This window comes from Paenalcaligenes sp. DL 463, from assembly GCF_057475185.1.
The window spans coordinates 1-113,543 of sequence record NZ_JBYBKX010000001.1; the positions used below are offsets into that span (position 1 = coordinate 1).

At 50.0% G+C, this 113,543-nt stretch carries 114 protein-coding genes (1 of these 114 running past the window's edge); 60 read left to right on the top strand and 54 right to left on the bottom strand.

From position 1 onward, the window contains the following. Window positions 1-627: 627 nt before the first annotated feature. The 6 genes from AC2UZI_RS00005 to AC2UZI_RS00030 all read right to left on the bottom strand — a co-directional run bounded on the left by AC2UZI_RS00005 (window position 628) and on the right by AC2UZI_RS00030 (window position 6,738). On the bottom strand, window positions 628-1,362 hold the full coding sequence (locus AC2UZI_RS00005; RefSeq protein WP_486941780.1) for an SDR family oxidoreductase: 735 nt from the start codon (window positions 1,360-1,362) through the stop codon (window positions 628-630). Window positions 1,363-1,539: 177 nt separating this feature from the next. Then, window positions 1,540-2,544: a TRAP transporter substrate-binding protein gene (locus AC2UZI_RS00010; protein WP_486941781.1), complete on the bottom strand. Its 1,005-nt coding sequence runs from the start codon at window positions 2,542-2,544 to the stop codon at window positions 1,540-1,542. 70 nt (window positions 2,545-2,614) lie between these two features. Beyond that, window positions 2,615-3,892 carry a TRAP transporter large permease subunit gene (locus AC2UZI_RS00015; RefSeq protein WP_486941782.1) on the bottom strand — a complete coding sequence of 426 codons (1,278 nt, stop codon included), beginning with the start codon at window positions 3,890-3,892 and terminating at the stop codon, window positions 2,615-2,617. Window positions 3,893-3,898: 6 nt separating this feature from the next. After that, on the bottom strand, window positions 3,899-4,420 hold the full coding sequence (locus tag AC2UZI_RS00020; RefSeq protein ID WP_486941783.1) for a TRAP transporter small permease: 522 nt from the start codon (window positions 4,418-4,420) through the stop codon (window positions 3,899-3,901). Window positions 4,421-4,500: 80 nt separating this feature from the next. Then, window positions 4,501-5,238 (bottom strand): FadR/GntR family transcriptional regulator, encoded by a 738-nt coding sequence (locus AC2UZI_RS00025; RefSeq protein WP_486941784.1) that lies wholly within the window; start codon window positions 5,236-5,238, stop codon window positions 4,501-4,503. Between the two features lie 57 nt (window positions 5,239-5,295). Beyond that, window positions 5,296-6,738, bottom strand: coding sequence for an FAD-binding oxidoreductase (locus AC2UZI_RS00030; RefSeq protein ID WP_486941785.1), 1,443 nt, complete (start codon window positions 6,736-6,738; stop codon window positions 5,296-5,298). Between the two features lie 211 nt (window positions 6,739-6,949). On the opposite strand from AC2UZI_RS00030, the gene AC2UZI_RS00035 reads away from it, so the two are divergent. After that, window positions 6,950-8,734 carry an IlvD/Edd family dehydratase gene (locus AC2UZI_RS00035; RefSeq protein WP_486941786.1) on the top strand — a complete coding sequence of 595 codons (1,785 nt, stop codon included), beginning with the start codon at window positions 6,950-6,952 and terminating at the stop codon, window positions 8,732-8,734. A gap of 59 nt (window positions 8,735-8,793) precedes the next feature. On the opposite strand, the gene AC2UZI_RS00040 is transcribed toward AC2UZI_RS00035, so the two are convergent. After that, the gene (locus tag AC2UZI_RS00040) at window positions 8,794-9,501 is read right to left on the bottom strand and encodes a class I SAM-dependent methyltransferase (protein ID WP_486941787.1); all 708 of its coding nucleotides are present in this window, start codon (window positions 9,499-9,501) and stop codon (window positions 8,794-8,796) included. A 66-nt stretch (window positions 9,502-9,567) separates the two neighbouring features. Then, a complete protein-coding gene (locus AC2UZI_RS00045) occupies window positions 9,568-10,530 on the bottom strand; it encodes a 2-hydroxyacid dehydrogenase (protein ID WP_486941788.1) in 963 nt (320 codons plus the stop codon). Window positions 10,531-10,700: 170 nt separating this feature from the next. On the opposite strand from AC2UZI_RS00045, the gene AC2UZI_RS00050 reads away from it, so the two are divergent. Together AC2UZI_RS00050 and AC2UZI_RS00055 are read left to right on the top strand one after the other, a co-directional pair. Further along, entirely contained in the window at window positions 10,701-11,393 is a 693-nt protein-coding gene (locus AC2UZI_RS00050) for a dienelactone hydrolase family protein (protein WP_486941789.1), read from the top strand. Window positions 11,394-11,412: 19 nt separating this feature from the next. After that, a complete protein-coding gene (locus AC2UZI_RS00055; protein ID WP_486941790.1) occupies window positions 11,413-12,006 on the top strand; it encodes a nucleotidyltransferase family protein in 594 nt (197 codons plus the stop codon). Window positions 12,007-12,048: 42 nt separating this feature from the next. On the opposite strand, the gene AC2UZI_RS00060 is transcribed toward AC2UZI_RS00055, so the two are convergent. The 7 genes from AC2UZI_RS00060 to AC2UZI_RS00090 are packed head-to-tail and all read right to left on the bottom strand — an operon-like array spanning window position 12,049 to window position 19,834. Then, on the bottom strand, window positions 12,049-13,269 hold the full coding sequence (locus tag AC2UZI_RS00060) for an MFS transporter (RefSeq protein ID WP_486941791.1): 1,221 nt from the start codon (window positions 13,267-13,269) through the stop codon (window positions 12,049-12,051). A 1-nt stretch (window position 13,270) separates the two neighbouring features. Beyond that, window positions 13,271-13,726, bottom strand: a complete 456-nt coding sequence (locus tag AC2UZI_RS00065) for a MaoC family dehydratase (RefSeq protein ID WP_486941792.1) — start codon at window positions 13,724-13,726, stop codon at window positions 13,271-13,273. Further along, window positions 13,723-14,898: a thiolase family protein gene (locus tag AC2UZI_RS00070; protein WP_486941793.1), complete on the bottom strand. Its 1,176-nt coding sequence runs from the start codon at window positions 14,896-14,898 to the stop codon at window positions 13,723-13,725. The genes AC2UZI_RS00065 and AC2UZI_RS00070 overlap by 4 nt, the downstream gene beginning before the upstream one ends. Further along, window positions 14,898-15,329, bottom strand: a complete 432-nt coding sequence (locus AC2UZI_RS00075) for a Zn-ribbon domain-containing OB-fold protein (protein ID WP_486941794.1) — start codon at window positions 15,327-15,329, stop codon at window positions 14,898-14,900. Before AC2UZI_RS00075 ends, AC2UZI_RS00070 begins: the two co-directional genes overlap by 1 nt. Before the next feature lie 2 nt (window positions 15,330-15,331). Beyond that, window positions 15,332-16,483 carry a thiolase family protein gene (locus tag AC2UZI_RS00080; protein WP_486941795.1) on the bottom strand — a complete coding sequence of 384 codons (1,152 nt, stop codon included), beginning with the start codon at window positions 16,481-16,483 and terminating at the stop codon, window positions 15,332-15,334. Then, entirely contained in the window at window positions 16,480-18,459 is a 1,980-nt protein-coding gene (locus tag AC2UZI_RS00085) for an acetoacetate--CoA ligase (RefSeq protein ID WP_486941796.1), read from the bottom strand. Before AC2UZI_RS00085 ends, AC2UZI_RS00080 begins: the two co-directional genes overlap by 4 nt. A gap of 19 nt (window positions 18,460-18,478) precedes the next feature. Continuing rightward, window positions 18,479-19,834 carry a short-chain fatty acid transporter gene (locus AC2UZI_RS00090; RefSeq protein ID WP_486941797.1) on the bottom strand — a complete coding sequence of 452 codons (1,356 nt, stop codon included), beginning with the start codon at window positions 19,832-19,834 and terminating at the stop codon, window positions 18,479-18,481. Between the two features lie 187 nt (window positions 19,835-20,021). Between AC2UZI_RS00090 and AC2UZI_RS00095 the strand changes: the two genes are divergently transcribed. The 3 genes from AC2UZI_RS00095 (at window position 20,022) to AC2UZI_RS00105 (ending at window position 23,176) form a co-directional block, all read left to right on the top strand. Then, window positions 20,022-20,672 (top strand): TetR/AcrR family transcriptional regulator, encoded by a 651-nt coding sequence (locus AC2UZI_RS00095; protein ID WP_486941798.1) that lies wholly within the window; start codon window positions 20,022-20,024, stop codon window positions 20,670-20,672. 253 nt (window positions 20,673-20,925) lie between these two features. Beyond that, window positions 20,926-22,002, top strand: coding sequence for an LPS O-antigen chain length determinant protein WzzB (locus tag AC2UZI_RS00100; RefSeq protein WP_486941799.1), 1,077 nt, complete (start codon window positions 20,926-20,928; stop codon window positions 22,000-22,002). A 142-nt stretch (window positions 22,003-22,144) separates the two neighbouring features. Then, window positions 22,145-23,176, top strand: coding sequence for an LPS O-antigen chain length determinant protein WzzB (locus tag AC2UZI_RS00105; protein WP_486941800.1), 1,032 nt, complete (start codon window positions 22,145-22,147; stop codon window positions 23,174-23,176). Window positions 23,177-23,268: 92 nt separating this feature from the next. Here AC2UZI_RS00105 and AC2UZI_RS00110 read toward each other — a convergent pair whose 3' ends face one another. The 5 genes from AC2UZI_RS00110 to dctP (AC2UZI_RS00130) are packed head-to-tail and all read right to left on the bottom strand — an operon-like array spanning window position 23,269 to window position 28,678. Continuing rightward, complete coding sequence (locus AC2UZI_RS00110) at window positions 23,269-24,558, bottom strand: RidA family protein (protein ID WP_486941801.1); 1,290 nt, start codon at window positions 24,556-24,558, stop codon at window positions 23,269-23,271. Next, window positions 24,558-25,796: a M24 family metallopeptidase gene (locus AC2UZI_RS00115; protein WP_486941802.1), complete on the bottom strand. Its 1,239-nt coding sequence runs from the start codon at window positions 25,794-25,796 to the stop codon at window positions 24,558-24,560. The genes AC2UZI_RS00110 and AC2UZI_RS00115 overlap by 1 nt, the downstream gene beginning before the upstream one ends. Before the next feature lie 25 nt (window positions 25,797-25,821). Next, entirely contained in the window at window positions 25,822-27,138 is a 1,317-nt protein-coding gene (locus AC2UZI_RS00120) for a TRAP transporter large permease (RefSeq protein ID WP_486941803.1), read from the bottom strand. Then, complete coding sequence (locus AC2UZI_RS00125; RefSeq protein WP_486941804.1) at window positions 27,135-27,644, bottom strand: TRAP transporter small permease; 510 nt, start codon at window positions 27,642-27,644, stop codon at window positions 27,135-27,137. Before AC2UZI_RS00125 ends, AC2UZI_RS00120 begins: the two co-directional genes overlap by 4 nt. A gap of 29 nt (window positions 27,645-27,673) precedes the next feature. Continuing rightward, the gene (gene dctP / locus AC2UZI_RS00130) at window positions 27,674-28,678 is read right to left on the bottom strand and encodes a TRAP transporter substrate-binding protein DctP (protein WP_486941805.1); all 1,005 of its coding nucleotides are present in this window, start codon (window positions 28,676-28,678) and stop codon (window positions 27,674-27,676) included. A gap of 142 nt (window positions 28,679-28,820) precedes the next feature. Here dctP (AC2UZI_RS00130) and AC2UZI_RS00135 point away from each other — a divergent pair, with 142 nt between their 5' ends. Both AC2UZI_RS00135 and AC2UZI_RS00140 read left to right on the top strand, forming a co-directional pair. Continuing rightward, on the top strand, window positions 28,821-29,537 hold the full coding sequence (locus AC2UZI_RS00135) for a GntR family transcriptional regulator (RefSeq protein ID WP_486941806.1): 717 nt from the start codon (window positions 28,821-28,823) through the stop codon (window positions 29,535-29,537). Between the two features lie 17 nt (window positions 29,538-29,554). Further along, window positions 29,555-30,538 carry an asparaginase gene (locus tag AC2UZI_RS00140; protein ID WP_486941807.1) on the top strand — a complete coding sequence of 328 codons (984 nt, stop codon included), beginning with the start codon at window positions 29,555-29,557 and terminating at the stop codon, window positions 30,536-30,538. Between the two features lie 19 nt (window positions 30,539-30,557). On the opposite strand, the gene AC2UZI_RS00145 is transcribed toward AC2UZI_RS00140, so the two are convergent. After that, window positions 30,558-30,947, bottom strand: coding sequence for a glycosyltransferase (locus tag AC2UZI_RS00145; protein WP_486941808.1), 390 nt, complete (start codon window positions 30,945-30,947; stop codon window positions 30,558-30,560). Between the two features lie 36 nt (window positions 30,948-30,983). On the opposite strand from AC2UZI_RS00145, the gene AC2UZI_RS00150 reads away from it, so the two are divergent. Next, window positions 30,984-31,307, top strand: coding sequence for a sugar transferase (locus AC2UZI_RS00150; RefSeq protein ID WP_505335102.1), 324 nt, complete (start codon window positions 30,984-30,986; stop codon window positions 31,305-31,307). 259 nt (window positions 31,308-31,566) lie between these two features. Here AC2UZI_RS00150 and AC2UZI_RS00155 read toward each other — a convergent pair whose 3' ends face one another. The 6 genes from AC2UZI_RS00155 to wbaP all read right to left on the bottom strand — a co-directional run bounded on the left by AC2UZI_RS00155 (window position 31,567) and on the right by wbaP (window position 38,916). Beyond that, entirely contained in the window at window positions 31,567-32,712 is a 1,146-nt protein-coding gene (locus AC2UZI_RS00155) for a polysaccharide pyruvyl transferase family protein (protein ID WP_486941809.1), read from the bottom strand. Beyond that, window positions 32,713-33,963: an oligosaccharide flippase family protein gene (locus tag AC2UZI_RS00160; protein WP_486941810.1), complete on the bottom strand. Its 1,251-nt coding sequence runs from the start codon at window positions 33,961-33,963 to the stop codon at window positions 32,713-32,715. A gap of 4 nt (window positions 33,964-33,967) precedes the next feature. Further along, window positions 33,968-35,029, bottom strand: coding sequence for an EpsG family protein (locus tag AC2UZI_RS00165; RefSeq protein ID WP_486941811.1), 1,062 nt, complete (start codon window positions 35,027-35,029; stop codon window positions 33,968-33,970). A gap of 34 nt (window positions 35,030-35,063) precedes the next feature. Continuing rightward, window positions 35,064-36,152 carry a glycosyltransferase gene (locus tag AC2UZI_RS00170; RefSeq protein ID WP_486941812.1) on the bottom strand — a complete coding sequence of 363 codons (1,089 nt, stop codon included), beginning with the start codon at window positions 36,150-36,152 and terminating at the stop codon, window positions 35,064-35,066. Then, a complete protein-coding gene (locus AC2UZI_RS00175; protein WP_486941813.1) occupies window positions 36,149-36,985 on the bottom strand; it encodes a glycosyltransferase family 2 protein in 837 nt (278 codons plus the stop codon). Before AC2UZI_RS00175 ends, AC2UZI_RS00170 begins: the two co-directional genes overlap by 4 nt. 476 nt (window positions 36,986-37,461) lie before the next feature. Beyond that, on the bottom strand, window positions 37,462-38,916 hold the full coding sequence (gene wbaP / locus AC2UZI_RS00180; protein ID WP_486941814.1) for an undecaprenyl-phosphate galactose phosphotransferase WbaP: 1,455 nt from the start codon (window positions 38,914-38,916) through the stop codon (window positions 37,462-37,464). 280 nt (window positions 38,917-39,196) lie between these two features. On the opposite strand from wbaP, the gene AC2UZI_RS00185 reads away from it, so the two are divergent. After that, on the top strand, window positions 39,197-39,469 hold the full coding sequence (locus AC2UZI_RS00185; RefSeq protein WP_486941815.1) for a hypothetical protein: 273 nt from the start codon (window positions 39,197-39,199) through the stop codon (window positions 39,467-39,469). 11 nt (window positions 39,470-39,480) lie between these two features. On the opposite strand, the gene AC2UZI_RS00190 is transcribed toward AC2UZI_RS00185, so the two are convergent. Then, window positions 39,481-40,323, bottom strand: coding sequence for a helix-turn-helix transcriptional regulator (locus AC2UZI_RS00190; RefSeq protein ID WP_486941816.1), 843 nt, complete (start codon window positions 40,321-40,323; stop codon window positions 39,481-39,483). A gap of 226 nt (window positions 40,324-40,549) precedes the next feature. Between AC2UZI_RS00190 and AC2UZI_RS00195 the strand changes: the two genes are divergently transcribed. Genes AC2UZI_RS00195 through AC2UZI_RS00205 form a run of 3 tightly spaced genes read left to right on the top strand, consistent with a single transcriptional unit; the run spans window position 40,550 to window position 43,522 of the window. Beyond that, the gene (locus tag AC2UZI_RS00195; protein ID WP_486941817.1) at window positions 40,550-41,422 is read left to right on the top strand and encodes a fumarylacetoacetate hydrolase family protein; all 873 of its coding nucleotides are present in this window, start codon (window positions 40,550-40,552) and stop codon (window positions 41,420-41,422) included. Window positions 41,423-41,431: 9 nt separating this feature from the next. Then, the gene (locus AC2UZI_RS00200; RefSeq protein ID WP_486941818.1) at window positions 41,432-42,226 is read left to right on the top strand and encodes an alpha/beta fold hydrolase; all 795 of its coding nucleotides are present in this window, start codon (window positions 41,432-41,434) and stop codon (window positions 42,224-42,226) included. Window positions 42,227-42,268: 42 nt separating this feature from the next. Next, the gene (locus AC2UZI_RS00205; RefSeq protein ID WP_486941819.1) at window positions 42,269-43,522 is read left to right on the top strand and encodes a metal-dependent hydrolase family protein; all 1,254 of its coding nucleotides are present in this window, start codon (window positions 42,269-42,271) and stop codon (window positions 43,520-43,522) included. A 127-nt stretch (window positions 43,523-43,649) separates the two neighbouring features. Here AC2UZI_RS00205 and AC2UZI_RS00210 read toward each other — a convergent pair whose 3' ends face one another. The 6 genes from AC2UZI_RS00210 to AC2UZI_RS00235 all read right to left on the bottom strand — a co-directional run bounded on the left by AC2UZI_RS00210 (window position 43,650) and on the right by AC2UZI_RS00235 (window position 50,282). Next, window positions 43,650-43,973 (bottom strand): helix-turn-helix domain-containing protein, encoded by a 324-nt coding sequence (locus AC2UZI_RS00210; protein WP_486941820.1) that lies wholly within the window; start codon window positions 43,971-43,973, stop codon window positions 43,650-43,652. After that, a complete protein-coding gene (locus AC2UZI_RS00215) occupies window positions 43,963-44,340 on the bottom strand; it encodes a type II toxin-antitoxin system RelE/ParE family toxin (protein ID WP_486941821.1) in 378 nt (125 codons plus the stop codon). The genes AC2UZI_RS00210 and AC2UZI_RS00215 overlap by 11 nt, the downstream gene beginning before the upstream one ends. A gap of 191 nt (window positions 44,341-44,531) precedes the next feature. After that, window positions 44,532-46,736 (bottom strand): autotransporter domain-containing protein, encoded by a 2,205-nt coding sequence (locus tag AC2UZI_RS00220; RefSeq protein WP_486941822.1) that lies wholly within the window; start codon window positions 46,734-46,736, stop codon window positions 44,532-44,534. Between the two features lie 147 nt (window positions 46,737-46,883). Beyond that, window positions 46,884-47,567: a glutathione S-transferase family protein gene (locus AC2UZI_RS00225; RefSeq protein WP_486941823.1), complete on the bottom strand. Its 684-nt coding sequence runs from the start codon at window positions 47,565-47,567 to the stop codon at window positions 46,884-46,886. An 11-nt stretch (window positions 47,568-47,578) separates the two neighbouring features. Beyond that, window positions 47,579-49,369: a Rieske 2Fe-2S domain-containing protein gene (locus tag AC2UZI_RS00230; RefSeq protein WP_486941824.1), complete on the bottom strand. Its 1,791-nt coding sequence runs from the start codon at window positions 49,367-49,369 to the stop codon at window positions 47,579-47,581. A 10-nt stretch (window positions 49,370-49,379) separates the two neighbouring features. Next, on the bottom strand, window positions 49,380-50,282 hold the full coding sequence (locus AC2UZI_RS00235) for an aromatic ring-hydroxylating dioxygenase subunit alpha (protein ID WP_486941825.1): 903 nt from the start codon (window positions 50,280-50,282) through the stop codon (window positions 49,380-49,382). Between the two features lie 278 nt (window positions 50,283-50,560). Here AC2UZI_RS00235 and AC2UZI_RS00240 point away from each other — a divergent pair, with 278 nt between their 5' ends. The 11 genes from AC2UZI_RS00240 to glcF all read left to right on the top strand — a co-directional run bounded on the left by AC2UZI_RS00240 (window position 50,561) and on the right by glcF (window position 63,941). Further along, window positions 50,561-51,652 (top strand): BMP family ABC transporter substrate-binding protein, encoded by a 1,092-nt coding sequence (locus AC2UZI_RS00240; RefSeq protein WP_486941826.1) that lies wholly within the window; start codon window positions 50,561-50,563, stop codon window positions 51,650-51,652. 49 nt (window positions 51,653-51,701) lie between these two features. Further along, window positions 51,702-53,234, top strand: a complete 1,533-nt coding sequence (locus tag AC2UZI_RS00245; protein ID WP_486941827.1) for an ABC transporter ATP-binding protein — start codon at window positions 51,702-51,704, stop codon at window positions 53,232-53,234. Beyond that, the gene (locus AC2UZI_RS00250; RefSeq protein ID WP_486943681.1) at window positions 53,218-54,294 is read left to right on the top strand and encodes an ABC transporter permease; all 1,077 of its coding nucleotides are present in this window, start codon (window positions 53,218-53,220) and stop codon (window positions 54,292-54,294) included. Before AC2UZI_RS00245 ends, AC2UZI_RS00250 begins: the two co-directional genes overlap by 17 nt. Next, window positions 54,291-55,211: an ABC transporter permease gene (locus tag AC2UZI_RS00255; protein WP_486941828.1), complete on the top strand. Its 921-nt coding sequence runs from the start codon at window positions 54,291-54,293 to the stop codon at window positions 55,209-55,211. The genes AC2UZI_RS00250 and AC2UZI_RS00255 overlap by 4 nt, the downstream gene beginning before the upstream one ends. A gap of 50 nt (window positions 55,212-55,261) precedes the next feature. Next, entirely contained in the window at window positions 55,262-56,350 is a 1,089-nt protein-coding gene (locus AC2UZI_RS00260; protein ID WP_486941829.1) for a BMP family ABC transporter substrate-binding protein, read from the top strand. 207 nt (window positions 56,351-56,557) lie between these two features. After that, on the top strand, window positions 56,558-57,712 hold the full coding sequence (locus tag AC2UZI_RS00265; protein WP_486941830.1) for an acyltransferase: 1,155 nt from the start codon (window positions 56,558-56,560) through the stop codon (window positions 57,710-57,712). A 145-nt stretch (window positions 57,713-57,857) separates the two neighbouring features. Continuing rightward, window positions 57,858-58,220 carry a DUF4870 family protein gene (locus AC2UZI_RS00270; protein ID WP_486941831.1) on the top strand — a complete coding sequence of 121 codons (363 nt, stop codon included), beginning with the start codon at window positions 57,858-57,860 and terminating at the stop codon, window positions 58,218-58,220. Between the two features lie 56 nt (window positions 58,221-58,276). Next, on the top strand, window positions 58,277-59,809 hold the full coding sequence (pgi, locus tag AC2UZI_RS00275; protein WP_486943682.1) for a glucose-6-phosphate isomerase: 1,533 nt from the start codon (window positions 58,277-58,279) through the stop codon (window positions 59,807-59,809). 225 nt (window positions 59,810-60,034) lie between these two features. Then, a complete protein-coding gene (locus tag AC2UZI_RS00280) occupies window positions 60,035-61,540 on the top strand; it encodes an FAD-linked oxidase C-terminal domain-containing protein (protein WP_486941832.1) in 1,506 nt (501 codons plus the stop codon). Between the two features lie 32 nt (window positions 61,541-61,572). Beyond that, window positions 61,573-62,658 (top strand): glycolate oxidase subunit GlcE, encoded by a 1,086-nt coding sequence (gene glcE, locus AC2UZI_RS00285; protein ID WP_486941833.1) that lies wholly within the window; start codon window positions 61,573-61,575, stop codon window positions 62,656-62,658. After that, window positions 62,658-63,941, top strand: coding sequence for a glycolate oxidase subunit GlcF (gene glcF, locus AC2UZI_RS00290; RefSeq protein ID WP_486941834.1), 1,284 nt, complete (start codon window positions 62,658-62,660; stop codon window positions 63,939-63,941). The genes glcE and glcF overlap by 1 nt, the downstream gene beginning before the upstream one ends. 76 nt (window positions 63,942-64,017) lie before the next feature. Here glcF and AC2UZI_RS00295 read toward each other — a convergent pair whose 3' ends face one another. Continuing rightward, a complete protein-coding gene (locus tag AC2UZI_RS00295) occupies window positions 64,018-64,782 on the bottom strand; it encodes a GntR family transcriptional regulator (RefSeq protein ID WP_486941835.1) in 765 nt (254 codons plus the stop codon). Between the two features lie 471 nt (window positions 64,783-65,253). Here AC2UZI_RS00295 and AC2UZI_RS00300 point away from each other — a divergent pair, with 471 nt between their 5' ends. After that, window positions 65,254-66,762: a nucleobase:cation symporter-2 family protein gene (locus tag AC2UZI_RS00300; protein ID WP_486941836.1), complete on the top strand. Its 1,509-nt coding sequence runs from the start codon at window positions 65,254-65,256 to the stop codon at window positions 66,760-66,762. 59 nt (window positions 66,763-66,821) lie between these two features. On the opposite strand, the gene AC2UZI_RS00305 is transcribed toward AC2UZI_RS00300, so the two are convergent. Both AC2UZI_RS00305 and AC2UZI_RS00310 read right to left on the bottom strand, forming a co-directional pair. After that, window positions 66,822-67,592: an isocitrate lyase/PEP mutase family protein gene (locus AC2UZI_RS00305; protein ID WP_486941837.1), complete on the bottom strand. Its 771-nt coding sequence runs from the start codon at window positions 67,590-67,592 to the stop codon at window positions 66,822-66,824. Between the two features lie 64 nt (window positions 67,593-67,656). After that, on the bottom strand, window positions 67,657-68,331 hold the full coding sequence (locus tag AC2UZI_RS00310) for a GntR family transcriptional regulator (RefSeq protein ID WP_486941838.1): 675 nt from the start codon (window positions 68,329-68,331) through the stop codon (window positions 67,657-67,659). A 188-nt stretch (window positions 68,332-68,519) separates the two neighbouring features. Here AC2UZI_RS00310 and AC2UZI_RS00315 point away from each other — a divergent pair, with 188 nt between their 5' ends. From AC2UZI_RS00315 to AC2UZI_RS00345, 7 genes are all read left to right on the top strand, one after another. Further along, on the top strand, window positions 68,520-69,218 hold the full coding sequence (locus tag AC2UZI_RS00315) for an alpha/beta fold hydrolase (protein WP_486941839.1): 699 nt from the start codon (window positions 68,520-68,522) through the stop codon (window positions 69,216-69,218). 16 nt (window positions 69,219-69,234) lie between these two features. Next, window positions 69,235-70,485 carry an iron-containing alcohol dehydrogenase gene (locus tag AC2UZI_RS00320; RefSeq protein WP_486941840.1) on the top strand — a complete coding sequence of 417 codons (1,251 nt, stop codon included), beginning with the start codon at window positions 69,235-69,237 and terminating at the stop codon, window positions 70,483-70,485. A gap of 150 nt (window positions 70,486-70,635) precedes the next feature. Further along, window positions 70,636-71,460 (top strand): sterol desaturase family protein, encoded by an 825-nt coding sequence (locus AC2UZI_RS00325; protein WP_486941841.1) that lies wholly within the window; start codon window positions 70,636-70,638, stop codon window positions 71,458-71,460. Between the two features lie 186 nt (window positions 71,461-71,646). Next, window positions 71,647-72,741: a TRAP transporter substrate-binding protein DctP gene (gene dctP / locus AC2UZI_RS00330; RefSeq protein WP_486941842.1), complete on the top strand. Its 1,095-nt coding sequence runs from the start codon at window positions 71,647-71,649 to the stop codon at window positions 72,739-72,741. A 77-nt stretch (window positions 72,742-72,818) separates the two neighbouring features. Continuing rightward, window positions 72,819-73,328, top strand: coding sequence for a TRAP transporter small permease subunit (locus AC2UZI_RS00335; RefSeq protein ID WP_486941843.1), 510 nt, complete (start codon window positions 72,819-72,821; stop codon window positions 73,326-73,328). 3 nt (window positions 73,329-73,331) lie between these two features. Next, window positions 73,332-74,648 (top strand): TRAP transporter large permease, encoded by a 1,317-nt coding sequence (locus AC2UZI_RS00340; protein ID WP_486941844.1) that lies wholly within the window; start codon window positions 73,332-73,334, stop codon window positions 74,646-74,648. Window positions 74,649-74,713: 65 nt separating this feature from the next. Next, window positions 74,714-75,295: a cysteine dioxygenase family protein gene (locus AC2UZI_RS00345; protein ID WP_486941845.1), complete on the top strand. Its 582-nt coding sequence runs from the start codon at window positions 74,714-74,716 to the stop codon at window positions 75,293-75,295. Here AC2UZI_RS00345 and rfbD read toward each other — a convergent pair. Next, complete coding sequence (rfbD, locus tag AC2UZI_RS00350) at window positions 75,275-76,141, bottom strand: dTDP-4-dehydrorhamnose reductase (protein ID WP_486941846.1); 867 nt, start codon at window positions 76,139-76,141, stop codon at window positions 75,275-75,277. The genes AC2UZI_RS00345 and rfbD overlap by 21 nt on opposite strands. An 81-nt stretch (window positions 76,142-76,222) precedes the next feature. After that, window positions 76,223-76,801: a dTDP-4-dehydrorhamnose 3,5-epimerase gene (rfbC, locus tag AC2UZI_RS00355; protein ID WP_486941847.1), complete on the bottom strand. Its 579-nt coding sequence runs from the start codon at window positions 76,799-76,801 to the stop codon at window positions 76,223-76,225. Window positions 76,802-76,972: 171 nt separating this feature from the next. On the opposite strand from rfbC, the gene AC2UZI_RS00360 reads away from it, so the two are divergent. Next, window positions 76,973-77,848 carry a DMT family transporter gene (locus AC2UZI_RS00360; RefSeq protein WP_486941848.1) on the top strand — a complete coding sequence of 292 codons (876 nt, stop codon included), beginning with the start codon at window positions 76,973-76,975 and terminating at the stop codon, window positions 77,846-77,848. On the opposite strand, the gene AC2UZI_RS00365 is transcribed toward AC2UZI_RS00360, so the two are convergent. The 13 genes from AC2UZI_RS00365 to AC2UZI_RS00425 all read right to left on the bottom strand — a co-directional run bounded on the left by AC2UZI_RS00365 (window position 77,840) and on the right by AC2UZI_RS00425 (window position 91,810). Then, window positions 77,840-78,658 carry an IclR family transcriptional regulator gene (locus AC2UZI_RS00365; protein ID WP_486941849.1) on the bottom strand — a complete coding sequence of 273 codons (819 nt, stop codon included), beginning with the start codon at window positions 78,656-78,658 and terminating at the stop codon, window positions 77,840-77,842. The two genes, AC2UZI_RS00360 and AC2UZI_RS00365, sit on opposite strands and share 9 nt — an antisense overlap. Before the next feature lie 95 nt (window positions 78,659-78,753). Continuing rightward, window positions 78,754-80,025, bottom strand: a complete 1,272-nt coding sequence (locus AC2UZI_RS00370; RefSeq protein ID WP_486941850.1) for a TRAP transporter large permease — start codon at window positions 80,023-80,025, stop codon at window positions 78,754-78,756. Further along, a complete protein-coding gene (locus tag AC2UZI_RS00375; RefSeq protein WP_486941851.1) occupies window positions 80,022-80,498 on the bottom strand; it encodes a TRAP transporter small permease in 477 nt (158 codons plus the stop codon). Before AC2UZI_RS00375 ends, AC2UZI_RS00370 begins: the two co-directional genes overlap by 4 nt. 109 nt (window positions 80,499-80,607) lie before the next feature. Beyond that, window positions 80,608-81,588, bottom strand: a complete 981-nt coding sequence (locus AC2UZI_RS00380) for a C4-dicarboxylate TRAP transporter substrate-binding protein (RefSeq protein ID WP_486941852.1) — start codon at window positions 81,586-81,588, stop codon at window positions 80,608-80,610. Between the two features lie 29 nt (window positions 81,589-81,617). Next, window positions 81,618-82,859 carry an L-fucose:H+ symporter permease gene (fucP, locus tag AC2UZI_RS00385; protein WP_486941853.1) on the bottom strand — a complete coding sequence of 414 codons (1,242 nt, stop codon included), beginning with the start codon at window positions 82,857-82,859 and terminating at the stop codon, window positions 81,618-81,620. Window positions 82,860-82,891: 32 nt separating this feature from the next. Beyond that, window positions 82,892-83,233: an L-rhamnose mutarotase gene (locus tag AC2UZI_RS00390; protein WP_486941854.1), complete on the bottom strand. Its 342-nt coding sequence runs from the start codon at window positions 83,231-83,233 to the stop codon at window positions 82,892-82,894. An 18-nt stretch (window positions 83,234-83,251) separates the two neighbouring features. After that, the gene (locus AC2UZI_RS00395) at window positions 83,252-84,028 is read right to left on the bottom strand and encodes an SDR family oxidoreductase (protein WP_486941855.1); all 777 of its coding nucleotides are present in this window, start codon (window positions 84,026-84,028) and stop codon (window positions 83,252-83,254) included. Between the two features lie 12 nt (window positions 84,029-84,040). Beyond that, window positions 84,041-84,901: an amidohydrolase family protein gene (locus tag AC2UZI_RS00400; RefSeq protein WP_486941856.1), complete on the bottom strand. Its 861-nt coding sequence runs from the start codon at window positions 84,899-84,901 to the stop codon at window positions 84,041-84,043. A 13-nt stretch (window positions 84,902-84,914) separates the two neighbouring features. Further along, window positions 84,915-86,192, bottom strand: coding sequence for an L-fuconate dehydratase (locus tag AC2UZI_RS00405; RefSeq protein WP_486941857.1), 1,278 nt, complete (start codon window positions 86,190-86,192; stop codon window positions 84,915-84,917). Between the two features lie 33 nt (window positions 86,193-86,225). Beyond that, entirely contained in the window at window positions 86,226-87,068 is an 843-nt protein-coding gene (locus AC2UZI_RS00410) for a fumarylacetoacetate hydrolase family protein (RefSeq protein WP_486941858.1), read from the bottom strand. A 43-nt stretch (window positions 87,069-87,111) separates the two neighbouring features. Further along, window positions 87,112-87,882, bottom strand: coding sequence for an SDR family oxidoreductase (locus tag AC2UZI_RS00415; protein WP_486941859.1), 771 nt, complete (start codon window positions 87,880-87,882; stop codon window positions 87,112-87,114). Between the two features lie 264 nt (window positions 87,883-88,146). After that, window positions 88,147-89,343, bottom strand: a complete 1,197-nt coding sequence (locus AC2UZI_RS00420; RefSeq protein WP_486941860.1) for an acetyl-CoA C-acyltransferase — start codon at window positions 89,341-89,343, stop codon at window positions 88,147-88,149. Between the two features lie 25 nt (window positions 89,344-89,368). After that, window positions 89,369-91,810 carry a 3-hydroxyacyl-CoA dehydrogenase/enoyl-CoA hydratase family protein gene (locus AC2UZI_RS00425; RefSeq protein ID WP_486941861.1) on the bottom strand — a complete coding sequence of 814 codons (2,442 nt, stop codon included), beginning with the start codon at window positions 91,808-91,810 and terminating at the stop codon, window positions 89,369-89,371. Between the two features lie 321 nt (window positions 91,811-92,131). Here AC2UZI_RS00425 and AC2UZI_RS00430 point away from each other — a divergent pair, with 321 nt between their 5' ends. The 21 genes from AC2UZI_RS00430 to tatC all read left to right on the top strand — a co-directional run bounded on the left by AC2UZI_RS00430 (window position 92,132) and on the right by tatC (window position 106,827). After that, complete coding sequence (locus AC2UZI_RS00430; RefSeq protein WP_486941862.1) at window positions 92,132-92,962, top strand: ABC transporter ATP-binding protein; 831 nt, start codon at window positions 92,132-92,134, stop codon at window positions 92,960-92,962. Further along, window positions 92,959-93,747, top strand: coding sequence for a lipid asymmetry maintenance ABC transporter permease subunit MlaE (mlaE, locus tag AC2UZI_RS00435; protein ID WP_486941863.1), 789 nt, complete (start codon window positions 92,959-92,961; stop codon window positions 93,745-93,747). The genes AC2UZI_RS00430 and mlaE overlap by 4 nt, the downstream gene beginning before the upstream one ends. Window positions 93,748-93,766: 19 nt before the next feature. After that, window positions 93,767-94,222 (top strand): outer membrane lipid asymmetry maintenance protein MlaD, encoded by a 456-nt coding sequence (gene mlaD / locus AC2UZI_RS00440; RefSeq protein WP_486941864.1) that lies wholly within the window; start codon window positions 93,767-93,769, stop codon window positions 94,220-94,222. A gap of 80 nt (window positions 94,223-94,302) precedes the next feature. Then, complete coding sequence (locus tag AC2UZI_RS00445) at window positions 94,303-95,148, top strand: MlaA family lipoprotein (RefSeq protein WP_486941865.1); 846 nt, start codon at window positions 94,303-94,305, stop codon at window positions 95,146-95,148. Between the two features lie 26 nt (window positions 95,149-95,174). Then, on the top strand, window positions 95,175-95,819 hold the full coding sequence (locus tag AC2UZI_RS00450) for an MlaC/ttg2D family ABC transporter substrate-binding protein (protein ID WP_486941866.1): 645 nt from the start codon (window positions 95,175-95,177) through the stop codon (window positions 95,817-95,819). A 108-nt stretch (window positions 95,820-95,927) separates the two neighbouring features. Beyond that, entirely contained in the window at window positions 95,928-96,719 is a 792-nt protein-coding gene (locus AC2UZI_RS00455) for an ABC transporter ATP-binding protein (RefSeq protein ID WP_486941867.1), read from the top strand. A 98-nt stretch (window positions 96,720-96,817) separates the two neighbouring features. Continuing rightward, on the top strand, window positions 96,818-97,576 hold the full coding sequence (locus AC2UZI_RS00460) for an ABC transporter permease (RefSeq protein ID WP_486943683.1): 759 nt from the start codon (window positions 96,818-96,820) through the stop codon (window positions 97,574-97,576). A gap of 6 nt (window positions 97,577-97,582) precedes the next feature. Continuing rightward, complete coding sequence (locus AC2UZI_RS00465; RefSeq protein ID WP_486941868.1) at window positions 97,583-97,831, top strand: BolA family protein; 249 nt, start codon at window positions 97,583-97,585, stop codon at window positions 97,829-97,831. After that, window positions 97,824-99,086, top strand: a complete 1,263-nt coding sequence (gene murA, locus AC2UZI_RS00470; RefSeq protein ID WP_486941869.1) for a UDP-N-acetylglucosamine 1-carboxyvinyltransferase — start codon at window positions 97,824-97,826, stop codon at window positions 99,084-99,086. The genes AC2UZI_RS00465 and murA overlap by 8 nt, the downstream gene beginning before the upstream one ends. After that, on the top strand, window positions 99,083-99,766 hold the full coding sequence (gene hisG / locus AC2UZI_RS00475) for an ATP phosphoribosyltransferase (RefSeq protein WP_486941870.1): 684 nt from the start codon (window positions 99,083-99,085) through the stop codon (window positions 99,764-99,766). The genes murA and hisG overlap by 4 nt, the downstream gene beginning before the upstream one ends. 53 nt (window positions 99,767-99,819) lie before the next feature. Then, a complete protein-coding gene (gene hisD / locus AC2UZI_RS00480; RefSeq protein WP_486941871.1) occupies window positions 99,820-101,124 on the top strand; it encodes a histidinol dehydrogenase in 1,305 nt (434 codons plus the stop codon). Window positions 101,125-101,150: 26 nt separating this feature from the next. Then, a complete protein-coding gene (hisB, locus tag AC2UZI_RS00485) occupies window positions 101,151-101,738 on the top strand; it encodes an imidazoleglycerol-phosphate dehydratase HisB (protein WP_486941872.1) in 588 nt (195 codons plus the stop codon). Between the two features lie 21 nt (window positions 101,739-101,759). Beyond that, complete coding sequence (gene hisH / locus AC2UZI_RS00490) at window positions 101,760-102,401, top strand: imidazole glycerol phosphate synthase subunit HisH (protein WP_486941873.1); 642 nt, start codon at window positions 101,760-101,762, stop codon at window positions 102,399-102,401. A 64-nt stretch (window positions 102,402-102,465) separates the two neighbouring features. Then, complete coding sequence (gene hisA, locus AC2UZI_RS00495; RefSeq protein WP_486941874.1) at window positions 102,466-103,206, top strand: 1-(5-phosphoribosyl)-5-[(5-phosphoribosylamino)methylideneamino]imidazole-4-carboxamide isomerase; 741 nt, start codon at window positions 102,466-102,468, stop codon at window positions 103,204-103,206. Continuing rightward, window positions 103,203-104,000, top strand: coding sequence for an imidazole glycerol phosphate synthase subunit HisF (gene hisF / locus AC2UZI_RS00500; RefSeq protein ID WP_486941875.1), 798 nt, complete (start codon window positions 103,203-103,205; stop codon window positions 103,998-104,000). The genes hisA and hisF overlap by 4 nt, the downstream gene beginning before the upstream one ends. 2 nt (window positions 104,001-104,002) lie before the next feature. Further along, entirely contained in the window at window positions 104,003-104,401 is a 399-nt protein-coding gene (hisI, locus tag AC2UZI_RS00505; RefSeq protein ID WP_486941876.1) for a phosphoribosyl-AMP cyclohydrolase, read from the top strand. After that, window positions 104,398-104,742 carry a phosphoribosyl-ATP diphosphatase gene (locus tag AC2UZI_RS00510; protein ID WP_486941877.1) on the top strand — a complete coding sequence of 115 codons (345 nt, stop codon included), beginning with the start codon at window positions 104,398-104,400 and terminating at the stop codon, window positions 104,740-104,742. Before hisI ends, AC2UZI_RS00510 begins: the two co-directional genes overlap by 4 nt. A 90-nt stretch (window positions 104,743-104,832) precedes the next feature. Next, window positions 104,833-105,201: a histidine triad nucleotide-binding protein gene (locus AC2UZI_RS00515; protein ID WP_486941878.1), complete on the top strand. Its 369-nt coding sequence runs from the start codon at window positions 104,833-104,835 to the stop codon at window positions 105,199-105,201. Between the two features lie 12 nt (window positions 105,202-105,213). Further along, the gene (gene tatA / locus AC2UZI_RS00520; RefSeq protein ID WP_486941879.1) at window positions 105,214-105,438 is read left to right on the top strand and encodes a Sec-independent protein translocase subunit TatA; all 225 of its coding nucleotides are present in this window, start codon (window positions 105,214-105,216) and stop codon (window positions 105,436-105,438) included. Between the two features lie 30 nt (window positions 105,439-105,468). After that, the gene (gene tatB / locus AC2UZI_RS00525) at window positions 105,469-106,062 is read left to right on the top strand and encodes a Sec-independent protein translocase protein TatB (protein WP_486941880.1); all 594 of its coding nucleotides are present in this window, start codon (window positions 105,469-105,471) and stop codon (window positions 106,060-106,062) included. Then, on the top strand, window positions 106,063-106,827 hold the full coding sequence (tatC, locus tag AC2UZI_RS00530) for a twin-arginine translocase subunit TatC (protein WP_486941881.1): 765 nt from the start codon (window positions 106,063-106,065) through the stop codon (window positions 106,825-106,827). Between the two features lie 12 nt (window positions 106,828-106,839). Here the strand turns inward: tatC and AC2UZI_RS00535 are convergent, their stop codons facing one another. Beyond that, window positions 106,840-107,994 (bottom strand): trypsin-like peptidase domain-containing protein, encoded by a 1,155-nt coding sequence (locus tag AC2UZI_RS00535; RefSeq protein ID WP_486941882.1) that lies wholly within the window; start codon window positions 107,992-107,994, stop codon window positions 106,840-106,842. A 33-nt stretch (window positions 107,995-108,027) separates the two neighbouring features. Here AC2UZI_RS00535 and AC2UZI_RS00540 point away from each other — a divergent pair, with 33 nt between their 5' ends. Next, window positions 108,028-108,804: a Nif3-like dinuclear metal center hexameric protein gene (locus AC2UZI_RS00540; protein WP_486941883.1), complete on the top strand. Its 777-nt coding sequence runs from the start codon at window positions 108,028-108,030 to the stop codon at window positions 108,802-108,804. Between the two features lie 78 nt (window positions 108,805-108,882). Here AC2UZI_RS00540 and mscL read toward each other — a convergent pair whose 3' ends face one another. Continuing rightward, on the bottom strand, window positions 108,883-109,362 hold the full coding sequence (gene mscL, locus AC2UZI_RS00545; protein WP_486941884.1) for a large conductance mechanosensitive channel protein MscL: 480 nt from the start codon (window positions 109,360-109,362) through the stop codon (window positions 108,883-108,885). Window positions 109,363-109,485: 123 nt separating this feature from the next. Here mscL and petA point away from each other — a divergent pair, with 123 nt between their 5' ends. The 5 genes from petA to AC2UZI_RS00570 form a co-directional block, all read left to right on the top strand. Next, window positions 109,486-110,127 carry a ubiquinol-cytochrome c reductase iron-sulfur subunit gene (gene petA / locus AC2UZI_RS00550; protein WP_486941885.1) on the top strand — a complete coding sequence of 214 codons (642 nt, stop codon included), beginning with the start codon at window positions 109,486-109,488 and terminating at the stop codon, window positions 110,125-110,127. A 47-nt stretch (window positions 110,128-110,174) separates the two neighbouring features. Further along, the gene (locus AC2UZI_RS00555; RefSeq protein WP_486941886.1) at window positions 110,175-111,563 is read left to right on the top strand and encodes a cytochrome b; all 1,389 of its coding nucleotides are present in this window, start codon (window positions 110,175-110,177) and stop codon (window positions 111,561-111,563) included. Window positions 111,564-111,583: 20 nt separating this feature from the next. Next, the gene (locus AC2UZI_RS00560) at window positions 111,584-112,438 is read left to right on the top strand and encodes a cytochrome c1 (RefSeq protein ID WP_486941887.1); all 855 of its coding nucleotides are present in this window, start codon (window positions 111,584-111,586) and stop codon (window positions 112,436-112,438) included. Between the two features lie 143 nt (window positions 112,439-112,581). Further along, on the top strand, window positions 112,582-113,190 hold the full coding sequence (locus AC2UZI_RS00565) for a glutathione S-transferase N-terminal domain-containing protein (RefSeq protein ID WP_486941888.1): 609 nt from the start codon (window positions 112,582-112,584) through the stop codon (window positions 113,188-113,190). 12 nt (window positions 113,191-113,202) lie between these two features. Beyond that, window positions 113,203-113,543: the 5' portion of a ClpXP protease specificity-enhancing factor gene (locus AC2UZI_RS00570; protein WP_486941889.1), read on the top strand. It continues 94 nt past the right edge of the window; the window shows 341 of its 435 coding nt (coding positions 1-341); it begins with the start codon at window positions 113,203-113,205; the stop codon falls past the right edge of the window.

A 113,543-nucleotide genomic window follows, 5' to 3' on the forward strand; every position in this document is an offset into this window, starting at 1 on the left:
CTTGTCAAGCGGTGTTTTACGTCGTAAAACCCAATTGAGCCGCTACTGCTCAAACCTCTCGTAAACCAAAACCTGCTACCCCTGCACACCCACTAAACTGCCTGATGCGCTGAGAAGCAAAACGTTTAGGTTTACGTCCCTGCTTGGTACTACCTACCACCTGCCTTGTTCTGGCTAGCGACATAAGCGCTGCTGGAAAAGCCAAGCCTTGAACTATAGCACCGCATTTCAATCTGTGTCAACTGTTTTTTAAGGTAACAAAAACAAGAGAATGACTGCAATGCCCTTGATTCACACGCCTTGTTTGAGAACTGCCCTGAGGGCTACGTTGAAACAAATCGGAGAATAAAGGTGCTGCGTGAACTTAGGGTTAACCCTGTGTTGGTGCAGCAGAGAAAGAGAACTATAGCACCCCAATTTAACCCTTGGCAAGGGGAAATGATGATTTTTAGCGTAAATAAATCGCCCTTTTACGCCTCCGCCCATTAAGCCATTGATTTAACGGATGAATTTATTTTAACCAAGTGAAAAACAGTTTGTGGACTTTGCATGGGGGTATCTGAACAGGCTGCAGCAACGGGTATAAAACAACCTAAAGACAGAAGCTGCAGCCATTATTCTGGTGTATTAGGTGAGCCATCCACCGTCAATCACATTCACACTACCTGTAGTGTAGGTGGCTTGGGCTAGATAAAGGACTAGGTCGGCAATTTCATCGGCCGTGCCTAAACGCTTCATGGGTTGCCGGCCTACGAACTCTGTCATGGCTTTGTCGTAGTCTCCGGTAGCGGTTAGGCGTGCATCTAAGGATGGGCTTTGTACCGTTCCCGGGCAAATAGCGTTGCAACGTATGCCTTGGGTAACGTAGTCGGCGGCTATGGATTTGGTTAACCCGATAACGGCCGCTTTAGATACCCCGTACGAACAGCGATTAATCACGCCTTTTAATGAGCCTACGACTGACGCCACGTTAATGATGCTGCCGCCCCCCTGTGCCAGCATAATGGGAAGCACGGCCTGCGTGGTACGCACCATCGATTTCACGTTCAAATCAAAGGCCAAATCAAAATCGGCTTCGGTGGCTTCAAGTACGGTGCCACTTTGCACGTAACCCGCACAATTAAAAAGTACGTCGATATTGCCCAGACGGTTAACCACCTCTTTTACCGCTTGGGTGTCGCGCACATCCATGACGGCGGTGTGCACCTTATGTTCAGAGGCAAGTACAGCGAGAGCGGCTTCATCAATATCAGTGGCATGCACCACGGCGCCCGCTTTGGCGAAGGCTGCGGCCGTTGCGTAGCCTATGCCATGGGCTGCTGCTGTAATCAGAACTACCTTACCGCGAAGATCTTCACTCATTATTCATCCTATGTCGCCTAGCGTAGAGCGCAGATGAGCACGTAAGTCGTGTCATACGCTGGCTCTTTCTATTCAGAGTTAGCACATACTGCATAGCGTTGCGTTGTAAGCGATATCCATGGACTACCTACTGAAGCCCATGGATGCGCTTATGTCTAAAAAGGAATACGCCTGAACTTAGCTGCGGATTCCATCTAGCTGCTCTTGCACCTTATCGACCACATCAACGCCGATAACCTCTTTATGCTTATCGTAAATAGGCTGAGATTTTTCTCTCATGCGTTGTTGTTCTTCGGGTGCTAACTCATTGACCAGCACACCAGCATCGGTGATGGTTTTGACGGAATCAGCCGTTAACGATCGAATGGATTGACGTTGCGCGTCACGACCTACGATGGCGCACTCTTGCAAAGCTGCCTTTTCTTGATCTGAATACGTATCGAAGATGCGTTTGGAATACAGCACTAAGAAAGGGGTGTAGGCATGGTTAGTGACCGACACGTATTTCTGCACTTCATAGAACTTTGAGGCATCGATGGTAACGAAGGGGTTTTCTTGTGCGTCGATCGCTCCCGTTTCCAGTGCAGAGAAAATTTCACCGAAGGCCATGGGGGTGGGATTCGCGCCCAGGTTATTAAAGGTGTCTAAGAAAATATTATTCTGCATCACGCGGATCTTGATGCCGTTAAAGTCTTCCCACTTCTCTATCGGGCGCTTAGAGTTGGTTAATTGTCTAAAGCCGTTTTCCCAGTAGGCTAAATTAACCAGACCATGCTCTGCCAGTCGTTCATTAATGGCATCGCCCGAAGCGCCATCTACCACCTGATCCGCCTCTTGCTCGTTAGCGAACAAAAACGGTAAATCAAAGACGCCTAAGGCAGGAACTAAACCCACTAAGGGAGACGACGACGTAATCACCGCTTCTTGTGTACCTGAGCGCAGGGCCTGAGTGGCTTGAATATCGCTACCCAACGATTCGCTCCAGTAGGCGGTGATTTTCATTTTCCCGTCGGATTTTTCGTCCAGACACGTGTTGAAGGCTTTTACGCCATCGCCCACGGGGTGATCAGCCGTCAAACCGTTAGAAAGCCGAATGTTTCGATTCTTAAACTCGGCGCTTGCTGGCATGGCCAGCGTTAAGCCTAATGATGCGGCAATACATGTCATTACGAACTTGTTCATTTGTCACCTCTTAATATGTTTTACGTGTTGACCCTATTTAGGACCATGATTTTTCAAACAGTGCCGAATCTTAATACAGCCACCTCATGGGTACGGTAATAAGCTCGGGCACCGCTACAAACAACATCAGCAACACAAAATACGCCAGCAAGAAGGGAGCAACCCCGACGACGACCTGCCCAAGTGGGACTCTGGCCACCCCACTTGCTACGTTAAGCACCACGCCCACCGGCGGTGTTAATAGGCTGATACATGTGTTCATCACAAACATCACGCCAAAATAGACGGGATCAATTTCAGCCATTTTTACTACCGGCATCAGCACGGGTGTCAGAATCAAAATGGTTGGCGTCAGGTCAAGTGCGGTACCGATCACGAAGATCAACACCATCATGACCAGCATCAACAATTTCGGGCTATCAATTAAAGGCTCAAGAAGACTGCCCAGCTCGGCTGGAATGTTGGCAGCAGTAATAAGCCATGCCGAAGCCAGCGCCGCCGCAACCAAGAACATCACCACGGATGTGGTTTGTGCCGCTCGTAACACCACACCGTACAAATCGGTAAAGCTGAGCTCGCGGTAGATAAACACGCCGACAAACCATGCATACACCACGGCCACGACGGCCGCCTCGGTTGGCGTCACAATGCCGAAGCGAATGCCGCCCAGCACAATGATGGGCATGCCCAAGGCCCACACGGCTTGTAAGGAAGCTTTTAAACGGTAAGAGGCTGACCTTTTAGGAAGAGGCTTAACGGTGGACTTGCGATTAACGAATAACCAAGTGGCAACCAATGTTACGGCCATTAATAGACCCGGGACGATCCCTGCCATAAAAAGACGAGAGATCGAGACATTGGCCGCCACACCAAAAATGATGAAGGCCATAGAAGGAGGAATAACGGGCGCAATGACTCCGCCTGCTGCAATGAGGCCTGCCGAGCGCGGCAAGTTATAGCCCGCGTCGCGCATCATCGGTACGAGAATGGCGGCCAATGCAGCCGTATCGGCAGCGGCAGAGCCCGATAAGCTGGCCATAATCACGGCGGCCAGAATGGCAACAACGCCTAACCCGCCTCGTATATGGCCCACGCACGCTAAGGCGAAATTAATAATACGTTTTGAAAGACCGCCCGAGTTCATCAACTCGCCCGCTAATAAGAAGAAGGGGATGGCCAACAACGTAAAGGTATCAGCGCCCGAAATCATGTTTTGTGCCACGATCTGCGCGTTATACATATCCATATGCAGCATGAGCATGACTGCACAGAAGATCAGCGCAAAGGCCACGGGAACGCCCAGCGCCATGGCACCTAATAATGATCCGATAAAGATAAGCAAGGTCATGGGTGCTTACTCCGCAGCGACGTCATGATATTGACCAACAAACCGGTCGATTTCTTCATCCGTGACACGGCCTAACAACACCATCAGAAATCGCTGAGCGGCTATGATGAACATGCACGTGCCCGTAAACAGTCCTATGCCGTAAACCCACCCTAAGGACAGCCCACTGACGGGAGCATGCATACTGAAGTTCACCTCCAATTGTTGGTAGGTGCCGTAGGCAAAAACAAAAGAGCAGCCCATGATGATCAGATTGCTTAGGGCCATGCAAATTAAGCGATTGCGCTTAGACAGCCTAACCACCAATGTCTCAATTCCCATGTGCGCGTAATGCCTGAAGGTAACAATGGCACCGATAAACGTGACCCAGACAAAAAAGAAACGGGACAACTCTTCGGAAATGTTCCATCCGGTATTGAAGGCATAACGTAGGATGACATTTCCAAATACCATGAACACCATGCTTCCCAGCAATAGCACCAGTATGAAATTAAGAAAGCGGTAGAACCAATCGATTACCAACTGCATGCGTTCTGTCTCCTTCAGCGATGGCTGAGTTATCTTTGGGGCTAAGGGCTCTGTGCGAACCTTATTTTTATGACTGGGTATTACTTACGCGGTTTATATAACGCTTCTTTGTCTTCAACGGGCAGACGCACTCGTTGTGCCCCACCTAAAATATGGAGTTCCATCGTGCGCCTGGCTTCTTGCACGTCACGCTTTGCAATGGCGTCACGAACGGCCACGTGTTCGGCGATGGTCACTTTGACGATTTCTTCTCGTATGGCGTAGACACGCGACGCATTCATGGCATCGCTCATCTTTTCACTGATGAAGCCAATAAAAACGGGGAAGTATTCGTTACCTGTTGCGCTGGCAATGGCGTGATGAAAGTCCAAATCAGCCACCACCCCGTCTTCTGACCATTGATCCGCGTTAATCATGCGGTTTAGTGCCTCGTCAATTTTGGCCATCTCGTCTTCGGTATGCAATAAAGCAGCCAGCCCGGCGGCTTCGACCTCAAGCACATTGCGCAACTGGAAGAGACTTCTAAAACTTTCGGGGTCATCCAAAGACAGCCCTTCAATACGTAGAAACTGACGGCGCTCGGGCTCGGTAATAAATGCGCCGACCCCGCGACGGGTTTCAACCAAACCTTCGTGGCGCAGTTGGGCGATGGCCTCGCGCACCACCGTGCGGCTAACGCCAAAGGTTTCGGCCAGCTCGCTTTCAGTGGGAAGACGATCACCGGGTTTTAAATTTCCGGCCGTGACCTCTTGCTGAATATCTCGGGCGATGGTCTCAGGTAGACTTTTGGCCCGATTGATGGGGGTAAACAGCGACATAATGACTCTTAACTCCTGCGCAATGTGATTTCGATCTGGCAAGTGTGCCTGCTGCCATCAGTTGTCGTCCACCGTGTTGAGCAAACACCCAGGGTTCATGAGGTTCTTAGGATCAAAACCACGTTTTATACGTAACAACATTTCATTATGCAATGGGGAAATGTCTTGCAAAAAAGCACGTCGCTTTAAACGGCCAATACCGTGTTCGGCACTGATACTGCCGTCGTAGCGAGCAACCATCGCGTTGATTAGGTCACTACCACGCACAATTTGAGTAAGGCGTTGTTCGGTGCTGCTTTGTGTTGCGGGCAGGACATTCACGTGCACATTGCCATCACCGATGTGTCCATAACTGAGCACTTCGGCGTCGCTAAACTCACGGCGTAACTCGTGCTCAACGTCGTGGACAAAATTGGCCAGATCTGAAATTGAAACCGATACGTCCGAACGCAAGTGCAACCCACGTCGCGCCTGCCCTTCGTTCATACCCTCTCTAAATGCCCATAAGGATTGAGCTTGCGCGTGCGACTGCGCGATAACCGCATCGTGTAATAGCTCTTGCTCGAGCGCTTGCTCCATCAAGGCGGTAAGCATGCCCTCGACATCCAACAGCGGAGCGCCGGAGAACTCAAGCAGCACATAGTTTTTATGGGGTTGATCGAAGGGAAAAACCAGGGAAGGCAAGGCTTCTTGTGCGAGCTCTAACGCCAAGTGCGGCATGAGCTCAAACGCTGTCATCACATCGCCGCACTGCTGACGTGCGAGCTGATAAATACTAACGGCGTCTGCCACTGAATCAAGGGCTAGCAGTGCCGTAGCAACATGACTGGGTTTAGGCCACAACCGTAGACTGGCGGCTGTCACAATCCCTAATAGGCCTTCCGCCCCAATAAACAACTGATTCAGGTCGATACCTCGGTTGTCTTTACGCAAGGCTTTCAAGTTTTGCCACAGACGCCCATCGGGCATCACCACTTCTAAACCTAATACTTGTTCGCGCATCATGCCGTAACGCAACACATTAATGCCACCGGCGTTGGTGCTAATGTTGCCGCCGATTTGGCAACTCCCCTCGGCACCCAGCGAGACAGGAAAGAGCAGACCCTGAGCCGCCGCTTCGTTTTGTAAGGTTTCCAGCACGCAGCCGGCCTCGACCACGACCGAACTGTTGGCCACATCGATATGACGAATTTTTTTCATGCGCTCAAGGTTGAGCACGATTTTCGGGGTGGCATCCGTGGACAACGCCCCCAACACCAAGCCGGTGTTCCCACCTTGCGGGATGACGGCGATATCCAGTTCATAACAAATAGCGAGCACTGCTTGCACCTCAGCTGTAGCGCTGGGTTTCACCACCGCCAAGGCCGTACCGGTTTCATCACCATGCCAATCGCTTAGATAAGGCTGCATTTGGCTGGGGTCGGACACAACATACGACTCGCCCACGGCTTGAATAAGCCGCTGAAGCCCTGTGTGAACTGGGGTGCCGGTGGGTGTCATCGCGCTATTTACCCTCTAAACAGTAAGTGGTGGAAAAACATTGACCAACGCATTCAAACCAGACATCATATTGTCAGACAACTCAACTATAGAGACAAAACCGCCTAAGGAATAATACGGTTTAACCCTAGTACGAAGGCATTAGACGTGCCGTGCCTATTTCTCAAGAACGAAAAACAAACACTGAATTGTGAAGAGGAATGCTTTATTCATGCATACGTCCACACCCCCTAAAAAGCGCTTACGTTCGCAAGATTGGTTTGATAATAAAGAGCACATCGATTTAGCCGCGTTATACATGGAGCGCTTCATGAACTACGGCTTAACGCCGGAAGAGCTTCGTGCAGGCAAACCCATTATTGGCATTGCGCAAAGCGGCAGTGACCTTACTCCCTGCAATCGGGTACATATTGAGTTAGCCAAACGCGTGCGCGATGGCATTCGTGATGCGGGTGGGATACCCATTGAATTTCCCACGCATCCTATTTTTGAAAACTGTAAGCGCCCCACTGCCTCGCTAGACCGAAATTTAGCCTATCTGGGTTTGGTGGAAATTTTGTACGGTTACCCCATCGACGGGGTGGTCTTAACCACCGGCTGCGATAAAACCACGCCCTCGGCCATCATGGCGGCGGCTACGGTGAATATTCCCGCCATCGTGTTGTCAGGCGGTCCGATGCTAGATGGTTGGCACGACGGCGAACGCGTGGGCTCGGGCACCGTTATTTGGCAATCACGGCGCAAGTTGGCCGCTGGCGAAATCACCGAAGACGAATTTTTAGATGCGGCCTTGTCGTCCGCCCCCTCGGTAGGACATTGCAACACCATGGGCACCGCCTCGACCATGAATGCCTTAGCCGAAGCGTTGGGCTTGTCGTTAACCGGCTGCGCCTCGATCCCTGCTGCCTACCGCGAACGCAGTCAAATTGCCTATCGCACCGGAAAGCGCGCCGTTGAATTAGTGCTAGCCGACCTTAAGCCCTTAGACATTTTGAAGAAACCAGCCTTCATCAATGCCATACGAGTGTGTTCGGCCTTGGGCGGATCGACCAATGCGCAGCCCCACCTCACCGCCATGGCCAAACACGCTGGGGTCACCCTGTCGCCCTCGGATTGGCAAGAATACGGCTACGACGTTCCTTTGCTTGCCAATGTACAACCCGCTGGCAAGTACCTTAGCGAAAACTTCCACCGTGCAGGTGGCGTGCCGGCGGTCATGTGGGAATTACTGCAAAACGGCTTATTAGAGGGTGACTGCTTAAGCGTTAGCGGAAAGACCATCGCCGAGGCACTGGCAGGGCGAGAAAGCAGCGACCGTGATGTGATTAAAGCCTTCGATACGCCATTACGATCGAATGCTGGGTTTAGAGTGTTAAGCGGCAACCTATTTGATTTTGCCATCATGAAAACCAGCGTGATCTCGGCCGAGTTCTCGCAAAAATTCCTGCAACAACCCGGTCAAGAAGGCATTTTTGAAGGGCGAGCCGTGGTATTCGAGGGCTCGGAAGACTATCACCAGCGCATTGACGACCCTGCACTAAACATTGATGAGCAATGCATTTTAGTAATACGCGGCGCTGGCCCTCTAGGCTGGCCAGGTGCTGCCGAAGTGGTGAACATGCAGCCATCCAAAGCGTTACTGCAGCGCGGCATTAACAGCTTGCCCACGCTAGGCGATGGCCGACAATCGGGTACGGCTGACAGCCCCTCTATTTTGCATGCCTCGCCTGAAAGCGCAGCCGGAGGCGGCTTATCGTGGTTGCGTGATGGCGATACGATACGCCTTGATCTTAACGCTGGCACCTGTGACGCACTGGTTGATGAGGTTGAAATTGCCCGACGACGCGGTGAAGCGCCACCGGCTGTGGCCCCCAGCCAAACACCTTGGCAGAAAATCTATAGACAAGAGGTGAATCAACTTTCTGAAGGTGGCGTATTAGAAAGTGCGCTGGAATTTATTGATATTGCCAAGCAGTTACCGCGGCACAATCATTAACGCGACAACGATCAAGGCCTACCCCTATCCTATCGTTAGGTAGTAGGCCTACTTTAACTTTAGCCTCGGGAATAGCTTAGAAAACGTCCTGAATAACGCTCCATGATGCCTAAGCCGTTTTCCATCTGCTCGCTGCTTAACAAACGGTTTTCGGTTTGATTAAAGCCATACTGACGTAAGCTACGGGTGAATGCGCCCGCGTAACCTCGGTTAGGGTCCACCACCCAAACTTCGGCTTTGTAATTCGCATGACTATCAATAAATAAGGCCAATTGTTCTGGGGTTTCGCGCTCGTACAGCACGTCACTAGCCATGATCAGGTCGAAGCGACTTTGTAAGGTCGCAAAGCCTAAGTCTAAGGCAAGCTCGTCTTGGTTGTCTCCCCATTGCGCAAATTTATAGCGCAAAGCCGGCAAGCCATTCAGTTTCAGATTCTTCTTTAGAAAATGCTGTGCCATGGGGTGGCGATCGCTGGCGGTCACGCTCATACCGCGACGATGCGCCACCAAACTGGCTAAGGCCAAACCACAACCGATCTCTAAAATACGTTCGCCTTCGGTGACAGAGCGCAATGATATTTTATTGGCTAAGCGAATACTGGAAGGCCAAAGCAACCCAAACAATGGCCATGAGGCAGAACAAACACCCAATTTTCCCGCTGCCCCATCTGGATCGTAGAACTGCTGGTTATCAATCAAGGTGGTGAGGTAAATATCATCCCCACCGTTAATTTGAACGGTTTGACGCCTCGTTTCGTATCCTGACATAGTGCCCTTTTACGGTATACACCAACAGTAGTGCCTCTATAGTATGGGACATTATGTCTAGTTTAGCTAAGCGTGGTCGTCAAAGTAGGAACGTTGTACGGCTCCGCGTTGATAAAAGCTGCGAATATTGTCCACCACCAATTGGCCCATGGCCTGACGTGTCTCGTGGGTAGCGCTACCGGCGTGCGGGCTAAGCACCACGTTATCCACATCAAGAAAACGCGGATCGATCGTCGGTTCGTTATAAAACACATCCAGCCCCGCCCCCGCGATCACCTTCTGCTCTAAGGCATCAAGCAAATCCGCTTCGTTAATAATGCTGCCCCGTGCAACATTGATCAAATAGCCTGAAGCGCCCAAAGCCGTCAAAACAGTGCGATCTACACTGCCTTGCGTGCTGGATGTCGCCGGCACGATCACCACCAGCACATCGCACCATTGGGCCAGTTTCTGTAGCGTATCCACATGCAAGTAAGGTAAGTCTGCCTTGGGGTGACGCGTGTGATAGGCAATGGGCATTTTAAATGCCGCACAACGGTGGGCAATTTCTTGGCCGATACGGCCCATGCCATACAGTCCCACTCGCTTTGTAGACAGTTGGTGTCGCAACGGTGCAGGTGCCGTGGCCCAGCTGCCATTACGCACAAGACGATCGTTTTCACTAATACGACGGGTGATATCCAACATCAACCCCAGCGTTAAGTCGGCAACACAGTCGTTTAATACATCGGGGGTATAGCCCACCGGAATACGCTTTTCTTTTAGGTACTTTAGATCTAACGCATCTACGCCCACACCAAAACTGCTTACCACCTTTAAATTGGGTAATAGCTGTAACAAGCTGGCCTTGGCTCCCACTGAAGCCGATGTGACCAAACCACTAATACTAGGGCCAAGCTGCTGCAAGGCCTGCTCGGCCTGAGCCATATCTGTGAAATGGTGAAGTTCAACGCTTTCTTGTAAGGCAGAAATCATGCCCGGCGCGGCCTCTGGCCCCAAAAAAACAAGCTGCGGTTTGGCTACGTGCATAAAGTAAAGCTCCAACAATAAGGAATTAGGGTATAGCGTTCGGTGCATGCTAGCTTAATAGATAGACTTGAAGTTAGCGAGCACAACGCCCTCACATTTTTGCTAAGCTACCTACACTGGCATTCATAGACTCGGTGCTTCAGTATTATTAACCGCTTAAAGGAGTTCGAATGAAATCTGTACAGGTTCCCACGTCCGATGGACGTAGTATGAAAGCGTTATTTGTGCCTGCCACCGTACCCAATGCGCCAGGTATCGTGTTAATTCAAGAAATTTTTGGGCTGAACTCGTCCATGCAGACCTTAGCAAAGCAATGGGCAGAAAAAGGCTTTAACGTGATTTGTCCTGACCTGTTTTGGCGCCAAGAACCCAATCTGGAGCTAGACCCCACCAACCAATCGCAATTTGCGCTTGGCGTGGAACTGATGCAAGGCATGAGCGATAACGAAACCGTCGCCGACTTAGAAAGCAGTCGTGCTTACTTAGCCAAACAACTGGGTCATGAAAAAATTGCCGCCGTCGGCTATTGCATGGGCGGACGCTTGGTAGCCTTGATGGCGCAAAGCAGCCCCATCAAATGTGCCGTCAGTTACTACGGTGTCAGCCTTGACGAATTACTGCCTGCCCTTAGTCGCGATGCCGCGCCGACTTTACTGCATATTGCTGAATTAGATAGCTACGTGCCCACCGCCGCACGCGATGAAATCACACAACAAGCCGATCAGCGTGAAGGCTGGGAGCATCATTTGTACGAAGGGTGTGACCACGCCTTTGCTCGCCCCAATGGCACCAACTATGTGGAAACGGCCGCCAACGACGCTAACAAGCGTTCGGTAGGGTTTCTAAATCGTTTTCTGGTCTAAATGCCATTAGGCACGAGCGATGACAGCGATTGTGGGGATTTTGCTGGCGGCCGGCATCGGCCGTCGCTTTGATCAAGAGGGGCAACGTTTTAAGCTAACGCAAGCCCTGACAGACGATGAAACGGTGATCGCGCGCAGTGCGCGTCAACTGCATCATGCCTGCGATCAATTAATTATTGTGCACGGCCCCCGATCGGCCTTAAGCTGGCAAGCCACTGGACACATCGATGCTCTGCACCTTAGTTGTACACAGGCGAATCTGGGTATGGGCGCCAGCTTAAAATCGGCCATCGGTGCGTTGGCCACACCCTCTACAGGCTGGATCGTGGCCTTAGCGGACATGCCCTATATTGATCCCCGCACCTACGACGCCTTGCTTCACACCTTAAACGATGGCTGTCTACTGGCCCGACCACGCTACCAACAACAGCCGGGCCACCCCGTGGCGTTGCACCGTAAACTCAAAGCCGAGCTCTTGGCCTTAGAAGATGAAAACGGCGCTCAAGCGTTATTCAAGCGTTACCGTGAACACACCTGCTGGATAGAAAGCGATGACCCAGGATGCATCATGGACATTGATGTGCCCGACGATCTACGCCCAATCCGAAACTAAACGATGACGCGCCTACGAAACTAGGAGTCACCTTAGATGGCTTTAGATAAGCTTAGATTTGCTTAGACTTAGTTTTGCTTTTTGCTGCATTAGCAGTCGGGTGCGATGCATGGCGTAGGCGCCGATGACGGTACCCAGACTTAACATTAAGAAAGCAGCGCCCCAACCCAAATTTCGGGAAATTGCCGGCACGAGCCAGATCGTCGGCACGGTTAATAAATACCCCAACGCCAGTTGCAAGGTTAGGACTGAGCCCACGTACTCGCCTTGCGCCACCTCGGTAAGCAAGGCAGAAAACTGAGCTGAATCCGCCACAATCGTTAGGCCCCACACCAGTGCTAAGACGAACACCAAAATGGGAAAGGAAATGGCGAAGCCAATCACGGCTGCCATGGCCCCCGACATCACCAATGCCCAAAACGCCGTGCTGCTACGACCAAAGCGATCACTGGTTAAGCCTGCGAACACACAACCTATGCCACCCACCCCGATCACAATAAAGGTCGCGGCCGAGGCGATGATCGCGCTGTTAGCTACGCTGGACTGATCCAGCACAAATTGATAAAAAACCGCGAACCACGCCCACATGGCGTAGAGCTCCCACATGTGTCCTAAATAACCGACGGTTACCCACGACACCGAGGGGTTTCTGAAAGCGCGAATCGCCGCCTTTAAATTGAAAGGATAAGAGGGGTAGGGAAACGGCCCTTCCCGAATAAACAACGCCACGATCAAGCCACCAATCAGGGCAAAGATCGAGGTACACACCACGACGATTTCCCATGCCAAGCCACCCAAAGCATTGATCAGGTGCGGCGTGGCCGTACCTAAGGTAGTGGCTGCGATCACAATGCCCATGGCTACGCCCCGACGCGTGGTAAACCACGTGGCAATTAACTTCATGGCTGGGGGGTAAACAATGGCTAAGAAAAAGCCGGTGAAAAAACGAGCGACAATGACTGGCGCGGCATGGCCTAGCCATAAAATAGACAAATTAATCAGGGCCACTAACACGGCACCGGCAACAATCAGCGTGCGTCCAGAAAAGCGGTCGGCCCAACCTGACATGGCCGAGCACAACGCCCCCGCCACAAAACCGATTTGCACCGAAACCGTTAACCACACCCGCCCACTGTTGCTAAGCCCAAGGTGCTCGGTTAACTGCTGTACCACCGCCGTCGCGGAAAACCAAGTGGTCATGACCAACAAAATGGCACAAGCCATTAAGTTTAAAATTTTCCAACGACGACGATCGGGTGGCATATTAGTCTAGCAATCCTTTAAGCTCCGCCGTGAACGTGGTGGCTTTACCATCTAGGCAGACTTCACCTTTCTGATTGGTGATAACGGTTTTTATCACACAAATCGGTTTATCGGCGCGTACCTCAAGAATTTCCACCGTTGCGGTAACGGTATCTTCTAAATACACCGGTTTAGAAAAATTCCAATCGACGTTTAAGAAAACCGAACCAGGTCCAGGCAATTGTTCAGCCACCACCGCATTAAGCAAACCAGTGGTCACACCGCCCTGCACAATCACTCCACCAAAGCGCGAGGCTTTAGCCAGCTCGGGATTGGTGTGCAAAGGTTGGCGGTCGCCGCTTAAGGCACTAAAAAGCTCGATGTCCGACTGCTGCATTGTTTTCACAGCCTGTGCTTTTTGACCTACCTCGGGCATACCATGCAAGGTTGCGGTCCAACCGTTTACTGCTTCGCTCATGTCATTCTCCTTTCTAATAGGACGGCAAACCCTTGTCCGCCGCCACCGCACATTGCGGCAATACCAAATCGCTTTTCCCTTTGTTTAAGGGCATGGGCTAGGGTCAAAACCAAACGGAAACCGCTGCCACCTAAAGGGTGACCAATGGCGATAGCGCCCCCGTTAACGTTAATTTTTTCTAAAGGGATGGTTAGCTGGCGCGCACTGGCCAACACCACCGAGGCAAAGGCCTCGTTAATTTCAAATAAATCGATCTCGTCAGCACGCAAACCCGCTTTTTTCAGTACTGCCGAAATGGCATCGGCTGGGCGTAAATGCAAACTGGTATCGGGACCAGCGGTTTGGGCGGTCGCAATAATGTGAGCTAAGGGCTCGCGCTCGTGCGTTTTAGCGTACTGCGCCGACGCCACTACCCCAATGGATGCGCCATCACTCATTTGTGACGAGTTGCCCGCCGTTAAGGTACCGTTTTCCGTAAACGCCGGCTTTAAGGCATGTAGGGCATCCAAGGTGCTGTTTTTTCTGACGCCTTCGTCGTGATTCAAGGCGTAAGCCTCGTCATCCACATACACTTCGTGTTTGAAAAAGCCATTTTCTTGGGCGGCCGCCGCACGCTGATGCGACATCAACGCAAAGGCGTCTTGGTCATCACGACTAATACGTAACTGTTCGTTAAGCTCGTCAGAGATCGGCCCCATGCCCGCATCTTGAATACCGCACCACAGGCCATCGTAAAGGGTGGTGTCAATAAAAGGCACGGCTTTCACGCCTTTTACCCCGTCGCGCAGCATCGCCGCATGGCGGCCACGGCTCATCGAGTCACCGCCCCCCACCACATACAACTCGCCTTCTTCGCATTGAATGCGGCGCTTGGCATCGGCCACCGCCGCCATCCCTGCCAAACACACACTGTTTAAAGTAATGGCCGGCACACTAAGACTTAAGCCCCCTTCCACGGCGGCTAAACGCGCTGGGTTTTGGCCCAAGCCCCCCTGTAATACCTGACCTAAGATCACGCCATCACAATGCGCTATTTGGGGGTGACGCAAGGCTAGCGCATTGATTAGCGTGGCATTTAAGGTGCGACTTTCAAGGTGGGACAAGGCCCCTTTAAAACGGCCAAACGGCGTACGCAAGCCATCAAGCAGCACCATTTCATGATTTGAACTCATTACCGCTCCTTCGCCATGGTGGCGTTAATCACAGTAAAAATGGGCAAGCTGAACTGGTTATGCGACTTCCACCCCAGCTCTACCGAGGCTCCTACGGGCACTGCGGCACCCGATGGGTCGGAGACGTTACTTAACATTCTCACGCCCTCGTCCAGGTCAATCAACGCAACGTAATACGGTGACTCGTCATTAAACGACGGGTGACCCGGACGGTGAACCTCAACAATGGATGCCACTGTGCCCCGACCGCTACTTTGGATGTCACGAAGCGACTCGCTCCAGCAATGGGGACAGTGACGACGTGGATAGAAAATGGCTTTTTGGCAATCGTTACATTGCTGTAGCCTAAGAATATGCGCTGACGCCTGCGTCCAAAAGGGTTCGGAAACCGGTGTCACCGTGGGATTCGGTTTTGCTAAAACTGTAGACATGGTTAGGCCTCCCGATGTAGAACCATTGCTGTGGCTTCACTGAGGGTGGCGCCGTTACCCGTCATTAGGGCCCATTCGGCGTTCTCCACCTGACGCCCAGAGGCCTGATGACGCAACTGCCGAACCGATTCGATGATGTGCGTCATCCCCCCAGCTAGGTCCGGTTGCCCAAATGACAACTGTCCGCCGTGCGTATTAATGGGCAGATCACCATTCCAACGAATGTCATGCTCATCCAACCATAGCCCCCCTTCACCGGGCTTACACACGCCAGCGTCTTCCAGCGTAATGGGCAACATAATGCTGTAGCAGTCGTATAACGACAGGGTGCTCATGTGCGAATGATCCACTCCCGCCTGTTGATACGCTTGTGCAATGGCCGCTTTTAGCGGCCCCGTGGTTAAGGATGGCGACTGGGACATGGCCCGATGCGTCACTTTTTCACCCACACCAGCGATGCGAATCAGCGGCTCGGCGCGTTTTCTGGCCTGCTCGGCGCTGGTCACAATAAAAGCCGCCGCCCCCGAACATGGCATCACGATCTCAAGCAACCTAAGGGGCTTGGCCACCATCGGTGACGTCAACACATCTTCCACCGTTAAGGGCTGATTACGAAAAAACGCATAAGGATGGCGATGCGCGTTCTCGCGCTGCATGACCACAGCCTTGGCCAACTGTTCAGACGTGGTACCGTACTCGTGCATATGGCGGGCTGCCAAAAACGCATAACTGATGTTGGCACCCGAGGCCCCAAAGGGCACGTCGAATTCGCGGATTGGGTTTCGGTTAGGTGAACGCAACGGCGTGTCGTCGCGAATATTACCCAACACACACAACGCGGTGGTACACATGCCAGCAGAAATCGCCGCCGCCGCGCGCCACGCCATACCAATGGCGGTCGCGCCCCCTAAATCGACGATACTGCCCACGGTGGGCTGTATGCCTAAATACTCGGCCACGGTGGCGGGCACATGCTGGGGGGTTTCCCCCACCTGCACCCCCACAAACAAACCATCAATGGCGTCACGCTCAATTTTTGCATCGTGCATGGCCGCAATGGACACCTTTGCCAATAAACTTAGCGTGGTTTCATTGACTGACTTACGCAGTGGCTCCAGTTCAGCAATACCAATAATGGCAGCATTCGATGTCATGACTTCGCCTCATTTCGTTGCTGTGCCTCGACGCGGTCTTTAATGCCGTCTAAGGCATCTGGGTTCGACAACGAACCCACGTTAGTCACGGCCTTACCCAACAACTTCTGTAACACCGCTTTTTCCACTTTTTTACCGCTTAGTGTGTAGGGAATGTCATCCACCGCCACAATACGGCGTGGCACATGACGCGGTGAGCCTTTGTGACGTAGTTCGCCCACAATGCGTTGACGTAAGGTCTCGTCTAAGGTTTGGTTATCGGCGCACACCACAAACAACCAAATCTCCATATCGTCTTGAATGGGATAACCAATCACCAACGAATCTTGGATCTCTTCCATCGAATCCAGAATGCGGTAGATTTCGCCCGTACCAATGCGCACACCGCCCGGTTTTAGCGTGGTGTCCGTACGACCTGAAATGATCACGCCGCCGCTACTGCGCATTTCGGCCAAATCGCCATGCACCCACACGCCAGGCACTTCGTTGAAATACTCGTCGTAAAAACGCGCATCGCCGTTTTCACCCCAGAAGGTCAACGGCATAGACGGGAAGGCCTCGGTACACACTAAATCGCCCTTCTGCCCCAATACACTGACATTGCGCTCGTCAAACACATGAACCGCCATGCCTAATGCAGGGCCTTGAATCTCGCCAGCGCGTACCGGCTGACTGGGGTTACCCATCACGAAGCATCCTAAAATCTCGGTACCACCCGAAATCGACGCTACGCATAAATCGTCACTGATATTCTGATACAGCCACTTAAAATTCTCGGGCGTCAACGGTGCGCCAGCAGAGGCCACTAAACGTAAATTCGAAAAATCGTGATTTTTAGTGGGTGAACGTTCGGCCTCTTCCAGCAGCGTTAAATACTTGGGACTGGTGCCAAAATGCGTGACTTTTAGCTCGGCCGCCTGCTCCCACAACACATCGTAATTTAAGCCCTCTGGCGTTTTGGGAATGGCTGCGCCGTCGTACAACACCACCGACGAACCTGAAGCCATCGTTAATACCAACCAGTGGTACATCATCCATGCGGTGTTCGTGTAATACAGCATGCGATCGCCCGCTTTCACGTCGCAATGCAGTGCGTGCTCTTTCTTAAGGTTGACTAAAATGCCACCCGTACGGTGCACAATACACTTGGGCAAGCCCGTGGTGCCCGAGGTATACACAATAAACACAGGGTGATCAAAGGCAAAGCGCTCGTAAGTGGGTTCGGTTGCGTCGTTATTCAATAAATCTGAAAACGCATGAACCTTTACGTTTTGTAGTGCAGAAGTGTCGCCCTCGCCAACCAAAATCAGCGTTTCAACACTGGGCAACACCTCAAGTACGTCTTTGATTTTTTCTAAGGTCTGATGTTGCTTACCGTTATACAGATACTGGGAACTACCAATTAATAACTTAGGCGTCACCTGACCAAAGCGGTCGGTAATACCCGTTACCCCAAACTCGGGCGAGCAGGTTGACCAAATGGCACCCAAGGACGTCACGGCCAGCATCGACACCAAGGCCTCGACATTATTCGGCAACAAGCCAACGACTCGATCTTCAGACCCAATGCCCTGTTCGCGCAGACTTTGTTGAAGTTGGGCCACCTTTAGTCGAATCTGCGCCCGCGTGTACGACGCTTGCACGCCGTACTCGTTAGTTTCGATAACCAGCACCTCGTCGCCGCTACCCGCCAGCATGTTCTCCGCTAAATTTAGCTTCATGCCATTAAAAAAGCGTGTTTCGGCCATGGACGACCCTTTTTCAATCACCTGCTCCCAGCTACCCTCATAAATTAGACCGGAAAAATCGATAAAGTTTTCCCAGAAATTCGCCATTTCGGCGATAGAGTAACGGTGCAAATCCGCATAACTATGCGTGGGAACGTTCACTCGCTTGGCAAACTGTTGCATCTGCGTACCCGCCGCCTGTTCTGCTGTGGGCGTCCATAAAACGGGGGCTCGGTTATCGTAAGACATTAGGTCTCCTCCTACTTATTTAGTTGAACCACATGGGGAATACGGTCAGGCCTAGAGCAAAGATGACGAACGCCACCAACATCATTACCGCGGTGTAGCCTAATATGTCGCGCGCTTTTAAGGCAGCAATACCAAGCAAAGGCAACATCCACATCGGCTGAATACCGTTAGTCACCTGATCCCCGTAGGAATAAGCCATCACAATCAGGCCCATATCCACATCTAACATTTTTGCAGCTTCGACCAAAATCGGCCCTTGTACTGCCCACTGACCACCGGCTGAAGGAATAGCGATATTGATCAGTCCGGCGCTGATAAACGACATTAGCGGCAAGGTAAATTGCGTGGATATATTGATCAGCCAGCCAGCAAAAATATCAACTAAACCGGATTTAGCCATCATGCCCATAATGCCGGCATAGAAAGGAAATTGCAGCACAATCTGCCCGCATGCAGTAATCCCTTCGTCAATGGCTTTTACGTATGCAATGGGCGTCCTGTACATCGCCATCCCGATAATCATTAAGCTGAAGTTAATGATGTTTAGGTTCAAGTCAAAACCGCGGGTCGCGAAGTGATAACCGATGTAGATTAGACCCGCCGCCACAATGACATAGGACAACAGCATCGACTCTTCAAGCTTCTCCGCTAAGGTTTTTGGCTCATCACTTATCGTTTTCTCGGCCGCTGCGTCTCCGATAGACGGACCACGATCCGGAATCTCTTCAATGTCCGCACCATCGGGGTGCATAGCGCGGTAAACAAAGGGAATACACACCGTAAACAGCGCTAAGGTAATTAAACTAGCCGGAGCAAAAATCGTTTCCGTTACAGGAATTAATCCGATGGCATCCATCAAAAAGTGGCCTTCCGTATTAACCAACAACGGTGCCGACGCAGAGAAACCACCATTAAACATAATTAATGCCGTAAAACCAGCAGCAGCCGCCAAGGGATAATGCACCTTGATTTGACGCCGTTTGGCTTCGTAACACACTTCTTTTGCAGCAATCGCCCCTACGATCAGCCCTAAGCCCCAACTTAGGTAACCAAAAGCAATGGCTAACAACGTGATAAGGATGATGGCTTGCCCTGGTGTTTTAGGTAGTTTGGCTGCTTTACCAATAATGCGCCGAACCGGTGGCGACGAAGCCAAAACGTAGCCGAATAACAAGATGGCCACCATCTGCATGGAAAAGTTAAGCAGATCCCAAAACCCTAAATACCAGAAAGACACCATCTCCATCGACGAGGCAGGCGTCATCAGCACCCCTAACCCGAAAATGATGATGGTGATGAGAATGGCGAACACAAAGGGGTTCGGCACGTACTTCTTAGAGAACCGCACGCAAATAGCGCCTGCTGTTTTCAACATAGCTGTCTCCTATTGGAAGGTACATCGATTTTGATTGTTATTACCTAACGGCGTCGAAGTTATCGCTGCATGAGAAAAGTATAGGAGTCGTGTACCGACCGGTCAATAGGTTTTTCCCTAGGTGATCGATCAGTACAAAAACGGCCTTATACTAATGCCTGTGCTTAACTCGTTTACTGGAAGGTTTATGACTACGACTCATCGCGTTATCAACACAGAAAATAAAGACGCGAAGCCTAACGCTTCGGTAGAAGAACCAAGCACGAAAGAGCGCATCTATAAAATTGCTGCCGAGATGTTTGCGCAAAAAGGCTTCCACGCCACGGGAATGAGCGACCTGGAACAAGCCACCGGCCTCGGTCGCGGTGCGTTGTACTACCACATTGGTAGCAAGGAAGAGCTGCTGTTTAATGTCACGTCACGCTATTTGGTCAGTTTGAACAAAATTGCCAATGACATTATTCATGCCGAAAATAAAAGTGCTGAAATGAAATTGCGCGAATTCTCGAAAATGGTCATGCGCACCATTAGCGACGACTTGGCCGAGCTAACCGTGTGTTTTAGAGAAACGCATTCGATTGTGGGAAATAGACGAGCCGAGCTGCTTGAGCTGCATAAAAACTACGAGCAGCACTGGCGTACCCTGCTAGAGGGCTTATATGAAGAAAAAGGGCTACGTAACATGAACCCGTTAATGGTAAAGGCCGTGTTAGGCATGCACCATTACAGCTATTTATGGCTGCGGCCTAGCTCGGCAAAATCGACAGACAACATTGCCGATTACTTTACCGACTTTGTGATGAACCAACTGCAAGCGGACCTAAGCGCCCAAGCCTAAAACGTCGTAGTAACGCCCCAGCCCGCCCCCAACAACGCCATAAAAACCGGCGTTGTTTTCTTTGTTCACCCCTGGTTTTTAAAAAACAGTGTTTAGCTTGTAAGCCAAGTTAGTATGCCACCAAAAGCCTTCGGCTCTTGCGAAAAAAAACTAGGGTTTACGTCGAGAACAATGTTGTTTGCAGCGTGTTTAGGCTCGATGATACAATTTGACTTTTTTCATTACAATAAACGCATAATAAAAAGGTCAGGCTTTGAGCACCCCATTTAGCACAAAAAACGATGAAATTGATATTGCGCAGTTAATTAAGCAGTTGTGGCGCTCGAAACTTAGCATTGTGGTGATTACCGCTGCCGCCATCGTGGCCGCTTTTGTTTATATCAGCGTGGTTAGCCCCACCTATCAAAGCCAAGCCATACTGTTACCGCCTGCCCCTTCTGCGTTACAAAGCTACAACTTGGTTGCACGCTTGGCTGACCCCGAGCCCTTAAAACCCGAACAAAACGACAACAACAAAGAGAACGAGACGCTGGTGGCCTCGTTAGTGAATGACATCACCGTAGACGACGTGTATTTAGCCTTTCAGCGCGTGCTGAATTCACAAAATCTAAAGCAAGACTTCTTTGTTAAGCACTACCTAACGCATTACCACCCTAATGCCACCGCCTTAGAAAAAGAACAGTTATTTGATCGTTTCACGCAACAACTACGCATCAGCCTACCGCGTAAAGACACAGAATTTGAAACGCACATCAGCTTCGAGCTATACGACGCCGAACGTAGCGCCGCCTGGTTAAACCAGTACGTGGAACAAGCCCTTAGCGTCTCTAGGGCTAGGCTACTTAACAACCTCAAGGTACAGCGAAGCGAGCAAATACGAGTAATCGAATCGCGCTTAGCGGTGCTACGCAACCAAGCAAAAACGGATAACGACAACCGCTTACAACGCGTAGAAGATGCCCTGCGCATCGCCCAAGGCATCAACCTAGAACACCCCTCAAACTCGGGCAACTTGATCACCTCGTACTCGGGTGAAACCATGTATTTACGTGGCGCACAGGCGCTGTCGGCTGAACTTGACCTGCTACAACGCCGAGAAAACTTCGACCCCTACATTGCCGAACTGCCCCTGCTGCAGCGTCAACTGGACATGATTCAACTAAGCGTTTTACCGGGTGACGAGTTTCAAACCGCGCAGATCGATCTGGTCGCTGCCGTACCACAACGCCCGATTGCCCCTAAAAAAGCATTGATACTGCTAATTGCCGCCGTGTTGGGCTTTATGCTGGCCTGTATGATCGCCTTAGTACGTGGAATGCTAAGGCGTTAAGCCAACCATAGGGCTGAATTCAGCCCTATGCCATGTAAACACCGTCAATTTTTGTAATGTTTGGTCATCTATTAAAGACTCTACGCTTTATACTCGGGGATAATTCGCTTTTACGCGTCAATAACTCTCCGAAGAGGCCCGAGTGTCTGAAGAACGAGCACCGTATTACACCCCCACCAACAACGACGAAATCGATCTACGTGAACTAGCCTGTACCTTGTGGGCCCAAAAAGCCCTAATCGTGCTGTGCACGGTGGTCATCACAGCGGTGGCGGCAGCGTATGCGTTTTTAAGTACCCCGGTTTATGAAACCGAAGTGCTTACCCTGCCCCCCACACCCGCCGACTTAGCCAGCTATAACGTTGTGGCACAGATTGACAACAACTTCGAGACCTTAACGCCCGATCTGGCGTACCAAATTTTTTTACGACACTTGAATTCAGCCAGTTTAAAGCTGGATTTTTTCAATGATCACTACCTGCCCGTGGTCGATCCTGATCCCAGCCCCGCCGAGCGAGAAAGCCTCTGGAAACGTTTTAATAAGGAATTAAGCGTCACCATTCCTAAAGCCAACGATGGTGATTTAGCCCGCGTTAGCATTGAAGGGGAATCCCCCACCACCATCAGCGACTGGGCTAACCAATACTTAGACAACGCCATTGCTCGCAGTCGTGAACAAGTCATCAGTACCCTAGAAAGTGCGATTTTTGTACGGGTACAAAGCACCGAAGCCGAACTGGACACCTTGCGGGCCAGTGCAGAACAAGAACGCCTGCATCAAATCGCACGCATCGAAGAAGCGCTACGCTTAGCCGACGCCATTAATTTAGAAACCCCACCCGATAGCGGTAACCTGATTACCTCGTACACTGGGGAAACCACCTACCTACGCGGTACGCGTGCACTGGAATCTGAGTTAGCGCTATTGCACGCACGAAAAAACAACGACCCCTACATCAGTAAACTGCCCGATTTATTGCAGAAACTGGACATACTGAAAACCGTTAACCTGCAACCCGAGCACTTAACACTGGCCACCGTTGATAGCCGAGCCGTTGCCCCTGAAGCCCCCATTAAACCCAAAAAAGCCCTGATCTTATTATTAGGCATAGTATTGGGTGGCATGTTGGGTGTGTTTGTGGCACTGCTGCGCCACTGGTTGGCTAAGCCTTAACTTTCCGACGCCCACGCGCTATCAGCCATAAAAAATAGCCCGTCTGTGACAAAACAGACGGGCTATTTTGTGTTGACCGTAAACGATGAGGCTTACGGTTGCCACCCAATCAAATCCAATTGGAAGCGGGTATCTGGCACGGGTAATGGGCCCATGGTTCTGAATACCGTTGTGGGTACAGCGGTCTCAAACTCGTGCTCCCAAGCATTTTGAAAGGCACCGTAGTCCTTAAGATTTGTGCTCATAAACTTGGTTCTTAAGGGCGTAAAACCACCTACACGCGTCTCAAGCTGTTGTTTAATATAAGCCAACTCTTTATAGACGGGGCTTTCATGAAAAGGGAAAGATGGGTTCACCTTGGCCTCGGAAGCCAAGCCGCTGACGTAATCCGTGGCGGACAACCCCGAGAAGAAAAGATAAGGCCCCGCCTTTACCGCCAACGACTCACAAAACATCTCCTGCGCGGCTTCTGGCAGAGGAATGTGTTGTTTGCTCCAAGGCCCTTCTGGATCAATAGCGATTAGCTCGATCTCGATCGTGGTGTAAGGCGTAGGAAAAGTTGAAGGGATAAAAATCCGAGCAGGCGGGTTTTCAGGAAACAAGGTTTTCCACACACGCTCGATGGCCGCAATCTGACTCATGTCATTCAGGTGAATCTCTGCCTTCACCACATGCGAGAAATCCGCTTGATACGACTGCAGCACATCCAGCAAGTAGGCCATCATAATGCGGCACGACGACTCAGCATGATCGTGCTGATAAGGCAAATCTGGATTGCCTTTCAGCACGGCATCACTTGCACCCCCAATCACGTTGTTGGTGCGTCCAGAAGTGAAAATAAATCCACCTCCTTTTGTCGCCTTGGAATAAATCGTGTCACCCCAAATGCGCTGATGGGGCGGCATCGGCGCATTTTCAGTAGACTGCGTCAAAGCCTCGCGCGGGTTCGAGCTATTACTGACCAGCGCGATGCTGTCTACCGTCACTTTGGCATCTTTTACCGCCAGTTCAGGTGCCAGCACTAAGGTACTTGGGGGTGGGGTTGCACCGAAAATTGCCGGACGCAAGCGTAACGCTTCGTACACATCGCTCTCGTCCGTGTGACAACTGTTTATTTTCAGTATTTCCGTCAGTCCCGACCCCGCATCTTGGTGCACCTTCTCCATCACATCGTAAAGATAATGAAGTTCTCGGTTAATTTGAGACCAATGATTAGGGTAACCATCAAAGGCTTTAATGCCTTCCGGCATTCCAAGCTCGGGGTGGGCCGCCACGCCCCCACCGTAAAACACCAAGTCACCCGCTACAGCGGCTAAGGGCGTACGCGAATTTTCTGCATCAGGATGAAAAATAAAACGCGGCGCGTTCATTGTTGTACTCATCACACCACCTTTAACAGGGTCTCAAGCGGAATACCGGTAATTTCCTCGGGGCCATCAGCCGTAATCACCACCGTACGACCCAGCATCAACCCCGTGCTTTCATTCCAAGCTGGGTTATAGACATCCGATGCCGTGGCAAACACCATGTTTTCTTGGAAGTTAATACTTGGAATGCGTGCATAGGCGTGCTCTTCCCAGGCACCACCTTTACCACCATACATGGTGCTTGGAAACTCGGGCGACGCTAGGCCGTGACCATGCAAACCGCATTCAACCGAGCTGAAATTTGCCTCGATAATGGGTCTTCTGAATGCCAACACCGCATCAGAGAAAGGCTTACCTGGCTGCATGGCGGCAATCCCTGCACGCTGCGACGCCACGCACACCTCGTGAATTTCCTGATACTCTTTTTTGGGCTGACCTAAAGAAATCGACACCTCGGCACCCGCTAAGTAGCCCTTGTATCGCGAGTGGTACTCCGAAACAATGATGTCGCCTTTTTCCAGTTTACGGGGTGAAGACGGAGGACGTTTACCGTGGGGCGGGGGAACTGCACCAGAAGACATCCAATTCATTTCTTCCTCACCACCACGACTTAACGAGGCATTCAGCATCGCTGCATAGACCTGATATTCGTGCGCACCCACCACAGCCGACTCGTACATGGCATTTGCCATTTCACGCGCTAAGGCTCCAGCACGGCGCAACACCGCAATTTCCTCTGCACTTTTAATCAGTCTGGCCTGCTCTAATAACCACGCACTATCGATGAACTTCGCTTGTGGACAAGCCGCTTGAATTTCGGAAAACTGCTGAAACGGTACCGTCTCAGTAATCACACGTGGGCGCGTTGTACCAAAACCCACCACACCAATGGAAGCCGAACTGTAGTTACGGTCTTTTAAGGTATTGATGATGTCACGCGTGGTTTGCTGTCCTGCACGGGTGTCGCCAATCCAGCCACCAGCCAACGCCCCATATGGGGTTACGTCATGAGGGAAACCTGACCAAATCACCGGATCGCCCTCTAGTGGGAACAGAATACACCCCGGAGCCACACGGCCTGACAGGTAGCGGTTATTGGCTAAACCGGCTTGCCACTTAGTTTCATTGCCCCATACCAATAAGGCATCTAAACCCGCATGATCCATTCTCCAGCGCACTTCTCGCCAACGTCGCTCACGCTCGGCATCCGTAAAATCGATATCTACCGAAAAATCATCATAAATAGTTGACACTGTAAAACTCCTAAACAATTCATCATCAGCCTAAGGCTGCGTTGGGCAATAACGTAGCAATAGCGGGGACGAGCATAATTAATGCGATCACCGCTAAGTTGATGCAGACATAGGGTGCTGCCGCACGCCAAATCATGGGCATCGTAATATCGTCATCTGTGACGCTACCCATCACAAACAACAGCATTCCGAAGGGCGGTGTCATCAACGCGATTTCAAGGTTGATGAGCATCAGCACCGAGAACCACAACGGATCAATGGATAGGGCTGCAACAATAGGCATGAGGATTGGCAAGGTAATCATCATGATCGCGATCTGTTCTAAGAACATGCCTAGAACTAAGATCATCACCATTGTCATGACAATAAATAGCAGAGTGCTTTGATCGCCACTGAGTACAAACTCAAGTAAACCGCGGCTGGCACCCGTGTACGCCAGTAGTTGACTAAAAGCAATAGCAGAGGCCAAGATCGTGAGCATCATGATGCTGATACGCAAAGTATCCATCAGCGCCACACTGATCTTACGAATGGATAACCCCCCATACGCCGCCGCCAGAACGATTGAAGCCATGGCACCAATCGCCGCTGCTTCCGTCGGTGTCGCCACCCCCATAAAAATAACGCCCACTACCGTTACGACCACAACCAGAAGCGGCACCACATCAACCAACAAGGCTTTAAGTGTTTGGCTGAACGGTACTTTCTCTACATCGTAAGACGGTGCTAAATGGGGATAACGTAAGGCAACGACGATTACAAAAATCGCATACAAAGCCGCCAACACTAAGCCCGGCAAAATCAAGGCCAATAGCAATTTGCCGATAGAGACCTTGGCCACTGAAGCGTAAATGACCGCCAATGCACTGGGCGGAATCAACATGGCTAATGCCCCTGACGCCATAATCGGCCCCATCGACATCACCCCTGAATAACCTCGTTCTTTAAGCTCGGGCACCAGCAGTCGCCCAAGCAAGGCCGTGTTTGCCATGGTCGAGCCGCTTAGGGTGGAAAACAGCGTGCCACTGCCAATGGCTAATAGGCTAAGCCGACCAGGTAGGCGGCCTAGCAACATGTCCAAGGCCTTCAGTGCACGACCCGCAATCTGCGAATGCCAAAGGATTTCTCCCATCAACACAAACAGCGGCACTGGCAATAACGTGAACACACTCAAGGACGACTTCACGCTTGACACATACTGCATAAACGGGCTACCCCAGCCTTGCGTGAACAATACCCCCAGTAAAGTGACCGCTGCCAAAGCAAAGGCCACTGGCATTCCTACGGCCAGCAAGGCCAAGGTGCCACCGATAATGAGCGCAAAAACCTCATACCACATCATGACACTGGCTCCTTATCGTCAAGCTTGGAACTCACCTGATACGGCTTGCCCTTAATCTGCCTAAAAAACTCAAAGGCCGTTAAGCTAAAACCCACCGGAATCACCCAGTAAATCCATGCTTCAGGCACCTCGATAGCTTGCACAGCAATAGAGCCACTGCTGATTTTGTCGAACAGCACCACCCAACCCCAGTACGCAATCACCGCACAGGTAATGGCACTTGCCAAGGTTGTTAACAACCGAATCATTGCCACCTTGGCGGGTGAAGCCATCTCAACAAAGGTCGTAATGGCAATGTGACCCCCCTCGCGGGCCAGCCACGCCATGCCTAAGCAAGGGATATACAGCAACGCGTACTGCGACACGTCGAACATCCACACGATGGTTTTTCCGGTGACTGAACGCATCACCACATCCGCTGTAATCCCCAACATGACCAAAAAGATAAAAAAGGCGGCTACACCTGCCATCACATCAAGACTTCGGTGATAGAACTTAAAAAACATGTCTGCTCCCCTAGAGGACCACGTGGCAATCAATTACCCGTCTGCTGAAGTTGCTCTGCTAGATCTGGCTGTCGTTCAAGAGCCTTGGCATTCAAACGTAAGAAATCTTTCCAACCAGCGTCCATAGCAGTCTCTTGAAAATACGCCGCATCCTCGTCAGAAAAGCTAATGGTCTCCATCCCCATCTCGGCCAAGCGCTCGTCTTCTTTCGCTAGCGTTTCACTAATAAAGGCTTCCACACGTTTTTCCAGCTCTACACCCACCTCGTTCAAACCCACCTGAACGTCTTCAGGTAAGGAATCCCACACCTTCTGGTTGATCAGCAACGCGCCATCCAGCGAATAGAAAGGGTGATCAATCACGTACTTGGTCACTTCGTTCCAGCCGTAGGCATCTACCCCGCTGTAAGTCCAACCAAAGCCGTCAATCACATTTCGCTCTAATGCGGTATAGACGTCACCGGGCGCGATTGACACCGCGGACGCCCCTAAGGCACGAAGCATCGGCAACTGCACGGGCGAACCGCGCATGCGCAGACCCGAAAAATCAGGCTTATCGATGTCTTTGTTCACATACAGACGGAACTGATTGCCCCCTGCCGTATTGGCTAAGTAATACACCCCAGCCTCTTTATGAATTTGATGCATCAGATCGTAGTACCCACTGGTACGAAGCTCTGAAGGCTTCAAACTGGTGAACTGCACAGCCGCCGACAACGGCACCTCGCTGCGGTAATACGCCGCCGCACCCAAAATCACATCCACCACCCCGTTCTTCAACGCCGAGAACTGATTATTTGGGTCAGAAACCTCTGGGCCGCCTAAATAGCGAACTTCAACCTTGTCACCAAACTTCTCGTTAACCAACTCTTCAAAAATAAAAAAACCACGGCTTAAGTCGTAGTCGGCTGTCCATGGCGTTACCCCACGCAGCACGATTTTTTTTGCTGCATAGGCCGACGTTGCCGATAAACCCAACGTCAACGCCACAGCAACGCCTAATGCACGTATCACGGATAATCGTTTTGCCTTCATGTCTCGCTCCTTTATATTCGAGCTTTTAATATACATAATCCAAATTATCGAGTCAAACTAATATTATCGATAATTTTATGGTTCGTATATTCATTGATCATCTGTATAATAAGACCTAGAAAAATGCACTTAAGGATCGAAAGTGAATCGACAGCAGCAGACAGCCACCCCCGTTAACACTACAACCGGCCATACCTTGACCTTGGCCGAACAGGGCTACACCGAAATCAAACGACAAATCTTGTCCGCTCTGCTTGAGCCTGGCAGCCCATTGCGTTTAGAGCGACTCAAAACATCGCTTGGCATCGGCTATACGCCCCTGCGCGAAGCTCTAATGCGCTTAAGTAGTGAAGGCTTTGTCGACATGGAAGGACAGCGCGGCTTTAAAGTGGCGCCCATCTCACTGCACTCGTTAGGCGACATCACCCGCGCTCGCATCTCGCTAGAAGCCCTAACCCTAACCGGAGCACTGGAAGTGGGGGATGACGACTGGGAAGCCACCATTGTGGGAAACTTTCATCGCTTATCGCGCCGATCGGCTATTGATACCGACACGGGGTTAATTTCCCCAGAATGGGACGCCATACACCGCGACTTCCATTACAGCCTTATCGCGGGCTGCAATAACCAATGGTTAAAAAGCTTCTGGGAAATACTGTTTGATCAAGCGTACCGCTACCGACAAATCGCGGTAACACGGGGCTTTTCATACCGAGACGACCTTGCTGAACATAAAGAACTGATGGAGCAAGTGTTAAATCGAAACCTAGAGGGCGCCTTAGCCGCCAGCAAAGCCCATATTTCTAGCACCTACCAAGTCGTATTGAAGGTGCTAGCCGAAGACGACGAACTTAGCTAATTAAGAAGGATATTGTTATGAGCCTACCCACCGTACGCGTTATTGTTCTAGGTGGCACCATCACCATGGCCCCCACTAGCGATGGCATCGTGCCCAGCCTACGTGGAGACGACTTGTTGAAACTGCTACCCGATATCGAGCACGTCGCCAAGGTCGTGGTAGAGACCCCCTTTTTAAAACCCGGCGCTTCGCTAGAACCCGCAGAAATCATGCAACTAGCATCATCCATACAGGCCGACGAGGCCGCGCACTATGCTGGCACAGTAGTAGTGCAAGGCACCGACACCATCGATGAAACCAGCTACTTACTGGATATTTTGTGCAACACCCCTGCGCCCATTGTGGTAACAGGCGCCATGCGTGGTGCTGCAGCCCTTAGCGCCGACGGCCCCGCCAACCTAATGGCCGCCATCCGCACAGCCGCTAGCCCCCACGCCAGAAACCTTGGCGCGTTGGTGGTATTAAACGATGAAATACACGCGGCGCGCTCAGTAGAAAAAACACATAAGGCCCTGCTGTCGTCATTTCAATCGCTACAAGGCGACGCTCTGGGCTATGTTTTTGAAGACCAGATACACGTTGTGCGACAGCCCAACCCGCGGCAAGCACACCTTAAGCCTTCACGCTTTGCGAAGGTAGCCATTATTAAAGTGGGACTGGGCAGCGACGTAGACCTACTTGAAGCCCTACCCTCTCTAGGCTATGAAGGCGTCATCATTGAAGGCACAGGCGTAGGCCACCTACCTGCGAAATTTGTAGAGCCCTTAGAAAAGCTAGCCAAACGCCTACCGGTGGTGCTGTGCTCTAGGGTCAACAAAGGCCCTGTCTTCACCAACACCTACGGCTTTCCGGGCTCTGAAATTGATCTACTGCGTAAAGGCTTACTGCGTGCGCACTGGCTGTCTGCCCACAAAGCTCGCTTACTGCTCGCCTGCTTAATTGGCGCCAACACAAATACAGACGATTTGGCTGCACAACTGGCCTTGTACGGGCAAGCTTAAGCTTGCCCAGTCTAAGGGGCTACGAACCCGTCGACTGTTCTGATCCTACCGTTTTTACTTGGTGTTGGCTCAAGGCCTTAGTCCGAATGCTACGGCGACGAGCGTGCTTAAACTCAAACAGTTTTTGCACCAACTGTGTACGCGCTTGCTCAAAACGTTGGTTATACACAGGACGAAATTGCAGCAATAACGCTTGAGTCTCTGCTTTATGCTGCAACACCAGATCAAGACGCTGACAAATCGCCGTGGGATTATCCACCTGCGGCTCGACCAATAGCTCAGCTAAGCGCGAGCACACTCCCGAATACACATCACCGGCTGGCCCCACCACGCAGGGTACACCAAAGGCCCACGCCTCAAGCGCCATCACTGCCATCACCATCACGACCCACAGGCGCACTTTGCGCAAGACAACGACCCACGCATCACCCGCGTAGGCCAATGGATACGGCGCTACCGCATCGACGAACTACCGCAACTGTGGAATGTATTAAAAGGGGATATGTCGCTAGTCGGGCCGCGCCCCGAACAACCTGAATTTATCGAGCATTTCAACCACGCCCTAGCCTTCTACGCTTACCGCCACGCGGTAAAACCCGGCATCACCGGCTGGGCCCAAATACGCCAAGGCTACGCCGCTAGCACCGCCGACACCCAACACAAAATCGAGCACGACTTCTACTACATTAAACATGCCTCGATCTATTTGGACATCTACATTTTGCTGGCAACGGCCAAAATTGTGCTGACGGGGTTTGGGGCGCGGTAAAAATGCGTCTACTTGCAATTAAACATCAGTGCAATCCAATTCTTAGAAAAGATAACAGGAAAAAATTACAAAAATTTACAGATTCTATATGGTTTCGAAAATAGATTGGACTCAGCCTGAGGGAAATAAAGTTTAAAAATGATCAATTCAATAAAAATATTCTTATTAATAAAAAATATCAAATATCAAATAACCAAGAAAATAATTAGACAGAAATTAAGTAAAATAACAATTGCAAAAACTACTTGTATAAATAATATTATTTATACAAGAAATTATTTCTAACCCAAGGCGCTTCAGTAAAATTCAATATTGATTTATTAATAAAACATGACAAGGAGTCATACTGTGATGACTGGTCAGAAACTACAGCGCTGTAATAATCATATAAACCCCAATCCGCCCCCTTCTCTTTACTTAAACGACCTTCTTTCAGATAGCCTATATCATTTAAAAACTCAGTACACTTGATGTGATACTCGAACAACGAGAACTTATTTCCAATCACATATGAACTAATAGCACCATGCAATCTAACGCTCACATAAAAATCAAAATCTCTAATTAATTCTAACGTTGGCTCTATACTTAAAACAGCATACGATAACGTTTGTGCTGCAACCCCCATCTCTTCTAGGTTCTTTAACACAAAGTCACAAAATCTGGTATCTCCAAATAAACCATGACTATTTAAACTTAGAACCACAACTTCCACTTCCACCTGTCCCTTTAATCGAAATATAAAATTAAGGAAGGCTCTACAATAAGCTAATGCCTGCTCAGGATCATCCAATAAATTACAAGGACTGAAACCAATTCTCACCTTGTCCTTAGCAGAACTTTTACTAACTGGATTTCTAAAACCGCTAAAACTCAGTGGTACTAAGCCCGCTAAATCTGCTGCTAAAACCGACTTGCCTTGAAACCCCATCTGTTTCACAAAATCATACGACTTTGCATCTCGAAGAGCTAAAAATTCGAATCGTCTTAAAAAACTTGTAATCGACCGTTCACTTTCCAAGCTAGAAAATGGCCCTATTGATACTCCAACAGCCGATAAAGAAATATTATTTCCAGCCTTCCTAGAAATATAATCCCTACTTCGTGAATGAGCTGAAGAAAACAACGAGCCACCACTAAAAATAAGCCTATCTACTCTTGATAATGATTTTTTTAAAAAATAAAATCTAGAAACAGCCCCTACTACACCTAATGACGAGTAGGCTAGTGCTGGATAATAGGATGGAACAACATAATTAACATTTAGTCCCTTTAAGGGAGGACAAAGCAAAGATATATTCATATCAGGCCAATATTTCCTTGCTGCTATGCTAGAAACATAACCAAACAAATCATCCCCAAAGTTACGCATACCATAATAACCAGTAAAGATTATTTTATTCATTTATATAACCCGAAAGAAAACTTTTTTTCTAGCAATAAAATAGAACGAAAAAAGCAAAAAAATCTCGATTACAACACTCAATATAGCTGCTGCCAGATAACTATAAGTAGAGAAAAAAACAATACCAAAAGCTATAGTTATCAACGAAACAGTGCCCATAACAGTAATCTTACTTAACATTAAGGATCGAGTAGTCAAAATAGTTGAAAAAGAAGCTGACACAAACCGAATGGGAATAGCTAAAGTCAATATTTTCAAAACATCCACAGAGGGGTAAAAGCCTTCCCCAAAAAATACTCTTATTAATACTCCACTCAGTAAATATATTGTGACAGCCAAGAACAGTCCAAAGCACAACATAAAAACTGATGAACGTAAAGAAAAATAATGAAGTTTATTTAAGTCTCCATTTGCCCAAACAAATATCTTTGGTAAGAAATATTTTTGAAAAATTATTGCAGGAAATAAATAAACTGCAGCTATAAATAAAAAACCAGCATTATAATAAGCAACAGCCTGAGAGCTAGACATTATTTCTAATAATACTATGGATACTTGAAAATAAGTCAGATAGAAAAAACCCGATAGTGCGTATGGCCAAACCTCCGTAAAACAACTTAAAACTGTTACTCTTTCCAGACTTTCAAAAGACTTCCCATTAAATATCCAATTTCTAGAAAACAAAATAGATGAAATAATAATAATTAATGCGCTAAAAAATAAAGCGTAGACAGCTAAATCTATATCAAATGTTTCAAAGCAAAAAAAGAAAAGTAATAACAAAAACCCTCTAATTCCATTTGGCAAAGCCTGCCAAAGAGAAAGTGAATAATACTGACCTTTAATTTGAAATCCAGATCCAGTAAGATCAGCAAAAACTAATCCAAAGACACAAAAAGATAGTAAAAATATACTATAAGAGGGAAATGGGCTTTGGATAAATAACCATAAAAAAATAAATATAAAAACTGTTATAGTACAAATGAAAACGAGCCGAAGTGATGGAAAGACCCAATTGTAGCCAACCTTTTCACCTTCAGAAAATACTTTCAGCCAAAGTACTGGTACACCAAAACTGGCAAGAGGAGACAATATAGTTATAATGGCCAAGGCAGAAGATAGCTGTCCAAATTCTATTACACCTAAGGTTCGAGCAAGAAAAACTTGTATAAGAAAAGCTAGTCCAGCTGACAAAAATGTTCCGAACATTAAAGATAAAATAGAAAGCGCAAATTTCTTATACTTTTGCATAAATTTAAAACAAACCTAGAGTTACCTGCGCGCTATCTCGCGTGTAGACGAGCACACCCATCAGTAAGAACAAAAAAAATAGAAAGAAATTTCTCAATCCCATTGTTAATCTAAAACACAAAAAAAACTGATGGACAATGATAGGATAGATTATTAATACAAAAGGAATAAACCTCTCGGATATGTCTGAATAAGATACCCCTATAAATATTAGCGATAAGAAAAATATAGAATAGTAAAAAATAAAATCAATATTACTTCTCCTTATCGACACAAATGAGACCATAATATAGGCTAGTACACATAACCAGAAATTTAAACTTTCATATATACTCCCAATATGAGACTCCCTTACTTGTAAGACATAAAGTTCATATTTCCTATAGAAATAGGGATTAGGGAAGAATTTAACCATTAAACCGATTACTATACCCGTAAAGGTAGAAACCGATAATGCTATTAATGGCAAAAACATCAACAATTTTCTAGAAACTCTACCTAAAAAATATACAAATGGAAAAATTAATATAACTAGCCCACTCCAATGCATAGCTATTGAAATAAATGCAAAAAATCCAAAATTTATATAACGTTGATTAAGGCAATTGCTTATAGCTAGAACAGCAAAAGGTATGGCCACTACTTGACGCATAGCGTTTCCAGCATATACACCATAGTAAGTGCAAAAGATCAATGACATTAAAAAAAAGCACTGAACTTTTCCATTATCAGGCAAAATTCTTCTATAGGCTATATAGCAAAGACTTACCACAAGAAGACAGTTAGAAAATAACCAAGCGCGATTATTAAAATTCAGAAGCGAGAATATATACTGTGAAGTCCACCATAATAGTTCTGAATTACCGTAGACACTCTTTCCATCCTCTCTAGCAGTTAGGAAACTACTTAAATTATTAAAAGCGCTAATATACGGACTGGTATCAAATCCTGCACTTTCAGGCCGCATCCCCGCTATCAGCAACCAACAACCAACAATCCCTAAAGCCGCGAAGAATTTAATAAAAAGGGATAAGTAACTTTGCTCAATTATATTTTTATCTATCAATTTTTTCTCTTCATCATATAAATACTTATTAGATTCAGGAAACTAGTTCATAATACATCCTTTCCATCTCCTCATAATAAATATCAAATTTAAATCTATTCTCATATACATACAGAGCATTTTTACCAAGTAGCTCACACTTTTCCAAAGTCAAACCATTAATCGTTTCAGAGATAGACTCAGAAGTAAATTCGGGAATTACCAACCCATTGAATCCATCTATAACTACTTCGGGTAGAGATGTCATATTAGAGACTATTATCCCTCTCTTATTAGACATTGCCTCTAATGGTATAAGTGCAAATCCTTCCCATCTTGAAGGAATAACAACAATATCCATTTCTCTTATTTTTTCACCTATTTTTTCATGCTCTATCCATCCATGTATGATAACTTTATTCAAGTTTAGTTTTTTTGATTCTGTCCTCACAAAATCCCCAAATAAGTGAAGATCAATATTCTTATTCAGCCTTTCAGAGGCTTCAACCAAAACATCAAATCCTTTTTGATAATCAAATCGCCCAAAAAAACCAACATTTATATTTCTTCTATTTTTTAAAATAACGCTGTTATCGACAAGTTTATTCTTTTTCCCTTTGTCTACGCCAGTATAAACAAGCTTCAGCTTTTTCGGACATATACCTACACTTATAGCTGAACGATACTCCTCTAACGATATACAAACAATTTTGTCAGTTTTTTTTGAAAGGATCTTTTCTATAATTTTGTATAGGTATCGTCTATATATCGAATCATCTAATTTATAAAAAGACCATCCATGCGGGGTATAAATAATCTTAGAGACTAAGTTTTTTTTTCTTAGTAATCTAACAAAAACCCCAGGGAATGTACTATGACAATGAACAATATCAGCCTTTGCATTTTCCAATATTTTATTTATATTCTTACTTATTTTAAATATTTTAAAAGGAGACCTAGAACTATCATAATGAATTACCTCTATTCGCAAATCTCTTTGATCCTCAGTCAAAGTTTTAGTATCAGCTACTAAAGTTATTTTCACTCCTTTATTCACTTGCATTTTAGTGAGATCAGTAACATAGCTTGCCACCCCCCCTTTCCATGCTTCTATTACATGAATTATATGTAAACTCTCTCTCATAACTTATACCAATTTAAAATTTTTCTAAAAGCAACAATCAACAAACGTCTAATATATTTAGCATTAGAGAAAAAAATAACAATAAAAAAAACTAAAGTATTAATTTTTCCACTTTTCCATAAATTTTTATAATTATTTAATTCCCCTAATTGCATTTCACTCACATTACCCGCTAGACCACTATCTCCATATGGGTTTTTATACATATAAGCTAAGGCTTTTTTGGTATAGGCAAGTTTTGTATCATTAAAAGCAATCCTAAGCCAGAGTTCGTAATCTTCTGCAAAGTACCCCCCATCTAAAAATCTATCTTTTATACTAGATTTAAGCATAACAGTAGAAGTTTGAAAGTAGTTTTTAAAAAGGAGTTTGTTTTTATTTAACCGCTTGAAGCTTTCTTGAGAATTAGTATTTTTATTTTCATTTGAACTACCAATTAACATAGCGTGACCTGTAATACCTATAGATTCATTTTCTTCCATATAGTTGTATTGGTCTTCTAGCTTATTAGGATCCCATGTATCATCTGAATCTAAAAAGGCTATATAGTTAGTTTTTGCATTTTTCCAGCCCTCATTCCTAGCCGCAGCAGGCCCCCTATTTTTATCAAAATTAATTATGCTTATAAGCCCTTTCTCATCTTCTTTTTTTATTTTATCAATGACAATTAAAGTATCATCTGTACTTTTATCATTTACAACTATGATAGCGACTGGCAATACCGTTTGGCTCATAATTGAACCTATTGCCCTTTCAATTGTTTTCTCGCAGTTATAACAAGGTATAACCACCGTAACATTGACCATTCTATTTAATTGTCCACTTTCGCTCATTGAAATTTCTATTAAAAAGTCAACACTAATAAATAATTTTTTAATCTCAAATTATTTACATTAAATCTTCTACTTTGAAAATATTTTTACTATCTAACTAAACCTAAATTAAAACTTTTAATTTATATAAATTTCATTAAAATCAACAATAATCATCCAACTCATTAAGTTAAATAGTTTTTAATTTTCTATCCGAAAGTCCACTATTTTTACTTCGATTAATTAAATAAAAGGCTCTTTATAATTTTCATTATAATAGTCTGCTTCATAGCTTCAAAACATAGTTCATTTATTTACAAAAAATTGGCGAGAATTACAGTAAAATTACTGATTTGAAATTTATAAATCAGATTGAATATAAGGATAATCTGTATTGTTTAGAATTTCCTTAATCTCTTCTCAGACACACTGCCCCAACTATGCCTTTTTATCTTGGCATTCATCAAAAAGTCCTATTCTCCTATCAAAAGCAGGTATTAATATGCACCTTTTCTATCTGTCACCACTCCAATTGTTTTAAACATAATCGCAATATCATTCCATAGCGACCAGTTCTTCACATACCAAGCATCAAAATAAACTCTTGTATCGTAATCAACATCATTACGCCCACTTACCTGCCAAAGGCCAGTCATGCCGGGCTTTGCCATCAGGTAGTAGTCTTTATTTTCGCCGTAACGTTCTAACTCTTCATCGATAACGGGGCGTGGGCCAACTAAGCTCATTTCGCCTTTCAGCACATTCAACAACTGCGGCAATTCGTCCAAGCTGGATTTACGCAAGAATGCGCCCACTTTGGTAATACGGGGGTCGTTTCGTAATTTAAAGTCTTTATCCCATTCAGCCCGTGCCTCTGGTGATGTACGCAGTAACTCTTGCAGTACCTCTTGCGAGTTCATCACCATTGATCTGAACTTTAGGCATTTAAAAGGTTTGCCGTCTTTACCAATGCGCGTGTGCCCATAAATTGGACTACCTTTGTCTTTCATTACTAATAACGCCAGTACAAGCAGAATTGGCGATAGCATAAGAAGTATTAATGACGACACTACTACATCGAAGGTACGCTTTAATATACGTGCGCTGGTTTTAGTTAAATTCGTATTTATTCTAAGAATTAACAGTTCATGCCTAAACAAATAGGACATATCCGTGCTGTTGACTGGAATACCTCGCGTTGTTGGGACGACGGATACCGAGCGGCACTGCCGCTTTGCTGTCTTTTGTACCCACTGTTCGCGTAAATGCTCTTGACCGTCTTCTAAGGCGATAAATAATTGCGTGTTATGTGGATCAACTGTTCTCCACAATACCCTTTCATTGTTAATAACACGCAGCCCGTCTAGGTTGCGCGGTGTGGATAGGGTGTTAACCGGGTCAAAAAAATACATAAAGTCTAAACCCAGCTCACGCTCTGCCTTCAGGGCACGATACGCCTCCACTGCATTAGGTCCCGCACCGATGATGACACAGCCTTTACTCCACAGCTGCAGCTTCTCAAGTATGCGTTTTGTTATAAAGCGGCTTAACGGCAGCCAAATAATGATGGACGTCCACGTAAAAACCCAGATATAGCGGGACACTTGCCATTTTGAGAACGCGAAAATAGCCAGATCGATAACTGAAAATATCGCAACAGTACGGATAACTTCTTTAAGCTCAAACCAAAATGCTTTGCGATAGGTGTAATGGCGCAGCCTTGCCCAAAACCAGCCCACGCACAACACAGACAGCAATAGTTGCGCACTAAGGCGAGGGTAGATTTCCTCGCTAGGGATATAAGCACTTAAGTTTCCCCACAATAGCCATACTAAAAAGGCAGCAATAAAGGGCCCCAAGTTGAACCAGACGAAGTCCGATGCGGCTAAGGCTATTTGTGAAAGTGTAGATTTGGTTGTGTTTAAAAACACAAGTTTCTTATTGATCGACATACCACTGCTAAGTTATCGCTTAACTTCAAGCGGGTTTAAACGGCTTGGGACGGTTTTGTAATTGTACTCATGTGCCAAATTACAAACCTGTGGAATTGTTCTTTTTCGTAAACTCTACGCACACGTAACAAAACGTGATTGTATATTGCAACGCTGTCGCAACCTATTTATAAGCCTTATTGGTGGACATTTTCACCACTAGGGTAAACCCGTGCGTATAACTACGATGCGTAGAAGTACGTCTTACATTTTTGTCATGGCAGGGCAATAATGTGTCTTTATGTATCAAGAAGCGTTACCTACTACCATGAACGAAGTTATTGAATCTTTTGAAGAATATTTAGCCGCTAATGAAAAATTGGTCGAGATGATGCACCTTAACCCAGAGCCGGGCACGGATGAGCATAAAGACTCATACATACTGAAAGACCAAATACTAACGTACGAGACCTCGAACTTTCCGGTGTTTTACCCTAATAGCCCGTATCACCAGTTTCTTATTGACCATCGCCATGAGATTGAAGAAATGTTCACCTCGCACGGGTTCTTTTAGCGGTTTTTTGCCTAACCGTTAAGTCCGCTGTGGTTTCGCGCTGCCGAGCGGTATACCGATGGGGACACGCCCATGTGTTCTTTAAAGAAGCGCGAGAAATTACCTTGTGAAGAAAAGCCCAGATCTAGCGCAATATCAATTAATGACTCTTGCTGATTCAGCATGCGCCGTATGGCTTCTTCTACCACCATTAAGCTGGCTACCACTGACGGTGTGGTGTTCAAATTTTTACGAAACAGCACGTGCAGTTGCGACCGCGATAAGCCCACGTGGTGGGCCAGTTGGTCGATAGACATTTTGCGCGAGGTGTTGCTTTGCATGGCCCTGATTGCTTGTTGCACCCTGTAGTCGGGGGTGCGGCGTAAGCCGGCGTGCGTGTCGGTAATGTTATGAGCCGATGCTTGGGTGGCTTTAATCAGTATGTCCAGTATGACGGGCTCTACATCATCGTGGTGGCTGTTAAAGGGGTCAAGCATGATGTTCAGTAAGGTGTGACAGGCACGGTATAGCGCGTCGTCGATGGGGACGGTGGGTTTTAAGAAGTACAGCCCCTTGCCGGAAATAAGCCGTTGTTGTTCTATCCAGCTTTGTTTGAATTCAAAGGTTAGGAATAAGGCGGGGTCAGTGGGGTCGCACAGGGTGGCGTCGTGCGATTCAAAGGGGTTGATGCCTAGGGCAACGCTGTTTTGATAGGTATAGTTTTGGTCGCCAATACGCGCACGGGTTGGCGAGCCGCCTAGCCAAAAGGCGATGCTACTGCTGCCGTGTGAATGCGAGACCAAATTAGTCGGTAGTGTTAATAACACGACTCGACCAAACGCCCCCTGCCGTACCGCATACGTATCTTTCATCATGTGTGTCTTCTTTGGATGGTGGTAAGTGCTACATGCGTGTTCTGTTCATTTTTTATACCAAATAAATGGCGTTTTTTCTGTTTAAAAACACGTTCTTAGGGTATTTACCGACCTTTTCACAAGACAAAACGATAAGCTTGCAGAGAATTCGATAAGACGGCGTTGTCGGTAGTTTCTAGAATTTAATCACGTTCTGATTATTAAGCTTTTCTAGGAAATTGTTACCGTGAAATTAGCAACTTATCGTGCCGATGGCAAACAGTATGTGGGGCTGGTGTCTGACGATGCTCAGTCGGTGCAGGCTTTTCAGGTGTCTGAAGCTGAAGCCAATTTAGGCGCTTTAGCGTTGGTGCTGCAGCACAGCGAGCAGGCTATCTTGCCTGCGCTGTCGGATACGCGTCATGCGCTGGAGTCTGTTCAATTGCTGGCCCCGATTCCCCACCCGCGTCGCAATATTTTTTGTGTAGGTCGCAACTATAACGAGCACGCTGCCGAGCTGGCTGATTCTGTTTTTAAAGACAATAAGGCCGATGAAAAGCAGTGGCCTATTGTGTTCTCTAAGGTGCCCGAGTGTGTAGTGGGGCCTTTTGATAGCGTAATTGTGCCGCCTGCGTCGGTGTCGGATGCCATCGATTATGAAGCTGAGCTAGCCATCATTATTGGTAAGGGTGGCGTGAACATTAGCCGCGAGAATGCGCTTGAGCACATTTTTGGCTACACGGTGGTGAACGACGTAACCGCCCGCGATGTGCAGATGCGCCATAAGCAATGGCATTTGGGTAAGTCCTTCGACACCTTCTGCCCTATGGGCCCGTGGATTGTTACCGCTGATGCTTTCGATGGTGAAAATGCGCGAGTGCAGTGCTGGGTAAATGGCGAGCTACGCCAAGACAACACCACCAAAAATCTAATTTTTGATATTCCCGAGCTAATCGAAACCTGCTCTCGCGGCATTCGCTTGTATCCCGGCGACATTATTGCCACGGGTACACCGGCAGGCGTTGGCATGGGTATGGAACCACCCCGTTATTTGAAAGCAGGCGACGTGGTGCGCGTTGAGGTTCAGGGCTTGGGCCACATTGAAAACCCCTTTCGTTAAGAGGACGGTATGACCAGCAAAAGCATTAACAACATTGTGTATGAAGTGGATGGCAGCGGTGATGCGGTAGTAGCTATTCACGGCTTGGGCGGCACCAGCAATACGTGGTCGCCACTGATGTCCGTACTGCACGATTACCAAGTGATTAGTGTGGATATGCCGGGCAGTGGTCGATCGGCTTTTGACGACACTGCTTTAAGTATCGATAGCTTTGTGGAAAGCGTGATCGCGGTGATGGATGCCGAGGGCGTACAGCAAGCGCATTTACTGGGGCATTCCTTGGGCACCATTGTGTGTCAGCACTTAGCGGTTAAATACCCCGATCGCGTGAAGTCGCTGTCGCTGTTTGGCCCGTTGGCTGCCCCCGCCGAAGCAGGACGCGCACCCACCCGTGCCCGTGGCGACAAAGCAGTAAGTGAGGGTGTGGCAGGCATGGCCGAGATTGCCGAGCAGGTCGTGGCTGGCGGCACAGCTGAGGCCACCAAACAAAACCAACCTGCGGTAACCGCCTTGGTTCGCGAATGCCTAATGCGCCAAGACCCTAAAGGTTACGGGCACACCTGTTATGCCTTGGCTGAAGCCGTGGCCGCCGATGTATCGCAGCTGCAATGCCCTAGCCTACTGATTACGGGTGAGGACGACAAAGTAGCTTCGCCTGAAGCCATGCAAGCCTTAGCACAACGCTTTGGCAAGACACCAGCTACCCACACGCTAAGCCAATGCGGCCACTGGACCACCTTTGAGCAGGTTGAGCCGTGCCGCCGGCTGTTAAGTGAATTCCTAAACAGCCTTTCTGCTTCGTAAACCCTATTCCTATAACAATGTGAAGCTTGGATGGAGACAATCATGTCCGACTTATTATTTAGTAATGCCACGATTTTTGATGCAACGGGTGCCCAGCCCTACTTAGGCGAAGTGTTGGTACGCGGTAACCGTATTGTGTCGGTGACCCCCTTATCCGCCCCCGTTAAACGCGAAAGCGGTGATGTAACGGTAATCGACGCGACCGGCAAGTTTCTAATGCCGGGTATGACCGAGTCGCACACGCACTTTTCATGGAACGATCAGCCGTCGCTTAACGCGATTGCCATGATGCCGCCCGAGGAACATATCTTGTGGTGTATGCAGGTGGCCAAGGTTTACCTTGATATGGGCTGGACATCTTGTATGGGTGCAGCCGCCGCCAAACCACGTTTGGACGTGGTGGTGCGTAATGCGATTAACAGTGGCGCTTACCCCGGGCCACGTTATTCGGCAGCCTCGCAGGAAATTACCGTGCAAGGTGGCTTGGGCGATACCATTCCGCCGCACATGCCTTACCCCGAACTTAGCTTTTGCGACATTATCTCCGGCGTAGAAGAAATGCGTCGCAGTGTGCGCCAGTTTATTAAGTATGGCGTGGACACCGTAAAGCTGAACTTATCGGGTGAATACATTGCGGGCATTAGTGCGCAGATGACACCGTTTAGCGATGAGGAAATTGCCGTGGCCGCCGCCGAAGTGAAGCGTTTTGGCAAGCGTTTGGCTGCCCATGCACGCTCGGCCGAGTCCATTAAACAGTGCTTGCGCCATGGCGTTGAAATTATTTACCACGGCAGCTACGCCGACGAAGAAGCCTTAGACATGCTGGAGAAGCACAAAGGCGAATATTTCTTTGCGCCCGGTTTGTCATGGTTAATTGAAACCGCCTACAACGCCGGCGAATGGGGCCTTACGCCTGAAGTGGCGAAGCAAATGGGCTACGTAGACGAGTTGGAACACGCCGTGGAAACGTTAAAGGCCATGAATAAGCGTGGCATCCCGATTCTACCGGGCGGTGATTATGGTTTCGCATGGATTCCCCACGGCACTAACGCCAAAGACCTACAGTACTTCACCGAAATGATTGGTATTACGCCAATGGACGCACTGCTATCCGCCACGCGCGAAGGCGGCAAGATCATGCTGATGGGTGACGAGCTTGGGCAAATTAAAGAGAACTACCTGGCCGATATTCTGCTGATTGACGGCAACCCACTGGAAGACATTACGGTGTTGCAAGATAAAGCGAAGATTGTGGCTGTGATGAAAGATGGTGAGTTTTACCGAAACGAAATCTAAGCTTTAATACAAAGCCCACGTATGACAAGCGTAATACCTGTTATACGTGGGCTTTTCTGTTTTTTTGGCGTTAGGCTCTACACTTTTCCCTGAAGTGCTTGGACGGCATCAACACATATCTTCAAAACTAGAGCACGGCCGCCAGCCCTTTACGGTCGAGTAGATTCAAAAGTTTTAGGGATGGCCCACTGGGCTGCTTATCACCCTGCTCCCACTTTCGTACTGTTGAAGCACTGATATTCAGAACAGAGGCGAAGACCGTCTGACTAAGCTTAAATCGTTCACGAAGAGTACGAATATCATCGCTGCTATACACGGGGATAGGTTGAACGCATAAGGCCTCGTAATGATTCATCGTCCGCTGGCTTATAAAGCCATGTTGATGCAAATCAAAGGCAGTTTCGTGCACCGCTGAAAGTATGGAGTTTTTCTGCTGATCGTTATGCATCATCTTCAACTTCCTGTAATGTCCCGTTTATCACGGCTTGGTTTAATTGGGTTTGAGTGAACTGCAGTAAGTCTTGTGCCAAAAGCTGTAAAGCTTCTAATTCTTTACTCGTAATATTGGCCCTTACGTTTTTTGCAAAACCAAATACAAAAAACCAATGGTTCCCTCTATTCGTCACAACAAGCGTTCGGACACCCCCGCTTTTACCCCTGCCTGAAAGTGCAACCCGCTTCTTGATTACATTTCCACCCAAATCTGCGTCTATTAATCCTTGGCCCATTTCATTAATCGCGACGATTAATGCTTTATCAGTTAACCCTACTTTACGCGCCCAGCGTTGAAAATAGCGCGTTTTAAACACTCGACGCATAATGTTAATTGTGCCACTTAGTGATATAGAAGTAAACGTTAGTGAATTAACGCCCCCACCAAACAGACTTAAGAATTCCGCCTATTCCATAGGTCTAGCGTTCTTATCGTCGAGAAAATTCTACGTTTAAGCGCCATCTATTTATAGGCGGAATCCATTAGTTATCCATTCGTACTTAACGAAGCGTTTTCTTAAAAAACAATCTCGGCGTTAAGGTTGATGGTGTGGTCCATGCGTTTACGTTCATAGCGTTGGCTGAGATCGATGCCGAGGTAACTGTTTTTTGTCAGTTCTCCACGTACGTTTAGATCAAGTTGCCATGCGTTCAGGGCGTGGGTGGCGGATAGCCTGTCGTCTTGCAGTAGGTGTGCGACGTTGTTGTAGTCGGTTCGTAACGTTGCTCCGGCTACCGCTTGTTGGCGCAGCAGGCGTAGGTTTAGGGTGGTGTTTCCGTGTTGACTGGCGTAGTGGTGACTTAGGCCTAGCCCTAAACCGAGCACCGTTGCGTTGACGGCATTATGCTTTAAGCTTAAAGCACCTTGATGCATCCAGTTTTCACGGCTGTGTGTAGCGGGTCGATGCAGTTGCACTAACTGCCCGATGCCGTAGAACTGTGTGGTGGGGCGTTGCCAGTGCGAGCTGCTGTCGTGGTGGTGGGTATATAGCATGGGCCGGGCTTCGGCGTACAGTTGCCACAGTTGTTGGCTGTGTTTGTTGCTAATGGCCGTGCCGATGGCCTGCCGTTGGTGTTGGGTGCGCAATTGGCTGTAGCCCATGCCCAGATGCCACGCTAAGGGGGCATCGTGGGGCGAGGCTATGGTGGCGCCAAGGGTGTAGCTGTTCCATTGGGCTTGGGCGTTGGCGGTGGGGCTGTTCCAACGGCTTTGTTGTAAGCCCAGTTGTGCGCCATAACGTAGGCCGTAGCGCTGGCCACTGTCGAATCCGATCAATAGCCCTTCAGTGCGGCGTTGTTGTTGCCACGCACTGGAGTGGGATTTTTGATGCAAATCCGCATGAAAGGCTCGTGCCCAGAGGCCTTTGTGGGCGGTGTGTTGCGTAATGTATTGGGCGCTTTTTGTGGCTGCGTTGTTGTCCCATAAGTAACCGGCGACGGCTTCACGTAGGAAGCGGCTGTCGGCCAATTGGGTGGCGGCGATTTGGTTGTACGCGCCAGCTCCGGTGTTGAGGCGTGCGGGTTGGCGTCGGGGTGGTGGTGTGCCGGTATTGGGGTCGTTGCTGTAGGCCAAGTGAATTTCTGTGGGGTAATAATGCAGGGTGGGCATGTCGCCTTGGGGGTTGCTAAAGACCAGTTCGGCGAATTGTCCTTGGTAGCCGTTGGGGGCCAGTACCACCACGTAGGGGTAGCTGTGATCAAAGTCAGGGCTTAGGCTGACCAACAAGATGCCGTCCAGTTGGGCGTCGTTCTGAAAGACTAAGGGCGGGTTGGCTTGGTGGTTGTTTAGCCAGATGTGGGCCACCGATTTTGGGGCCATGCGCAGGCTGCTCCATACGGTAAAGGTGTCGATGGGGCTGATGGTTTCTAAGCGTGCGCCGTCGTTTAAGCGTAGATTAAAGACGAATCCACTGGATTTGATGGTGGCGCCGTTGTGTACGGTAATGTGCCCGCTGCTGCGGTTAGGTACGCTTAGGGTGCCTTCTCGTACGTGGAATTCGCCCAGTATGCTGTCTCCGCCTTGGTGGCCTTCAAATTGTAGAGTGCCGGGGCCGGTTTTATTAAGCACGTAGTCGGCGTCAATGTGAATGGACCCAGTGTGGTAGACCGTGCCTTGCGGAATATACAGATTAAGGTCGTTAGTACCGGACGCGGTGCTTAAGGCTTGGTGCGGCACGCTGTCGATGGCGTTTTGTAGGGCTGCCATCATTAGGATGCTGTTGTTAAAGCGTAGCCCGTCGGCCAGTTCGAGGCGCGTGCCCGGCAGCATTACGAATTGTGGGGTGCCTTTGCTGACGGCGTCGGCGTTGTCGATGCGTACACTGCCTTCTGCCACCACGATGCCGCCGTAAAAGATATTGCTTCCACTTAGGCTGACACTGCCCTGTCCGAACTTGTAGACCGAGTTGCCTAAGGGCGAGGGGTCTACGTCAATGTCTCCGTGTAGTTCAACGCTGCGGTGCTGGCTAACGTCAAGCAGTAGCGGCCCCAAGATGACCAAATCCCGCTGAATTCGTGCATTAGTGTCAAACAGCAGTCGTTCAACGTTCAAGACCAACGGCGCGCCGTTTTGTCGTAGTGGGTCGGTGCCGTGTACGTGCCGGTCGGTGAAACTGAGGCTTTGTGCTGCAAGCGGTTGAGCTAGGCATAGCGCCGAGAGTAGCGCGTGCATGCGTCGTAGACGTTTTACGTGAGAGGGCGTTTTTTGTAATGATTGTTTCATGGAAATCCTATTTCTACCCGCCTAATTGCGGTGGATAGATTTAGCCATGAAACGTCTTGAAATAGTTCGCTACATTGTGATGGCTATTAACAGCCCTTATAACGAACATCAGCCCTTGATATATCACCAAGGGCTGGCTTTACTTTTTTACTGATGGGCTTCTTGTTTTTTTGCGTTGTGGCAAGGGCTGGGTTCGCCGGGGCCGGCGGGGAAGACGCCTGACATGACCGTGAAGCCGGGTAGGCGTTTAACACGATCAGTCCAGCGACGTATGGCAGGATAATCTTGTCGGTAGATACCGCCCTCTTCCGCTAGCATGACGTAGGGGAAACAGGCGATGTCAGCGATGGTGGGGTGATCGTCTTGGCATATCCACGATCGGCCTTCTTGTTCTGCCATCCACAGATGCTCATCTAATATCCTGAACAGGCGGTGCGCGCCTTCACGGGCGGCGACGATGTCGAGGTCGTAGAATAAGCCGTCGTGCAGACGTGCGGCCGAGGCGGTGCCGGTAATCGAGTCAGCAAAGGCTAGCCATTGGTTGATTTCCCCTAAGCGCTGTGGGTTATCCACGGGGTACCAAAGGCCGCTTTTGTCGTATTGACTGGCTAAATACACCAAAATGGCTTGGGCATCGCGAAGGTAGAAGTCACCGTCTTTAATAACAGGAAGTTGCCCCAAGGGGTTGATGCGTAAGAATTCGGGTTGTTTGTGTTCGACTTCAGGGTAGAACGCGATGGGGTGCGTTTCGTAGGCCTGACCTAACATGCTTAAGAACAACCTGATTTTGTAGCAGTTACCCGATAGTTCGTAGTTGTATAACGTGATCATTAGTTTGCCACCTATATATCCAATACCAAGTGTTTTCCTTTAGCGCGCGAGACACAAGCCATGATTTTTTTACCGGCTTTTTTCTCTGCGTCGTTCAGGTAAACGTCTTGGTGTAAGGGTTCGCCATCCAGCACGGTCACCATGCAGGTGCCACATGCGCCCTGTTCGCACGATGAGGGCATGTCTACGCCGTTTTGACGCAGTACCTCTAAGATGGTTTCACCCGCACCTACCGTTAGGTTCAAGTTCGAGCGCGACAGCGAGATTTCAAAGCTGCTGCTGTCATCAATAACCGTGTCGTTGGCGAAGTATTCAAAATGCACTGCGTGGTCTGGCCAGCCATTGGCTTTAGCGATGTCGCGGGCGGCGCTAAGCATGGGGCCGGGTCCGCAGATATACACTTGCTTGTTGGCTTCGTATGGCCCCATCACATTGCTAAGTGTTTGTGCGGTGGCTTGAGGGTCTAGGCCAAGGTGCTGTTGATGCATCACACCGGCTTGGGCTAAGCGATCAACAAAGGCCACGTGGCCGCCAGAGCGAGCAAAATGGTGAAGCTCGTACGTTAAGCCTTGGTGCTGCAGCGCTTGGGCCATGGCACAGATAGGTGTTACGCCGATGCCCCCCGCAATCAATATGGTTTGTTCGGCATCGCGACGTAGCGGGAAGTTGTTTCGTGGCGGCGAGATAGCCAATAAGTCGCCCTCGCGTACCACTTCATGCAAGCATTCCGAGCCGCCACGCGATTCGGGTTCGCGCTTTACGCCAATAAAGTAGCTGGCACTTTCGCCGGGGCCGTTCACGATGGAATATTGCCTGACGATACCGTTGGGCAAACGTACATCGATGTGCGAGCCGGGTTGTGCGGTGGGAAGCTCACCCTCGATAGCTGTCAACTCAAAGCCCATTACGTCGTCACACTCGGCCCATTTGCGCTTAACACTAACGCGTAAGGCCGTGGCGGCGCCTGACACTTCTTTGTTCACAAAGGCGCTTTCAGGGCGAGGTTTAAACTGCACCACTTTGGTGGCCACTTCCGTAGGGGGTGTTAACGGGGCCCCGATTTCAGCTTCAATGCGCGATCGGGCTTCGCTAAGCAGCCAGTTGTGTTGGCGCAAAATGGGTAGGCGTTCTTGGTGCGCTTTCGCACTGTTTACAATACCCCGCACCACACATCGGCCGTCGGTGACCGGTTGCACGAATAGCATCAGTACGGCGCTGTCATCCCCGTGTCCGGAAAATAGTCGTAGGCTGCGTTGGTCAGATTCAACCAGTTTGATGTCGCTTTGTTCTACGTCATCAATGGACACTGGCGCAAAGTGATAACTTTTTAGTTTTTCTAGCACAACCGCTGCGGGTGCGTTGATCGGGATGGGGCGTAGGGTTAATAGCTCACCTTCTTTTAACCAGGGCAATTCGACGTCGTCGGGCGCGTCGCTGGGGGCGGCCCACACCAAACCGTATCGCTCGATGGACTGATAGGTTTGAATGTTCACGGTGCGGGCCGGCGCGTCAGCGGGGTGCGCTGGAATATAGGTACAGCCACCCGTGCGGTTCGAGTAGCGCCACCCGTGGTATTGGCATTTCAGCTCTCGGCCATCATTAATACCTATGCTTAACCGTACGCCACGGTGTAGGCAGCGATTTTCCCACAGGTTGACGTGGCCATCGTCGGCACGCCACAGGGCATATTCGTGGCCCAGTAATTGGGCGTGGTAGACGTGGCGCAGTGGTAAATCGTTTGACGAGGCGATTGGGTACCAACAGGTGTCTTGTGCACCTGTCGTGGTTTGTGTTTGCATCATGGTTCCTTTCCTAACTTTGCACGAGCTCTTCTGCAGCAATGACACCGTAAGTGATCCCTTTTTCTCGTAACCAGCGTCGGTACGCGATGGCCGTTTTATCTGCCCGAATTGGCACTTCGGCCCGCGGGTCTAACGGTAAGCGTTTGGGATACTGGTTTTCGAGTATGGGTTTGTCTTGTCCAAAGATGGTTTGCTGGAATAAACGAATGGATTTGTCTTCGTTTTGGTCGTCAAGCAGGCTAAGCATCATGTGTGCGTATACGTGCTCTTCGTCTACGGGCTGTAAAAACAAGCCCACTAAATCAAGGCGATCATCATAGCCAGGGCTGGATTTATACAGCACCGAGCAATACGGGTGCGGTACCCGGTAGATGTACTCAACGTCGGCACCACCGGTGGCGGTCGCGGCGGCCATGGGCTGATAAAAACGGCAGCGCGTGGCAATAATTTCGTCAGAGCCGGCTTCGATGGTGACGTCGTAATCTTTGACTTCGGTGTGGGGTTCTACGCCCAAGATGTTCGTGTGTACAAACGGAAAGTGCCCCATGTCCAGAAAGTTTTCTACCGCCCGTGGTGCCGACACGTGCACACCCATGGTGGCCGCGTTGAGGTTTCGGCGGTCGGGTTCTAGGAATTCTGGTATTTCAAACAGCTTAATGGGATCGTCGCCTAAACAGGCCCAAATGTAGCCGTAGGCATTTTGTGTTTTTATCAGGTCGGCTTCGTGTTCGGGAACGGTGTTTGAAATGTCCGAATACCAAACTTTGACAGTCTTGTCAGGGAAAACCATAAACGAGAGTTTTTCGCTAAGCAGAATGGTTTTTTTAACCACATTTTCGCCTGCTTCGGCGAGCGCGCCTATGGGATGCCACAGGTTTTTAATGTGCGGATCTGCACAATTTGTACGGCTCATATCTCCTAAGCTCCTATATTTTATGGCGCAAAGCCCGCATTTTCTGCTGGGTACCACGTTTTTTCTCGTGGTAAACAAGACGTGATTATCACGTTGTTTTTGCGCGTGTTTGAATTCCATTAAGGCACAAAATTACTTCAATGTTATATCAAAAAACTAATACTGCTTATTAGAAATGTATAATGTGATGCTTCAAATAAATCCGTAAATTAGATGATGACATGCTTAAAACATAACAACGCATGCAATAAATATAACCACAAGACTGGAGACAAAAAATGGAAATAAAGGTTGGAAGACGAGCCTTCTTGGCTTATGGCGCCTTGGGTTCCGCTGCATTGCTTTTGCCTAAGTGGGCCAGAGCACAGAACGAGGTGTTAAAGGTGGGTGTTTTATTTACCTCGCCCGTGGCTGAGGTCGGTTGGGTCAAGCAACACCACCTTGCGGCCTATGCCTTAAAAGACAAATACGGCGATCGGGTCGAGATTTCTACCATTGATGGGGTTTACACCCCGCAGGACGCCGAGCGCGTGTTTAGAGAGTTTGCCTCTACGGGTCATAAGTTGGTTTTTGGCACGAGCTTCTCTCATGGTACTCCGATCAAGCGCGTTGCCCAACGTTTCCCCGATGTCGCTTTCGAACATTGCTCAGGTATTGAGCAGCACAAGAACGTGGGTATTTTTGAAGCCAAGTATTACGAGGGCTCGTTTGTAGCGGGCGCGGCGGCGGCCATGGCGAGCAAGACCGGTCGCATTGGTTTTTTAGGCGCGTTCCCCGTGCCGGATATTGTGGGGGCAGGCAATGGCTTCTTACTGGGGGCCCAGTCCATTAACCCCGATATTAGCTGTCACGCTATGTTCTTGAACTCCTGGTTTGATCCCGGTGCCGAGAAAGAAGCCGCGAACAGCTTAATTTCCCAAGATTGCGATGTTATTTGCAACATGAGTAATACCGTTGCGGCCAATCAAGTGTGCGCCGAGCGCGGTATTTGGAGCATTGGTTATGCCAGCGACATGCAAGCTTTTGGGGGTGGTAAACAGTTAACCGCCTACACCTTAGACTGGAAGCGCATTTACGAAGATGCGGCAGACCGCGTGTTTGCTGGTAACTGGACATCTACCTCGCGTTGGGACGGTTTGGGGGCAGGTATTGTGAAGATGGCCCCGTATAACGAGGGCTTGTCTGCAGAGCAAATCGCGCAATTGAAAAAGGTAGAAGCCGACATTGCTTCCGGCGCGGTGCAGCCTTACGCTGGTGAGCTACGTGATCAGCAAGACAAGGTGCGCGTTGAAGCCGGTTCGGTGTTGTCCGACCCCGATATTCGACACATTAACTGGTTCGTCAAAGGGATGGTGGGCCAACTTGCCTAACGCCCTCTTTTTCGCCTGAGCGAATCCATTCACGAGCCAAGGAAAGTTTATGGTCCCGCGTTTGCAGTTAAGCCATATTACAAAGCGTTATCCAGGGGTGGTCGCCAACGACGATGTGTCGTTGACGATTATGCCTGGCGAAATTCATGCTGTTTTGGGTGAGAACGGTGCTGGTAAATCCACACTGATGAAGATGATTTACGGCGCTACGCGCGCTGATAGCGGTCAGATAGAGTGTGACGGTAAGGTGATTGGCGAGCATTCGCCATCGGAAGCCCGCAAAATGGGTATTGAAATGGTGTATCAGCATTTTGCACTGTTTGAGTCCGTAACCGTGGTTGAGAACGTCTTGCTTTCTACCGAGCAGGGCTTTGATTTGAAAGCTCTGGCGGATCAAATCTCTGAGTTGTCGCAGCGTTACGGTATGCCCATTGACCCCTATCGCTATGTACACGAGCTATCAGTAGGCGAGCGTCAACGCGTTGAATTAGTGCGTTGTTTGCTACAACAACCGAAGTTATTAATTTTAGATGAGCCAACGTCGGTGTTGACGCCTCAAGCGGTCTTACGTTTGTTTGACACCTTGAAGTTGCTGGCCTCTGAGGGCTGTAGCATTTTATACATCAGCCACAAGCTGGACGAAGTGCAAGCCCTTTGCGATACCGCCACCATTTTGCGTGGCGGCAAGGTGGTAGGTACAGCGAACCCTAAAACGTCTACCACTTCTGAGCTCGCGCGGATGATGGTGGGAGCCGAAATCCCCAAAATTGATATTCCCAGCTCAACGCGCAGCCCCAGCCCCGTTTTTAGTGTGAAAGCACTTAGCGCCCCTGCCCTGACGCCGCATGGAGTGGCCTTAAAGGACATCAGTTTTGATGTGCACGGTGGCGAGGTTGTGGGCATTGCCGGGGTATCCGGTAATGGCCAAGCCGAGCTGATTGCCCTACTTAGCGGCGAAGTGCCTTGCGGGTCGGCCGACTCGGTCACGATTCACGATAAGCCTGTGGGTAACTTACGGGCGAACGAGCGCCGAGAAAATGGGTTGGCTTTTGTGCCTGAAGAACGTCTTGCCCGAGGGTCGGTACCTGCCCATTCGTTGTGGGAAAACAGTGTACTGACCGCCAGCAAACTGGGCTTAGTGAAGAATGGCTTTATCAATCGCCCTAAGGGCTTTGAGTTTGCGAATTCAATTATCACTACGTTTAACGTAAAAGCCACCGGGCCCGAGGCCACCGCCGAGAGCTTATCTGGTGGCAATCTACAGAAGTTTATTATCGGTCGCGAAACCGCCTTGTCGCCGTCCTTCTTTTTAGTGGCGCAACCCACATGGGGGGTAGACATCGGGGCCGCCACCTTTATTCGTCAAACCCTGATTGACCTAAGTCGCGAAGGCACCGCCATTTTGGTGATTTCTGAAGAGCTAGACGAGCTATTTGAGATTTGCGATCGCTTATTAGTAATGTGTAATGGTGAGATTCATGGCCCCATCGATACGGCAACAACCAACCGTGAAGAAATCGGTTTGTTGATGACCAATAGCCGTAAATCCGAGACCACGAAGGAGGCTGAGCGTGTTGTTTAAGGTTGAACGTCGTCCCAAGGTATCGCTGAAGTTACGTTTAGCTGCCCCCCTTATCGCCACAGTAGCCACACTACTGGTTGGCGTTTTGCTTTTTGCTTCGCTGTCGCATAGTCCGCTTGACGCATTACGGCTTTATTTTATTGTTCCACTGAGTTCAATGAATGGTCTATCAGAGTGGCTGCTGAAAGCATCCCCTTTGATTTTAATTGCCTGTGGTTTGGCGGTTGGCTTTAGGGCTAACGTCTGGAATATTGGTGCCGAAGGCCAATTGGTGATGGGGGCTGTGGCAGCAGGGGGTGTGGGCTTATTCTTTCCACACCCAGACTCGCCCTTTTTATTGGTGTTGATGCTGATTGCCGGTGCCTTAGCGGGCATGGCGTGGGCAGCAATTGCGGCCTTCTTAAAAGCCCGCATGAACACCAGCGAGATTCTGGTGTCACTGATGCTGTCGTATGTGGCCATTTTATTCTTATCGTGGTTGGTGCACGGGCCGTGGCGTGACCCCATGGGGTTTAACTACCCGCAAACTGCGCTAATGCCTGATTCGGGAATGTTCGAGCCCTTCAACATGATGTACCGGCTGACCCCGTCTATTTTTATTACGGTGGTGGTTGTGGTGCTGACTTGGCTGTTCATCGATAAAAGCCACATGGGCTACAAGATGAAAGTCAGTGGTGCCGCCCCCTTGGCTGCACGTTACGCCGGCTTTAAGCAGTCATCCGCCATTTGGATTGGCCTGTTAGTTAGTGGTGCGGCAGCGGGTGCAGCGGGCATGATGGAGCTATCCGGTCCGTTAGGACAATTATCGCCGCAGATCTCTCCTGGATACGGTTTCGCCGCTATTATCGTGGCCTTTATTGGGCGATTGAATGCGTGGGGTATCGTGCTGGGCGGCTTGCTGATGTCGCTATTGCTGTTGGGTGGCGAGAGCATACAAATGAGCATGGGTATCCCGTCGTCGGTGACGCGTATTTTCCAAGGCATTTTGTTGTTTTTCTTATTAGCGGCGGATTTCTTCGCGATGTATCGAATTCGACGTGTACGAGGGGCTGAAGCATGAATTTATTTATCGCCATTGTCGCGGGTACCCTAATTGCCGCGACCCCTCTTATTTTTGCTGCGCTGGGCGAGTTAGTGGTTGAAAAGTCTGGCGTGATCAACTTAGGTATTGAAGGGATGATGTTAGTGGGCGCAGCGGTGGCCTTTTTCTGTATTCACGCTGGCATGCCCATGGCGGTGGCTATTTTGTGTGCATCGCTGGCTGGTGCAGCATCGTCCTTTCTGTTTGCGGTGCTGGCCTTGTTCTTTTTAGCCAATCAGTATGCGGTGGGACTGGCGTTGGCTATTTTTGGTGCGGGCGTATCGGCCTTTATTGGTCGTGGTTTTAGTAGCTCGCCCATTGAGACCCTAAAACCGCTGCACTTCCCCGTGTTGTCTGATTTACCCGTTGTCGGGCCCTTGCTGTTTAACTTTAATATCTTGGTGTATTTTGCCTTATTGTTAAGCGTGATCATTGCCTGGTTTTTATATCGTACGCGATGGGGCTTAACACTGCGCGTTGTGGGAGAGTCGCCCCATACCGCCCATGCCATTGGGTATCCTGTGATTAAGATCCGCTTTTTCGCCATTTTATTTGGCGGGCTATTGGCCGGTTTAGGCGGCGCTTACTTATCAGTGGCTTACACCCCGGTATGGATTGAAAACATCACAGCAGGTAAAGGTTGGATTGCGGTGGCTTTGGTGGTGTTTTCCACATGGCGTCCGATGCGTGTGGTACTGGGCGCTTGGCTGTTTGGTGGCATGACCATTTTGCAGTTTCAAGGTCAAGCGTTGGGTTTAACCGTGCCTAGCGAGTTTTTGTCGGCAATTCCGTATATTTCCACCATTGTGGTGTTGGTCATTATTTCCAAGAACCGAGCCTTGCTTGCTGCCCATTTTCCTGCATCACTTGCTAAACCTTATATGCCAAATCAATAAACGGTTTACGATGATAGTAAATTCTAAAAAATCAAGAACGAGGAGCTGTTATGAAACAATTTACACGACGTGAGTTTGTGGGTGTTACCGCGCTAGGGGCATTAAGTTTGGCCCTGCCCCGGGTGGCGTTTGCACAAGATGTACTAAAAATTGGCATTGTGCACCCCTCACCCAAGACGGATATCGGTTGGGTGTACCAACACACCTTGGCGGTAGAGGCCTTAAAAGAGAAGTTTGGCGACCGCGTGCAGATTTCTGAAGTAGAGAGCATTGTGATCCCTCAGGATGCCGAGCGCGTGTTCCGCGAATACGCCTCGTCGGGCCATAATCTTATTTTTGCGACCAGCTTTTCGCACGGTGCTCCGCTGCAGCGTGTGGTGCGGTCATTTCCTAACGTGGCCTTTGAGCATTGCTCCGGTATTGTCCAGCAAAAAAACTTAAGCGTTTTTGAGGCCAAATACCACGAGGGTACCTTTGTAGCAGGGGTAGCGGCGGCGTTGGTCAGTAAAACCAAAAAACTGGGTTTTGTAGCGTCGTTTCCGGTTCCCGATAACGTGGTAGCAGCGAATGGCTTTTTACTGGGTGCCCAATCGGTAGACCCCGAGTTCACGTGTACAACGGTGTTTTTAAACTCGTGGTTTGACCCCAGCCAAGAGAAAGAAGCGGCCAGCAGCTTAATTTCACAAGGCTGTGATGTGTTGTGTTGCATGACGGATACCGTGACCACCACACAGGTTGCAGGCGAGCGCGGTGTCTGGTCGGTGGGTTATGCCAGCGACATGACACCCTTTAGTAATGGCAAACAGTTAACGGCTTACACCTTAGATTGGTCGCATCGTTATATTCAAGCAGCTCAAGACGTGATGGATGGCAACTGGGAATCAGCCACGCGTTGGGAAGGCCTGCAAGAAGGCACCATTAAGATGGCGCCATATAACGAGAGCGAGTTGTCTGCTGAAAACATCGCTATGCTGAAACAACTTGAAGAGGAAATTGCCTCGGGGGATAAATCACCCTTTGATGGCGAACTGCTTGATCAAGGTGGCGAAGTGCGCGTTGCGGCGGGCGAGCGTTTGCCCGATGACGAGGTGAAACGGATGAATTGGTTTGTAAAAGGCATGAATGGACGCCTAAGCTAAAGCTTGGTTGTCTGGGCACCCCTTTCTGCGCCGTGGCAGAGGGTGTGCCACCAAGCACAGCTAAGGTGGCGACACCTTAGCTGTTTTGCGTTTACGTCTGTGACGATTCGGTTCTGTTTCACACTTTCCGTACAAGTGTGACATCAATACCAACGACTTTTAGCATTTGGTAGCCTGCAACAAGGTGCTCTTTGTTAGCGTGACAGCATGGCTACAGAACAAGAACATCGCTTTCACCGTAAAACCACACAGGCCGCCGCGTTGCCGGCCTCGCCCCCTGATGATCATGCCCATGGCGTGACCGCACTGCGTTTCAGGACCGCCGTTGCGCCGGCCCGCTTAAGCGAGGCCGATAGCGCTGGCCTTGATGTGGTGCGGATTGTGGCGTGCTTTATGGTTATTTTTCTACACGTAGCGGCCATTGGTTTTCATGATTTTATTCCCGACTGGTGGGCAAGCAACGTCTATGACTCGTTATTACGCAGTTGTGTCCCCCTATTCTTAATGATCACGGGCGCGCTGTTATTGCGCAAAGAAGAGAGGCTAGGCGCGTTCTTTAGTCGTCGTTTTAGTCGTATTTTGCCTCCCTTTTTATTTTGGTCGTTGTTTTACTTGGCGTGGCATCACGGTCAAGCCGATCAGCCTCAGTACGCGTGGTATCAGTGGCCCTTACGCATACTGGAAGGCCCAACCGAGCACCACCTTTGGTATTTGTACGCCTTGGTGGGCATTTACGCGGCCATTCCATTTCTACGTAAAATTTATTTGTATGCGACCTTGCGCGAACGTGCTGCTTTTTTGTTGTTATGGTTAGCCGCTTCAGCCTGGCAGCTTTATGAAGGCAACGACGGTCAAACCAGTGAGTTGCTCAATGTCTATCAGTTCAGTACCTTTTCAGGCTTAATGGGTTATGTGTTTTTTGGTGCGGTGGTGATGGATGTACTGCAGCGCTTACAGGCACACCGATGGCTGTTTTTTGCCCTTTTCGTACTAAGCAGCGCCGTGACTGCTGTAGGTACCTATCGCTTAAGTGCCACAGCAGGCGTGCCCGATACCTTGTTGTATTCAAACCTATCCCCATTTGTCATGATGGCGGCGCTAAGCTTATTTGTGTTACTCACCCGCTTGGGGCCAGCACTGGCAACCCAAGCCAATTGGCTAAAGCCGCTGGGCGCCGCATCGCTGGGTATCTATGGCATTCATGTGTTTGTGTTAGAAAGCTTGCACGCATGGTGGATAGACAGCGCGTTATTGCCCATGCCTTGGTTAAGTATCCCCGTGTTTAGCGTGGTGGTGTTTACGGTTTCAGCAGCGCTCATCCTGACGGTGCGCCGTGTACGCTGGTTACGCGGTATGATTTAAGGATTCTTTTCTTACACCACGATACTTTGCCTTATTTAACTACCTTGTACGTCTGAATTGAAGTAAAAACTAAGGTTTTCTCTTTATCGCTCACTGCGCACAAGGCGGTGTCAGCGAGACGCTACTGTTTAGCAAGGACATTTTTATGAACAACAACGTGATTATTGACCACGACCGTCCTCAACATAAACTAAAGCAACTGACCTTTATTGTTTATATTTTGTACGCCTTGAGTGTGTTTGCAGGTATTACGGCCATTGCGGCCATTATTGTGAATTACATTAAGCGCGACGAGGTGCAAGGCACTTACTTAGCCACGCATTTCCGCTGGCAAATTCGCACCTTCTGGTATGGTTTGCTGTGGGCGGTGGTGGGCTTTATTACGGCGCCTATTTTAATTGGCTTTTTGGTGTGGACAGTAGCCGGCTTGTGGCTTATCTATCGTCTGGTTAAAGGCTTATTAAACCTTAACGACGAAAAGCCCATGTATCCAACTCTCAGCGTTTAAGCTGTACTTTCATTTAGGGTTCACCTTTGTCCTACGTCTTGCCCCCTCTTACACAAATGCCCGAGTGGCAGGCCTTTCGTGCCGCCGCGCTGGATGCCAACGTCTGTTTAAAAAGCGTACGACGCCTACCGGCGGCCGGCTTGCATGTGGACGTTAGTGGTCAGCGCTACTCGCCGCAGATTGAAGAGGCGGCTACGGCACTGCTGGACGCTCGTAACTTTAACGAGTTGCGTCAGTCGTTGCTAAACGGAGGCATCTGTAACCCGACCGAGAACCGTGCGGCTTGGCACACTGCCTTGCGCGCCCCGGCTCCCAACGCTGAAATTACCGCCGAGCGCGAGCGTTTAAATAACTTTATCCGCACCGCCGATGCCTCGCGCAAATGGCGAAACATTGTGCACATTGGTATTGGTGGTAGTGACTGGGGAGTGCGACTTAGTGTCAGTGCCTTTGGTTACAGTAAAGTGTGGCGTAATGTGCGCTTTGTGGCCAATATTGATGGCCACGCGATTGAAGGGGCATTGGCCGATTTAAACCCACACGACACCCTGATTGTGGTGGCCAGCAAGTCGTTTACCACGGTTGAAACTTTAGAAAACGCCAAGCGTGCGCTAGAGTGGCTAGAAGCCGCCAATGTGCCCGACCCCTATCAACAGGTGGTGGCAATTACAGCGCGTACTGACATTGCCAAAAAATGGGGTGTGCCCGAGAACAATATTTTTGCGTTCTGGGATTGGGTGGGTGGCCGCTTTTCTTTATGGTCTACGGTTAACTTAACCATTGCCTTAGCCGTAAGCAGTGATGTGGTGGCAGGCATGTTGGCCGGTGCGGCCGCCATGGATACACACTTTGCCGAGGCACCGTTATCGCGTAACGCACCCATTCAAATGGCCTTATCAGGTGTGTTGAACCGCAGTGTGCTGGGTTATGGCTCGTTGAATATTGCCCCTTACGATTTCCGTTTGGGTAATATCGTGTCGTACATTCAGCAGCTTGATATGGAGTCACTGGGTAAATCGGTAGACTTAAATGGCGAGCCCGTTAGTGTGGCCACTGGCCCTGCCGTGTGGGGCATGCCGGGTACCGACGCACAACATACCTTCTTTCAGTGGTTGCATCAGGGTAGTGACGGCGCACCGGTGGACTTTATTGTGTGCCAGCATGCCGATCACAAATGGCCAAATCACCATCAAACCTTATTAGCTCATTGCTTGGCCCAGCGTGAAGCCTTGCTGCGCGGTAAAAGTTACGATCAAGCGCTGCAAGAATGTCTTGATAGCGGCGTTGAAGCCGAGCGCGCAAAATGGCTGGCGAAACACCGTGTGCATAAGGGCGGGCGACCGAACACCTTAATTGTGTTGCCGCGCTTAACCCCCTATACCCTGGGTGCCTTGTTGGCCTTATACGAGCACAAGGTATTTGTGCAGGGCGTGATTTGGGGGATCAACCCCTTTGATCAGTGGGGTGTAGAGTACGGCAAGGTGCTAGCGGCCGGTATTTTAAACGAGCTGCAACATGCACAACCCCCACGCGAACAGCACGACGCGTCTACTTCGTATTGGGTAGAACAGTTCACGCAATCGCCGTAAGCTGTTGTAAATTCCACGCCTTATTTTCTTATCTAAGTGTTAACACGACTTGGCAGAAAAGCTGAGTCGCGCTATATTTATGGTATTACCACTTTACCGCTTTTAGTTAATTCCTTTAAGTTGCTGACTTATAGGGATTTTTTATATACCTTATTGGGTAAGCGTTCTCGCACGGCTGTGTAGGCTGTATGTGTACCCCCTTCTTAACTTCTCAAAGGCTAAGAAATGTCTGAAACTCTTCAACACGATCTTTATGCCGAGTACGATTACGGCACCATTGATCGCCCTGCGTTGATCGCTGCTTTGCAAGAAGCCACCTCGGTGGAAGCTGTGCTTCACACTGACGAGCAATTGAATCCATACGAGTGTGATGGCTTCACCTTAATTCGACAACGTCCGCTACTGGTTGTGATGCCTTCTAGCGAAGCCGAAGTCGTACGTGCCATTAAAATTTGTGCCGAGCGTAATGTGCCTATTGTGGCACGTGGCGCAGGTACCGGTCTGTCCGGTGGTGCAATGCCCCACCCCCAAGGTGTGTTGTTGTCGTTAGCCAAGTTGAATGGCGTGCTGAAGGTTGACCCTTATGCACGTACGGCGACGGTACAACCGGGTGTGCGTAATATTACGATTTCACAGGTGGCCCAGCCTCACGGTTTGTACTATGCACCGGATCCCTCGTCACAAATTGCCTGTAGTATCGGCGGTAATGTGGCCGAAAACGCCGGTGGTGTGCACTGTTTGAAGTACGGTTTAACCATTCATAACTTGCTGCACCTACGTGCCGTGACCATTGATGGCGATATTATCGAGATCGGTAGCCATGCTTTAGATACGCCCGGCTTTGACATGTTGTCACTGATCACCGGCTCTGAAGGGATGTTAGCGGTGGTGACCGAAATTACCGTTAAGCTGACGCCTACCCCTCAGTTGGCACAATGTATTTTGGCCAGTTTTGATGACGTGGCAAAAGCCTGTGATGCCGTGGCTGCCGTGATTGCCGCAGGTATTATTCCAGCCGGTCTGGAAATGATGGACCAACCCGCTACCGTGGCCGTTGAAGCCTTTGTGAATGCAGGCTATCCGCTTGATGCCAAAGCTATTTTACTGTGCGAGTCCGACGGTACGCCTGAAGAAGTTGCCGCTGAAGTCAAGAAAATGAAGGCCGTGCTGGTCGAAAGTGGCGCGACTGAAATTCGTGTGTCACAAGACGAAGCCGAACGGGCGTTGTTCTGGGCTGGGCGTAAAGCTGCATTCCCGGCAGCTGGTCGTGTTTCGCCTGACTACATTTGCATGGACGGTACCATCCCACGCAAACGCTTGGCCGAGATGCTTACCACCATTCAAGACTTTGAAGTCAAACATGGTTTGCGTTGCTTGAACGTGTTCCATGCTGGCGACGGTAACTTACACCCCCTGATTCTTTTTGATGGCAGTATTGCTGACGAGAAAGAACGCGCCATGGCTTTTGGTGGCGACATTCTTGAGCTTTCGGTTGCGCTTGGCGGCACCATTACGGGTGAGCACGGTGTAGGTATCGAAAAAATCGATCAAATGTGTGTGCAGTTTAGCGACCTAGAGCGCACCAAGTTTTTTGATATCAAAAAAGCTTTTGACCCCGAGTCACTGTTGAATCCGGGCAAACATATTCCTACGCTTAACCGCTGTGCTGAGTTTGGCATGATGCATGTGCATCACGGTGAAGTGCCCTTCCCCGACCTTCCTCGCTTCTAAGCGGCGCCATTTACTAGCGGAATTTGTATCTCATGAGTACTTCTACTTTAATTAGCGATTGGCAAGAAACCATACGCCAAGCGCACAGTGCCAACACCCCATTGCAGATTGTGGGGTCTGGCAGCAAACAATTTTATGGTCCTCGCAGCAATGGCAAGGTGTTGGATGTTACCGGCAACCAAGGCGTTGTGGCTTACGAGCCTTCAGAACTGGTTGTTACCGTCAAAGGCGGAACGCCGTTGCGCGAACTTGAAGCCTTATTGGCCCAAAGCAACCAGTTTTTGGCTTTCGAGCCCCCGCATTTTGGTGAGAACGCGACGGTTGCAGGTGCCATTGCATCGGGTTTAGCCGGCCCACGCCGTGCCACAGTAGGTTCACTTAAGGACTTTGTATTGGGCGCCAAAATCATTGACGGCAAAGGCGATCATTTAACCTTTGGCGGTCAAGTCATGAAAAACGTGGCGGGCTACGACGTGTCGCGTGTGATTGCGGGTAGTTTCGGCAGTTTAGGCGTGATCGACGAGCTCTCTATTAAGGTGCTTCCAGTGCCCGAGGCTTCCGTCACCTTGGCCCTACAGCTTGATCAAGAAAAAGCGCTGAATCTTTTCAATACCTACGCCGGTCAGCCTTTAGCCATTTCAGCCACCACATGGGTGGACAACGTGGCCTACATTCGTTTGTCGGGTGCTCAAGAAGCGATTGATGCGGGTAGTCAGAAAATTGGTGGCGAAGCGTTGGATGCCAACACCGCCGATGCGTTCTGGCACAGCATTAAAGAGCAAACCCACGAGTGGTTCAACGCCGATAAGTCGGGTCATTTATGGCGCTTATCCGTGCCTAGCACGCACCCCGTGTTGAACGACATTGAGTCCCCCGCTTTTGTTGAGTGGGGCGGTGCATTGCGTTGGGTCTATAGCGAGGCCTCTGAATCTGAAATTCGTGGCATCGTGAGTGCGGCGGGCGGTACGGCCAATATCTTCCGTGCTAAGGGTCAAGTAGCGGGTTCTGCTTTCCACCCCCTACCGATTCCCATGCTACGCCTGCAACAACGTTTGAAATCGGCTTTCGACCCGGCTGGCATTTTGAATGCTGGACGTATTTACACAGGAGCCCTGTAATGCATACCGAATTATCGGCAGAATTTATCGGCACACCCGAGGGCGAAAAAGCCAAAGAGGTGATCGCCAACTGTGTGCATTGTGGTTTTTGTAATGCCACATGCCCGACCTATCAAATTCTTGGTGACGAGCTTGATGGCCCCCGTGGTCGCATCTACTTGATGAAAGAGATGTTCGAGGGTAAAGAAATTAGCGACATCACTAAGCTTCATTTAGATCGTTGCTTAACCTGCAGAGCGTGTGAAACCACGTGCCCGTCTGGCGTGAAATACAGCGAGTTGGTCGAAGTGGGCCGACGCGTGATGGAGCGTAAAACCGAGCGTCCGCTTAGCGAGCGTGTGAAACGCTGGGGTCTAAAAGAGCTGGTGGCACGCCCCGCCGTGTTCAAACGCGCGGCGGCTGTGGGTTACAGCCTAAAGCCGATGCTGTCAGAGTCAATTCAGAGCCTGCTGCCTACTCGCCCGCACAACAATCGCAGAACGCCAAGCGCTACGCACCAACGCACCATGTTGGTATTAGAAGGTTGTGTACAGCCCAGCTTGACACCGCAAACGAACGCCGCCGCGGCGCGTGTGTTGGATAGCTTAGGAATTACGCTAAAAAGCGTGCCTCGTACAGGCTGCTGTGGCGCGGTAAGACACCACATGAATGATTTGGAAGGCGCCAAAGTGGATGCCCGCCGCAATATTGATGCGTGGTGGCCATTTATTGAGTCGTCTCAGGCTGAAGGCATTGTTAGCACCGCCAGTGGGTGTGGTGTGCAGTTAGAGCATTATGGCGAACTGATGGCAGACGAACCCGAGTACGCCGAAAAAGCCGCCAAAATTTCAAGCTTGTGTGTGGACATCAGCTTGGTGGTGCATAACGAGTTGTCGGCTCTGGATGCTACGCAGTTGCCACAAACCAATCACCCCTTGAAGATTGCCGTGCAAGACCCCTGCAGCTTCCAACATGCTTTGGTAAACAAAAGCACCGTTGGGCCATTGCTAACACGTTTTGGTCATCGTCCGGTGCCCGTTCGTGATGGCCATTTGTGTTGCGGTTCAGCAGGTACGTATTCGGTGTTGCAGCCTGAGCTTTCTAAAGAGCTACGCACTCGCAAGATTGATTCCTTGCAGGTCAGCTCACCCGATATGGTGGTTACCGCTAACGTGGGTTGTTACGGGCACTTATCGGCCGAGCTAACCATTCCGATCAAGCATTGGATTGAAGTGGTTGACGATGTGCTGCACGAAAGCGGAACCACGTCGCTACGCCAAGCACAAGCCGCCGCCATCGCCTAATCGATAGTGGTAGATATAAAAAAGCCGTTACGGTAAACCACCGTAACGGCTTTTTTTACGTACTTGAAATGGGTGTTTATAAGGCCTCCTGGCCTCGCTCAAGGCGTAATGTTCGAGCTTCACGTTCTTGAACTTGCTTCATTTCCACTAGAACATCTTGCACAAAACGGATGTGCGAGTGGGCTGCCGCCGCGGCATCGTCAGCCCGTCCTTCCATGATGGCCTGATACAAATCACTGTGCTGCTTAAGTAGGTCGCCCCGCACCCCATGCCCATCGGGGTACACCCCGGCAAAGTTCACTTGCACGCTTTCACCCAAAACCTCATAGGTGTTGCGCATGGTGTGCAGCAGAATTGCATTATGGCTGGACTCAGCAATAACCAAATGAAAGTGCGTGTCGGCCGCCTGCTCTGCACTTTGATCAATTTGCGTGGGGTCGTCATAAAACGATTTCAAGACGTCATAGGCTTGTTTAATGCGCGCTCGGTCAGCGCTGGTGGCACGTAAGGCGGCATAATACGAGCACGCCCCCTCTACCATGTAGCGAAACTCAAGTAAGTCGCGTTGGGCGTCAGGGCTGCTAAGCAAGACGCTTTGTAGGGGGTCTCTGAAGCTTGCGCCGACGGTTTCGGATACGTAGGTGCCCCCGCCATGCCGTGTGTATAACAGCCCCACTGTCACCAAAGACCGTATGGCCTCGCGCAATGATGGACGCGACACCCCGAAGCGTTCGGCCAGTTCGCGCTCTGCAGGCAGACGTTGTCCGCGTACCCATGCCCCCTCTAGTATTAAACCTTTGATTTTTTCAGCAATTTCATCGGATAAACGTACTCGTTTCATAATTCTTTGTGTCGTTATTCTGTGGCTATTCACAAGGTATTAAGACGCAAAGCGCCCTAACCGATGCGTTTATGTTGTAGTCTGGCTCTCGATCGATGCGTTCATGACAAAACGTAACGGCGCAAGGTTCAGCGTATCACCACCGTTAAAATGGTATTACCAATTATAAAACAAAAGCGAATTCACCCGCCACCGTTTCTTCTGATTAAATACGCGTATAAAGCCCGTGATGTGCCGTTTTAGCCCTCTTTTAATCGTAATCTAGGCATAGAACGTTCTGGGGGTTTTCCCTAGCGCTGGGTTAAAACCTGATAAAAACCCTGATTTTGGTGTGGGTTTACCCGCATATATATAGAAACACGCGGTCGAATTATCTGTTTTTGGATATACCGCTACATCACGGCTCCGTTACATTGGTTATATTGCATTGCTAATAATGTAACGTAAAACGTCAAAACGGAGACTTAAATCATGGGGACGAATCAACACGTCGCACCCGTCGATGAATTGCTACCAGTCGGTAAGCTTGGCTTACTTGGCTTACAACACGTGCTGGTTATGTATGCCGGTGCGGTTGCGGTTCCACTTATCGTCGGTCGCGCGCTTAATCTTAGCTCAGCCGAAGTATCAATGCTAATTGCCGCCGACTTATTTATCTGCGGTCTTGTCACAATCATTCAATCGTTTGGGGCTACCCAGTGGTTGGGTATACGTTTACCCGTCATGATGGGTGTTACCTTTGCGGCCGTGGGCCCGATGGTTTCCATGGCCACCTCAAACCCTGGTCATGAAGGGGCACAGTTGCTGTTCGGCACCATTATCGGGGCGGGTATCATTACTGTCATTATCGCCCCCATGGTTAGCCGTATGTTGCGGTTCTTCCCACCCGTGGTCACCGGTACCATCATTGCCATGATTGGTATTACCTTGATGCGTGTGGGTATTAACTGGATTTTTGGTAACCCTGTAGGGCCTACCGCGCCGTCTATCGTTGACCCCAACCACCTCTCATGGTTGCAGGCCGTACGTGACGCCGCTGCCCCAGGATCCGAGTTACCTCCGCCTCCAGCAGGAATGAACATCGCCCCTTCAATGCCTAACCCGCGTTATGCCACGCTTCCAGGTCTAGGGATTGCGTCGCTGGTGTTGGTTTCCATTTTGCTGATCGCGAAGTTCTGCAAAGGCTTCTTGGCTAACGTTGCCGTGCTGTTGGGTATTGTGATCGGTGCCGTGGTGGCGACATCACTGGGCATGATGACTTTCGAGAAAGTTGCTGCGGCTCGTTGGGTTGATGTGGTGTTACCGTTTCATTTCGGTATGCCTAAGTTCAGCTTCTTGCACATTGCCACCATGACCTTGGTGATGATTGTGGTGCTGATCGAATCGACCGGTATGTTCCTCGCGCTTAGCGACATGACCGGCAAGCGTATTACGCAACGCGAATTGGCGGCAGGTTTACGTGTGGACGGTGTGGGTACGGTTCTAGGTGGTATTTTCAACACGTTCCCGTACTCTAGCTTCTCGCAAAACGTGGGCTTGGTTGCCGTAACCGGTATACGTAGTCGCTTCGTGTGTGTGGCGGCCGGTATTATTCTGGTGATCTTAGGCTTGCTACCTAAAATGGCAGCGCTGGTTGAATCCTTACCTACCTTCGTACTGGGCGGTGCCGGTATCGTGATGTTCGGTATGGTTACTGCAACGGGTATCCGCATTTTGGGCCAAGTGAACTACTCAACCAATCGTCATAACGCCATGATCGTGGCGGTATCGATCGGTGTGGGTATGATTCCACTGGTGGCTCCTCACTACAAACAGTGGATGCCTGAATCCTTAGGCCCGCTGATTGAGTCAGGTATTTTGTTAACCTCGATTGCTGCTGTGCTGCTGAACCTGTTCTTTAACGGCGCAACCAGCGAGGCTGATTTAAAAGCATCACTGGCCGGTAATGACGAATCGGACGCTAAGCCAAGTCAGGCCTAATCGTTAAACGTCACCAGTCAGTAAAAGGTCACACCGTAAAAGCGGTGTGACCTTTTTTATTATTGTCGAGGTAAATGGCCGTGGATCAATACGGTATCGGCCGCATGCTCAAAGGCTGTACGCGCTGCAGCGGCAAGGCGTGACCCCGTACTGACGCGCTGTACGCCCACACTGGCTAACTCGGGGACGCTTAAACCGTTTTGCCATAACAATACATTGACTGGCACTGGGGCGACCGCTTCGATGACTTTAGCGATGTCATCCAGTTGACGCAATCCAGGCGCATAGACAACATCGGCTCCGGCTTGTACAAAGGCCTGTAAGCGCTGAATGGTTTGTTCTACGTTGGTGGATCCGGTAAGCAGCCCTTCGCAACGAGCCACCAGCATGAAATCGTCGCCCCCACTTTTTAGAGCCGCTTCCTTAGCCACTTCAATACGGCGGCGGGCTTCGTCCATTTCATACAGCCCATCGCCATGGCGGTCTTCAATAGAGAAACCCGCCACACCGGTTTGTTCTACCAACGCGATGTTGTGGCGTAATTCGTCATGAGTTTGGGCAAAGCCGGTCTCAAAATCCGCGTTGACCGGTAGATCGGTGGCTTGAACTAAATCGCGTAAGTGCAATAACGCTTCATCAAGCGTGATGTCATAGTCTTCTTTGGCCAACGTCCACGCAAAGCCAGCGCTGGTACTACCGATGGCCTTGGCACCGTGTTTCTCTAGGTATTGCAAACTACCAAGATCCCACGGGTTAGGTAGGATTAAAACCTCGGCCTGTTGATGTAATTGACGAAATTGTTGTCGTTTTGTGGCGGTGGTGTTGCTCATTGTTGTCTCCTGAGTGTGTGTGTTTTCTACATACAGCCCAACCCATCAAAAATGCCTATTTTTATCAGCTATCAAGTGTTGATCGAGTGAAGGCTTCAATCGCATCCAACATGGTGTCAGAGGCCGCAGCCGCTTCAGCTTCATTACCTTCAGCAATATGGTGTGCAACCTGCGCATGGTGCCGTGCGATGTTAGGAAGATCGGCAGAATGCTTATAGTTGTGATAGAAAAACCGTCTGGATAAACCGTGCATTAAGCGCATGGCACCTTCTGCGAACTCGTTACGTGCTGCTTTTAAACACAACTCGTTGAACTCGCGGTCGCTGCGCATAAAACGTGCATCGTCGCCTTCGCTGGCTTCGTCGGCAAATTCGTGGGCAAGCCGCGCAAATTGCTCGCGCTCGGCGGGTGTGGCGCGTCGCGCTGCCGAACGGCAGATTAATCGTTCAATTTCTCGGCGAGTTTCTAGCAGCTTTAATTGCTGCTGCACATCCATCTCGGCCACGAGTATGCCGCGTTGTGGCAAAACAGTAATTAGGTTTTCTCGGGCCAAGCGCTGAATGGCCTCGCGTATGGGAGTGCGGCCTATTTGCGTCATCTCGCTTAAGGCTTGTTCAGAAACCACCAGTCCAGGAGCTAACTCTAAGGTAACGATGGCTTCCTCAAGCTGTTGATAGGCTTGTTCACTTAAGCTGCGTTTCACTTCAACTTTGGATAATACTTTTGTTTTAGGCTGCATTTATTCCTCTTTTTATTCTCATACACCCACGCATAGGCTTAGATATAAGCGGTTAGTGACGTAATGCGTAACAGTATATCGTCGTATCTCGTAAAAATTTCCTGACGAACGATGCATAACCCTCATTGCAAAAACATAAACTCGACAGTAATATATAAGTCATATACTACTATAAAAATGGAGACGATATGGACTTTACTGTCTCAGGAAGCCATAGCCCGGACATTGTTTTTTTGCATGGCATTCAGGGCACACGCCTCGCCTGGTCAAGTATCGCGGCTGATCTTAGTGATGATTACCGCTGCGTATTACCTAACTTTGCGGGTCGCGGAGAGCGAAAACAGAATTTCACGCCGTCAGCGTTAGATTTAGAGCACTTTGCCAGCGAATTGCACACCATTGTGCAGCACCAAGGCTCGACGGGATTCGTGCTAGTGGGTTGGAGCCTAGGCGTATCGGTCATTCTTGAGTATTTAGCGCGATACGAACATGCTCCGATAGGCGGCATCGTATTGATTTCAGGCAGCCCTGCCCTTAACGAATGCCAATGGTTCCAACAAAGCGAGCCTGAGTTGTTGCAAGCTGAAATTGTGGAGCGCGAACAACGCTTACAGCTTAGCGAGGCGGCGCATACTGATGCGGTAGCCGCGGTATGGTCCAACATTAAATCGACGAATCATGAAGCGGTGCTGCCCACCATTTCACTACCCTGTTTAGTGATTCATGGCGAGAACGACGAGGACTGCCCCGTTGAACATGGCCGTCGTTTGGCCGCTGGCATTCAAAATGCCACTTTTGTAGACATTCCTGAAGGGGAGCATTCGGTTTTACGCTCCCACCCTAGTCTTATCACGCACGCTGTGCGCGACTTTATTCAAAACTTATAACGATATGAGCCACACTATGGAATTAAAAGACGATGTATTTTTCTGTGCACCCCCTAGAACCTTGATGGGTATAGGCGCTAGGCGTCGTCTGGCACCTCTAATGGCCCACTTAGGTTACCGCAAGGGTGTGCTGGTAACGGATACCTTCTTTAGCAAAGATTCTAACTGGGTCGACGATTACCTGAAAGAAGCCAAGGCCGCCGGTATTGAAACCATTGTTTATGACAAAGGCCATGCCGACCCCACCACCGCTTTATGCGATGCGGCTACAGCCGAATTACGTTCGCAAATGGACGGCATTGATCACATCGTTGGTTTAGGCGGCGGCAGTAACATCGATCTGGCCAAAGCCCTTTGTGCCACCTTAAAAAGCGGTTTACCTGTACGCCACTTTGTTAGCGAAGCCCCCAAGCCCTACGATGCCATTGACCTCATCGCTATTCCCACCACGGCAGGCACAGGTTCTGAGGCCACACCGGGTGCGATTTTAGTGGATGCAGAAAACGCAACCAAAGTGGCTGTGATGGACAATAGCTTGCGCCCAAAAATTGCAGTTATTGATCCTGAATACACCTTCTATTGCCCTAAACGTGTAACGGGTGACGCTGGTATCGATGCGTTAACTCACGCCATCGAGTCGTACGTGACGGAAGAGTCTTTCTTGTTTGCACGCGGTACGGATCCCGACCCCGGCTACAGCGGGCGCCATCACTTAAGTAAGGTCTTTGCCAAGGAATCCATTGCGCTTTGTGCTCGTTATTTAGAAACGGTTTACGAAGACGGCTCGAACCAAGAAGCACGGATGGGTATGGCTTATGCCAGTTATTACGCAGCGCTTTCCTACGGTAGCTCGGGCTTGAATGCCGGTCATGGCACCGCCTATGCGGTGGCAGGCTTAACCCATGAAAGTCATGGCAGCACGAACGCGGTCATGCTGCCTTATGTGCTTGATGCGTTGGTTGAAACCCGCGCGCCCGAATTGGCCGAAGTGGCCACCTTATTGGGTGTTGAGGGCACAGACGAAGAAAAAGTACGAAATCTCTCGAAGCGGGTGCGAGACATTGTTGAGCATTTAGATATCCCCAGTAATTTGGCTGCTTTTGGAGTGCGCGAAGACCAGCTCGACTTGCTCTTAAAAGATGCCATTGAGGTAACGCGGTTGTTTGAAGCGTTTCCCGTTAGCAACAAACACGAGGCGTACAAGCAAATTATTCATAACGCATGGCACGGACGCCTGCTTTCAGACGCGATGGCCACAAGCCAGTAAGTACCTGAAGACGCCATTTTTGGCTTAATACGTGAAGATCAGCGCCTCAATATTGAGGCGCAACCCGAAGAGTTTGGGGTTTGCCCCCATTTTTTTATCGACATACATCTTATATATTAGATGAATATTACTAGCATGAGGAGTTTAATCATGGCTATGGAACGACGTCCGATGTCCGATAGACAGCGGAAATTTAGAGAAAACTACAAAGCAAATATCAGCCCTGCTTACAACGGGCTGCTACATGTAATCGTGATGTACGTGGTGGGTATTTCAGCCATCGTGTACTGTTTTACACAACTTCAAAACCTGACATGGGAATGGCTGCTAGCGATCCCCGTGTTCATCGCGGGTAATTTAATTGAATGGTTTATGCACGCCAAAGTGATGCATCGACGCATTGATGTGTTTGGCTTGCGTCAAATTTACGAGCGTCATACTCGTGAACACCACCAGTACTTTACCGACAACGAGTACACCATCGATACTTCACGCGAGTTTCGTATTGTGTTTTTCCCCTGGCGCGTTCTACTAACACTGGCCGCCGTGGGTATCCCTTTGGGTTACGTCACTAGCCTGATTTTTAATCCAAACGCGGGATACATTGTATTCATGGTGATGGTTGCCAACTACGTAATTTACGAAACCTTTCACTATTGCTGCCATGTCCATGAAAATTGGTTCGTCAGAAACATTCCTTTTATTAACACCATTCGTCGCCATCACACTGCCCATCACAATCAGGGCATCATGATGCGCTACAACATGAACCTGACGTTCCCCTTCGCCGACTGGTTGCTGGGAACATCGGATCTAAAGCGTGGTTTATTTGGCCACTTGTTTAATGGTTACAGCGAGAAGCACGTTAAGCCAGAACTTAAGCCCATTATTGCTAAGTTCCGCAACGATGATTCAACCGTGACCTTAGATGGCCCCATGCTGACACCCGATGAGCAAAAGGTCGTTAATAGCTAAACCATATCAATAGTCGTCATTACCCTGTAATGACGACTGTTTCGCCCTAGAAACCGGATTCTGACTAGGGTTGTTTTTAAACTTTTAGTACCTATAATTTTTCGTTCTTTTTATCGACTCACATCAACACAATACAACCTAAAAATGGCTATACACAAACAAGAATAGCCAACAAGGAGACATTCCATGCAGAAAAAGCGCATACCCCAACTGTTGGGTTCGCTGGCTTTAGGCCTTGCCTCAATCGGCTTTGCCAACGCCGCCCCCTTAGAAACCGCCTGTCCCGAGGTAGGTTCTTGTAAATTCAAAATGGCGACCGGCTGGGCTTCTGAGCCCTTGATGGACGTGGGCGCCAAGGCCTTTTCCGAGCGCGTTAATGAGCTTTCAGGCGGCCGTATACAAATTCAGGTGTTTCCAGGCGGTGCCTTAGGCAACGCTGTCAAAATTAGTGAAACCGTGCGTAACGGCATTGCTGACATGGGCCATATGTGGATGGGCTGGGACTGGGGTCGTGACCCAACCACCGTTCTCTTCGGTGGCTATGCCGGTAGCCCCGATACCGAGCGTATGTTGCACTGGCTTTACGCTGATGGCGGCATAGAGCTGCAACGTGAGTTTAGAAAAGAAAAGTTCGGCGTGGTGTCGATGCCGTTGTTTATCCGTCCGGCTGAAGTGTTCCTACACTCGAACAAACCGGTTCGTACCCTAGACGACATGAAAGGTTTAAAACTGCGCACCGCGGGTGCCTGGATTGAGATGTCAGCGCAGCTAGGTGCCGCACCAGTTATGTTGCCCGGCGGTGACGTGTATCCAGCCCTTGAGCGTGGTGTGATTGACGCCACCGAATGGGGTACACCGTGGGAGAACATTGCTCCTGGTTTCGCTGAAGTGACTAAGTACATTATTGTGCCTGGCGTGCATCAGCCTACTGCCCCTTACGAGCTGGTTGTTAACCAACGTGTGTGGGACAAACTAAAACCCGCCGACCACCGTTTGCTCGAAAAAGTAGCGCAATTAGTGACCTTCGAAAGTTACCTAAAAATTGGTAATGAAGATACCAAAGCGCTTGAGTACTACCGTGAAAAGGGTAATGAAGTGATCGAGCTAGATCCTGAAGTTCAATTCGCTGCACGTCGCATTGCCGACGAGTGGGCTAATAAACAGGCTGATGGCAACGAATGGTTCCAACGTGTGTTAGATCACCAGAACCAATTCCGCGAGCGTTGGGCCAATGCGGAACGTTACCGTGACACCCTTATCGAGCCCGGAAAGGTTCAATAAGAGCAACTAAAAACGTTTGAACCCTTTAACACAATGCAAGCCTTGGGCTTGCGTTGTGTTGTGCAACAGGAATCATCATGCATACGATCATTCGTTTGATTGAACGCTTAACGGGCGCGACCGGAATTATCGCTGCCTTATTGCTTGTACCTCTTATCGTTGCGACCTGCTACGAGGTATTTGCACGCTACGTTTTACATACCCCTACCGTCTGGGCCTTTGAGATTGGCTATATGGTGATGGGCGCACATTTCATGCTAGGTTCTGCGTACACGTTACGCGAAGGCCAGCACGTTAAAGTTGACCTGATTTCCAATGCGCTACGCGAACGCAGTCGCGCTGCCATTAACGCATTTTTCTATATTTTATTGTTGCCTTTCTTAGCGTGGTTAAGTTGGGGGCTGTGGGAATATGCCTACTACGCATGGGACATTAGCGAGACCTCGGGTCAATCATCGTGGAATCCCCGTGTTTGGCCATACCGTGCCGTCTTTGTCATCAGCTTTGTGTTGCTAGCTCTTCAGGTTCTAGCTGAAGCACTCAAGTCGGTGTCCCTTCTGTGTAACCAACCCTATAAGGCGGCCTAATCCATGGAGTTCTTAGCACTTGCCATGTTTCCGGCATTGCTGATACTGATATTTATCGGCTTGCCTGTTGCCTTTGCCCTGATGATCACCGGCATCGGTTTTGGATTTATTACTTTCGGAACAAATCTCGTCCACTTATTAACCGATAAGGTTAACGAGGTGGGGGGAAACTTTATTCTTGCTGCGGTACCACTGTTCATTTTTATGGGTTGTATGCTCGAGCGCAGCCGTATTGCGGAACAGTTATTTGAAGCCATGCACATGTGGACCAAGCGTCTGCCTGGTGGTTTGGCCTTGGGTACCGTGTTAATGAGCTTGGTTTTTGCTGCCACGACCGGTGTAATTGGTGCGGCTGAAACGGTGATTGGCTTGCTAGCCATTCCCCCCATGCTTAAACACAAGTACGACAAACGTTTAATTAGCGGCACCATTTGCGCCGGTGGCTCACTCGGTACCATTACCCCGCCGTCAGTGGTGGCGGTGGTGATTGCCTCGCTAGCAAACGTGTCGGTAGGCGAGCTGTTTGTAGCGATTATCGTACCCGGCTTGATGCTAGCGGGTTCGTACATTCTGTACATTTTGGTTATCTGTACCGTTAAGCCTGAATACGGCCCACGCGTACCGCCTAGCCCTGACGACCCTAGCTTTGGCCAAAAAATCCGCTTTACCTTGTACGCTTTAGTCCCACCGCTGGTCATGGTGACGGCAGTATTGGGTTCGCTAATTATGGGGTTAGCAGCACCGACTGAGGCCGCCGCCTTGGGCGCGCTGTGTTCGTTCTTCTTAACCGTGTTTTACCGCCGTTTCACCTTTACCATTCTGTACGACTCATTACTAACCACCTTACGCATCACATCAATGATTTTATTGATTTTGCTGGGTGGTAATATGTTCGCCGGGGTGTTTACTGGTGCGGGTGGTTTAAGCTTAATTCAGAACTTAGTTGACACCTTAGACTTCGGTAAATGGGCCCTATTGTTCTTAGCCCTTGGTCTGACGTTCTTCGTGGCATTTTTCTTAGAATGGGCATCTGTTACGCTGATCTTCATTCCTATTTTTGCGCCACTGATGCATGCAGCCGGTATCGACGTAATTTGGTTCTGCGTATTGTTCATGATTATGCTGCAAACTGGGTATCTAACACCGCCGCTGGCTTTGGCTATTTTCTACCTACGCGGTATCAGTCCACCTGAAATCACCTTGATGCATATGTACAAAGGCGTCATACCTTTTGTGTTCTTGCAGCTGGGTGTGGCCGGCCTGATCATACTCTTCCCCGAAATTGCCCTATGGCTACCCAATAAATTATTAGGTCGGTAGCGACGATCTGTAGTACTTATGCCAGACCAACATTTAACGTTGGTCTGGCGTAAACGGAGCCAACGATGATCACCCCTTTTCGTCAGTTTATACAGCGCCTACATCGGCTTTTTGACGACACTACCTTAAGTAGCACACAGCGTCAGCAACAAAGTGCGCAGTTACTAAAAAACCTTATCCAACAAAAAACATGGCTACCGACGGCTTACGCTGAACCTAGCCCGGTGCGGTATCGTCAGCAATTGCTTTATGCCGATCTGGATGAACGTTTTTCGGTACTGAGTTTCTGTTGGGGCCCTGGCCAGTACACCCCCATACACGATCACGGCGTCTGGGGCGTGGTGGGTGTGTTACACGGGGCTGAAGTTGAGCAGCGCTATAGCCCTAGCGACGATGGCCAGTTACGTTTAACCGACACCACAAGGCTGGAAGAAGGTGAGGTTAGCCTTATTTGCCCGCGTCAAGGCGATATTCATCAGGTGAAAAATGCCTATGACGATCAAGTCTCAGTCAGCATTCATCTGTATGCAGGAAACATAGGACGCGTTGGGCGACGTAGCTTCGATGCCGAAACGGGTCAGGCCCATGCCTTTATGTCGCGATACGAGAATGCGGCGGTGCCTAACCTATGGTACGAGAGCGCTTAAGCTGGCCCTTACGCCTGCACGAAAACAACTGGGAGCAATACCTTTGTCTTCAAGCGAGACCGTACTTAATACACTGTAAGCGGGTCGAAGAACTCGTTGTGCTAACTGGGAACTACTTATCGGTGTGACCGTTGTGGCAGCGTAAGCCTCGTCAACCACAGCGGCTTCAGCCAGCACATATTGTGCGAACTGATGCCAGGTCATCGCCGTAGTCCCCGCAAAATGATAGACACCACCTGCCACAATTTGCCCGATCAATGCAAAAAGAGCCTCAGCAAGATGGCCTGCATAGGTCGGGCTTCCTTTTTGGTCATTCACCACCTTCAACTCGGGCTGAGTCTGGGCCGCGGTTACGATGGTTTTTAAGAAATTATGGCCCGATTCGCTGTAAAGCCACGAGGTGCGCATAATCACTGCCGAAGGCATTGCCGCCTGCACGGCCTGTTCTGCTGCCCATTTGGTGTAGCCATAGTGGTTGACCGGTGCACAGGGTGCATTCACCTCATAGGGTTGGGTTGCCCGACCGTCAAACACATAGTCTGTGGACAAGTGCAGTAGCCTCGCACCAATTTGCTGTGCATAAATAGCCACCCACTGCGCACCCAAGGTATTGACGGCTGCGGCTTGCGTTTGTTGTTGCTCGCATTGTTCAACCGCCGTATACGCGGCCGCATTAATAATGACATCGGGCCGAGTGGCTCGCAAATACTGCGCTACACGAGCTTCATTCGAAATATCCAGCGTGTCGCGAGAGGGTGCGTCAAGTTCATAGCTTGAGGGTGCACGCTTTAAAAGCTGCTGCCCCAGCTGCCCACTCGCCCCTAAAATCAGTATCTTTTTACTCATTACACCTACATGACGTGTGCATAACTTAGGGTTCGGTTTATCCACAACCCGTCCGGCTTAAGGCGCTACCAACGCTTAGGTTTAAGGCAATTGGGGAAGCAAATTGGCTTGTTCCAGTTCAGCCAGACTTTTTGCCTGTTGGTCTTTTTCAGACAATAGCGGTTTAGCATCGGGCCACTGTATTGCCAAGTGCGGATCATTCCAAAGCAAGCTGTGTTCATCGTTTGCTTCATACACCGTGTCGCAGGTGTATTCAACCATGGCCTCGTCAGACAACACATAGAAGCCATGGGCGACCCCTGCCGGTAACCATAACTGTTCGTGCGGTTGTTCGGCAACGTGTTCAGGACCAAACAAGGTATAAGCCACGTGCTTCCCATAGGTAGATGAGGCTAATCGCAAGTCCACGATCACGTCCAGCACCTTACCTTGCAGTACGCGTACCAACTTCGCTTGCGGTTGATGTTGTTGGAAGTGCAAACCACGCAGTACCCCTTTTTTAGACAGCGACACATTCTGCTGCAGTGGCAAAAAGGGCGTACCTAATAAGTCGGTATAACGAGGCGATTGGAAAGATTCCACAAAATGCCCACGCTTATCGCTGTGCACCAGCAATTGCAGACGTTTTACTCCAGAGATTGCGCCGTCAGTACAAAGCATCATCGCCTCATGTGGTTAGAGTGACACCAAATTATCGCATTGGTGTTGCACCAAGGCCTAATCTAAACACAAACAGAAACAAGCGTATCTGAAGCGCCGGGCTTTGTGCATAATGAGAATTGGATTTGTTACCTTGGCCCCTTTTGTTGAAGGCTTTGTTCAGGCATCGGTATGTCAGCTCAAGATTTACGTAATTTGCTGTTATTAGCCGCCATTTGGGGCAGCTCGTTTTTATTCACGCAACTTGGTGCGTTAGAGTTCGGTGCAGCACCGCTAATACTGATACGAGTGGGTGCCGCCAGCATCATGCTATTGGGCATTATGGCGCTGCAAGGTAAGCTTTCGACGATTCTGCCCTACTGGCGGCCCATTTTGGTGATTGGTGTCTTGAATGCCGCGGTGCCTTTTACCTGCTACGCCTTCGCTGCAACCCGACTTGAGACAGGCCTAATCTCTATTATCAATGCCATGACACCGTTGTTTGCCGCCTTAATCGCACGCTTATGGCTAAAGGAAGCATTAAGCGGCCTGCGTATCGTCGGTTTGATTATCGGCTTTGTCGGTATCACCAGTTTGGTGTATGACAAGCTTAACTTTAGTCAGGGCGCCGAAGGGTGGGCTATTTTGGCCTCGTTAACGGCCACCGTGTTTTACGGCTTGGCGGCCAGCTATTCCACCCGCCATTTACGTGGTGCCGAACCCATGGCGGTGGTAGCGGGTAGCTTAACCGCCGCCACCGTCATGCTCGCCCCCTTTGGTTGGTGGCTATGGCCTAGCACCCCGATTTCTGCAATGGCTTGGGGCTCTGCCTTGAGTTTGTCGCTGCTGTGTACCGGTGTGGCTTATTTGATTTTTTACCGCCTAGTGGCCAGTGTTGGCGGTGCCCGAACCGTAACGGTTACCTTCTTAGTACCGCCCTTTGGCGTGATGTGGGGAGTGCTACTTCTGGGCGAAACCCTGACTGCACAAGTGGTGATCGGCACCACTATCGTGCTGTTGGGCACCTTACTGGCGACGGGGTTTATCGGGGGACGACGATCAGCTTAACGGCGTAGGGGTATAACTGCTATAGCCCATCATTTCAGAGAGCTTCTTCGCGTAGTTATCCACAATCTGCTTCACCTCGTCAACAGAGGGGGGTGCGCCTAAGTCCACACGCTCAAGGTAAGGTACGTTTAAACAGGCAATCGCTGTGTTATTGGCACCAAACACCGGATACGCAATATTGGTAATGCCTTTGACCTGTTGGCTGGGCGTTTCAGCGTAGCCACTTTTGCGTACCTCAGTCAAAACCTTGTTTAGCTGTGCTTTTGTCAGTGTCGATTCACCTTCGACAGCGCCATGCATAGCCAGCATGCGGTCTCTGTCGGCGGTATCTCGGAACGCTAACAACACATGCCCAGAGGCCGTATCACGTAAACCCACCACAGCACCCACTTTTAAACCGAAGGTCCAACGGTCTGGACTATCAATTTGCGCAATCACCACCACTCTACCGTCTTGCACCACGGTTAGGTGACAGGACTGTCGTGCCTGCGTTACCAACTTACGCATTAACGGCATGGCCATGCTAACCAACGAGCGCAGGGGCATATGACGATGCGCAAGCTCGAACATACGTAGCGTTAAGCTGTAGCGGTCGTTTTCATCAACTTGCACCCAGCCTCGTCGCTCTAAGGTCACCACCATCCTGAAAATCTCGTTCATGCTGCGATCGAGCTTTTTAGAGATTTCATTAAGGGTGTAGCCTTCGTACGAATCGGACAACACTTCAAGAATGTCCAGACCCTTCTCAAGCGCGGGCGCCGAGTAGCGAGGCGAGGTCGTTTTAGCAGCAGCTTTCTTTGCGGTAACCATTGAATCACTCAAACGTGGGTGACGTTAGAAAAAATAAGCAAAAAGGCGAATGGGGCCATTTTTTAAACGGCCGCATTCGCCTGATGTCATGCGCTTTATGTTAGCAATAACGATATAGCGGGTATGTATGTTACCAAAACCAGAGCCACTAATAGTGCAGCAAAAAGCGGCAGAGATTCTTTTAAGAAATCAGTCATTGTGACGCGTGTGATATTACAAACCAATAACATCACTGTACCCACGGGCGGCGATAGCGTGCCGATCGACAGGTTTAAAATCATCACCAAACCAAAATGAACGGGATCAATACCCATCTGCATCATCACCGGCTTTAATAAGGGCACTAGAACGATAATCAGCGCCGTGCCCTCAATAAACATGCCTAACACCAATAGCAGAATATTTAACGCTGCCAAGAATACATACTTATTCTCAGTTAGGCTGCTAATCCATTCGGCCATTGCCACGCCAGCATGTTCGAGTGAGAACACCCATGCTAATGCCGAGCTTGCCATGATCACCAACATAATGGATGAAGTGGCTTTAGCCGTTGACGTAAGGGCCTGACCTACGTGACCCAGCGTCATTTTCTTATAAATAACAAAGCCAATAAACGCAACAATCGCCACCCCGGCGGCACCGGCTTCAGTCGGCGTGAAGATATTCGCTCGTATACCACCCACCACACCGACTAAGACCAGTATGGCTGGCCATGCACTCACCGTAGCACTACCGATCTCGCGAGGTTTAGGCCACTCTTTAAGCATAGGCTGATAACCGCGCTTAACAGACACCAACCAGACGGCTACCATTAACAACACGGCGCAGAGTAGACCCGGCAAAATACCGGCCATGAACATGCGTCCAATGGATACGTCAGCCACCATTCCGTAAATGATCAGCGCAATGCCAGGAGGAATAATGGGGGTTATCAATGAGCCCGAGGCGGTTACTGCTGCCGCAAACGCACGGTTATAACCTTGACGCTCCATTTCTGGGACCATCATTTTGGACAGCATGGCCGCATCAGCCAAATTAGAAGCACTCACCCCACCCATGAGCGTACTCATGGTGATGTTTGCCATGGCCATCCCGCCCCTGAACTTACCCACCAACAAGTTAGCAAGATTCAGAATACGCTCTGCCACACCCGTGTGCGACAACAAGGTGCCCAGTAAAATAAAAAACGGTATCGCTAATAAGGTACTGTTCTGTGCTGGCGCCACTAAGCGCTGAACAGCAACACCAAAGGGCAGACTATTAAAGAACAAGAAATAGACGACGATGGCCGTAAACATCGCCAGGTATATGCGCATGTTTAACAGCATCAGCCCAAACATAATGGGCAATATCCACATCCAACTCATGGCAACTCTCCAGCACTGCCCGTGCGGGCCTTACGATTAAAGACGCGCTTAAGCATCAGCAGCGCTGTGGCTACAAAGCCAATAGTGACTGGTACATAGGTCCAGAATAACGACACACCCAAAATGCGCGTTTTACGCATTTGCACCGCTTCAGCAAGATTCCAGCTCCACCACGCTGCCGTTACTAACACCGCAACAGAAAGCAGACTTATGATCACAAAAACGATGTGTCGTACACGGGGTGTCATAGCATCGGTTAAGAAACTAATGGTCAGATTCTCATTATCTCGTTCTGCGAAAAACACACCACAGAAGATAATCCAAATCATCAATAGCCCCGACATTTCTTCTGTCCAATGCCAAGGTGCGTGCATGATGTAGCGCATAAATACGCCGCCCACCGTAATGCACACCAGAACGCCCAACAGCAAGCCTAAAAGACTGCTACCGAGCCCATCCAGAAATCGTTTCATGGTAAGACCTACTGATAAACGTGTGCCGCCAGTTTCGGTGCCGGGCTCGTCGTTCTGACGAGCCCGTTGTTTACGTTATGACTGCACGTAATAAAGACTGAAGTGCGACTTACTTCAATTGATCTTGTAGTGTTTGGTAGAGATTAGGAGACCAGTTAGGGAACTGCTCATAAACCACCAGCGCTTTTTCTTTGAAAGCTTCACGATCGGGCTCGATCACTTCCACGCCCTCTGCACGCATAAGATCTAGAATTTTCTCATCACTTTCTTTAGCCAGTTGCTGGCTGTATAGACCTGCCTCGCGTCCTGTTTCGTGTAGAAGTGCTAGATGATCTTCAGGAATGGTGCTGAAAAACGCCTCGCCACCCATCCAAACCGCTGCGGTTGTCAGGTAGTTCACCAGCGATACATACTTGGCTGGCTCGTGCAGTTTTTGACCATATAGCACGCTTAATGGGTTTTCTGCACCATCAATCACCCCTTGCGTTAACGCTGGATACACATCCGCTAAAGGCATAGGTGTGGGTGTAGCACCCATGGCTTCGAAGGCTTTAATTTGGATGGGGTTATTCGGTACACGAATCTTCAAACCCGCCATGTCTTCGGGCGTACGAATGGGTTTTTTCGCAATAATATGACGATCACCGTAGTTATAGTTTGTGATAACTAAGTGAATACCTTGGTCGCGCAAGGCGTCGTTTTTCTCTTGAAACCAAGGGCTGTCATACAGCTCGAACAGCTTTTCGGTGTTTTCCGTTAAGAAAGGGCCATACAACGCGGCCAAATCAGGCTCGTAATCGGCCAAAAAGCCGACGTCAGTAATGGTGATGACATTCATACCCATTAGGGCCTGATCCATCACATCACTTTTTGAACCTAATTGCGAGCTGGGGTAAAGCTCAAGCACCACTTCGCCGTTACTGCGCTCGGTTAATAACTCTGCCCAGTGTCTCATCACCAAATCGGTGGGTTCACCGGGGTGGTTTTCATATGCGACTTTCAAGGTCGTTGGCGCCGCCCAGGTTGCAAAGGGTATGGCCATGGCGGCCGTTGCCGCCATCGCTACGGCGTAAGATTTTAGTTTTTTCATGTAGGTCTCCTAATTTAGACTTTCAACGTTTATTCAGCAATCCGGCTACCGCGCTTGGCAAACCACAATACGATGACAAAGCAGAACAGAGGTAACCAGAAAGCTTGTTCTATGGAACTTTTATCGGCAATTAGGCCCATCAACATTGGCGCTACCGCACCGCCCACAATGGCCATAATCAAATACGATGATCCGCGTTTAGTGCGGCTGCCTAAGCGCTCAAGGCTTAGTGCAAAGATCGTTGGGAACATGATGGACATAAACAAGAAGGCCAACACCAACGCAATCACTGACCAGACCGGAACGCCCGAGATCACCACACCCATTAGCACAATATTGGCCAAGGCATACCAAGCCAGTAACACACGCGGCGCGATGAATTTCATGATGGCAGTGCTAACAAAGCGACCAATCATGTAGCACAACATGGCCACCGATAACCAATACGATGCCTTAGAAGCCGTCATGTTGCCCCAGTGTTCGATCGCATAGTTAATAAAGAACGCACCCAAGCCCACCTGCGCTGCCACGTAGAAAAACAGGGTAACCACGCCATTTACGTAGTGACGCTGTTGAATGAGGGGCACAGACTGCGCTTGCTCTACCGTTCCGGCTTCGCGGATATCGGGCAACGGAGCGCGAGCAATCAATATGGCCAACACCACGACGACCGCAGCAATTAAGACATAGGTGATGCGCACCCCATCAAAACCCGCCACTTCGGCAACCATGCCGGTTTCGGTAGCAGCCGTGCTGAAGAAGAACGTACCGCCAATCAACGGACCTACAAAACTGCCCAAGCCATTAAACGACTGCGCTAAATTTAAGCGACGTGCAGCGCCTTCCTCGCTGCCCAATACAGTGGCATACGGGTTGGCAGCGGTTTCTAGGCAGCCTAGGCCTGACGCTAAAACAAACAACGCAAACAAGAACATGCCAAAGCTGGCCGCCCCTGACGCCGGTATGAAAAGCAGCGCCCCAATCGCAAACAGGGCTAATCCCACTAAGATGCCTGGCTTGTAGCCAAAGCGTTCCATGAACATGGCTGCTGGCACCGCCACGACAAAATACGCCCCAAAATACGCGGCCTGTAAAAGGCCTGACTGCGCTTTACTGACATTTAAGGCGTCTTGAAAATGCTTATTCAATACATCGAGCAAGCCATACGACAAACCCCACATAAAGAACAAACTGGTAATCAAGATGATTGCCATACGGTACGAACCCCCTTGCATGGGGTTCAGGTTTTGTTCTGCTTGGACGTTTTTCACCGTTCCATCTCCGATAAACAAATTTAGCTTCGTTAGGCGCCAGCGTTGAATTGGTAGATATTTTTAGCCTCTACCCATTTTTCACCCGCTGGAGTCCAAGGTGTAGGCGATTGAAATCGCCACATTAAGGTTTCCCACTCTTGCACGCGTGGATCATTATTCTGTGCCGCACTGAAGGCTTCACCATCAAAGCGCGCATCATCCGTTTCCATCACCATGCAAAGACGGGTACCCAGACGATAAATATCAATGCTCAATACACCAAACTGCGTAAACTGCGCCTCGACTTCGGGCCAAACCTGTTGATGCAGGCGCTCGTACTCTTGTATGGCTTGCTCATCGTCTTTGAGATCGAGCATTAGACAGCGTTTCATGTCGTCACCTGCACACTTTTAGGTTAGTGAACGATCAAGGTGCACATAGCCACCATCAGGAATCACCCATTGTCCGGTGGTGTGCGATGAGCGCGACGACAACAGAAACACAGCGGTGTCGGCAATTTCTTCGGCGGTAGTCATACGTTGACCCAACGGAACATGGCGCGTGATGTTGGCTTTGGCCGCTTCAGGGTCGTCAAAGCTTTGCAACCATGTTTGGTACAACGGTGTCATCACTTCGGCCGGCATAATCGCGTTTACGCGTACGCCGTGGGGTGCTAAGGCGGCTGCCCACTCTCGGGTTAAGGCCAACTGCCCACCTTTAGAGGCGCAATAGCCGCTGGTATTTCCTTGACCGGTAATGGCCGTTTTCGACGAAATATTTAAGATCGTGCCCTTGCTACGCTTTAACTCTTCCACGCAAAGATGAGCCATTACGTAGCAATGAATTAGGTTGTTTTCAAGCGAAGCAATAAAGGCTTCACGGCCGGCATCTAAGCCCACACCGTCGTTAATGCCAGCATTATTGACCAGCCCATCGATACCACCCAGTTTGGTGATCACACTTTGCACGGCCTCAGTACATGCCGCTTCGTCACGCAAATCCAACTGATAAAAATCGGGTGTGGCGCCTGTTTGATCGAACACTTTCTGCATGTCTGCGCTAATGGGCGAACGAGCAAAAATAACGACCTTGGCGCCCTCTCTCAAGAGCTGAGCAGAGATGGCACCACCAATACCGGAGGCTCCTCCGGTTACAATCACGACTTTGTCTGTAAGATGTAAATCCATAGTTCTCTTGCTCTAAATAGAATAAAGACGCTGTGCATTGGCGCCGAAAAGTAGTGCGGACTCTGATTCCGACAACTGCTGTGCAGCCCATCGCTGAATCACTTCCACGCCTACGTCGTATTCCCCGCGTAAGTGCGCCACTGGCCAATCACTACCGAATACCAAGCGTTGCGCGCCAAATAGCTCAAGCATCGCGTTAAGAAAAGGCTGAAACAACGGGTCGACCTGACTGGCTGAACCCAACGCCTGTGACGAAACCTCGGTTAATAGTCCTGACAACTTCACATAGACATGCGGCAGTTGCGCTAACTGCTGAAGGACGCGATACCAAGCCTGTCCAGCAGGCGACGATAAGCCAGCTTGATAGTCAGGTTTCGCTAAATGGTCAATGACCATTTGGTGTTGATCATGCGTGCGGCATAACGTGACCACACCGTCTAGCTGATCATGACGTACCAACACCTCGTAAACTGCGCCCTGCTTTTGGATCGTTTGAAGATGCTGATTAAAAACAGTGTCTTGCATAGCCAGCGCGGGTGATTCCATGTCTTGCAACATGGCTCGTACCCCTACGCACTGTGGCTGTGCAAGCAACGCTTCCAGTGGGTCACGGGCATCCCTATTTAATAAGTCTGCCCACCCCACAATTCCAGCAACACGTGCAGATTGTTTGGCTAACGACAGTAACCAGTCGTTTTCCTCCCAGTCGGCTCGTGCCTGCACCGCAATTACCGCATCAAAATCATGCTGCTCAAGCAGTGCAATGGCTTGCTCAACGTGATAGTCGCGCCGCAACACTTCCATGTCGGAGTCAATCCATGGAAAATGCGAAGGATTAAAATTCCAGAAGTGCTGATGCGCGTCTATTTTCACGTTAATACCTCAATTAGCCTTTGAACTCGTACTCATCGATGGATGCACGTTTCATTTCAATGGAATAACCCGGCAGTGATGGCGCTACGTAGGCAGCGTTCTCAATACGGCAAGGGTCCACGAAATGCTCGTGCAAGTGATCAACGAACTCAATCACACGACCTTCTTTGGTCCCAGCGATGCTGATGTAGTCAATCATGGACAAGTGTTGAACGTACTCACACAGACCTACACCACCGGCGTGTGGGCACACTTTTAGGCCGTACTTAGCGGCCATCAACATGACTGCTAACACTTCGTTAACACCGCCTAAACGGCATGCATCAATTTGCACCACGTCTACCGCGCCTTCCATGATCAATTGCTTGAACATAATGCGGTTTTGGCACATTTCACCGGTTGCCACTTGCATTTTGCCTTTCATGGCTTCGCGGATCTTGCGGTGCCCAGCAACGTCATCGGGACTGGTGGGCTCTTCAATAAACCACGGTTTTGCAAACGCCAACTGGTCTAGCCAATCGATAGCTTGATCAACTTCCCACACCTGGTTCGCGTCGATCATCAGGTTACGATCACCCAATACTTCACGTGCGATGCGCAGACGACGTTTGTCGTCTTCAAGGTCACGACCCACTTTCAGTTTGACGTAGTCAAAACCAGCATCCACCGCTTCTTGAGCCAAACGACGTAGTTTTTCGTCGTCGTAACCCAACCAGCCTGCTGACGTGGTGTAGCAGGGGTAGCCGTTTTTCTCGAGTTCAGCAATGCGTTCGGCTTTGCCTTCTTCGCGGCTTTGTAGCAACTCAAGTGCTTCTTCAGGTGTGATGCAATCAGTGATGTAGCGGAAATCGATCAGTTTGACGATTTCTTCAGGGCTCATTTCAGCCACTAAGCGCCAGACTGGCTTGCCTTCTGACTTAGCCCAAAGGTCCCACATGGCATTCACAACAGCACCAGTGGCCAAGTGAATAGCCCCTTTGTCTGGACCAATCCAACGTAGCTGGCTGTCGCTTGTGATATGACGCCAGAAACGGCCCATATCTTCAGCAACCCAAGCCAGATCCAGACCCACCACAAGGTGTTCCATGGCTTTGATCGCCGCGCAGCAAATGTCGTTTCCGCGACCAATGGTGAACGTCAGGCCGTGGCCTTCTAACCCTTCTTTGTCGGTGTGCAATACAACGTAAGCCGCCGAGTAATCAGGGTCTAGGTTCATCGCATCTGAACCATCAAGGTTATCTGACGTAGGGAAGCGAATGTCTCTCACTTCCATCGAGGTAATTTTCGTCATTGTGTAATTCCGTTGCGTTATGCGAACAAGCCATTAAGCTTGAACGACGGTTTGACGCTGTTCACCCAAGCCTTCAATACCCAAGGTAATGACGTTGCCTGGTTTGAGGTAGATGGGGGGATTAAAGCCTAGACCCACACCCGCTGGCGTACCGGTCGAGATGATGTCACCCGACTGCAGGCTCATGAAGCGGCTGAGGTAGCTGATGATTTGTGGAACGTTGAAAATCATGTTGGCTGTTGTACCGTCTTGGTAGCGCTTACCATCGACTTCCAACCACAATTTCAAATTACCGGGATCGCCCACTTCGTCGGCTGTTACCAACCAAGGACCGGTAGGACCAAAGGTGTCGTTGCCTTTACCTTTATCCCATGAACCACCACGCTCAAGTTGGAATTCACGCTCGGAGATATCGTTGATGACGCAGTAACCGGCAACGTGTTCCATGGCGTCTGCTTCGCTGATGTAGCGACCGCCTTTGCCAATGACCACGCCTAACTCGACTTCCCAGTCAGTTTTGGTCGAGTCACGAGGAATTTCTACGTCGTCGTTAGGGCCAACAATGGCGCTGGTCCATTTACCGAATACGATAGGCTCTTTAGGCACTTCTGCACCGCTTTCTTTAGCGTGATCAGCGTAGTTCAAACCAATACAAATGAACTTACCTACGTTGCCTACACATGCACCGATGCGTTGTTCCGCATCCAGCTCTGGCAAGGTGCTGAGGTCTACAGCACGCAGCTTTGCTAGGCCTTCAGGCGTTAGCGTTTCGCCAGCGATATCGCTAACAACAGAGGATAAATCACGTAATTTGCCATCAGCATCCACTGCTGCTGGCTTTTCCTGACCTTTTACACCTACGCGCAATAATTTCATTACTCACTCCAAATTCAAAATTAATTGGGTTGATACGCCCAACTTAGTTGGACCAACCACCGTCAATAATGTGGGACGCGCCTGTTACGAATGCAGACTCGTCTGAAGCCAAATACACCACCAATGCCGCCACTTCTTCTGCTTTACCTAAACGACCTACAGGCTGACGAGCCACGAACGCTTCGCGTACGGCGGTTTGATCAGCACCCGAAAGCTCGGCTTGCGCACTGATTCGCTCGTTCAAAGAAGGGGACTGGATGGTTCCTGGGCAAATGACGTTACAACGCACGCCACTGGCCACGAAGTCCGCAGCCGCTGCTTTGGTTAAACCGATCACTGCTGCTTTGGTTGTGCCGTACACCAAACGGTTAGGCACACCTTTTACGCTGGATGCGGCCGACGCCATATTGATGATTGAACCTGATCCCTGCTCGATCATGGCGGGAACAAAGGCTTTGATTGTGTGGAACATGGACTTCACGTTTAAGTCATAGCTGAAGTCTAAGTCTTGCTCGGTGGCTTCAAGGATCGAGCCACTTGCTACAAAACCCGCGCAGTTAAAGAGCACATCAATGCGTCCAACGCGATCAGCAAAAGCATTTACCGCGGCGGCATCACGTACGTTCAGGATTGCTGTTTCGATTTTTAATCCTGCTGCTTCGGCCTCTGCACGCAGCTCAGCCAACGCTGTCTCGTTAATATCGGTTGCCCAAACTGTTGCGCCTTCTTTAGCTAACGCCAACACACTCGCGCGCCCAATACCTTGTCCTGCAGCGGTTACTACAGCTGTTTTATTTGCCACTCTAGCGGTCATAAAACCCCCATAAATGAAAGTAAGTTTTATATATAAAAACACATGACTCGAAAAAACTCTAGTGTTCTCTTTCGTTCTGTCTCAAATATTAGGGGAAACCCCTATCTCAACCTGATATTTTTAGACGTCAAGCTATAGCAGCAAGCTTCGTTCCTACTCTCGTTTAGACAGAAAAAAAGCACCTAAAGCGTTACGAAAAAATCGTAGCCTTAGGTGCCTATTCCACCTGATCCCAAAAGAAAAGGTCATGGCGCGTATCAATGATCACACTCGTTCAAAAATACCTGCCATCCCCATCCCCGTGCCTACACACATCGTTAACATGCCGTAATCCAGTTGGTTACGACGCAAGCCGTGCACCACCGTCGCCGCCCGTATCGCGCCCGTTGCCCCCAAGGGATGACCCAATGCAATCGCACCACCCAAAGGGTTCACTCGCTCGGGATCTAGCCCTAAGTCACGAATGACCGCTAATGCTTGCGCCGCAAAGGCTTCATTAAGCTCTATCCATCCGATTTGATTTAGCTGCAACCCCGCTTGCTTAAGCGCCATGGGTATGGCCTCTTTGGGGCCGATACCCATGATTTCTGGGGGCACACCACGCACGGCTGAGGTCACAAAACGCGCCAAAGGCGTCAAGTTATGGGTTTTTAATGCCCGTTCAGACACCACGAGTAAGGCTCCGGCACCATCGGAGGTTTGTGAGCTATTCCCAGCCGTTACCGAACCCCGCGCCGCAAACACTGGGCGTAATTTCGCCAACGCCTCAAGACTGGTATCGGCTCTAGGCCCTTCGTCCGCCGTTACGGTTTGGTTTAACTCGCGTATTTCGCCTGTACGTAAATCAGGCACCCGATGCGTCACGTCAACCGCTAAAATTTCATCGTTAAACGCTCCACTTTGCTGGGCAGCCAGCGCTTTCTGATGCGAGGCCAGCGCAAAAGCGTCTTGATCTTCACGCGATACCTTCCACTGTGCTGCTACTTTTTCCGCTGTTAAGCCCATTCCGTAGGCAATGCCCAGATTCTCATCACGAGCAAAAATTTCTGGGCTGAAGGACGTGTTAACCCCCATCAGCGACACCTGACTCATGGATTCTGTGCCCGCAGCAATCAACACATCGGCTTCACCCAAGCGGATGCGATCGGCTGCCATCGCAATGGCGCTTAAACCTGATGCACAAAATCGGTTAACGGTGATGCCCCCTACTGTATGCGGCAAACCGGACAACAACACACCAATGCGAGCCACATTAAAGCCCTGCGGGCCTTCAGGGATAGCGCACCCCACCAACGCATCTTCGATGGCGTCGGGGTCTAAATCGGGCACTTGCGCTAAAAGCCCATTAATCACCGTCGCAAGCAATTCATCCGGTCGGGTGTGCCTAAACGCGCCTCGCGGTGCCTTGGCAATCGGTGTACGAGTAGCCGCCACAATATAAGCTTGTTGCAATTGACTCATTCCAAATCTCCTTTTAATGGCAGGCTTAGTTACGAACCGGCTTACCCGTTTTCAACATACCCATAATGCGTTCCTGTGTTTTTTCTTGTGCTAGCAAGGTCAAAAACGCCTTACGTTCTAAGGAAAGCAGCCACGCCTCATCCACCAAAGCGTTCGCGTCCACATCACCACCACACAATACATAGGCAATGTGCGAGGCTATCTCAAAGTCATAGTCAGAGATGAAGCCCCCTTCACGCATATTGAGCAGTTGCGCCTTTAAGGTAGCAATCGCATCGCGCCCAGCTACTGGAAAAGCCTGTGCGAGCGGTGGCCGCCAGCCACTGTCTGCTAAACTGCGCGCCGCACTGACTGCGGCGTAGAGCACTTCATCACGGTGCATTACGATCGAGTCCGATTCACGCAAAAACCCTAACTGCTGCGCCTCAACCGCCGAGCTTGATACCTGTGCGCTGGCTACCGTTAACGCAAAACGCTTCAAATAAGCCAACAACGGCGCGTCGGGTGCACCGAGCTGCTGTAATTCGGCTGCTCGACGCGCACAATAGGTCAAGCCCCCTGCTCCCGGCACCAGCCCGATGCCCACTTCGACCAAACCAATGTAGGTTTCCAAATGCGCAACCCGATGAGCACAATGCACGGCCAGTTCGCATCCGCCCCCTAGCGCTAAACCAGCCAATGCAGCAACGACCGGAACCTGCGCGTAACGCAGTCGCATTACCATCTCTTGCATGCGCTTTTCGATAGGCTCTACCGCCGGCGCGCCGCCTTTTTCGAATATCGGCAAAATGGCCTTTAAGTCCGCACCGGCTGAAAACGGCTCTCCGTCTTGCGCAATGACTAAAGCGCGATAGTGCGCTTCGGCCACGTCCACTGCCCGAATGATCCCTTCAACCACGTCTGGGCTTAAGGTGTGCATGCGAGTTTTAAAGGAAAGCAGCAACACCCCTTCGGCTTCGGGCTGCTCAATGCACCACGCCCGTACGGCGTCGTCCTCGAACACCGTTGTCGTGCGCTGCGCTGAGGTCTCTCCCACTTGTAATGGCGCTAACCAATGACGTTGATACACCGATAGCTGACTACACCCTTCAAACTGTTGGGTGCTTGGGTTCCACGAACCCTGAGCCGTTTGTACGCCTTGGGCTTCGGCCACGGGGCCTTGGCTTACCCATTGGGGCAAAGGCGCTTGACTCAGGCTTTTTCCAGCTTGGATATCGGCGGTTATCCAGTCAGCCACTGTCTTCCAACCCGCCGCCTGCCACAGCTCGAAGGGCCCTTGTTTGTGGCCAAACCCCCATTTCATTGCCAGATCAACATCACGGGCCGTCTGGGCAATGTCTTGTAAATGCACAGCGCTGTAATGAAACGTGTCTCGCAACACCGCCCACACGAACTGAGCCTGTGGGTGTGTGGACTCGCGCAACCCTTGTAGGCGTTTAATGGGGTCACGTTCGGACAACAGCTTCAACACCTCGTCATCCACCGTAGCGTCGGCAGCCACGTACTCACCACTCTGGGCATCAAAATCCAAAATGTCACGCCCTACTTTTTTATAAAAGCCTGCCCCTGACTTTTGTCCTAAGGCTTTCTTTTCAAGTAGCGTCTGCACATCGCTGGGCACACTAAAGTAGGGATGGAAAGGATCCGCTTGCAGTTGCGACTCCATCGTCCCGATGACGTGAGCCAAGGTATCTAAGCCCACCACATCGGCCGTGCGATAGGTGCCCGATTTAGCTCGACCCAACTTGGTCCCTGTTAATACGTCAACTTGTCCATACGTTAAACCAAAGCGTTGAGCCTGCTCGAACACCGACAAAATGCCGAACACCCCAATGCGGTTACCGATAAAGTTAGGCGTGTCCTTAGCCCGCACCACCCCTTTACCCAAACGACGCACCAGAAAGCGTTCTAATGCATCCAACGAACGTGCATCGCTTTGTTCAGTGGCGATTAGCTCTACTAACGACATATAGCGGGGTGGATTAAAAAAGTGCACACCGCAAAACCGCGCACGCAAGGCGTCGGGTAATGCATCCGCTAAGCTGCGTATAGAGAGACCAGACGTATTACTCGCGATGATGGCCTGCGGGTTCAGGGCCGGAGCCAATTTGCTATACAGATCGCGCTTCCAATCAAGTCGCTCGGCAATGGCTTCAATCACCAAGTCGCAGTCGGCTAATAAGGCAAGATCGTCGTCGTAATTGGCAGGCGTAATCAGCTTGGCTAAATTGGGATTGGCTAAGGGTGCGGGACGCTGCTTGGCTAATTTCGCAATGGCGGCTTCAGCCACCGCATTCTTATTCCCGCTTTCAGATGCTAAATCAAACAGCACCACTGGCACACCCGCATTAATACAATGGGCGGCAATTTGTGCGCCCATCACGCCCGCACCGCACACAGCAACACGACGTATTGGCAACGACCCAGTTGAAGCCCCTGACGCCGACATGGAAGGACTGGCAAGCATAAAGCGATCTCCACAACATAAGTTTGAAGGCAACCTCTATCTAAAGCCTAACGTCACCGACTAGGCTTTACCACCCATGATAGTAGAGTGGGAACGCCCCTGCTATGAGCTGTCTCACTACTTTACAAACAATTAAAACGTATGTTTGAATTAGGGAAAGCTGCGCCAACGTTTTTGGGCACCCTCTGTATTCTAGGAGGAACGCATGAAGGGCTTATTACGTACTTTGATCCCTTATGTAACGATTTTTCGACGCGTGGCATTAGCTAAAGTGGCCTTAGCAGTTACAATGACTCGCCTGTACAAAAAATACTACTGCTCATGAGTTCACAAACCAGTTCATCCGATCGTATCTTGCATTTTGAAGCGGCCAAGCTCGGGTATGGCGACTTCAGCGTGCTTAACGACATCGACATTGACGTACGGCGCGGTCAGGTCGTCGCCATGATGGGTGGCTCTGGCTCGGGTAAAACCACTTTGCTGCGCGCTGCCACACGCCAAATCACACCGCAAGGCGGGAAAGTGTGGGCTTTCGGCTGCGACCTTTCTACGTTGGATAGCGAGCAATTGCATAAAACCCGTCAACGCATGGGGGTGCTATTTCAGCAAGGTGCGCTGTTTACTGACCTCAATGTGTTCGAAAATGTAGCCTTTCCGCTACGCGAGCACACCCGTATTTCTGAAGCCCAAATTGTCACCCGTGTACTGGAAAAATTGGATGCCGTCGGTTTACACGCCGCCGCTCATTTACAAATTTCCGAAATCTCCGGTGGTATGGCTCGTCGCGTTGCTTTAGCTCGTGCCATTGTGCTCGAACCCGAGCTCATTTTGTATGACGAGCCTTTTGCAGGTTTAGACCCAATTTCACTTGGCATTACCGCCAAATTAATTCGTGATCTCACTGACAGACTGAATTGTGCCTCGGTATTGATTACACATGATGTGCCCGAATCGTTCGCCATTGCCGATCACGTCTACATTGTGGGGCAAGGCAAATTGCTTAGCCATGGTGCCCCTCACGAACTTGAAAACTCGGACGACCCTTACATCCAGCAATTTTTGCAGGGCACGCCCGACGGTCCCATTGCCTTTAATTACCCGCGCACACCCGCTTTCGAACGGTGGCTACATAAAAATCAACCGCGTCCATGAATAAACTACTTTCGCCGATTTCTGCGCTTGGTAAGCATGTACGTCAAAGCATTTCTGGCTTAGGCGCGTTTTTTAATCTTTTCATCGCCATCGTTTGCCGCTCTGCCATTGTCGTTAAACGGCCCGGACTTATCTCGCAGCAAGTGCATTTTATTGGCAACTATTCGTTGCTCATCATTGCCGTATCCGGACTGTTCGTGGGCTTTGTATTGGGCCTGCAGGGGTATTACACCCTCAACCGATACGGCTCTGAAGAAGCGTTAGGCTTGCTCGTTGCCCTTTCCCTAACCCGTGAGCTTGGGCCCGTGGTCACCGCCTTATTGTTTGCCGGCCGAGCCGGTACCTCACTGACCGCCGAAATCGGGCTCATGAGAGCCGGAGAACAACTGGCCGCCATGGAAGTGATGGCGGTTGATCCCATCAAACGGGTGTTGGTGCCACGTTTTTGGGGCGGCGTCATTAGCATGCCCATCTTAGCCACTGTTTTTTCGGCGGTAGGGGTGGTGGGTGGATGGGTGGTGGGTGTGGTGCTCATCGGCATCGACCCAGGCTCTTTCTGGTCCCAAATGCAGTCGGGCGTGGACATTTTCAATGACATCTTGAATGGCGTCATTAAAAGCCTTGTTTTTGGTGTCGTGGTTAGCTTAATTGCCCTTTATATGGGCTGGACAGCACGCCCAACCCCTGAAGGGGTATCACGGGCTACCACCCGAACCGTAGTAGCCAGTTCACTCGCTATCTTAGGCCTGGACTTCCTACTTACCGCACTGATGTTTAGTAATTAATTTTTAACGGATACCTATCATGTCGCGCGAAAGATCAGACTTCCTCGTGGGCTTATTTTTGCTAATTGGCTTGGTAGCTTTAGCCTTTTTAGCCCTACGCGCCGGAAACCTAAGCTCTTTTTCCTTTGCTCCCACCTACACGGTACAAGCATCCTTCGACAACTTGGGCGGGTTAAAAGTACGCGCCCCCGTTAAAAGCAGCGGTGTCGTGGTTGGACGGGTCAGCAACATCAGTTTTGATAACAACCAGTTTCGTGCTGTGGTCAGCCTAGACTTAGAAGAGAACTTTGTTTTCCCTGACGACTCATCGGCATCGATCTTAACCTCGGGCTTACTGGGCGAGCAGTACATTGGCCTTACTCCGGGTGGCAGCGACGATAACCTAAGCCACGACGGCACAATCCTCTACACACAAAGTGCAGTGGTACTTGAAGAACTGATCAGTAAGTTTTTATACAACATGGGAAATGAGTAATACTTGAGATTACATATATTTCTCTATCGTAGCCACTCCGCTTCTGTTATTTTTGCTTTTATTACTCCGGACATACGACTATGAACGCCGCCGACCAGCAACCCTCTTTTTCCAGTAAACGAATCTTCCGTCTAACAGTTGCGGCGGGCGCTGTCGCACTGGTTTCGGGTTGCGCAACGGTTAACAATCCTAACCCCAACGATCCATGGGAAAGCTACAACCGCTCTATGGACACCGTTAACTACAAGATCGACCGTGCCGTGTTTCGCCCCATCGCGTCAGCCTACGCCACGGTGACACCACAGCCTGCACGAACCTGTATTCACAACATGTTTAACAACGTGGGCGATGTCTGGTCTGCCGTTAACAGTTTCCTACAAGGGCGCCCACACGACTTCTTCAACACCTTGGGTCGTGTCCTGTTTAATAGCACCATGGGTTTAGGCGGTTGTATCGATGTGGCATCAAAAAATGGCGCGCATCGAATTTCCAACGACTTTGGTACCACCTTGGGTGTGTGGGGCATGCCTTCGGGTCCGTATGTGGTATTGCCGCTACTTGGGCCTAGCACCGTGCGCGACACCACAAGCCTTGCTACCGCAGCCTTAGACCTAGAAGGCTTCTCTCGTGTGGCCCCAATCACTGCCATTAGAAATGTGCCAGTGCGCAACTCAATACTCGGCCTGTATCTCGTGGATACACGTGCCAACTTGCTGGATGCCGACGAGCTCGTCAACGACGTAGCCCTTGATCGCTACAGCTTCATACGTGATGCGTACTTACAGCGCCGTAATGCCATGGTAGAAAGCCGTCGTCAAGGCGTATCCGCCGACGATATGGCCTTACCCGACTACGAAGATTATGACGATTACGACGACAACAATGGTGCTACGGCGCCCGTCGCTCCTAACGCTTTATCGAACTAATCGCTAATTCAACGCTCTTACCGTTTATGCAAAACTATTTTCATTCGTTCCGTCATTTCATTTCTCTTACGGTGCTTGGCCTCATCACAATGCTGTGTGCCAGCACCACGGCCTTGGCGCAACAACAAGTTGATCCACACGCTGCCCCGCCTGAGTTTGTGCAAATTGTTGCCACCAATGCGCTGGAAGCCGTTAAGGGTGACCAAGCGGCCCAAGGTGGCGACCGTGCGGCAATTAATGCGCTAATCGACCAGTACGTCATGCCGTACGTCAATTTTGAGAAAACCACGCGCCTAGCAGCAGGTCGCCACTGGCGTGATGCCTCGGCTCAAGAGCGTACCGACCTCGTTGAAGCCTTTAAAAACACCTTAATCCGCACCTACAGCGGAGCGCTCGCTCAAGTCGATCAGCGCTCTAGCATCAGCATCCGACCTTTCCGTGGTGACCCCGAAGCGGCCGATGTTGTGGTACGGTCTAACTTCAATCAAAGTAACGGGCCTGCCGTTGCGGTCGATTACCGCATGGAAAAAACGCCCGATGGCTGGAAAATCTACGACATTAACGTCGAGAATATCTGGCTGATTCAAAACTATCGCAACCAATTTTCAGAGCAAATTGCACAAGGTGGTTTCTCTGGCTTAATCGACGCCCTAAATCGTCAAAGCCAATAACACCTTTTTTCGTGCGGTTGGCCTTCCCTCCTTACTGGTGCTCATTGGTGTGGCCTGATTTATAATCAAAGTCGGGCCTATCTTTGAGCCCGGCTTTTTTATTTATTCATGTCCGCAATCACTGTAGAGTCTATTTCCAAAGTCTTTAGCACTAAACCCTCTGGGTTAAAGAGCCTATTTAACCGTGCTCCCAAAGACGCTGGGTTTCACGCCCTAAAAGACGTTTCTCTTCGGGTCGAACACGGCGAGTTTTTTGGTTTGCTCGGGCCTAATGGTGCCGGCAAGACAACGATTATTTCCATACTGGCAGGAATCACTCGGGCCACTCATGGCACAGCCAAGGTTTGTGGTTACGATGTCACCAACGATTTTCGTGATGCTCGCCGTTCACTGGGTGTTGTACCGCAAGAGATTGTCTACGATCCCTTTTTTACCGTACGCGAGACCTTGCGCTTGCAATCGGGCTATTTTGGCTTGGGTAACAACGACGACTGGATCGACGAAATCCTGCATAATCTGGGGTTAAGCGATAAAGCCGACAGCAACATGCGCTCACTTTCAGGTGGCATGAAGCGTCGCGTATTAGTCGCACAGGCTTTGGTGCATCGCCCCCCTGTCATTATTCTTGACGAGCCCACTGCCGGAGTAGACGTTGATCTACGCCGTGCATTATGGGAATTCGTCACCCGCCTGAATAAAGAAGGGCACACCATTTTACTTACCACGCACTATCTCGAAGAAGCAGAGGCCCTTTGCGGTCGCATTGCCATGCTTAAAGAAGGCGAGATGATCGCGCTCGACTCAACACAAAATTTGGTAGACCGCATGGGCGGCCACGACCTCGAAGAGGCCTTTGTGCGTTTGATGCACGGCGAACAATTCAACGAGGCACTGGCATGAAGCAAACCCCTACCCAAGGCAAACGCTGGGGAGTGCCCGACGCTCAAGCAGCAAGTCAAAACACGACGAATGGTTCGATTTTGCCGCCACAACCCCGTATGGGTTCCGGCTTTCCTACCTTATTGCGTAAAGAGCTGCTTCGTTTCTGGAAAGTCGCGTTTCAAACCATTGCAGCCCCCGTTCTCACCGCTCTGCTCTATTTATTGATCTTTGCCCACGTGCTAGAAGGCCGCGTGCAGGTGTACGACACCGTGCCCTACACGGCTTTCTTAATTCCGGGCTTAATGATGATGAGCATGTTGCAGAACTCGTTCGCAAACCCGTCATCCTCGCTCATACAAAGCCGTATTACTGGCAACCTGGTCTTTATCTTGCTACCTCCGCTTTCGCACCGTGAAATTTTTAGCGCCTATATTTTGGCCGCTATTATTCGTGGTCTTTGCGTAGGCGTCTGTGTATGGGCCGTTTCGCTGTTTTTTGTCCGATTACCTATAAGCAATATATTGTGGATAATTAGCTTTGCGGTGCTGTCTTGCGGGATAATGGGTGCGCTGGGCATTATCGCGGGGCTGTGGTCCGAAAAATTCGACCAACTCGCCGCTTTTCAAAATTTTTTGATTATGCCGGCCACCTTTTTATCAGGCGTGTTCTACTCCATCCATAGCTTGCCCCCTTTCTGGCAGGCCGTGTCGCACTGGAACCCGCTGTTCTACACCATTGATGGCTTCCGGTACGGCTTTTTTGCCGCCTCGGATGTCTCTCCTTGGCTCAGCCTAACAATCGTCTCCACGGTTTTTATCGTGCTGTGCTTATTATTACTTCGCTTGCTTGCAGCAGGCTATAAATTACGGAATTAATGCGTTATGTTGCCGACACCCGAACTCGTACAACAGTACATTGCCGACAACCTTAACTGTGAACATATCGAAGTCACTGGCGATGGTGCTCATTTCGAGGCACTGATTGTTAGCCCGGCTTTTGAAGGCAAGCGCCTTATTGCTCGCCACCAAATCGTTTACCGCTCGTTGGGCAACCGTATGGATTCCGAAATCCACGCCTTGTCGATGCGTACTTTGACCCCTGACGAATACAAGGCTGAAATTAATGGATAAACTGCGCATCACCGGTGGCCAACAATTAACAGGTGAAATCACCGTCTCCGGTGCAAAAAATGCAGCCCTACCCATATTATGCGCAAGCTTACTTAGCGCTGATGCAGTCACGCTAAGCAATGTTCCATCCTTGCGCGATATCGACACCACACTCAAACTACTCAATCAGTTGGGTGTGGGTGTAGAACGTGATGGCGATACCGTAACCCTGCACGCAAACACCATTAGCAACCTTGAAGCGCCCTACGAGCTTGTGAAAACCATGCGGGCATCCATTCTGGTGCTGGGTCCACTGCTTGCTCGCTTTGGCGAGGCGCGTGTGAGCTTGCCAGGGGGGTGCGCTATTGGCCAACGCCCTGTTGATCAGCACATCAAAGGCCTAGAGGCCATGGGTGCTGACATTCAGATCGAACACGGTTTCGTGGTAGCAAAAGCATCACGCCTAAAAGGCGCCGTGATTCGTACTGACATGATCACGGTCACCGGCACTGAAAACCTGATGATGGCGGCCACACTGGCTGATGGCGAGACTATCATCGAGAATGCCGCTCGCGAACCCGAAATTATTGATTTGGCTAACCTGCTAAACGCCATGGGCGCCCAGATCACAGGCCATGGCACTAGCCGCATTACCATTCAAGGTGTAGCGCGTTTGCACGGTGCTCAGCACCCCATCATGCCAGACCGTATCGAAACCGGTACGTTCCTCTGCGCCGTAGCGGCTACCGGTGGCGATTTATTACTGCGCAACACCGCTCATCAAACGCTGGGAGCAACGCTGGATAAACTACGCGAAGCTGGCCTACAAATCGACGTCGGCGACGATTGGATTCGCGGCTCGATGCAAGGTCGTCCTAAAGCCACGGGCTTTCGCACCAGCGAATACCCCGGCTTTCCTACCGACATGCAAGCCCAGTTGATGGCACTGAACACCATCGCAAGCGGTACGGCCCTGATCGTAGAAACCATCTTCGAGAACCGCTTTATGCACGTTCAAGAACTCATCCGTCTTGGCGCACAAATCGATGTAGACGGTAACGCCGCGGTGGTCAGTGGTGTAGACCGCCTTTTAGGCGCTCGCGTCATGGCCACTGATCTACGTGCCTCTGCCAGTCTGGTCATTGCCGGATTGGCGGCCGAAGGCAGCACCACCATCGAACGCATTTACCACTTAGACCGCGGTTACGACCGTATGGAAAGCAAACTGCAAGCGGTAGGTGCGAACATCGAACGCATCTCTAAGGACAACGCATGAGCCCAGCCAGCGCCGATCGCCCCATTACCCTCGCTTTATCCAAAGGGCGTATCTTTGATGAAACCCTGCCTTTGCTTGAAGAGGCCGGAATTAAAGTACTTGAAAGCCCCGAGTCCTCACGCAAACTGATTTTGCCGACAAACTCGCCCGACTTGCAAATTATTATCGTACGGGCCACTGATGTGCCCACGTACGTGCAATACGGCGCAGCCCATATCGGCATTGCCGGAAAAGACGTGCTGCATGAGCACAGCGATCAGCATCCCAGTGGTATCTATCAGCCACTGGATCTGAACATCGCGCGCTGTCGCATGAGCGTAGCGGTCGCCGAAGGCTTTGATTACGAGGCAGCCGTTAAGCAAGGTTCTCGTTTACGTATTGCCACCAAGTACACACGGGCGGCACGCGAACACTTTGCCTCAAAAGGCGTATACGTTGATTTGATTAAACTGTATGGCTCCATGGAACTTGCCCCACTAGTCGGCTTGGCCGATGCCATTGTCGACTTAGTCTCCACCGGTGGCACGCTCAAAGCGAACCGTTTAGTCGAAGTGGAAGAGATTGCACAAATCTCATCGCGCTTAATTGTGAATCAAGCGGCCATGAAAACACGTCAGCCCCAGTTGCAGCCACTCATTACGGCTTTTCAACGTGCAGCCGTAGAGCCACAACAACATTAAGCAATTCGATATACACTACCTATAGCACTATTTGTCTTTACTACTTCAACGCTATGTCAATGATTCGACGTTTAAGCACGCAGTCAGCTCAGTTTGATACCGAACTGCGTCAGTTACTTGCCTACGAGGCGTCACAAGATGACGCTATTGAGCATGCCTGTAAGGAAATTCTGCAGGGTATACAACAACGTGGCGACGCCGCGCTGCTTGAATACACGCATCGCTTCGACCATCTGCATGTTGACTCCGCGGCTGAACTCGAAATCTCGAAAGACGAGCTACAAGCAGCGCTTGACGGCTTGGCGGTCGAACAACGACAAGCGCTTGAGCACGCTGCCGAACGCATTCGTCTTTATCACCAACGACAGCTTACGAACGATTGGTCATACACCGAGGCCGACGGCACCGTGTTGGGCCAAAAGATCACTCCCTTAGACCGAGTGGGCTTATACGTTCCCGGCGGCAAAGCCGCCTACCCGTCGTCAGTGCTAATGAATGCCATCCCTGCTAAGGTAGCTGGCGTCAAAGAACTGATTATGGTGACGCCTACCCCTGCAGGCGAGCGCAATCCTTTAGTGTTAGCGGCTGCCGCGCTTTCAGGTGTGGATAAGGTTTACACCATTGGTGGGGCACAAGCCGTCGGGGCCTTGGCTTATGGCACAGCAAGCATTGAGCCTGTCGATAAAATCGTAGGCCCTGGCAACGCTTACGTTGCAGAGGCTAAACGCCGTGTCTTTGGTACCGTCGGTATCGACATGATCGCCGGCCCCAGCGAAATTCTGATTATTGCCGATGGCAGCACTCCCGCTGAATGGGTGGCCATGGACTTGTTCTCGCAAGCCGAGCACGATGAATTGGCACAGTCTATTTTGTTGTCTCCTGACGCTAACTACCTTGACGCCGTCGAAGCCGCCATCGAGTCGCTGATCCATTCCATGCCTCGCGCTGCCATTATTCGTGAAAGCCTCAAAAATCGAGGCGCATTAATTCTGGTGAAAGATCTAGACGAGGCCTGTGACGTCGCTAATCACATTGCTGCCGAGCACTTAGAGCTCTCGACCGAGAATCCCGAACAACTTGTGGATAAAATTCGTCATGCTGGCGCGATTTTTATGGGGCATTACAGCTCTGAATCGCTTGGCGATTATTGCGCAGGCCCGAATCATGTGTTGCCAACATCGCGCACAGCACGGTTTTCTTCGCCTTTAGGGGTGTATGATTTCCAAAAGCGCAGTAGTGTTATTCACATCTCACAGGCCGGTGCACAAACACTTGGCCCTATTGCCGCCACGCTCGCCAAAGGCGAGGGCCTTTTTGCCCACGCTGCGAGTGCTGAATACCGGCTTATCCAATCTTAATTTCGGTGTCACAACCGCTTTTAGCCATGCGTACTGCTGAAGTTTCTCGTAATACCAACGAAACCCGTATCCGTGTTGCCATCAACCTTGATGGCACCGGTCGTAAAAATCTAAACAGTGGTGTTCCGTTTTTGGATCACATGCTGGATCAAATCGCGCGTCACGGCGTCATCGACCTTGACGTACATTGTGATGGCGACACACACATTGACGATCACCACTCAGTCGAAGACATTGGCATCGCTCTTGGGCAAGCCTTCGCTAAAGCGGTTGGCGACAAAAAAGGCTTACGTCGTTATGGCCACGCCTACGTCCCACTCGACGAATCACTCAGTCGTGTCGTGATCGACTTTTCAGGTCGCCCCGGACTGTATTATTATGTGAATTTTAGCCGCGCTCGTATTGGCAACTTTGACGTGGACCTCGCCCGCGAGTTCTTCCAAGGCTTTGTCAACCAAGCCAACGCGACGCTGCATATTGATAACATTCGTGGCGAAAACGCGCACCACCAGTGCGAGACTATTTTTAAAGCGTTTGGTCGTGCCCTGCGTATGGCGCTAGAAACCGACCCACGCAACGAAGGTGTTATTCCCTCAACCAAAGGCGTACTTTAAGCCCCTTTAAAGCCTCCCATCGTGAGCACTATCGCTATCGTCGATTACGGAATGGGCAACATACACTCTGTTGCTCGTGCCCTGCATGTGGCGGCCCCTTCCGCCACCGTTACCCTTGCTAGCACCCCTAGCCAACTCGACGCAGCTGATCGCCTCGTCTTACCCGGACAAGGCGCCATGCCAGACTGCATGGTTTCACTTCATCAATCTGGCCTTTACGAACGCTTACTCGTTCACGCCCGCGTTAAACCCATGCTGGGAATCTGCGTGGGAGAACAAATGCTATTTAGCCATAGCGATGAAGGCGATGTGCCCTGTCTTAATCTGTTTGCAGGCAAGGTAAAACGCTTTAGCGGCGACGCTTACTTCACTCCCTCACGACCACAAGGCTTGAAAGTCCCACATATAGGTTGGAATCGCGTCTTACAGACGCATCCCCACCCTCTTTGGGCTACTATCGATCAAAATAGTTATTTTTATTTCGTTCATAGCTATTACGTTCAGCCAGATACCTCTACACTATGTGTAGGCACAAGCCATTATGGCTGTACTTTCACCAGTGCAGTCGCCCGAGACAATATTTTTGCTGTGCAGTTTCACCCCGAGAAAAGTGCCCAAACTGGATTACGATTATTAAGTAACTTTGCTCGCTGGAACCCTTAAATCTATCCGCATTGCGGTTGTTTACGATTTTTTATTTACATACTTCGTTTAACGGCTATACATCATGCTTTTAATCCCCGCCATCGACCTTCAAGACGGGCGCTGTGTGCGCCTCCGCCAGGGTGACCTGGATGACGCAACCGTATTTTCTGACGACCCAGGGGCTATTGCTACCCAATGGTTAGATCAAGGTGCTCGTCGCTTACATTTAGTCGACCTTAACGGCGCCGTGTCAGGCAAACCCATTAATCGCGCGGCGATCAACGCCATTATTAAAGCGGTTGATGACGAAATTCCCGTCCAAATTGGGGGTGGCATCCGCGATCTCGACACGATCGAAGCCTATTTAGACTCTGGCATGAGCTATGTCATTATTGGCACCGCCGCTGTCAAAAGCCCAGGGTTTTTGCGCGATGCCTGTAGCGCTTTCCCTGGCCACATCATCGTTGGTTTAGATGCGCGCGACGGCAAAGTTGCCACCGAAGGCTGGAGCAAACTTACGCGCCACGACGTATTAGATTTAGCGAAGAAGTTTGAAGATTACGGTTGTGAATCCATTATTTACACCGATATCGGGCGTGACGGCATGCTTTCTGGCGTTAACGTCGAAGCCACAGTAAACCTTTCACGCCACGTAAGTATCCCCGTCATTGCCTCGGGCGGTGTCGCCAACTTAGACGACATTAAAGCCCTTTGCGACGTCGAGCACGAAGGTATTGAAGGGGTGATTTTAGGCCGCAGCCTTTACGAAGGCACGCTTGATTTCACCGAAGCGCAAGATTTTGCCGACGAGTACGAAGGATGAGCTCAGCCCGCCCCGAAGTCCAGAACGCAAGCTGCCGTATTATCCCCTGCTTAGATGTCAACGCTGGTCGCGTTGTTAAGGGCGTCAACTTTGTCGATCTTGTCGATGCGGGTGACCCCATCGAAATTGCGCGCCAATACAGCGAGCAAGGTGCAGATGAGATCACCTTACTTGATATCACGGCCACCACTGAGAACCGCGATTTAATTCTGCCCATCATCGAAGAGGTGGCAAAGCAAATCTTTATTCCCCTAACCGTTGGGGGTGGGGTGCGCGAGGTCGGCGATATTCAGCGTTTATTGAACGCTGGGGCCGATAAAGTGTCTATTAATAGTGCAGCCGTCTCAAACCCAAGTTTGGTGCAAGCGGCGGCCGAGCATTATGGCTCGCAGTGTTTGGTGGTGGCTATTGATGCCCGCCGTAGCTCTGCTCCTGACCAACCTCCTGAATGGGAGGTCTATACCCATGGCGGAAAACGCGCCACGGGCATCGACGTTATCGAGTGGGCACAGCGTATGGCGCAGTTAGGCGCCGGCGAGCTGCTATTAACCAGCATGGATCGTGATGGTACGAAATCAGGTTTTGATCTGGCACTAACACGCGCCGTATCCGACGCCGTTCCCGTACCGGTGATTGCTTCGGGTGGCGTCGGTACGCTTGAGCATTTGGCCGAAGGCATACTGCAAGGCGGTGCTAGTGCGGTATTGGCGGCCAGTATTTTTCACTATGGCACCTACAGCATCGCTGAGGCCAAAGCCTACCTTGAACAACAGGGCATACAAGTCAGGTCATAGTCATGCAAGATAACTGGTTAAACAAGCTAAAGTACGATGAGCAAGGCTTAGTGCCAGCCATTGCCCAAGACGCTGACAGTGGAAAAATCCTGATGGTGGCGTGGATGAATGCCGAGGCCTTGGCCGAAACCGCAAGCAGCCGTCGTGCGGTTTACTGGTCTCGGTCACGGCAACGATTATGGCGCAAAGGTGAAGAGTCTGGCCACTCTCAAGAAGTGCACGAGATCCGGCTCGATTGCGATGCCGATGTCGTGCTGCTTCTGATCAAACAAGTCGGCGGTATTGCGTGTCACACCGGACGCGAAAGCTGTTTTTATCAACGCCTTGATACCATCGACGGCAACCCTGAATGGAACACAGTAGAGCCTGTTATTAAAGACCCTACGCAAATTTACCAATGACTCAACAATCTAATTCCGACGTATTAAGCCAAGTTGCCGACTTACTTGAAACTCGGTTGCCTGCGAATGGAGGTAACCCAGAAACTTCGTATGCGGCACGCCTTCTGGCAAATGCCCCCGATGCATTTTTAAAAAAAATAGGGGAAGAGGCGTGTGAATTGGTGATGGCAAGCAAAGACAACACGCCTGATCGCATTGTGTCTGAGACCGCCGACCTTTGGTTTCATTGCTTAGTTGCCCTAACCCATCACGGCATACGCCCTGAGGCTGTCTTGGCTGAACTGGCCAAACGGCAGGGCATTTCGGGTCTGGATGAAAAAGCGCAACGCAATAAAAGCTAAGTTCTCGCCGCTGCGCCGCAGCGCTTACGGTACACTTAGTTTAACTTTGCAATATATCGCCTAATTACTCACTATTATTCGAGCGGCTTCATGAGTGATAACTGTTTATTCTGTAAAATAATTGAAGGGGCTATTCCGTCTGAGAAGGTCTTTGAAAACGAGCAATTTATTGCGTTTAAAGACATCAATCCGGCCGCGCCCGTCCATATTTTGCTCGTCCCTCGCCATCATGTAGTATCACTACAAGATGTCGACGACAATGACGCCTCATGGTTAGGTGATATGCTGGCACTCGTACCAAAAATTGCACGTGAAAACGGCTGTAGGCCAGGCGCCGAAGGTGGTTTTCGTGTCATCATTAACAGTGGAAACGACGGCGGTCAAGAAATTGATCACTTACATTTACACATTATCGGGGGCCAACGCCCTTGGAACACCACAGCGACAGCCGTCGCGTAACGGAGACTACAAATGGGAAGTTTTAGCATTTGGCACTGGCTAGTTGTTTTAGTTATCGTAGCCCTAGTATTTGGAACCAAAAAACTACGCAACATCGGCGAAGACTTAGGCGGTGCGGTTAAAGGCTTCAAAAAAGGCATTAAAGAAGCCCAAGACGACGAGCCTGAAGCCGTCACGCAGCGTGTTCAAGACAACAACACGGTCGATGTACAAGCCAAAGAAAAACAAGACGTCTAAACATTGGCGTTTTAAAGGTAATGCGTTGTTATGTTTGACATCAGTTTTAGTGAACTGCTGCTAATTGGTATTATTGCCCTCATTGTGCTTGGCCCAGAACGCCTTCCTAAAGTAGCCCGCACAGTAGGGCACCTGTTCGGCCGCGCACAACGTTATGTAAGCGAGGTCAAAACCGATATCGAACGCGAAATTAATCTGGATGAAGTTAAATCCATCAAAAATCAGGTTAAAGATGCGGCGGAATCCGTTCGGGCCTCGGTCGATGCCACCACTAAGCAAATTAGTAATCCTCTTGAAGAGGCTCGTCGAGCGGTTAACGATTTTGCTAACGAAACCGAGAAATCAGTCAGTGACGCCGTACAAGACCACACTAAGGCGCTTTCGGCGCTAGAAGACGATATTAAGTCAGCCGATCCCGCCCAAGCCGAACTGCCCCTGACGCCCAAAAGTCAGGCAAACGCAGACCCCTTGCCCACTGATACTGAACCGCCATCGGCACACGACGAGACCAGCGCAAGCCTACCGTCTTCTACCGAGCGCACCAACGATAACACTGCGTCCGAGCTTCAAACAGAAACCACTGCCTCTGATGCAAGCAACGCCACACCTAAGAGCACCACGTAAATGACACAAGAGACACAATCCGGCGAATCGTTTATGTCGCATCTGATCGAGCTGCGCAGTCGTCTGATGCGCGCTGCTATCAGTGTTATCGCCGTATTTATCGTGCTGTTTCTTTACCCAGGGCCATCCGTCATGTATGACGCCCTGGCACAGCCGATGTTAGCGTCGTTGCCCCAAGGCACACGCATGATTGCCACGGGGGTAATCACGCCGTTTATGGTGCCCGTTAAGGTCACACTGCTTGCCTCGTTCGTGATCGCTTTGCCCATCGTTTTGTATCAGGCATGGGCCTTTATTGCGCCAGGCCTGTATAAACACGAAAAGCGTTTAGCCATACCACTGATTTTTTCCAGCACGCTCTTGTTTATCTTGGGCATGGCGTTTTGTTATTTTGTGGTGTTTAAAACGGTCTTTCACTTTATTGCATCGTTTGCACCCGAATCTATCACCCCTGCCCCTGATATCGAAGCGTACCTGAACTTCGTCATGACGATGTTTTTGGCCTTTGGCATTACGTTTGAAGTGCCTGTGGCTGTGATTTTGTTGGTAAAAACCGGGGTAACCACCGTCGCTAAGTTGCGCGAAATACGTGGCTATGTCATCGTGGCCGCCTTTGTGATTGCTGCTATTGTGACGCCTCCTGATGTCATCAGTCAGTTCCTTTTAGCAGCACCGCTATGCTTGCTGTACGAACTTGGCATTATTTTCGCAGCCTTCATCAAAAAACAAGAAGCCCAAGCAAGCGAAGTCGAAGAGACATCGTAACGTTCACCCCTGTTATGACGATGCTGTAGGGCGATTTCCCACCACCACGGCGATATTTTTACTTTTGCCATCGCGTATCACCTGCAGCATCACCGTTTCTCCGGGCGGTATGGTGGCAATGCCGTTTAGCAATGCCACCGAGTCTCGTAATTCACTGTCGTTGATGCGCGTAATAATATCGCCCACACGTATGCCGGCTTCCCATGCTGGGCCCCGACGTAATACGCTTGCCACAACCACGCCTTGATCGCTGGCTAGGTCGAAGGCCTTTACCAATTCCGCGCTTAAGTCTTGGGGTTCTATTCCCAGCCATCCTCGGGTGACAACGCCCTTCTCACGAATTTGCTCCATGATGGTTAAGGCCGCTTGAGCAGGAATGGCAAAACCAATACCCAGTGAACCACCGGTTTCAGAGTAAATGGCCGTGTTAATGCCTACCAAATCGCCATAAGCATTAATCAAGGCGCCACCTGAATTTCCAGGGTTAATCGCTGCATCGGTTTGGATGAAGTTTTCAAAAATATTAATACCCAAGCGATTTCTTCCCACCCCCGACACAATGCCCATGGTCGTCGTTTGGCCCACGCCAAAGGGGTTACCGATGGCCAATACAATATCGCCCACGCGCAAACGATGCTCAACGGGCACGACGTTGATGGCTTGTAGTGCATCCAATGGAATTTTAAGCACCGCCAGATCGCTTTCTGGGTCGGCCCCCACCAACTCGGCCCGTGCTGTTCTGCCGTCATGCAGGGCGATATCAATATCATCCGCCGCCTCAACCACATGGTAATTCGTTAGGATGTAGCCATCGGGCCTTACAATAACTCCCGAGCCCAAACTGGTTGTGCGACGACGCTCTTGAAAACCCGGCATGTCTTTAAATAAGTAGTTCAGCAGCGGGTCATCAAATTGCGGACCCATGGGAACCTTTGCGTGCTTCGCGGTGTAAATATTCACAACAGCCGGTGTCGCTCGAGCCACCGCTTCGGCATAACTGCTAACGTACTGACCTGAGGGCTGTGTACGAGGCCCACTTTCCGTGATGGCAGTGCGAGGCTGCTGGGCAGAGCCATGCAACCATTGCGGGCGTAGGCTGGACACAATGAAAAGCAGTCCTAAGCACACCGTGACCGTTTGAGCGAATAACAACCAAAATCGACGCATAACACCGAACCGAATGAATGAGGAATAGACGTAATGAAACACATCTCTCGCAAGGAACTCAATGATTGGCTAAATCAAACATTGCAGCCCCAAAGCTTTGCTGATTATTGCCCTAATGGCTTACAAGTAGAAGGCTCAGAGACGGTATCGCACATCGTATGCGGGGTTACTGCTAGCCAAGCCTTATTAGATGAAGCGGTCGCTCGCAGCGCTGACACCGTCATGGTGCATCACGGCTGGTTTTGGAAAAACGAAGACCCGCGCATCCAAGGCATCAAAAAGAAGCGTCTGGCCGTGGCCTTGCAGCACAATCTTAATATTTTTGGGTATCACCTGCCGCTGGATGCGCATCCCGAACTGGGAAATAACGCCCAATTAGCTCGCGTATTGGGCTTTGTCCCTGACAGAGACGAAACTGGAAATCCCATCACCTGTGGGCCCGGTAATTTGGTCTGGCTCGGTCGTTTAGCAACGCCCCAAACCCTAGAATCGGTGTCCCAAAGCATTTGCAAACAATTGCAACGTCAGCCTCTGACTGTGGGTGACAAACAACAAATCATCGACCGAGTCGCCTGGTGCACCGGTGGAGCACAGGGCTATATGCAAGTTGCCGTGGATGCAGGCGTTGATCTTTATCTTAGTGGTGAAGCCTCTGAACCCACTTTTCATTTAGCCAACGAAACCGAAACCGCCTATGTAGGCGCAGGTCATCATGCTACCGAACGCTACGGCATTAAAGCCTTAGGCGAAGCCATACAGCAGCACTTCGGAATACGCGTTGATTTTGTGGATTTGGATAACCCGATTTAATCTGCAGCCTTAGGGCTTTACTTATGAAATAGCCCCGCTGAAGCGGGGCTATTTCACTGCGTTACATCAAGCTTGCACCTAGTTTTTCGGTGTAGGTTGAGCTTGTAACGAATCACGTATTTCACGTAGCAACATGATATCTTCTGGTGTAGGCGCTGGTTCAGCAACCGCTTCCTGCTCTTGTTCACGCTGTGCCGCGGTACGTAAGCGATTCACCATTTTCACCATTAAGAACACAACCAGCGCAAGTAAGATAAAATTAATGAATATTGTTAGAAAGTTACCCCACGACAACACCACTGCTCCGGCTTCATTTAACGCCTCAGCTGTGTAGGGACCGGTATAACCCTCGGGTTCTCGTAGTACGAGAAGCTTGTTTGAGAAATCAACTTCGCCACCTAATATGAAACTGATTAGCGGCATCACAAGGTCTTTCACCAACGAATCAATGATCTTGCCGAACGCTCCTCCTATAATGACCCCAACTGCAAGGTCAATCATGTTGCCTTTAATTGCGAATTCTCTGAATTCTTGAATAAAACCGCGGCTTTTGCCCATATATCCCTCTTTGATCAAGTCACTTGCGACAGGTAACGCTATAATACTGGGTTGAGATAACATACCCAGGCCAAAATCCGTAAATTGTGGGAAGCCCTAAGGGGCAGGAATAAGGATACTAGAATGAGTCAGATTACGACACAGCCCGATGTAAACGGAGCGGACGAAAAAAAGCCGTCCGATCCTGAGCGCCGTTTCTGGGTCACCACCGCCTGTGCGGTAGGTGGTGTCGCCGGAGTAGGAACCGCCGTGCCCTTCGTCGGGTCATTTGCCCCCTCCGCTAAAGCACGCGCTGCAGGTGCCCCCGTTGACGTCGACATTTCTACGCTCGCGCCAGGCGAAATGCGTACCGTCGAATGGCGAGGCAATCCTATCTGGATCCTACACCGCACCGAAGCCCAGCTTGCTAGCCTCGAAGGGCTTGACGCCGAACTCGCTGACCCCATGTCTCAGCGCGAGGGTTACACACCCGAATACGCAAGAAACGAGTATCGCTCGCGTCGTCCAGAAATTTTTGTTTGTATTGGTATTTGCACACACCTCGGCTGCTCGCCAACTCCTCGCTTAAGTCCTGGAGCTCAACCTGGTGTGCCTAGCGATTGGTCGGGCGGCTTTTTATGCCCATGCCATGGCTCTACTTTCGATCTTGCCGGCCGGGTTTTTAGTAACAAACCTGCTCCAGACAACCTCGAAGTCCCGCCTTACGAGTTTTCCGCCGACGGTTCCACCATTACCATTGGTGTCGACGAGAACAACCAAGCCTAAGGCAAATAAAAAACCTGATTTTTATTAAAGATTAAAGGAGCCGTTTCATGGCTGGCGAGAAAACCGTCGAAACGACAGGACTCTTAGGATGGATTGACAGACGCTTTCCGCTGTCTTCTCTCTACAAAGAGCATATGTCGGAGTATTACGCGCCGAAGAACTTCAACTTCTGGTACTTCTTTGGCTCATTGGCACTGTTAGTGCTTGTTATTCAGATCGTGACCGGTATTTTTCTGGTCATGAACTACAAACCGGATGCAGAGCTTGCTTTTGCATCGGTTGAATACATCATGCGCGAAGTACCTGGGGGCTGGATTATCCGCTACATGCACTCTACCGGTGCGTCCATGTTCTTCGTGGTGGTGTATTTACACATGCTACGTGGCCTATTTTACGGGTCCTACCGTAAACCACGCGAACTGGTCTGGATTTTCGGCGTTGCGATTTTCCTCTGTTTGATGGCTGAGGCTTTCTTTGGCTACCTATTGCCATGGGGCCAAATGTCCTACTGGGGCGCACAAGTTATTGTGAACCTGTTCTCTGCTATTCCTTTTATCGGCCCTGAGCTCGCTATCTGGATTCGCGGTGACTACGTGGTTTCCGATGCAACACTGAACCGATTCTTCGCCTTCCACGTAATTGCCATCCCCTTGGTTATTTTAGGGTTGGTTGTGGCTCACCTGATTGCTTTGCACGAAGTGGGTTCTAACAACCCTGACGGTGTGGAAATCAAAGAAGGGCCTAAAGACGCTCAAGGTCGTCCTCTGGATGGCATACCTTTCCACCCTTACTACTCGGTACACGATATCGTTGGTGTGGCAGGTTTCTTAATCGTCTTTGCAGCGATTCTGTTCTTCGCACCTGAAATGGGCGGCTACTTCTTAGAGTACAACAACTTTATTCCAGCCGATCCGATGAAGACCCCTCCGCACATTGCGCCAGTTTGGTACTTCACGCCTTTCTACTCGATGTTGCGTGCGACCACTGACGACTTTACGTGGGTAATGGCCGGTGCCGCGATTATTGCTGCGCTTATCCTGTTCTTCAAAGGACGCCTGCCCGGCATCTGGCGCATCGCCGTTCCTGTTATCCTTGTTGCTGTCGCCATTTCCTTCAAAGTGTTTGATGCGAAATTCTGGGGTGTGGTTGCCATGGGTGGCGCGGTTGTTATCTTATTCTTCTTACCATGGCTTGATCACTCGCCTGTTAAGTCGATCCGTTACCGCCCAACGTGGCACAAGTTCCTGTACGCTATCTTCTTGATCAACTTTGTGATCTTGGGATACCTCGGCACACAGGCGCCAAACGACTTATTCAACCTGCTTAGCCAGATCGGTACGGTTATCTACCTTGCCTTCTTCTTCCTAATGCCAGTTTGGAGCCGTATAGGCACCTTTAAGCCAGTACCGGACCGCGTGACTTTCCGCGCCCACTAAGGACATCAACACGACACGGAATGACCATGATTAAAAAACTGCTTGGCGCTCTCGCGTTGTCCCTAACCTGCACGGTGGCTGCGGCCGCCGACGGGGGATACCCGCTTGAACGCGCTCCAAATCGTATTAACGATATGGCTGCCCTGCAAAATGGCGCCAAACTATTCGTCAATTACTGTCTAAATTGTCATAGTGCTAACTCAATGCGCTATAACAAACTGACAGAAATCGGCCTTAGTGAAGAAGAGATCAAAAACAATTTATTGTTCACCACTGACCGAGTGGGGGATCTCATGACGATCGCCATGCGCCCGTCCGACGGTAGTAACTGGTTTGGTGCAGCGCCACCCGACCTTTCCGTTACCGCGCGTGCCATGTCCACTAACCTTGGTCCATCAGGTACGGATTACATCTATACCTACTTACGTACGTTCTTCCGCGATACCAGCCGCCCAACTGGCTGGGACAATCTTGTGTACCCAAGCGTAGGGATGCCCCATGCTTTGTGGGAGCGCCAAGGTCCGGTTACACTCGAGCGTAATAAAGTGGCTCAAGTTACCGACGACGATGGTTCTACCCGTTGGGTACGTACCATTACTAATGTGGACGAGCACGGCTTCACCACCACAACATCCGAAGACCTAACGACTTACTCAGGGAAAGCGGGTGAAACGGTGAAACTCACTCCGGTCAACGCTAAGCTGCAAGCACAATTTGATAGCGACGTCGCCGACCTAAGTAACTACATGGCGTGGATGGCCGAGCCAGTACAGTTGGTACGTAAGAAGATCGGCGTGGCCGTATTGCTCTTCTTATTTGTGTTCTTTGCGGTGGCCTGGCGTTTGAACAAGGTCTACTGGAAAGACATTAAGTAACGACCTAAGCGCTTGCTGCCGTAGACTTTTACTGCAGCAAGCTGTTAGTCTCTTCGCATTGTTAGGCGTCTATTCTTGACGCCTAACCCTGTCAGAGCCATCGCTTGGCTCTTGTTTTTATTTCTACGACTGGAATCCATAACATGATGGTGCTCTACTCTGGAACAACGTGCCCGTTTTCACAACGCTGCCGTTTTGTGTTGTTTGAAAAAGGCATGGATTTCGAGATCCGCGATATTGACTTGTATAACAAGCCTGAAGATATCTCGGTAATGAATCCCTATGGTCAGGTGCCCATTTTGGTCGAGCGTGAGCTTGTCTTATACGAATCCAATATTATTAACGAGTACATCGACGAACGCTTTCCGCACCCGCAATTAATGCCTGCGGACCCAACCATGCGCGCCCGTACTCGTCTGTTTCTGTACAACTTTGAGCGTGAACTGTTTGTGCACGTATCGGTACTTGAAGATCGTCGCAACACAGACGCTAAAGCTCAAGACAAAGCACGTCAGCAAATTCGTGACCACTTGGCTCAATTGGCCCCGATTTTGACCAAAAGCAAATACATGCTTGATGAAGAATTCTCAATGTTAGATGTCGCGATTGCGCCTCTACTATGGCGTTTGGATCATTACGGCATTGAACTTCCTAAAAGCGCAGCGCCTATTCAGAAATACGCTGAACGCGTGTTCTCTCGCCCTGCCTTCATCGAAGCATTGACTCCTTCAGAAAAAGTGATGCGTCGCTAAGTCGCTAAACCTATGCAAGAACCTTCTACCAAACCTTATTTAATTCGTGCTTTGCACGACTGGTGCACCGATAACGGCTATACACCCCATATCGTCGTTAAGGTAGATGAAAACACAGTCGTGCCCGTAAGCCACATACACGATGGGCAAATCACACTAAATGTGGGGCTTCTAGCCACCAATCAATTGCGTATTGGTAACGAATATATTGATTTTCAGGCGCGCTTTAATGGCATAACTGAAGATATTTTCGTTCCTGTTGCAGCGGTCACAGCTATTTATGCACGTGAAACCGGAACCGGTATGAGTTTTGAGGTCAGTGAGTCAGCGCCGTATGCACAAGAAGAGGCTCG

Excerpts from the sequence above, each read along its gene's own strand:
- AC2UZI_RS00005 (WP_486941780.1), bottom strand. The coding sequence starts at position 1,362 with ATGAGTGAAGATCTTCGCGGTAAGGTAGTTCTGATTACAGCAGCAGCC.
- AC2UZI_RS00010 (WP_486941781.1), bottom strand. The coding sequence starts at position 2,544 with ATGAACAAGTTCGTAATGACATGTATTGCCGCATCATTAGGCTTAACG.
- AC2UZI_RS00015 (WP_486941782.1), bottom strand. The coding sequence starts at position 3,892 with ATGACCTTGCTTATCTTTATCGGATCATTATTAGGTGCCATGGCGCTG.
- AC2UZI_RS00020 (WP_486941783.1), bottom strand. The coding sequence starts at position 4,420 with ATGCAGTTGGTAATCGATTGGTTCTACCGCTTTCTTAATTTCATACTG.
- AC2UZI_RS00025 (WP_486941784.1), bottom strand. The coding sequence starts at position 5,238 with ATGTCGCTGTTTACCCCCATCAATCGGGCCAAAAGTCTACCTGAGACC.
- AC2UZI_RS00030 (WP_486941785.1), bottom strand. The coding sequence starts at position 6,738 with ATGACACCCACCGGCACCCCAGTTCACACAGGGCTTCAGCGGCTTATT.
- AC2UZI_RS00035 (WP_486941786.1), top strand. The coding sequence starts at position 6,950 with ATGCATACGTCCACACCCCCTAAAAAGCGCTTACGTTCGCAAGATTGG.
- AC2UZI_RS00040 (WP_486941787.1), bottom strand. The coding sequence starts at position 9,501 with ATGTCAGGATACGAAACGAGGCGTCAAACCGTTCAAATTAACGGTGGG.
- AC2UZI_RS00045 (WP_486941788.1), bottom strand. The coding sequence starts at position 10,530 with ATGCACGTAGCCAAACCGCAGCTTGTTTTTTTGGGGCCAGAGGCCGCG.
- AC2UZI_RS00050 (WP_486941789.1), top strand. The coding sequence starts at position 10,701 with ATGAAATCTGTACAGGTTCCCACGTCCGATGGACGTAGTATGAAAGCG.
- AC2UZI_RS00055 (WP_486941790.1), top strand. The coding sequence starts at position 11,413 with ATGACAGCGATTGTGGGGATTTTGCTGGCGGCCGGCATCGGCCGTCGC.
- AC2UZI_RS00060 (WP_486941791.1), bottom strand. The coding sequence starts at position 13,269 with ATGCCACCCGATCGTCGTCGTTGGAAAATTTTAAACTTAATGGCTTGT.
- AC2UZI_RS00065 (WP_486941792.1), bottom strand. The coding sequence starts at position 13,726 with ATGAGCGAAGCAGTAAACGGTTGGACCGCAACCTTGCATGGTATGCCC.
- AC2UZI_RS00070 (WP_486941793.1), bottom strand. The coding sequence starts at position 14,898 with ATGAGTTCAAATCATGAAATGGTGCTGCTTGATGGCTTGCGTACGCCG.
- AC2UZI_RS00075 (WP_486941794.1), bottom strand. The coding sequence starts at position 15,329 with ATGTCTACAGTTTTAGCAAAACCGAATCCCACGGTGACACCGGTTTCC.
- AC2UZI_RS00080 (WP_486941795.1), bottom strand. The coding sequence starts at position 16,483 with ATGACATCGAATGCTGCCATTATTGGTATTGCTGAACTGGAGCCACTG.
- AC2UZI_RS00085 (WP_486941796.1), bottom strand. The coding sequence starts at position 18,459 with ATGTCTTACGATAACCGAGCCCCCGTTTTATGGACGCCCACAGCAGAA.
- AC2UZI_RS00090 (WP_486941797.1), bottom strand. The coding sequence starts at position 19,834 with ATGTTGAAAACAGCAGGCGCTATTTGCGTGCGGTTCTCTAAGAAGTAC.
- AC2UZI_RS00095 (WP_486941798.1), top strand. The coding sequence starts at position 20,022 with ATGACTACGACTCATCGCGTTATCAACACAGAAAATAAAGACGCGAAG.
- AC2UZI_RS00110 (WP_486941801.1), bottom strand. The coding sequence starts at position 24,558 with ATGAGTACAACAATGAACGCGCCGCGTTTTATTTTTCATCCTGATGCA.
- AC2UZI_RS00120 (WP_486941803.1), bottom strand. The coding sequence starts at position 27,138 with ATGATGTGGTATGAGGTTTTTGCGCTCATTATCGGTGGCACCTTGGCC.
- AC2UZI_RS00125 (WP_486941804.1), bottom strand. The coding sequence starts at position 27,644 with ATGTTTTTTAAGTTCTATCACCGAAGTCTTGATGTGATGGCAGGTGTA.
- dctP (WP_486941805.1), bottom strand. The coding sequence starts at position 28,678 with ATGAAGGCAAAACGATTATCCGTGATACGTGCATTAGGCGTTGCTGTG.
- AC2UZI_RS00140 (WP_486941807.1), top strand. The coding sequence starts at position 29,555 with ATGAGCCTACCCACCGTACGCGTTATTGTTCTAGGTGGCACCATCACC.
- AC2UZI_RS00155 (WP_486941809.1), bottom strand. The coding sequence starts at position 32,712 with ATGAATAAAATAATCTTTACTGGTTATTATGGTATGCGTAACTTTGGG.
- AC2UZI_RS00160 (WP_486941810.1), bottom strand. The coding sequence starts at position 33,963 with ATGCAAAAGTATAAGAAATTTGCGCTTTCTATTTTATCTTTAATGTTC.
- AC2UZI_RS00170 (WP_486941812.1), bottom strand. The coding sequence starts at position 36,152 with ATGAGAGAGAGTTTACATATAATTCATGTAATAGAAGCATGGAAAGGG.
- AC2UZI_RS00175 (WP_486941813.1), bottom strand. The coding sequence starts at position 36,985 with ATGAGCGAAAGTGGACAATTAAATAGAATGGTCAATGTTACGGTGGTT.
- wbaP (WP_486941814.1), bottom strand. The coding sequence starts at position 38,916 with ATGTCGATCAATAAGAAACTTGTGTTTTTAAACACAACCAAATCTACA.
- AC2UZI_RS00185 (WP_486941815.1), top strand. The coding sequence starts at position 39,197 with ATGTATCAAGAAGCGTTACCTACTACCATGAACGAAGTTATTGAATCT.
- AC2UZI_RS00190 (WP_486941816.1), bottom strand. The coding sequence starts at position 40,323 with ATGATGAAAGATACGTATGCGGTACGGCAGGGGGCGTTTGGTCGAGTC.
- AC2UZI_RS00200 (WP_486941818.1), top strand. The coding sequence starts at position 41,432 with ATGACCAGCAAAAGCATTAACAACATTGTGTATGAAGTGGATGGCAGC.
- AC2UZI_RS00205 (WP_486941819.1), top strand. The coding sequence starts at position 42,269 with ATGTCCGACTTATTATTTAGTAATGCCACGATTTTTGATGCAACGGGT.
- AC2UZI_RS00210 (WP_486941820.1), bottom strand. The coding sequence starts at position 43,973 with ATGATGCATAACGATCAGCAGAAAAACTCCATACTTTCAGCGGTGCAC.
- AC2UZI_RS00215 (WP_486941821.1), bottom strand. The coding sequence starts at position 44,340 with ATGCGTCGAGTGTTTAAAACGCGCTATTTTCAACGCTGGGCGCGTAAA.
- AC2UZI_RS00220 (WP_486941822.1), bottom strand. The coding sequence starts at position 46,736 with ATGAAACAATCATTACAAAAAACGCCCTCTCACGTAAAACGTCTACGA.
- AC2UZI_RS00225 (WP_486941823.1), bottom strand. The coding sequence starts at position 47,567 with ATGATCACGTTATACAACTACGAACTATCGGGTAACTGCTACAAAATC.
- AC2UZI_RS00230 (WP_486941824.1), bottom strand. The coding sequence starts at position 49,369 with ATGATGCAAACACAAACCACGACAGGTGCACAAGACACCTGTTGGTAC.
- AC2UZI_RS00235 (WP_486941825.1), bottom strand. The coding sequence starts at position 50,282 with ATGAGCCGTACAAATTGTGCAGATCCGCACATTAAAAACCTGTGGCAT.
- AC2UZI_RS00240 (WP_486941826.1), top strand. The coding sequence starts at position 50,561 with ATGGAAATAAAGGTTGGAAGACGAGCCTTCTTGGCTTATGGCGCCTTG.
- AC2UZI_RS00245 (WP_486941827.1), top strand. The coding sequence starts at position 51,702 with ATGGTCCCGCGTTTGCAGTTAAGCCATATTACAAAGCGTTATCCAGGG.
- AC2UZI_RS00255 (WP_486941828.1), top strand. The coding sequence starts at position 54,291 with ATGAATTTATTTATCGCCATTGTCGCGGGTACCCTAATTGCCGCGACC.
- AC2UZI_RS00260 (WP_486941829.1), top strand. The coding sequence starts at position 55,262 with ATGAAACAATTTACACGACGTGAGTTTGTGGGTGTTACCGCGCTAGGG.
- AC2UZI_RS00265 (WP_486941830.1), top strand. The coding sequence starts at position 56,558 with ATGGCTACAGAACAAGAACATCGCTTTCACCGTAAAACCACACAGGCC.
- AC2UZI_RS00270 (WP_486941831.1), top strand. The coding sequence starts at position 57,858 with ATGAACAACAACGTGATTATTGACCACGACCGTCCTCAACATAAACTA.
- pgi (WP_486943682.1), top strand. The coding sequence starts at position 58,277 with ATGCCCGAGTGGCAGGCCTTTCGTGCCGCCGCGCTGGATGCCAACGTC.
- AC2UZI_RS00280 (WP_486941832.1), top strand. The coding sequence starts at position 60,035 with ATGTCTGAAACTCTTCAACACGATCTTTATGCCGAGTACGATTACGGC.
- glcE (WP_486941833.1), top strand. The coding sequence starts at position 61,573 with ATGAGTACTTCTACTTTAATTAGCGATTGGCAAGAAACCATACGCCAA.
- glcF (WP_486941834.1), top strand. The coding sequence starts at position 62,658 with ATGCATACCGAATTATCGGCAGAATTTATCGGCACACCCGAGGGCGAA.
- AC2UZI_RS00295 (WP_486941835.1), bottom strand. The coding sequence starts at position 64,782 with ATGAAACGAGTACGTTTATCCGATGAAATTGCTGAAAAAATCAAAGGT.
- AC2UZI_RS00300 (WP_486941836.1), top strand. The coding sequence starts at position 65,254 with ATGGGGACGAATCAACACGTCGCACCCGTCGATGAATTGCTACCAGTC.
- AC2UZI_RS00305 (WP_486941837.1), bottom strand. The coding sequence starts at position 67,592 with ATGAGCAACACCACCGCCACAAAACGACAACAATTTCGTCAATTACAT.
- AC2UZI_RS00310 (WP_486941838.1), bottom strand. The coding sequence starts at position 68,331 with ATGCAGCCTAAAACAAAAGTATTATCCAAAGTTGAAGTGAAACGCAGC.
- AC2UZI_RS00315 (WP_486941839.1), top strand. The coding sequence starts at position 68,520 with ATGGACTTTACTGTCTCAGGAAGCCATAGCCCGGACATTGTTTTTTTG.
- AC2UZI_RS00320 (WP_486941840.1), top strand. The coding sequence starts at position 69,235 with ATGGAATTAAAAGACGATGTATTTTTCTGTGCACCCCCTAGAACCTTG.
- AC2UZI_RS00325 (WP_486941841.1), top strand. The coding sequence starts at position 70,636 with ATGGCTATGGAACGACGTCCGATGTCCGATAGACAGCGGAAATTTAGA.
- dctP (WP_486941842.1), top strand. The coding sequence starts at position 71,647 with ATGCAGAAAAAGCGCATACCCCAACTGTTGGGTTCGCTGGCTTTAGGC.
- AC2UZI_RS00335 (WP_486941843.1), top strand. The coding sequence starts at position 72,819 with ATGCATACGATCATTCGTTTGATTGAACGCTTAACGGGCGCGACCGGA.
- AC2UZI_RS00340 (WP_486941844.1), top strand. The coding sequence starts at position 73,332 with ATGGAGTTCTTAGCACTTGCCATGTTTCCGGCATTGCTGATACTGATA.
- AC2UZI_RS00345 (WP_486941845.1), top strand. The coding sequence starts at position 74,714 with ATGATCACCCCTTTTCGTCAGTTTATACAGCGCCTACATCGGCTTTTT.
- rfbD (WP_486941846.1), bottom strand. The coding sequence starts at position 76,141 with ATGAGTAAAAAGATACTGATTTTAGGGGCGAGTGGGCAGCTGGGGCAG.
- rfbC (WP_486941847.1), bottom strand. The coding sequence starts at position 76,801 with ATGCTTTGTACTGACGGCGCAATCTCTGGAGTAAAACGTCTGCAATTG.
- AC2UZI_RS00360 (WP_486941848.1), top strand. The coding sequence starts at position 76,973 with ATGTCAGCTCAAGATTTACGTAATTTGCTGTTATTAGCCGCCATTTGG.
- AC2UZI_RS00365 (WP_486941849.1), bottom strand. The coding sequence starts at position 78,658 with ATGGTTACCGCAAAGAAAGCTGCTGCTAAAACGACCTCGCCTCGCTAC.
- AC2UZI_RS00370 (WP_486941850.1), bottom strand. The coding sequence starts at position 80,025 with ATGAGTTGGATGTGGATATTGCCCATTATGTTTGGGCTGATGCTGTTA.
- AC2UZI_RS00375 (WP_486941851.1), bottom strand. The coding sequence starts at position 80,498 with ATGAAACGATTTCTGGATGGGCTCGGTAGCAGTCTTTTAGGCTTGCTG.
- AC2UZI_RS00380 (WP_486941852.1), bottom strand. The coding sequence starts at position 81,588 with ATGAAAAAACTAAAATCTTACGCCGTAGCGATGGCGGCAACGGCCGCC.
- AC2UZI_RS00390 (WP_486941854.1), bottom strand. The coding sequence starts at position 83,233 with ATGAAACGCTGTCTAATGCTCGATCTCAAAGACGATGAGCAAGCCATA.
- AC2UZI_RS00395 (WP_486941855.1), bottom strand. The coding sequence starts at position 84,028 with ATGGATTTACATCTTACAGACAAAGTCGTGATTGTAACCGGAGGAGCC.
- AC2UZI_RS00405 (WP_486941857.1), bottom strand. The coding sequence starts at position 86,192 with ATGACGAAAATTACCTCGATGGAAGTGAGAGACATTCGCTTCCCTACG.
- AC2UZI_RS00410 (WP_486941858.1), bottom strand. The coding sequence starts at position 87,068 with ATGAAATTATTGCGCGTAGGTGTAAAAGGTCAGGAAAAGCCAGCAGCA.
- AC2UZI_RS00415 (WP_486941859.1), bottom strand. The coding sequence starts at position 87,882 with ATGACCGCTAGAGTGGCAAATAAAACAGCTGTAGTAACCGCTGCAGGA.
- AC2UZI_RS00420 (WP_486941860.1), bottom strand. The coding sequence starts at position 89,343 with ATGAGTCAATTGCAACAAGCTTATATTGTGGCGGCTACTCGTACACCG.
- AC2UZI_RS00425 (WP_486941861.1), bottom strand. The coding sequence starts at position 91,810 with ATGCTTGCCAGTCCTTCCATGTCGGCGTCAGGGGCTTCAACTGGGTCG.
- AC2UZI_RS00430 (WP_486941862.1), top strand. The coding sequence starts at position 92,132 with ATGAGTTCACAAACCAGTTCATCCGATCGTATCTTGCATTTTGAAGCG.
- mlaE (WP_486941863.1), top strand. The coding sequence starts at position 92,959 with ATGAATAAACTACTTTCGCCGATTTCTGCGCTTGGTAAGCATGTACGT.
- mlaD (WP_486941864.1), top strand. The coding sequence starts at position 93,767 with ATGTCGCGCGAAAGATCAGACTTCCTCGTGGGCTTATTTTTGCTAATT.
- AC2UZI_RS00445 (WP_486941865.1), top strand. The coding sequence starts at position 94,303 with ATGAACGCCGCCGACCAGCAACCCTCTTTTTCCAGTAAACGAATCTTC.
- AC2UZI_RS00450 (WP_486941866.1), top strand. The coding sequence starts at position 95,175 with ATGCAAAACTATTTTCATTCGTTCCGTCATTTCATTTCTCTTACGGTG.
- AC2UZI_RS00455 (WP_486941867.1), top strand. The coding sequence starts at position 95,928 with ATGTCCGCAATCACTGTAGAGTCTATTTCCAAAGTCTTTAGCACTAAA.
- AC2UZI_RS00460 (WP_486943683.1), top strand. The coding sequence starts at position 96,818 with ATGGGTTCCGGCTTTCCTACCTTATTGCGTAAAGAGCTGCTTCGTTTC.
- AC2UZI_RS00465 (WP_486941868.1), top strand. The coding sequence starts at position 97,583 with ATGTTGCCGACACCCGAACTCGTACAACAGTACATTGCCGACAACCTT.
- murA (WP_486941869.1), top strand. The coding sequence starts at position 97,824 with ATGGATAAACTGCGCATCACCGGTGGCCAACAATTAACAGGTGAAATC.
- hisG (WP_486941870.1), top strand. The coding sequence starts at position 99,083 with ATGAGCCCAGCCAGCGCCGATCGCCCCATTACCCTCGCTTTATCCAAA.
- hisD (WP_486941871.1), top strand. The coding sequence starts at position 99,820 with ATGTCAATGATTCGACGTTTAAGCACGCAGTCAGCTCAGTTTGATACC.
- hisB (WP_486941872.1), top strand. The coding sequence starts at position 101,151 with ATGCGTACTGCTGAAGTTTCTCGTAATACCAACGAAACCCGTATCCGT.
- hisA (WP_486941874.1), top strand. The coding sequence starts at position 102,466 with ATGCTTTTAATCCCCGCCATCGACCTTCAAGACGGGCGCTGTGTGCGC.
- hisF (WP_486941875.1), top strand. The coding sequence starts at position 103,203 with ATGAGCTCAGCCCGCCCCGAAGTCCAGAACGCAAGCTGCCGTATTATC.
- hisI (WP_486941876.1), top strand. The coding sequence starts at position 104,003 with ATGCAAGATAACTGGTTAAACAAGCTAAAGTACGATGAGCAAGGCTTA.
- AC2UZI_RS00510 (WP_486941877.1), top strand. The coding sequence starts at position 104,398 with ATGACTCAACAATCTAATTCCGACGTATTAAGCCAAGTTGCCGACTTA.
- AC2UZI_RS00515 (WP_486941878.1), top strand. The coding sequence starts at position 104,833 with ATGAGTGATAACTGTTTATTCTGTAAAATAATTGAAGGGGCTATTCCG.
- tatA (WP_486941879.1), top strand. The coding sequence starts at position 105,214 with ATGGGAAGTTTTAGCATTTGGCACTGGCTAGTTGTTTTAGTTATCGTA.
- tatB (WP_486941880.1), top strand. The coding sequence starts at position 105,469 with ATGTTTGACATCAGTTTTAGTGAACTGCTGCTAATTGGTATTATTGCC.
- tatC (WP_486941881.1), top strand. The coding sequence starts at position 106,063 with ATGACACAAGAGACACAATCCGGCGAATCGTTTATGTCGCATCTGATC.
- AC2UZI_RS00535 (WP_486941882.1), bottom strand. The coding sequence starts at position 107,994 with ATGCGTCGATTTTGGTTGTTATTCGCTCAAACGGTCACGGTGTGCTTA.
- AC2UZI_RS00540 (WP_486941883.1), top strand. The coding sequence starts at position 108,028 with ATGAAACACATCTCTCGCAAGGAACTCAATGATTGGCTAAATCAAACA.
- mscL (WP_486941884.1), bottom strand. The coding sequence starts at position 109,362 with ATGGGCAAAAGCCGCGGTTTTATTCAAGAATTCAGAGAATTCGCAATT.
- petA (WP_486941885.1), top strand. The coding sequence starts at position 109,486 with ATGAGTCAGATTACGACACAGCCCGATGTAAACGGAGCGGACGAAAAA.
- AC2UZI_RS00555 (WP_486941886.1), top strand. The coding sequence starts at position 110,175 with ATGGCTGGCGAGAAAACCGTCGAAACGACAGGACTCTTAGGATGGATT.
- AC2UZI_RS00560 (WP_486941887.1), top strand. The coding sequence starts at position 111,584 with ATGACCATGATTAAAAAACTGCTTGGCGCTCTCGCGTTGTCCCTAACC.
- AC2UZI_RS00565 (WP_486941888.1), top strand. The coding sequence starts at position 112,582 with ATGATGGTGCTCTACTCTGGAACAACGTGCCCGTTTTCACAACGCTGC.